The following is a 112225-nucleotide window of genomic DNA, read 5'->3' on the forward strand; positions in this document are numbered from 1 at the left end:
CCGACGCCGAGGCGCGCAAGGAGGCCGAGTCCGTCAAGGAGGCCGCGAAGAAGGAAGTCAAGGAAGCCAAGGACGGCGCGAAGCCCGCTCCGAGCGCCGGCCAGGCGAAGAAGGACGCTCCCGTCGCCCCCGCCGCGGCCCCCGCCCCCGCGCAGAAGGCCCCCGCGCGGCCTGGCGCGTCCGCGGCCCCCACGGCGCCGGCCGCCACCGACGAGCCCACCGCCAAGCTCCCGTCGGCCGAGGGCGAGGCCACCATCAAGATCGAACCGGCGGACGACCAGGAGGAGACCATCCGCCTCAAGCCGGGCGAGACCTCCGCGTCCTCCCCCGCCACCGGGCCGAAGTCCCAGCCGGTCCGCCAGCACCCGCCGAGGCCCCAGGGGTTCCGCTACGCGGGTCCGGCCCCGGACGAGGGGGACAAGCCTCAGGGAGCCGTGGGCGGCGATCCGGGGATGACGGGCATCTACCGGCGGCCGGAGTCCTCTCCGGGCACCTCAGGCACACCCGAGGGTGGTGAAGGGGTCCGCATCATCCGGCCGTGACCCGCCGGCAGCGCCCCCGGCGCCATCGGGGTGCGTTTTCGGCCGGGCCGTCCACGCGACGGGCCCGATCGGGGCGCCGGGGTACGGCGACGTCGACCAGCAGGGCTGCGGGGTGCCGGTCCGGAGATCCACGGAAACTCCGGACCGGCGCCCTTTTGCGCCCTTGATGAGGGCTGACGTCTGTCTTGTGGATCGCTGTCGGCTACGATGCCGAAAGCCATGATTATCCGTGCGGCCATAAGGTCCGACCTAGGGGCGATCCTGCGCCTCCTGCGTGATCTGGGCGACACGATGCCCGCGCAGGGCGGCACCGTCCGCATGTCCTCGGCCGCGGTCCGGTCCTGGACCCGGATCGAGAACGATCCCGACCGTACGATCCTCGTCGCCGAGCGGCGGGGACAGATCATCGGCACGCTCGACCTGATCATGGTCGCCAACCTCACCCACGACGCCCAGCCCTGGGCCATCGTCGACAACGTCGTGGTGGACGGCGCCTGCCGTCGGCGCGGGGTGGGGCGGGCGCTCGTGGAGGACGCGGTCGAACGCTGCGTCGCCGCCGGGTGCTACAAGATCGAGGTGCTGTTCCACGAGAGCCGGCCGGACGCGCACGCCTTCTACCGGTCGATGGGCTTTGAGAACGCCGCCGAGGGGTTTCGCCGCTACCTCTGAGACGACGGCGCCCCGACCGGAACCCCTCCATAAAGGGGCCGGCCGGGGCGTGGGTCGGGATAGGGGGAGGGTCAGCGGGGGCGGGCCGAACGCAGCGGCACGTGCTTGAGGAAGAGCACCACCACGAACGCGAGTATCGCGACGGGGACGCCGACGAGGAACACCTGGTGCATCGCGTCGTTGAACGCGGTGAGGACCAGCTCCCTGAGGGGGTTGGGCAGCGCGTGGATCACCTCGGGCGACCCCGAGGCCGCGCCCTGGAGCGCCTCCGGCGAGACGCCGGACTCCGCCGACGCCGCGGCGACATCGGTCATCTCCGTGGTGAGCGTGTTCGTCATGATCGCCCCGAACGCGGCCACCCCGATCGAACCGCCGAGGTTGCGGAAGAAGGACACCGAGGAGGTCGCCGCCGCCATGTCCGTGCGCGCCAGCGCGTTCTGCGTCGCCAGGATGAGGATCTGCATGGACAGACCGAGCCCCAGCCCGATCAGCCCGACCCCGACGCCGACCAGGACGAGGCTGGAGTGCAGGTCGAGCAGCGTCAGCACACCGAAGCCCGCGGCCACCAGCAGCATGCCGACGATCGGATAGCCCTTCCACCTGCCGCTGCGGCTGACCAGCATGCCGGAGGAGATCGAGGAGGCCAGCATGCCGACGACCATGGGCAGGGTCATCAGCCCCGATTCGGTCGGGGTCATGCCCTTGACAATTTGCAGGTATTGCGGGAAGTAGATCATGACGCCGAACATGGCGATGCCCACCAGCAGGGAGGCCAGGCTGGCCAGGTTGAACGTGCTGTTGCGGAACAGGTGCGGCGGGATGATCGGGTCCTGGGCGCGGCGCTCGGCCACCACGGCCAGCACGGCGAAGACCAGCGTGGCCGCGCCGAGCGCGTAGGTGGGGACGGAGTTCCACTCGAACTCCTTGCCGCCGAGGCTGAGCGCCAGCATGGCGCAGCTCGCGGAGGCGACGATGAAGGTGGCCCCCCACCAGTCGATACGAGTGTCGCCGCGCTCCCGCCGGGGCATCTTCAGCAGCCACTGGATCACGATGAACGCCACGATCGCGACCGGAACGGTGATGAAGAAGCACCAGCGCCAGCCGAGGGGGCTGTCCACGATGAAGCCGCCCAGCAGCGGTCCGGCCACCGTCGACACGCCGAACACCGCGCCGAGGAAGCCGGCGTAGCGCCCGCGTTCGCGGGGCTCCACCACGTCGGCCAGGATGATCTGCGGCAGCGCGGCCAGGCCGCCGGCGCCGATGCCCTGGACGAGGCGGGCCCCGATGAGCCAGCTCATGTCCTGGGAGAAGCCGGCCGCCACCGAGGAGAGGATGAACAGGACGAGCGCGATCTGGAAGAGCAGTTTGCGCCCGTAGATGTCGGAGAGCTTGCCCCACAGGGGGGTCGAGGCGGTCATCGTGAGCAGCGTCGCGCTGGCCACCCACGAAAGCTTGTCCTGGCCGCCCAGCTCGCCGATGATCGTCGGCAGCGCGGTGCCGACGATCGACGTGGTGAGCATCGAGGTCAACATGGCCAGCATGAGACCGATCAGGATCTCGATCACCTGCCGCCGGGAGTAGGCGGGGACGCCCTCCCCCGAGCTCGCCGCGTCTTCGGCTAACGCCTCCTTGCGCACCGTTCGGTCCCCCAACTCTGTCACCGAGCCCCCGTTTCCGCTTTCAGGCATGCCTCTTCCCCGTCGAGAAGGGTGAGGGAAGAGGGGTGTCACATCATGTACCGGTATAAGTAAACAGTGTTGACTTGTCAAATCGGGCGCTATGCTCCCAAGCCCGGATGTCGCAGGATGGTGTCCGGGGAGAGACCGCCGACGATGAGTGAGGGACCGTGACATGAACCGCGCGGAGGCGGCCGAGGCCTGTGCCGACCGGGCTCGGGTGCGCGATCGGGAGGCGACGCGCCAGCGCATTCTCGACAGTGCCCGCGAGCTGTTCACCAGCTCCGGGTACGCCCAGGTCTCATCGCGGATGATCGCCGCCCACGCCGGCGTCAACGTGGCGTTGATCAATCGCTACTTCGGTGCCAAGCGGGGCCTGCTGGCCGAGGTCATCGCCTCGGAGGCGGTGTTCCCCGGCATCTTCGAAGGGGACGTGCAGACGCTTCCGCGCCGGCTGGCCGAGTACATGGTGCGGCGTTTCAACGAGGAGGGCACCCCCCTCCAGCGGGCGCTGGAGCACTCGGGCAGCGATCCCGACCTGCAGACGGTCTACCAGGAGCGGTTGCGAAACGCCATCATCGATCCGCTGGCCGACTACATCGGCGGGCCCGATGCGCGGGTCCGGGCCTCGCTGGTCGCCTCGCTGCTCGTCGGCGTCACGGTCCTGCGTCGGTCCGGCGGGGCGGCGTCGCTGGCCGGCCAGGATCCCACGGCCATGGTCAGGCGCCTGGAGCACTGCATCGCGGCCTGTCTGGACACCGAGGTCGGCTGATCCGCCGGCCGGGCCTGGAGCGCCGGCCGGATCCCGGTGTCGGAAACGCGTCGTGGGGTGGCGACGCGCTCTCTGTGGCGTCGTCCAATAGCGGAATCATCGGATGTCCCGGTACCCGACACGCCGATAACGTCGTGGTAACGGAGAGTTATGGGTGATGTGTGTTCTTCTGAACAACGGTGACTGGCCGTACATATCCTGTGCGGCTCGACAGTCGTTCACGGGGGAATTTACATGTCATTCCGCGTTTCTTCCGAACAATGTCGTGCCCGAATTCGGTCTGTGTCCATAACCAGCCTCGCGCCGACCTTATCGGTCGCGGTGGTGGCCGTTCTCTTCGGACTCCTCCCCGCCGCGCCGGCGCTGGCCGACCGTCACATCGGACCTCCCGTCCACGCCCCTGAGGAAGCTCCCACCGGTGGGACCCCCGTCACCGGTCAGGTCGAGCGGCCCGTGTCCGCGGAGGCGGGAGGACCGGCGCACAGCACGGTCGTCGAGCCGGATGGGGGAGCCCTGAGCCATCCGGGGCAGACGGGGGCCGAACCGCCCGAACGCCCGCTCGGCTTCACCGAATCCACTGAACCGGCACCCGTGGGAGAGGTGGGGGCCGTACCTGCTCCGGACCAGGTCGCCCCGGTCCCGGTGGACCGCCCCGTGGGGACGGTGTTCCCCGATTCCGCCTTCGGCTCGGATCCTTTCCCGCCGCCCGGAGCGGAGCCGGAACCGGAACCCGAGCCGGAACCCGACCTCGGGGCCCAGGCCCTGGAGCACGCGAAGAGCAAGATCGGCACGCCCTACCGTTATGGCGCCACCGGCCCGGACTCCTTCGACTGCTCGGGCCTGGTGCAGTGGGCCTACCAGCAGGTCGGGATCGAGATCGGCCGGACCACCTATGACCAGTACGAAGAGGGGACAGCGGTCTCCCGGACGGATCTCCGTCCGGGAGACCTTGTTTTCTTCTACTCCGGCCCCAGCCACGTCGGAATGTACGCGGGCGACGGGGAAATGATCCACGCTCCGAGTTCCGGAAAGGACGTGCAGATCGTCAGCATGTCCGGGTACTTCGACGACCATTACCAGGGAGCGCGTCGGGTCGTGTGACCCAGGCCGGTGCGAGGGGGCGTCGAATTCGACGCCCCCTGGCCGGAATAGCGTCGAACATCTAACCGAATTCAGCCGAGCTCGCGGGATATCGCGCGCGCGGTGGCGAGAAGGTCGGGAACCAGGTCGACGAGTTCCGTCAAGGGCGCGATGACGCGCAGCGACGTGATGGACAGCGCGGCCACGATGTCACCCGTGCTGTTGCGGACCGGCGCGGCGACGCAGTTGGTGAAGTCCTCGAACTCGCCGTCGTCCACCGCCCAGCCCCGTTCCCGGATGGTCGCCAGTTCGGCGTCCAGCGCCTGGCGGGTGGACAGGGTGTTGGCGGTGTGCGCGGTCAGTTCCACCCCGGAGAGCAGCTCGTCCAGGCGCCCGGCGGGCAGGCAGGACAGGATGGCCTTGCCCACCCCGCTCGCGTGCAGCGAGGCGGGACGGCCGATGCGTGAGTACATGCGCACGCCCTCGGTGCTCTCCAGCTTGTCCACGTAGATGACCTCGTCGCCGATGAGCTGGGCGAGGTGGATGGTGTGTCCGTGGCGGCCGTGGAGCGCGCGCAGGTGGGGGGAGGCCAGGGGGCGCAGGTCGAGCGTCTCCAGGGTCTGCTGGGCGATCGCGATGAGGCGGGTGCCGACGGCGTGCCGGCCGTCTCCCAGGCGCCGGGCGAATCCGCTGGCCTCCAGGGTCTGGAGGAGGCGCAGCGCGGTGGAACGATGCACGCCGAGGATGTCGGCGACCTCGCCGAGGGTGCGGGGGCGCGCCGCCAGGGACTCGATGATCAGGATCGCCCGCTGCACTGTTTGGGACACCTAGACCCCCTCCGTCTCTGTCGCCGAAAGCGCGCAATGCATATAATGCCGCATGTGTTGCGCATATTGCAATGGCATGTGCGCATGATGCGCACCTGAATCCCCGTTCGGGCGAGGGCGGCCGGTGCCCCGCGCCCCGAACCGCGTTCCGCGAACGAGAGGACCCCGCGATGCCCAGCGCAGTTCCCCCGGCCGCGACCTACGACGCGGTCTGCCTCGGCGAGACGATGGCGCTGCTCGCCCCGATCTCCGGAGCGCCCCTCGTCGAACGTCCCGCCCTGGCGATGGAGATCGGCGGGGCCGAATCCAACGTCGCGTGCGGACTGGCCCAGTTCGGCCGGCGGACCGCCTGGCTGAGCCGGGTCGGTGACGACCCGTTCGGACGGATCATCTGCGCCGTGCTCGCCGACCACGGCGTCGACGTCGGAGCGGTCGAGATCGACCCCGACCGTCCCACCGGTCTGTACCTGAAGGACCCCGCGCCCGGCGGCACCCGGGTCCACTACTACCGGCGCGGGTCCGCGGCGTCGGCGATGGGACCGGAACTGGCCGCCTCGCCCCTCCTGCGCGGCGCTCGGCTGGTCCACCTCTCGGGGATCACCCCCGCCCTGTCCAGCGGCTGCGCCGAACTCGTCGAACGCCTCATGGGGGACCGCGACGCCGGCCCCCTTGTGTCGTTCGACGTCAACCACCGTCCGGCGCTGTGGCCGTCGCGCGAGACGGCGGCGTCGGCGCTGCTGGCCCCCGCACGCGCCGCCGACGTCGTCTTCGTCGGCCGGGACGAGGCGCAGCGCCTGTGGGGCACCGCGACGGACGACGACGTGCGCGCGCTGCTGCCGGAGGTGCCCTGCCTCGTCGTCAAGGACGCCGAACACGGCGCCACCTGCTACGTCGGGGACGAGCGCACGTTCGTGCCGGCCCTGAGCGTGGACGTCGTCGAGCCCGTCGGCGCGGGCGACGCCTTTGCCGCGGGGTTCCTGCACGGCCTCCTCGGCGACCTTCCCGTCCGCGACCGGCTGCGGCTCGGGCACATCGCCGCCGCGGTGACGTTGCGCAGCGTCGGCGACGTCGTCACGTTCCCGTCGGCGGAGGTGCGCGCGCGGATGCTCGCCGCGGACGACGGCGAGTGGCCGTACCTGCGGATGCCGGTCCCCCTGGTCTCCGGGGTCGCCGGAACCGACAACGAGTGAGGAAGAGGAAGATGTCGCAGACGTTCGACGAGATCTTCGACGGTCAGCGTGTCATGGCGATCCTGCGGGGGATGCCCCCGCAGGAGACGGTGGAGCTGGCGTCCCGCGCCTGGGACCTCGGCATCGACCTGGTCGAGGTGCCGGTCCAGACGCCCGAGGCGCTGTCGTCGCTGCGGGCGGCCATCGACGCGGGGGCGCAGCGGGGCCGGGCGGTCGGCGCGGGGACGGTGATCACGGTCGAGCAGGTGGCGGCGGTGGCCCAGGCGGGGGCGGCTTTCACCATCGCTCCGGGGTTCGACCCGGCCGTGCTCGCCGCGTCGGCCGCCGCCGGGCTGCCCCACCTGCCGGGAGTCGCCACTCCAAGCGAGATCCAGCAGGCGTTGCGTCATGGGGCGCGCTGGGTGAAGGCGTTCCCGGCGACCGCGTTGGGGACCGCCTGGTTCTCGGCCATGCGGGGACCGTTCCCGCAGGTCCGGTTCGTGGCGACCGGCGGGCTGGACGCCCGTTCGGCCCCGGCCTACCTCGACGCCGGCGCCCGTGTCGCCGCGGTCGGCTCCGCGCTGTCGGATCCGGCCCAGGTGGAGCTTCTCGCGGACCTCGTCGGGTCGCGGGACTAGCCGGGCCGGACGGCGGGGCCCACACCCCCTCGACATGGGCCCCGCCGCTTCCGTGCTCCCGGGGCGCCCGTGGGAGCCGGTCGGGGGCGGGTCAAGACAGGATGATGGAGTTCGCCGGAAGCGGGGCGTCGAAGGTCATGGGAGCGTCGCCTGATGCGAGTTCCCGCTCGCCGGAGGCGAACAGGGAGAAGCGGGTACCGGCTCCGGCGTCCAAGGCCACCACGCCCCCCTGGGTCGGGTCGAGGGGGGTCCGGCCGACCCGTTCCACGACCTGACGGTGGCCCGAAGCGTAGGTGACGGTCACCGGTCCGCGGCCCGCCCGCGGGGGTACGGCCCCGGCGATGGCGGCGGACATCGTGGCGAGGTGGGAGGGACGGATCGGCACCGGCGTGCTCCTCGGGTTCATGACGCTGTCTTTACTCAAGGTTGTTTACCGCTTACCGAGCGTGAAGAGCGTCAGGTGGACACGGTGTGTCGCCGTTTCGCCGCGCTCTCGTGGCCGGACATGGCCGTCGGCCACATCCGGGAATTCCGGCATGGGCGTTCACCTCCCTCGGGTCCTCTTCCCGCGCCTATCGTTGGAAGGTGATCCCCCCGAACGGACTGTTACGCATCGGTACCCGTACCACCCCCGTGGCGCTCGCCCAGGCCCGCCACGTGCAGGATCTCGTCGTCAAGACCGCGCCGGACATCGTCACCCAGATCGTCGGCGTCGACGTCCCGATCGACCGCCGCGACGGCGGCTTCGCCTCCTCGGGCGGCAAGGACGGCTTCCTCCGCGAGATCGACCGTCGCCTGCTGGAGGGAAGGGTGGACATCGCCGTCCACTCCATGAAGGACGTCCCGGGCGACGTCCCCTTACCCGAGGGAACCACCTTCGGCGCCTACCTGCCACGCGAGGACGTGCGCGACGCGGTCGTGTTCCGCTCGGGATCCCCGTGGCGCTCGCTCGCCGACGTCCCGCAGGGCACCACGGTGGGGGCCTCTTCGGTCCGCCGCGCCGCCCAGCTTCTGCGGCTCCGGCCGGACCTGCGGGTGGAACAGATCCAGGGCGATGTCGCCGCCCGCCTCGACCGCCTGGACGAACAGGACCACTACGCCGCGCTCGTCCTCGCCCGCTCCGGTCTCGAACGCCTCGGCGCGGGCGACCGGATCCGCGAGGTCCTGTCCCACGACGTCATGTGCCCGCCGGTGGGAGCGGGCGTGACCGGACTCCAGTGCAGGGTCGACGACACCACGGTCGTCGACCTCCTCTACCAGATCGACGACGCCGTCACCCGCACGCACGTCACCGCCGAACGGATGCTGCTGCACAACCTACGGGGGCATGGCGGCAGTCCCATCGCCGCTCACTGCCATACGACCCCTGACGGGCGTCTCGCGCTGCGCGGCATGGTCTTCACCCGCGACGGCCGCCACGTGGTCGAGGCGAGCGGCCGGGACGACCCCGACCGGCCGGCCCGGCTCGGGACGACCGTCGCCACCGAGCTGCTGCGCAAGGGTGCCCGCGCCCTCATCGACGCGGCCCCACGCCTGGGCGGGCTTCCCCGCCCGTGGCCGGGACCCGCGCGGGACAGGGCGTTGCGGCATCGCGTAGGGTGGCGGTGAACCGAGACGGGAGGAGGCTGGGCGCGATGGCTCACATCTACGCGCTCTTCCAGGCCCTGTTCTTCGGTTCCGGAATCACCGACCCGTTCTTCGACGGCACCCCGGGCATCGGCTCCTTCGCGCTGTTCGCCGTCACCGCGGTGGGCGTGGCGCTGGTCTGGGTCGTCGCCCGGGGGTGCGCCTCCTGGCCGTTCTCCCACCTCGACGTGCAGGTCCAGTCCTGGGCCGCGCGGCTGCGGGCCGGCCGTGCCACGACGATCCCCTCACGCGATCCCGATGCCCCGGGGAAGACCCGGCCACGGGCCCCCGGCGCGGCCCCGGTGGCCGCGTAACCCGGGTTTTCCGCGCCGCGCGGTCACCCCGTCTGCGTCCGATCCGACCAGCCGAGGGGCCTGTTCCGCATGTACTCCATTCCTCCGATCGCGGCCGCGATCGGTTTCGCCGCGATTCTTCTCACCACTCTCACCGGTGTCCTCACCCCCGTCTTCGGGGCGGCTGCGGCCGGTGCCGCCGTCATCTGCCTGACCATCTTCGTCCGCCTTCTCGTCCTTCCCCTGGGCTACCTCCAGGTGCGGGCGGAGAAGACCCGTGAGCGTCTCGCGCCCAAGGTGCGGGCACTTCAGGCGCGCCACGGCAGTGATCCGGAGCGGCTCAGCACCGAGATGATGCGGCTGTACACGGAGGAGAAGACCTCTCCCCTCGCCGGTTGCCTGCCGATGCTGGCCCAGACGCCGGTCTTCATCGTGCTGTACGGCCTGTTCATCGTTCCCGAGGTCGGCGGGAGGCCCAACGAGCTGTTGGCGCGCACCTTCGGAGGCGTGCCGCTCGGCGCGCTTCCGGGCGAGGTCCTCGCCGCGGGTGGGAGCGGGCTGTGGGTGTTCGGGGTGGTGGCCCTGGTGATCGCGGCCGGCGCGTGGGCGTCACGGCAGTGGCTGACCCTGCCGGCGATGCGCCGCGCCGAACAGTCCGGGCAGGAGCAGCTGCCCGGGATGTCCGTCATGACCTACCTGCCGTTTATAACGGTTGTGGTGACCATGTTCGTCCCACTGGCGGCCGGGCTCTACCTCGCGGCCACCACGGTGTGGACCGTTGCCGAGCGGCTGGTGCTGCGCCGGCTCGTGCGCGTGTGAGGCGGCCGCTCCCGGTGTGCGGGAGCGGCCGCCTCGGGGACTCCTACAACGGGACGTTGATGCAGGCGAGGCGGTCGCCGGCCTGGCCGGCGTGGCCGGGTTCGGTGTGGGTGTGCTCGGCGTGGATGACGATCGAGTTGGCCTCGCCCTGGCGGGGCACCCAGTCCACACTGGCCGAAGCGTCGGCGGAGCCGTCGGCGTCGGTGGTGAAGTCGAGCCAGATCTCGTTGTCGGGGTTGGCGTACTTGGGGTCGGTGGAGGGCTGTTGGGGGTCCTCCTCGTTCTGGTAGTGCGGTCCGGAGTCGTCGGGGGCGGCCCCGCAGGGTTTGGTGTGTACGTGGGCGCCGTAGTCGCGGTCGGGCTGTAGCCCGGAGATCCCCATGGTGACGATGGTGGGGGGAGCCCCCTTGGAGGTCACGGAGACGTTCACCGAGGCCCCTTCGGGGACCGCCTCGGGGTCGTAGGTGACGGCGGTCGCGTCCTCGCTGTAGCTCTGGAAGTCCCCGGTGACCGCCCCGGGTTCCGTGGTGCGCCGGTCGGTGGGGGTGGGGTCGGGAGGGGCGCCGGCGTCGCGCGGCGCCTCCTCCATCTGGCATCCGGACAGCAGCAGCGCGGTCAGGGCCGCCAGGCCCAGGGCGGTGGATGTGCTCCGCACGACGGTAACCCCCAGAGGATTCGGATTCGTCGAGACCGGGGACCGCTACCCGGATAATCCGCGCGATCACGTCCGGTTCCCGCAAGGGACGGTGGCGTCCAGAGGGCGCCCAGGGCGCCGGGCGGCCTAGAAGGGGACGTTGACGCAGGCGAGGCGGTCGCCGGCCTGGCCGGCGTGGCCGGGTTCGGTATGGGTGTGCTCGGCGTGGATGACGATCGAGTTGGCCTCGCCCTGGCGGGGCACCCAGTCGACCTCGGTGTCGACCTCGGCGGAGCCGTCGGCGTCGGTGGTGAAGTCGAGCCAGACCTCGTTGTCGGGGTTGGCGTACTTGGGGTCGGTGGAGGGCTGCTGGGGGTCCGCCTCGTTCTGGTAGTGCGGTCCGGAGTCGTCGGGGGCGGCCCCGCAGGGTTTGGTGTGCACGTGGGCGCCGTAGTCGCGGTCGGGCTGCAGCCCGGAGACCCGCAGGGTGAACGCCGTGCCGCCGTCCTCGGCCTCCGTGTTCACCTCCACCCGGGAGCCCGCGGGCACGGCCTCCTCGTCGTAGGTCACGGCCGCGGCCCCGGCGGAGTAGGCCTCGAACGTCTCCGAGATCGACGTGGGCCGCGGGCTCGCCGCGGTGGTCTGCTGTGCCGTGGGCTGTCCCGGGGACTGTCCGGTGGCCTGTGGCGTGTTGGTCGTCTCGCGGGTCGGCTCCTGTTCTCCTCCGCCGCAGCCGGACAGGAGCAGGGAGGACAGGGCCAGGCTGATCACAGCGGGGCTTGTGCGCATGCGAGGACTCCAAGACGGGTCGGGAGCGGACCTACGACCGTTACGCTACCGAAAGTAGTCGCTCGCGCACGCGCAGGCGCGGCGGGTCATGCGCGCGGGGCCGCCGAGGGGGCCGGCATCGGGTCCCGGAAGGAGAACGCGGCGGGGGACGCGCCGCGTTCGCGGAACAGGGCGAGGCGGTCGCGTGCCTCCTCGACGTCGGGAACGTGGCCCGCGGGCACCCACCACAGCACGAGGAAGGCCTCGCGCATGCGGGTGAACCACTCGCGTCGGCGGCGCACCGCCTCCAGGTGGTCGCTGCGGTAGGTGAAGTTCCACAGCGCCTCGTAGGTCTCCCAGACCGACAGGTTGACCAGGATCTCCTCGCCGAAGACGCGTACTCCCGTGGCGTCGTCGGCGCCCTCTCCGCGCAGGCGCCAGACGAAGCCGGGGCTGGTGTCGGCGAGGGCGTTGATCGGATCGAGGAGGGCGACGAAGCCGGCCATGGCGGGGGAGTCGAGAGGGGCGCGGAGCAGTCCGATGTTGAGTTGCGCCAGATGGTGGTCGCTCATGGCTCATGAGCAGACCACAGGGCCGGCTTCTAAGTCAATCTTTATTGTTTTTAGAGATGTGGACACAACACCACCCGGGAGCCGGCCGCATCGACGCCGTGACGTCGTCCGCGCCCGCCCCCGAGAGCAGTCCCCGGAGCAGTTCGAGGTTCATCCCACAGGCCAGGGGAGGGAAGGCCGCGGCGAGGGAGTGGAACGGGCAGTTGCGCAGCCGCAGCCCGGGCCCCTCCATGACCGGCTCGTACCCCTCCTCCTCCAGGCGCGCGCGCAGCTCGCCCAGATCGGGGGAGGCGGGGCCGTGCCCGCGGTCGGCCAGCGCCGCGCCCCTGCGCGCCCCTTCGGCGCGGGCGGCCGCGTACAGGGCCTCCTCGGCCCCGTGCCGCTCCACCGCCTCGGCGAGGAGGTGCGCGGCCGTCTCGTAGTCGCGCGGCGGCAGCCGCACCGCGTGCTCGCGCGCGGACCTGCGGTACAACTTGGCGGGACGGCCCGAACCCGGCCCCTCGCGGCCCGACACCTTGCGCCGCGTCACCTCCAGCAGGCCCACCTCGACGAGCTTGTCCAGGTGGAAGGCGACCAGGTTGCGCTGCGCGCCGGTCGCCTCGGCCGCCTCGGCCCGGCTCACCTCCCCGCCGTGCTCGACCACGTAGCGGTACAACCGGCGGCGCAGCGGCTCGCTCAGCGCGCCGACGGCCTCGATACCCGAATCGGTCATGCCCCCATTGTGGGCCGGATCCCCGGTTCGACGTGGAGGGGCGGGTAACGCCAGAACGGCCGGCGGCGTGGACGGGGGCGGGGAGGCGGTGGGCCGCCACGCGGACCGCGCCCGGGCCCGTGGCGGGGCCGAAAGCCCCATCGAGGCGCCGCGACCACGCTCGCGGTGCGCTCCTCCCGCCGGTACGGACCGAGGGACACCGGGAGGACCGTCCAGGGCCGGGACGCCGTAACGGGTGGACCGTCTCCTCGGAGGGTGTGGGCGGAGGGCGGCGATGACCGGGACACCGGCGCCGGCCTCTGGTCCGGCACCGGCGCCCGGCGGAGCGGGCGAAGCGTCCGGCCCCGTGGCCGACGTCAAGAGCTGGCCGGTGGCACCCGCCGCGATAAAGAGCGGGCACCGCGGCCCCAAGGGGAGGTCCGCTCCCGTCCACGCCCGCGGGGTCCGCCGGTGCGATGGTGTCGGTGTCCGGATCGCAGCGGACAGGGGAGGGGCGTCCCACCGCCGCGCGGTGGGACGCCCCGGGAAGCCGAATCGCCGGGGGAGGTCAGCCGACCTGTTTCTTGGCCTCAAGGGCCTCCATGGCGATGATGGCGGCGGCGACGGTGCGGTGGACCGGAACCTGGCGGTGCAGACCGACGAGCCGGATCACCTTGGTGACGCGCTCGTTCGGCGCGGCAAGTGCCAGACTGCCGTCGCGCTCGTTGACGGCGCGGTAGGCGCTGATGACGGCGTTGAGGCCGCTGGAATCCATGAAGTCCAACGCGGACAGATCAAGGATCAGCCAGGGCCCGTGCGTCTGGATGGCGGACAGGACATGCTCTTGGAGGTCGCCAGCGGTCGCGATGTCGAGTTCGCCCTCGACCCGTACGATCACGCTGTGGTTCTCGACCCGGGTGCTCAGCCCAAGCCTGTGCACGTTCACTCCTCCCGGCCCCACGTCAATCGAGGGGTCCCCTTGATAACCATAAGGCAGTGGTGGAATCCGGCCGGTGCGCCGTCTGGGTGCTCGACCCACCGTCGCACGGGAACCTGAGACCCACCTGGGTGGGGCGGCCACGGCCGTGCGGGTTCCGGATCCACTGGGTCCCGTAAGGCTCTGGGCACACACGGTATTAGGCGAAGGGGGCCTCGGGAATGCAGAAGCGGCAGATATTTTTTCCCACGTGAGGTGATTGCGCCTGATAACCGGATGTGGTCGGTTCCCGACAGGGAAACGAATCGGCCGAATGTGGAGTTTCCGCCTCCGGCGAGCTGTCCCATTGCTCCGGAGGTGGAGGGCTCCATCCCACATGGTGGAGGGAGGCGGTACCCGGCGCGGGGGGTACGTCGGGTCTGGTGTCGGGGGAGCGGGTCGGGAAGTCCAGCTCCGCTGCGTGTCCTGGAAACGGTCATCCTTATTCGAATGATTAGTGCGGCTACAACGGGACCGGCCTCCCGGCCCCACCATGGGGGTTCGTGGCGGGGGATCGCCTAGGCCGCGAGCGCCCCATAGTGGCGCTGCAACAGCCGGGCCATCGTCGCGTCCAGATCGGACAGGCCGGTATAGCCAGGGCGGGCGATCGCGGCGGCCTCGTCGTCCCCCGTGGGGTCGGCCTCGATCAGCCCGGCCACGGTCCGGCGGAGCTCGGCCAGACGCTCGCCGGCGGACACGGGATCGTAGGCGAGCGCTCGCTCGGCCGCGCCCAGCGCGTGGTACAGCGCGTGCAGCTCGGTGCGCGTGGTCTCGTCCGCGGCGGCGTTCCAGATGGCGTCGAGGGTCGTTCGGGTCTTGCGGAATCCCGCGGGAACGGTCCGCCGCGCCTGACGGAACCGGAAGTCCTGGACGCGACGCGCGCGGTCGCGCACGGAGGGCTGGCGAGAGGGGGAGAGAACCTGCTCTTTGCGGGGCATCGTGACTTCCTTCTCGACGTTGCGGTGAAGGGGGGATGATCCCGGCCCGTCACCTCTCGCGGCCGGACGGGGACCGCGAGAGTGTTTCGGGGTCGCGGATGAACCAGCTTCCCGGCCGCGTCGAACTCAAACCGAAAGCCGTCGAGATCTCCGTCAAAACAGGTTCTGACCTGCAAAAACATCGGGTGGTGTCAAGAGTTCGCCCCGGCCCGGTCCTCCCACGCCCTAGGCGGCCGGGCCGTCCGCGCCGAGGACCGCGATCAGCCGCTCGGCCGCCAACGTGGCGGTGAGGTCGCCCGCGCGGACCCCCTCCTCCAGGCGGGGGGCGAGCTCGCGCACCCCCGGATGGCGCAGCAGGCGGTCCATCATCCGGTCGCGGACCTGGGCCCACATCCACTCGACCTGCTGGCGGCTGCGGCGCTCCGCCAGCTCCCCGGTCCCCTCCAGCGCGGCCCGATGGGCCAGGACCGCCTCCCACACCTCGTCCAGACCGTCCCCGGTCAGACCGCTGCACGTCAGGACGCGAGGGGTCCAGGAGGGGCTGACCGGCCGCAGCAGCCGCAACGCCCGCGCCAACTCGCGCGCCGCCTTGCGGGCGTCCGCCGCGTAGGGACCGTCGGCCTTGTTCACCGCGACCACGTCCACCAGCTCCAGCACGCCCTTCTTGATCCCCTGGAGCTGGTCGCCGGTGCGGGCCAACGTGAGGAAGAGGAAGCAGTCGACCATGCCGGCGACCGTGACCTCCGACTGCCCGACCCCCACGGTCTCGACCAGCACCACGTCGAAGCCGGCCGCCTCCATCAGGACCATGGTCTCGCGCGTGGCGCGCGCGACGCCGCCCAGCGTCCCCGACGTGGGGGAGGGGCGGACGAACGCCGCGGGGTCCACCGACAGCCGTTCCATCCGCGTCTTGTCCCCGAGGATGCTGCCGCCGCTGCGTGTGGACGAGGGGTCGACGGCCAGCACCGCCACCCGATGCCCCCGGCCGGTGAGGTGGCTGCCGAGCGCGTCGATGAACGTCGACTTGCCGACACCGGGCACCCCGGTCACCCCGACGCGGTGCGCCCGGCCGCTATGGGGGAGCAACCGGACCAGCATCTGCTGGGCCAGCTCGGCGTGGTCGGGCCGGCGTGATTCGACCAACGTGATCGCGCGGGCCAGGGTCGGTCGGTGACCGGCGAGAACGCCGTCGACGTAGCCGTCGATGTCGATGGTGCGGGGCATCCGGATCCAGGTGTCGAAGGTCGTCAGGAGGCGTGGCCGAGCCGTTCGGCCAGCCGGTCCAGCAGTTCCAGCGCGGACTCGGAGATGACCGTGCCCGGCGGGAAGATCGCCGCCGCCCCCGCCTCGTACAGCGCGGCGAAGTCGGCGGGCGGGATGACCCCGCCGACCACGATCATGATGTCGTCACGGCCCAGGTCGGCCAGTTCCCGGCGCAGCGCCGGAACGAGCGTCAGATGGCCGGCCGCCAGCGACGACACCCCGACCACGTGCACGTCGGCCTCGGCGGCCTGCGCCGCGACCTCGGCCGGGGTCTGGAACAGCGGGCCCACGTCCACGTCGAAGCCGAGGTCGGCGAACGCGGTGGCGATGACCTTCTGTCCACGGTCGTGGCCGTCCTGGCCCATCTTGGCGACGAGGATGCGCGGACGGCGCCCCTCGTCCTCCTCGAACCGGGCCACCCGTTCGATCACGGAGTCCATGGTGGCGGAGTCCGTCCCCGCCTCGTCGCGGTACACCCCTGAGATGGTACGGATCCGGCCCGCGTGGCGCCCGAAGACCTTCTCGATCGCCTCGGAGATCTCTCCGACGGTGGCCTTGGCCCGGGCCGCGTCCACCGCGGCGGCGAGCAGATTGTGCTCCAGGGTCGCGCCGTCGGAGGAGGCCGCCGCGGCCGCGGTCAGGCGCTCCAGCGCGGCGCGCGTCGCCTCGGGGTCGCGTTCGGCGCGCAGCCGGCGCAGCTTCTCCAGCTGTTCCGCGCGCACCCGGGAGTTGTCGACCTTGAGGACCTCGATCTCGTCGGCCTCGGCGGGGCGGTACTTGTTCACGCCGATCACCGGCTGGCGGCCGGAGTCGATGCGGGCCTGGGTGCGCGCCGCGGCCTCCTCGATCCGCATCTTGGGGATGCCGGCGTCGATGGCCCGCGCCATGCCCCCGGCCTCCTCCACCTCGCGGATGTGCGCCCGGGCCCGGGCGACCAGTTCGGCCGTGAGCCGTTCGACGTAGGCGCTGCCGCCCCAGGGGTCGATGACCCGGGTGGTCCCCGACTCCTGTTGGAGGAGCAGCTGGGTGTTGCGCGCGATGCGCGCGGAGAAGTCCGTGGGCAGGGCCAGCGCCTCGTCCAGCGCGTTGGTGTGCAACGACTGGGTGTGGCCCTGGGTCGCGGCCATCGCCTCCACACAGGTGCGCACCACGTTGTTGAACACGTCCTGGGCGGTCAGCGACCAGCCCGAGGTCTGCGAGTGCGTGCGCAGACTCAGCGACTTGGGGTTGTCGGGGCCGAAGTCCGAGACGAGTTCGGCCCACAACAGCCGCGCCGCCCGCAGCTTGGCCACCTCCATGAAGAAGTTCATGCCGATGGCCCAGAAGAAGGAGAGACGCGGCGCGAAGGAGTCGACGGCCAGCCCGGCGTCGATGCCGGCCCGGATGTACTCGATGCCGTCGGCCAGCGTGTAGGCCAGCTCCAGGTCGGCGGTGGCCCCCGCCTCCTGCATGTGGTAGCCGGAGATGGAGATGGAGTTGAACCGCGGCATCCGCCGCGAGGTGTAGGCGAAGATGTCGGAGATGATCCGCATCGACGGCTGCGGCGGATAGATGTAGGTGTTGCGGACCATGAACTCCTTGAGGATGTCGTTCTGGATGGTCCCCGACAGCTTCTCCGGCGCGACCCCCTGCTCCTCCGCGGCCACGATGTACAGCGCCATCACCGGCAGCACCGCGCCGTTCATCGTCATCGACACGCTCATGCGATCCAGCGGGATGCCGTCGAACAGCTGCCGCATGTCCAGGATGGAGTCGATCGCGACGCCGGCCATGCCCACGTCGCCGGTCACCCGCGGATGGTCGGAGTCGTAACCGCGGTGGGTGGCCAGGTCGAAGGCGACGGACAGCCCTTTCTGGCCCGCCGCGAGGTTGCGGCGGTAGAAGGCGTTGGACTCCTCGGCCGTGGAGAACCCGGCGTACTGGCGGATCGTCCAGGGCTGGTTGACGTACATCGTCGGATAGGGACCGCGCAGGAAGGGGGCGATCCCCGGATAGGAGCGGACGAAGTCCAGGTCGGCGCGGTCGTCGGGGACGTAGAGCGGTTTGACACCGATGCCCTCGGGTGTCTCCCACACCAGGGCGTCGGGCCCCTTGCCGGTGGCGGCGAGGAGTTCCGCGCGCCACCGCTCCCCGTCACCGGAGCCGGCCGCGGGCGTGCCCGGGGCGACGGTGCTGAAGTCGGGGATCACCGGACGGGTCATCGTGCCACCCCCAGGTGGTCGCAGAGTTCTTCCAACAGGCCGAGCGCGTCACAGCCGGTGAAGACGTGGCCGTCCACGTCGGCGGTCCCCTCGGGCCGCCCGGCGAGCAGGACCCGGGTGGCCCCCGCCTCCCGTAGCGCCCGGGCCGCCGCCGCGGCCTGCTCGGCGTAGACCGCGTCACTGGAGCACAGGCAGGCCACGGTGGTCCCGCTGTCGCGGAAGCGCGCGGCGAGCTCGTCGGCCCCGTCGACCACGCCGGCCCGGACCGGCTCGATCCCGCCCGCGGCGAACAGGTTCGCGGCGAAACCGGCGCGGGCGGTGTGCGCGGCGAGCGGGCCCAGCGTCGCCAGGAACACCCGGGGACGCTCCCCGGTGCGGGCGAGGTGGGCGTCGGAGCGGGCGCGCAGCGTCTCGTAGTCCTCGGCGTAGCGCCGTTGCGGCAGCGCGCCGGGCCCCGTGGGCCGCGCGGGGGCGGGCCGGCGCTCCAGTACGGGTTCGGCCAGGTCGGGGAACTCGCTGACACCGGTGAGCGGGTCGCGGCGGTGGGCGAGGTTGGCGCGGCGCTGCCGCCACACCTCCTCGATCCGCTCGGCGAGCACGCCGTCCGCGAGCGCGCGGACCATGCCGCCGGCGCCCTCCAGCTCCTGGAAGAAGGCCCACCCCCGCGCGTACAGGTCGGCGGTGAGCCGTTCGACGTAGAACGAGCCGCCCGCGGGGTCGGTGACCCGGGCCAGGTGAGCCTCCTCGACCAGCAGCGACTGGGTGTTACGGGCGATCCGCCGGGCCAGGGGGTCGGGCAGGCCCAGCGCGGAGTCGAAGGGGCGGACCGTGATCGCGTCGGCGCCGGCGACCCCCGCGGAGAAGCAGGCCAGGGTCGTGCGGAGCACGTTGACGTAGGGGTCGCGCCGGGTCATCATCGCGGCCGAGGTGACCACGTGCTGGCGCATCGTCCGTTGGGCCGGGGCCAGGCCGCAGACCTCGGTGACCCGGTTCCACATGGCGCGGGCGGCGCGCAGCTTCGCGATGGTCAGGAACTGGTCGGCGGTGGCGGCGAAGCGGAACTCCAGCCGCGCCGCGGCCTCGGCGAGGTCCATCCCGGCTCCGGTGAGGGCCCGCAGGTAGGCGACTCCGGACGCCATGGCCGCGCCGAGCTCCTGGGCCTCGGAGCCGCCGGCCTCGTGATAGGGGGTGGCGTCGACGGTGACGAGCAGCAGGGAGGGGTGGTCGGCCGCCTTCTCGACCGCGAACCGGGCGGCCGTGTCGAGGTCGGCGGGTTCGCCCGAGCGGGCGGCGACGGTGATGGGGTCGATGCCGAGGTTGCCGGTGACGGCCGTGGCGGGGACGCCGTCGTCGGCGTGCGCGGCCAGGAGGGCGTCGGCGGCGGTGACGTAGTCGGCGCCGGCGTCCAGGGTGACGGGGGCGACGCCGAGCAGGACGTCGGTGAGCACCTCCCCGATGTCGTCGACCGCGACACCCCCTTCGCCGGTGACGAGCCACAGCGAGGACACGCCGTTTTCGAGGTCGGCCAGGATCGCGCGGCGCGTCACCCCGGGATCGGGGTCGGCATGGGCCTGCCGGACGTCCCAGCCGTCGGTGACGGCCCCCTGCGGCCGGCGTCCACGGGTGAAGGGGGCAAGCCCGGGATAGCCGGAGTCGAGCCCGTCCTCCTCGGTGTAGAGCGGGCGGAGGACCACCCCGTCATAGGTGGTGGTGGCCAGCAGGTCCTCGGGTGCGCCGGGGGAGGTGTCGGGGTCGAGCCCGCTACGCCGCAGGACCCCGGCCACGAGCTCACGCCAACGGTCGCGTGTGGCCGGCGGGAACTCCGCGCCGGAGGTGGTTCCGTCCTGCGACGCGTTCGCGTTCTTCTCGGGCACCCTCATGACGGTGATAGTAGAGAACCGGATTCGGTCCGTGCAGCCTCAGGGTATGTGAAGTGTGACCCGTGACGCACCGTGGTGTGTGCGGAGGGAGAGGTTGGCGATGGCCCTCATGGGAAAACGGTGGGTCTAGAAAAGGGGGAAACATCGGCGCAGAAAGGGAATCCTGGTAAAATCCGCCAGGGTCCTCATCCCCTGATCCCGGAGTGGACATCCCCCGGGAACCCTCCCCATCGCGGGTCCCACGCGCATTCATCCTTCCCCGAACTTCTGGAAAGCTGGCAATGCGTATTTCGACCACCCTTCGCGCCCTGGCCGTGGCCGGTCTGGGCTTCGCCGGCCTGACCCTGGCCGCGGTCCCGGCCGCGGCGGCCCCCGCCGAGCCCGAGCCCGCCACCGTCACCTACGACGTCACCAACGCGGCCACCGGCAGCACGATCGCCGGCTCCGCCACCTGGGACGACGCCTCCATGATCCACAAGGGCACCGTCGAGGTGCCCGCCGGCGGCGCCTACGTCGACATCCTCAGGTACAACCACGCCGCCGACAAGAGCGTCATCGACATGGAGCAGGTCTCCGCCGGCGCCGTCAGCGGCACCACCTTCGAATTCGGTCCCCTGGAGTTCGCCAAGCCCACCGGCGAGGGACAGTTCACCACCGCGCGGATCATCGTCTCGGCCGCCGACTACTCCCCGCTCGTCGTCATCGACTGCAACCAGAGCAAGTGCGCCCAGGTGCAGTAGTGGTCCCCGTCCGCGCCGGCCTCCCGGCGCGGACGCCCCTTCGGGAAGGAGCCGCATCGACATGACCGTCTACATCCCGATCGACGACCTCGAAGAACTGAAATCCCACCTCACCCGGATCCACGAGGCGTTCACCGAGGCCGACGACAAGGAGCCCGCCGGGGGGTTCGACAACATCGGGCCCGGCGTCTTCCAGAACGCGGCCGACCACTTCCACTCCGAGTGGGACGACGGACGCTACCAGCTCGCCCGCAACATCAAGGGGGTCAAGGAGGGGATCACCACGATCCTCGACTCCTTCGAACAGCTGGAGGACGACCTGGGCGCCCAGCTGGAGACCGAGGAGAAGTAGCGACCATCCGGGCCCGCGCGCGGGCCGGTGGGGAGGAGAGGACGACGTGTACCGCTTCGAGGAGGAGGACGCGGGCGGCGACAACCCGATCGTGCCGGTCGGGTTCGAACTGCGCGTGCCCGAGGGGTGGACCGAGTTCGACCTCACCGGCGAGACGCTCGCCGAACGCCGCGCCGAGCTGACCCGTCAGCTCGCCGGACGACCCGAGGCGTTGGAAGCGGTCGACGATCTGTTCGCCCAGTTCCGGCAGCTGTCCCGGGCGGCCACCGAGACGGGACTGGTCTTCGCGGCGGGCGCGTTCGAGAAGTACGAGGACGGCCTGTTCATGGCCAACGTCGCCGTGTTCTCCTTCAACCCGCCGCCCGGCGAGGACGTCGACCTGATCCGCATGGTCGAGGAGATCCACCCCGCCGCCGGCCAACGGGCGGAGCACACCTGGTTGAAGACGACGACGGTGCAGATCCCCGGCGCGGGCGTCTGCGGTCGTATCTTCGGCGTCGCCGAGCACGAGATGGTCCCCGGGGTGCCGACCTTCCAGGTCGTCACGCACACGGCGGTCAACGTCCCCGGCATGCGCAAGAAGCTGCTGATCAGCTGCGCCAGCCCCAACATCGACCAGGTCGATCCGCTCCTGGACCTGTTCGACGCGATCACCGGGACCATCGTCTTCTGGGAGGACGTCTGATCCGACGCCCGCCCCGCGCGACGAGGCGGGCGGCGTCCAGGGCCGCCCTCCGGCACCCGCCGGCGGGCGGCCCGAGCCGTCTCTTGGGCCCGGCGCGCCCGTGGCCGTGGCGGAGACGAAGCGGCGGAAACAAAAAGGGGCCGCCCGGGGGCGACCTGTTCGCAGGACACCCCGGGCGGCCCCGGAGCCGGTCGTCCTAGGGGATGGGCACCTTCACCTGGACCAGCTGGCCGTCGGCCAGGTGCAGGTAGGCGGTTCCCAGCGTGATCCGGCTGCTGGCCACCCCCTTCGGCAGGCGCAGTCCCAGGATCTCGCCGTCGGAGGAGGACTGCGGCGACAGCAGCGCGCCCATGCGGTTGCGCTTGAGGTGGACGTGCCAGCCCGAGAAGCCGCCCTGCAACGCCTCCGTCGTGCCCGCCGCGATGACCCCCCAGCCCTCGCCGACCAGCCCTCGCGCGATCCGCGAGAACTCCTTGCCCAGGTCGCTGTTGAGCAGCAGCTCCGCGTCGTCGATCACGATGACGCCGGTGTCGGCCGTCAGCCTGCCGATCGACTCGCGGAAGTCGCTCAACAGCGGGTTGGCGCTGTCCAGGACCGCGGGCACGCCCGGGTGGCCCTTCAGCTCCAACAGCGGGGAGGAACGGGGCGTCACCAGCATCAGCTGGCTGCCGCCCGCGATGAGCGAACGCGCCATGTTCAGCAACAGGCTGGAACGCCCCGACCGGGGCGGCCCGCCGATGAGGAAGGTCGGTGTGCGCGCGAGGTCGGCGCCGTAGGCGGTCAGCTCGTTGCCGCCCACGCCGACCAGGGCCCACAGCGGGCCGCGCGCGTCGCTCCGGTAGGCGTCGGCCTGCTCGTAGGTCAACTGGTCGGGGAGCACGTCCACGCGGAACGGACGCTGCGCGGGGGAGTCGCTGATCCGCCGTTTCACGAACGCCCCGATCCGGCTCAGCTCGGCGGCCTGCGCCGCGCCGGCGGGATCACGGGCCAGCATCGCCAGCTGCACCTCCGCGGCGTCGGAGGAACGGAAGGCGCGGCCGTCGGGGATGTTCTCCGGCAGCTTGCGGGAGGTCAACCCCACCTGGCTGTAGTCGTTGCGGTCGTTGAACCGCAGGATCAGCCGCTCCTCCGTCGTGGTGGCGTAGCGGGTGCGCGCCAGGGTGCGGTCACCGGCCAGGAACAGGTGGACGCCGACGGCGGCGCCGTCCCGCAGCAGCGTCACCAGGTCCTCGATCAGCGCACCGTGGTTGTACTCCTGGAAGACCTGCTCGAACGCCTCCACCCGGTCGAGGAACACCACGATGTGCGCGGGCCGTTCCTGTTCCGGCAGCGTCGCGCGCAGCTCGTTGATGTCGGCACAGCCGTGGGCGGCCAGCAACCGCTGCCGCCTCTCCAGCTCCTGGCCGAGCAGCCCCATCAACCGGATGACCCGGTCCTCCTGCGTCCGCGCCACGACCGCGCCGCAGTGCGGAAGCTCCGTCAACGGCAGCAGCGCGCCGTTGCCGCAGTCGATGCCGTACATGTGGAGGTCGGTCACGTCGTGGCCGAGCGCCAGCGCACCGGCGATCGTGCGCAGCGCCTGCGAGCGGCCGGTGCGGCCCGATCCGATCACGTGCAGGTGACCGGTCGAGGACAGGTCGATGGTGTAGGCCCGCTGGGCCTGGACCTCGGGCTGGTCGATCAGCCCGATCGGGACGGCCTGCACCGCCCCGGGGCGGGGCGCCGAGATGGGGGAGCCGCGCAGCATCTCGCCGAGCGTGAGCGCGGTCGGCAGCGCCGGCAGCCACGGGCTGGGCTGACGCTGCACCTGCACCCGCTCGCCCGCCTCCTGGATCGCCGACACCAGGACCGTCAGGTCGGTGACCTCCACGTCACCGCTCTCCGTGGACTCGGCGCGGCGCCGCATCGGCGCGGGGGCGGCGAAGTCGTTCCAGCGCAGCGGACGGGGCTCGGGCGCGCTGGCCGTCGTCGACATGACGACGCGCCGGCCGCCGACCCGGCCCGACTGGAACGGCAGCAGGGAGGCGTGTCCGAGCCGGGCGTAGGCGCGGCCCGGCGTGTCGATCCCGATCTGCGCAGCCTCCACCGCGTCGATGACGTCGCGGCTCTCGGCAGGGTCGGTCATGCGCAGCGCGATCCGCAGGTTGGTGTTGGCGCGGATGTCGTTGGTGACCACGCCCCCCGGCCGCTGCGTCGCCAGGACCAGGTGAATGCCGAGGGAGCGGCCCCGCTGGGCGATGTTGACCAGACCCTTGATGAAGTCGGGCAGCTCCCGCGCCATCGAGGCGAACTCGTCGATCACCAGCAGCAGCCGGGGCATCGCCGGCAACTGGGGGTCCCGGTCGAGCAGCTCGATGTAGTCCTCGATGTCCTTGGCCCCGGCCTTGGCGAGGATGTGCTCACGCCGCCGCAGCTCCGCGCCCAACGAGGTCAGCGCCCGACCGACCAGGTGGGTGTCGAGGTCGGTGACCATGCCGACGGTGTGCGGGAGTTTCACGCAGTCCTTGAACGCGCTGCCGCCCTTGTAGTCGACCAGCACGAACGACATCGCCTCGGGGCGGTTCACCGCGGCCAGCGACGCCACGAGTGTTTGAAGCAGCTCCGACTTACCCGAACCGGTGGTTCCGGCGATCAGCGCGTGCGGCCCGTCGCGGCGGATGTCGATGGAGAACGGGCCGTCCACCCCCACGCCGAGCGTGGCGACCGTGCTGCGGCCGCCGGCCGCCCAGTGCGCCGCGATGACCTCGGCGTCCGGGGGCTCCAGGCCCATGACGTCGAGCAGCCGGGCGCTGCGCGGCAGGGTGCCGTCCTCCTCGCTCGTCCCACTGTCCCGGATGGGGGCGAGCGCGCGGCCGACCCGTTCGGCCCAGCTCGCGGGGGGCGCGTCGACGCGGACCTGCTCCACGCTGTCGTACTTGGTCCGGCTGAGCCGCAGCCCCTCCGACGACACCGACACGACCGCCTGGCACTCCTCCGGCAGCAGCCGCTCCTCGGTGTCCAGGCACAGCACGTACACGCCCGCGGCCGGCCCCTCGCGCAGCAGCTGCACGACACCGGGCAGCGAGCGCATGCGGCGCGCGCCGTCCAGGACGACCACGATCTCGCTGCCGGGGTCGGCGCCCGCGGCGGCGGGGCCGCTGCGGGCGTCCACGATCGCCAACAGCTCCGCGATGCGCCGGGCGCAGGTCTCGGCGTCGACACCGATCCGGCTCAACGGGCCGCCCGTGGTCCGCCCCCGCAGGTGCGGCAGCCAGCGCGTCCACGCCCACTGGGGCTCGTCGCGTCCCAGGGACAGGATGTACAGCTCCAGTTCGGTGGGGCTGTGCAGTACCGCGAGCTGGCCGACCAGCCACCGGTTCAGCGCGTCCACCCGCTCGCCGCGCCCGGCCACGCCGACCACCCCGTTGTCGCGCAGCGACACGGTGACCGGGACGTCGCGCAGCCGCCAGGTGACCTCCTTGCGGTGGTCGTCCTTGGTCGGGTCGGTCAGGACCACCTTCGACGGGATCTCGCCCGTGCCCACCCGCAGCAGCGTGAAGTCCTCGTCGGTGCGGCGCCGCTCCCACAGCCGGGCCCGCGGTCCGGTCGCCAGGAGCAGGGCCGCCGCGGGGTCGGGGCAGGCGTCGCGACGCGCCCGCTGTTCGGCGTGCAGCGCCTCGGTGGCGTCGGCGGTGATCCGCTCGACCTTCTCCTCGTACTCCTTGACGTCCTTCTCGTAGCGCATCTTGCTGGTCCGGCGTTGCAGCATCTGCATGACGATGACCGACACCGGGGCCAGCAGACCGATGAGCAGGTAGTGCGGGCGCTGGAGGACCAGCGCGCTGCCCACCGCCATGAGGAGCGGCAGCAGGACCATCACCGCGAGCTGGACCAGGGGACGGTCCGGCGGTTCGGGCGGCGTGGGCAGGCGGAAGTTGGTCCGCGTGGGGGCGGGGTGCAGGCGCGGCGGCCGGTTGTAGTCCAGTCCGGTGCCGTCCGAGGAGGCCAGCACCGAGGCGTCGGCGCGCTGGGTCGGGTGCGCCTCCAGCAGGCTGTCGCCCATGACCAGCTGCCGTCCCGGCAGCCACGCCGTCCCGGGCTCGATCGGGTCGGTCTCCAACGTGACGGCGTCGCCGTCCACCGACAGCACGGTCACCGTGCCGTCGGCGTGGACGCGCACGCGCACCGACATCCCGGCGGAGTCCACCGGCACGCGCGCGGCGAGGGCGTCGCCGATCGTGTAGTCGCCCGGGTCGAGCCGGTGCACCAGCCCGCAGGACGGGCCGGAGACGACGCGGACCTCGGCGACGGCCGCCGGCTCCTCCGCGGACGGCCCCGGAAGCCCGACGCTGACGACGGCCCCGTCGTAGAGGCCGGCCTCGGTGAGCGACTTGTGACCGGCGATCTGGCGCTGGCCGACGTAGAGGCGCGGCGCCCAGTTGTCCTGGTGCGGCGGGAGCCCCAGGACGGGCGCGATCGAGCTCGCCAGCTGGTTGACCGAGGAGCTCGCCTCAGCTTCGACGAGGAGATCGACCTGTGGACCGGGCGACGGCGTGCCGCCGCCGGCCGCGCCCACGGGAGCTGTTGCGGTGAGGATGAGACGCACGGCCTGATCTTCTTCCGGTTGGGGAAACGACCCGGACCGCCCCGGTGCTCCGGGACGGCCCGTCAGGTGGGGCGGGTCGGCGTCAGCCGCGCAGGCCCTCGCCCAGCTTGGTGTCGGTCTCGTCGAAGGAGTCGCCGACCTGCTTGACGTACTTGCTGATGCCCTCCAGGCCGTCGTTGACGTCCTTGAATCCCTGGTGGAACTGCTCGAAGAACGGCTTGAAGTCCTTCTCGGCGCCGGGCGTCTTGTAGCCGTCCTCCAGGAGACCGTCGACCTTCGACTTGATCGTCTCCAGCCTCTCCTGGAAGTCGTTGAAGTCGGCGAGCAGGGACGAGGAGGTCTCCGAGGTCTTGTCGGAGTCGACGGAGTAAACCGGCATGTCACACCCTTAGGAGTTCGAGGCCGCCACGGTGGGGCCGTGGCGCACCGACCGCTGGGAACCGGCGCTCCCGGCCGTCCTGACGACGACGCGGATGGAGCGCACACTGGTTAATACGGATGCGGACGCGACGGGGTTCAGACTTTTCCGTTTTGGGGCCCGTGGCGGCGGAAGTCCGGTCCTCGGGCGGTTCGGGGCGGGATCCGCGCGGGAGCGCGAGGAGCGGCGGCCGGAGCCGTGGGGGCGGTCGGATCCGGCGGCGCTCCCCGACGAGGCGGTCGGCGGCCCGGTCCCTCGCCCTCCGGGCCGGGGAGCCGTGTGCTCTGCGCACTCGCTTCGCCTGGCCGGGAGGGGCCGTGACGGTGGCGCCCCCTAGCCATCGGTCCTCGGCGGATCCAGCCGGATCCGCTTCGGGAACCCTAGGGGGCGGGGCGCCGATGCGGCGGCGGGTGGCATGCCCGCGGCGATGAGCGCGGCGATCAGCTCGTCGGCGTGGGAGGTGCGGACGACCAGGTTGCTTCCCAGCCCGGCCGCGATCTCCAGCGCCGGACCGGTGGTGGCGCCGGCGAAGACGCGCCAGCCGCCGAAGGTGGCCTTGGTCCAGTTCAGGTGGCCACGGCCCACGTAGCGGATGGTCGCGACGGGGATCTTCTTCTCCTGGTTTATGCCACCGTGCAGGCGGAGAACCCCCTTCTCGATTGTGATCCCGACGAAGCAGTTGGCGTAGAGGATTCCTCCCAGAACGAGGGGAGGAAGGAGCATGAGGAAGTAGAGGCCGATCGAACCGTCGCCCCAGCGATAGGCGACCCACTGCGATGCCACGATCATCGCGCAGACGGCGATACCGCTCAGGACAAGGCCGATCCGGGCATTCCACTCCTTACGGGAGTACCTGGGAGCGGTGGTGGTCCTGGAAGAACCAGGTGGGGGAGAGGGGGAGGCGGTCACCGGTTCCGGCTGGACCGCGGGAGCGGGGGCAGGACACGGGAGGGGATCGACCGCGCCGAGGAGAGGGTCGGCCTCGGCGCGCAGGGCCGTGATCCGGTCGCGGTGCTCCAGGATGCGGACCCGCAGGCTGAAGGCGAGGTCGGTCGCCGTCCTGTACTCGTACTCCATCGACCACAGGGCGGCCCACAGCTCTTCGGCCTCTTCGAGGGCGGACGCGGTGTCCTCGCGGATCCGTGTCAGCAGGGCGTGCTGTTGCTCGGGAAGTCCGGTGCCGAGCGCGGCGGCCAAGCGGCCGTCCAGCTCCGCTGCCGCCTCCCGCAGCCGTTCGATCTCGCCACGGGTGCGCGCCTGCACCTCGCTGGTGTTGGCGAACTTCTTGCGTTCGCCGCCGCGACCCCGGTAGAGGGAGGATTGCAGGAGGAACAGGACGGCCGACATGAGCCCCACCAGCAGTGCCGCCTGGGCCCAGACGGGGAGGGTATCGAGCAGGTCGTTCATGGCCGCGCTCCGGGTGCTGCGTCACCGCGTCGGATTGGGAAAAGCGTTCTCACCTCTGTGCCGCCTCCTGTTCGAGCTTCTCGGCCTCTTCCTTGGCCTTGTCCTCGGTCTCCTTCGTGGGGCCGCCGAGCCAGTCCTCCCAGTGGCCCACGGTGTTGACCTTGGCGACCTCGGCGACGAACTTCCAGCTGCCGTCCGCCCAGCTGTTCTCGCCCATGCCGGGGGTGTTCATCCAGCGGCCCTGACCGCTGCCCTTGATCAGTGCGTACATCAAGCCGGTGAAGGCCTCAAGGGGGCTCTTGCCGCCGGCGAGGTCGGAGGCCCAGGAGGTGAAGGCGTTGGCGGAGTCGTTCTTCAGCTCGTCCACGGCGGTGGTCCGCATGTCCCGGCGCACCTGCGGGGTCATGGTCCCGTCGGGGCGGAACCGGCCGCCCGACAGGTAGATCTCCCGCAGGTTGCTGTCGGTGTGCAGCATCCCGCTGGGCCGGAGCCGGACGGGTTCGGTGTTGTAGTGCCAGATCCGGGTGTCGGCGCTGGTCACCTGGCCGCGTTGGTCGATGCCCACGGCCCAGCTGTCGACACGGTGCCCGTCCGCGTCCACCGTGCGCACCCGCGACTCGGCCGCGCCGAACCTGCCGATCCGGGTGGTGCTGTGCTGCCCGGCCTCCCCCGCGGGGGGACGGTGGTCCACGGCGACCTGGCCGTTGGTGAACTGGCGGACGGTCGTCGTGGGACGGTCCCCGGAGGGGGTGCTGGTCGTGGTGGCCGTGCCGCTCTCGCTGATCCGCACGGTCTCGTGTGAACCCGCCGTGGTGACCTCGGTCCGGCCGCGGGGGTCGATGGTGACGGTGGCCCGGGGGTCCCCGCCGCCGACCGTGACCGTGCCGTCCTGGGCGTGGGTGATCGCCGGCCCCCCGTCGGCGGGGGTGTGGGTGGCGCCGCGCGGCACCACCTGGCCGTCGGCGGCCGTGACGGTCCCGTCGGGATCGCGGGAGAGCAGGGGGCCACCCGATCCGTCGGTGACCCTGACGGTTCCGTTCTCCCACAGCACGCGCGGTCCGTCGCCCGACGCCGGCGTGACCGTGGTCTGCTGATTGTCGGCCGAGCGGTGCACGGTGACGTCGCGGCCCTCCATCGTGGAGGAGCCGTCGGGGTTGTGGCGCGTGGTGGGGGCGTCCGGCGCGGGGCGGACCTCCACGCCCGGTGTGGAGGTGGGGGAGGCTCCGGAGCCGTCGGAGCCGGTCTGGCGGATCGTGAGGTCGCCGTGGGAGACACCGCTCGTGCCGGTCTCGGGGTTGCGTTCCATGAGCGGTCCCGGGGTGGGGTGCTCGCCGCGGTGCGGCGTCCGCGTCTCCACGGTGTAGGTGCCGTCCGGCTGCCGGGTGAGGCTGGGCGCGGTGGACCCGGAGCCGGCGTCGGGGCCCTGACCGAGCGGGCCGGTGGTGTCGTAGGTGGTCGTCGTCCCGTCGCGGGAGACCGTGACCAGCGGATCGGCGCCACCGGACGTGGTGGGCGCGTGCGTGACGGTCGTCTCGGGCTGGAAGGGACGGTCGGTGCGCACGGAGGTGCCGGTGCCGTCGGCGTGCACGTGGCTGTTGCCGTTGCCGCGCGCGTCGAACCCGTCGGCGCGGGCCTCCACGGTGCCGTTCGGGGTCTCGACGCGCACGCTGCCGTCGGAGGCGATGACGGGCTGGCCGTCGGTGCCCTCGTTGACGTGCACCCGCTGGACGCCGTCGCTCCCGGTCTCGACGTGGTGGGCCTGGCCGTCGGGGGACAGGACGCTGCTCCCGTCCGGCCGCACCTGCACCTGTGGGCGGTCGGGCCCGCCGTCGACGACGGCGCCGTCGCCGGGGCGGCCGGTGACGTTGAGGCCCCGGTCGGAGACGGTGACCTCGCCGTCGGGCGACTGCGTCGCCTGGGTGGTCCCGTTCCGGTCGAACACGACGTCGCCGTCGCGCGGCGCGGTGACGCCCGCGCCGGACCCGGTGGTGGCGCCGACGGTCCCGTCCCGGGTCGCCTCCACCCGCCAGGAGGACCCGGCCGAGGGCGTCCCGTTGCCGACGGCGCCGTCGCCGTCCAGGGCGATCCGGCCGCCGGGGTGGGTGACGGTGACGTCGCCGGAGCCGACGTCGGTGTGCCATGCGCCGGAGGAGATGGTGGTGTCGCCGGCCCCCGAGGAGTGCGCCGTCTGCCCGTCGGGGGTCCGCCCGGTCACGCCGCCCGGCCCGGACTCGGTGGCGTAGCCGCCGCTCTCGGCGCGGACCCCGCCGTCGGCGGTGTGTGTGATCGTGAGCGCGTCGCCGTTGCCGTCCCGCGGGCCGCGTACCTGCACGTCACCGGGGGCGGTACCGCCGCGCGGCACCGTCACCGTCCAGCCGTCCGACGTGGTGACGCCGGTCCCGTCCGGGCCGAGCACGACCCGGGTGCCGTCGGAGGCGGTGTGCATCGGGGCGCCGGTCGCCGGGTCGGGCACCGGCCACGGCGGGGTCGCGTCCGGCGCGACGGACGGGGAGACGGCGACGACCTGCCCGCTGGAGTCGAACGTCCACTCCGTTCCGTCGGTCTCGCGGACGGTGAGCGTGCCGTCGTCGCGGACCGCGAAGCCGGGGTGGGAGACGGTTCCGTCGGGGCGCGCGGTCGTGTCGCCGAACGTGATGTCGCCCGAGGGGGAACGGGAGCCGGAGGAGCCGTAGGTGGCGGAGCCGTCGCCGTTCCAGCTCGCCGAGACCCCTCCCGACGAGGCGTGGCCGGCGCCGTCGCCCGACTGGGTGATCCGGACGGTGTCGGCGCTGTTGCCGACGAGCAGGTCGCCGGACCCGTTGGCGGTGACCACCGAGTCGCCGGAGCGGACGTCGACGGTCCCGTGGACCGGGTCGTGGCTGATCGACTCGGGCCCGCCGGAACCGCCGGGGTGGATCTGTGTGGGGGCGCCGCGGTCGGCCGGGACGTCCACGGTCGTGCCGTCGGGGCCCTCCAACCGGGTGCCGGTCTCGGTCCGGGTCGCGGTCGCCGGACCGGTGTCGGTGGTGACGCTGACCTGCTGCGCGCCGCTGTCGTAGGAGGGGCCGGCCGTGCCGTCGGAGGAGGTGACGGTCGTCGTGTGGCCGCCGTCGGGGGTGGTGGTCATGGTGACGGTGGAGTCGGGGGTGGTCACCGTGAGGGAGTCGGGCGTGGTGCGCACGTCCAGCGGCGGGGTTCCGGTGTCCCCGTCCGGGCGGACCTGGACGGTGCCGTTGCCCGGGAAGTCGACCTGGAGGTTCGTGCCGCCGCCGGAGGCGCCGTGACTGTAGTGGGCGGTCGGCGTCTCGCCGGCGGGGGTGGTGGAGCGGTCGAAGGAGAAGGAGCCGAAGTCGCCGGAGGAGGTGACGCCCCCGTCGATCGCGGTGGTGGTGGCCGTGGGCGGGGTCGTCGTCCCCTGGTCGGGGAGGGTGGTGGTCACCGACGTGGACGGGGCGGCGGAGTCGGGGGAGTGGACGACCGTGGGGCCGTCGTTCCCGATCGTGACCCGCGTGTCCGTCAGGTTCCCGGTGGAGTCGTAGGTGGACACCGTGGACAGGTCGTCGGGGGTGGTGGTGCTCACCTGCGGGCCGCCGGAACCGCCGCTGTCGGGCGTCGTCACCGAGGTCTGCGTGCCGTCACCGGAGGTGATGGTGCCGCTGCCGTTGGCGAACTCGCTGGTGAGGCCGTCGTAGTTGCCCGCGTTGGGCGAGTCGGTGGACATGTGCGGCGACAGGTCGTTGACGCCGAAGGCGGAGGGGATCGTGTCCCCACCGGTCAACGAGAAGCCGCCGGAGAGGGAGAAGTTGACGTGCTCCCGGTACACCGCCGCCCCGGCGCCGGGCGCGGTGGTCAGCAGCGTCTCCAGCGCGAGCTGGCCGAAGTCCTTGTTCTGCCCGGTCAGCGCGTTGACGGCCATGTTGGCGGCCAAGCCGACGCCGAAGTCCTGCGCTCCCTGGATGCCCAGATGCGTCACCGTGCTGGTGAGCGGGCTGCGCCAGGTCCCCGCCCGAACCGAGGAGTACCAGGCGCGCGAGCTGCCCAGCGAGCGGGCGACCGCGGTGCCGCCGGCGGCGGTGCGCACGGAGGCCGCGGCGCTGCGGATGCCCGCCCCGATGGTCCCGCTGCGGGTGAGCGCGGTGCTGGTGACGCTGGTGATCCCGCGCCCGGCCAGGCTCATCCCCCGGGCCAGCGCGAAGCCGGGGACCATCGACAGCAGGCCCAGGCCGAGCGTCAGCACGGTCTCCCAGTTCCAGCCGAACTTGCCGGACTCGATCAGCGAGGTGACGTCGAGCGCGAGCAGGAATCCGCCGAGGGCGACCGCCAGGATCACCCAGGCGCCGGGAAGCAGGATCATCAGCACGCCGGCGGTGATCGCGAGCGCGACCTTCACCCAGGGGTTGTCCTCGAACCAGTCGACGACCTTCTCCCAGGGGTTGCGCTCCTCGATCCCGGCGTCGGCCGCGTCCTCGAGGTTCCCGGCGATCTCCCTGACCGCTTCCTGGAACGTGGAGATCGCGTTCTCGGCGTTGGTCCGGTAGACGTCGAGCTGGGACTTGGCGTCCTCGTCCTCGGGGTCGGCCTTCCAGGCGTCGTAGTGGGGGGCGCCGTTGGTGATCGCCGTCTTGACGGCGTCCTGGACGGTTTCGAGCGCCGTGTAGTAGTCGCCGTAGGCGTCCCGGGCCTGCTCGTAGGAGGTGTAGGTCTTCTCCAGCATGCCCGGCAGCTCGCGCATGAGCTCCTTGAGGGCGTCCATGGCCTCGCCCTTGCCGGACTCCAGGTCGCCCCCGGACTTGCTCAGCTCGTAGGCGTCGTAGGCCGCCTGGTAGAGGCTGTCGTAGTAGTTCTTCAGCGCCGTGACGCGCTCGAGGTCCCACGGTGTGGGGTCGGAGGCCCGATCGATGACTTCCCAGCGAAGATCCCGGCCCAACACGACCCCCGTGACACTCGGACTGACGACACTCCACTTACCAGTACGGTCCTGGAGGGCGTTCGGTTCAGTCGGATATTTCTTTTTCGGTCCGAGAGTGAACCCGGGGAGGTCCGCGTCCGTACTCCCCTGTGTGGGCGGGTGCGCCGGCGATTCCACGACCGCGTGATGAGGCCCCGCCCGGCACGTCCGTCGGACGGGTACCGCCATGGCCAGGAGAGGGGATGCTCGTGTGCGCTGAGCGCCTGCGGAGAGGCGGCGTGCTGCTCGCGCTGGGGGGCGTCGTGGCGCTCGCGACGCCGGGGGCCGCGCTCGCCGCGCCGGTCGACCCGTCCGCCACCTCCTTGGACGCCGCGATCGCGCAGTGCCCGACGGTGAAGTACTACACCGTCCCCGACGGCTCGGTGGGACTGTTCCAGGTCGCCGCCGAGCAGCTGGACGAGTCCCTGCGCGCCCAGGAGATCTACGAGCTCAACGAGGGGCGGCAGCAGCCCGACGGCGGCGCGCTGGGGGCCGAGCGCACCCTCGCGGCGGGCTGGAAGCTGATCCTGCCCGACGACGCCTCGGGGCCCGGTGTCACCGAGGGCACCGATCCGCTGTGCGTCGCCGAGGCCGAACGCGAGGCGGCGGCCGCGGCCGCGGCGGCGGCGCAGTCCCCCTCTCCCTCCCCGTCGGTGTCGCCCTCTCCCAGCGCCTCGCCGAGCGCCCAGCCCTCCCCGTCGGTGTCGGCCTCCCCCGCGGCGGCCCAGGCCGACGACGAGGAGAGCGGGCTGGACCCGAAGCTGCTCGCCGCCGGCGCGGGCGTGCTGGTCCTGCTCACCGTCCTCGCGCTGTGGTGGCGTCCGATCTTCCGCACCCTGTGGTGGCCGTTCAAGAAGCTCGGGTCGCTCAACTGGCCCCGCCCCCGGCTCCCGGAGTTCCTGCGGGTGCGCATCGCCCGCAAGCGCCGGGCCGAGGTCACCGACCTCATGCTCCAGGACAAGGGGGCGCGGGTGCGTGCCGGGACGGCCGTCATCGAGGTGCAGAGCGCGCCGGCCGCGGTCCCGGCGCGCCCCCTCGCCGTGCTGGCCGGACGGGGGGATGACCTGCGGCTCGTCGTCCCCGCCGACTGCACGCCGCCCGCGGGGGCGTGGCGGGCCGGAACGGGCGAGGAGGCGACCCTCTGGCAGCGGGCGGCGGGGCGTTCGTCGTCGGCGGTGTCCTTCGCGACGGCCTCGCAGGTGATCGTCCGCCCCGCCCAGGCGATGCTCGTCGCGCTGGGGATGGAGGAGGACCGGCAGGTCTTCGTGGACTTCTCCCGGGCGAACGGCCCGGTCGCGATCGCCGGGCACCGCGCCACCGCGGCGGAGGCGGTCACCGTGATCGCCCAGGGACTGCGCGGCATCGGATGCACGGTCACCTGGGCCACGCCGGACCGGCCGTTGGACCGTCTGCTGCCCGAGCGACCGGAGGTGTCCGAGGGGGTGCGACGGGTGACCTCGAACGCGATGTGGGGCCCGGACGCGCCGTCGGAACTGCGCGAGGTGATCGCCGTCGCCCGGCCGCTGACGCCGGCCGAGCGTGACGCCCTCGCCGACACGCCGCCGGGGACCCTGGTGGTGGTGACGGGGGAGTCGGTCTACGCGCACTGGCAGTGGCGGGTCGACGAGACCGGCGTGCTCGACACGGGAGCGATCGGTCCGCGTCCCCTGCTGCGGCTCCCCGACCCCCAGTGACCCGGCGTGCTTCTCAGGAGCCGGCGGAGCCGATCCCCAGCGTCCGGCGCAGCATGCGCAGCCCATAGTGCAGGCGCGACTTGACCGTGCCGACCGGGATGCCGAGGATGCGCGCGGTGGTCTCCGTCGCGTAGTCCCTCAGGTAGACGTACTCGATCACGGTGCGGTGCTGCATCGACAGGGTCGCCAGCGCCTGGTGCACCGCCATCGTCTGAACGAGCGACGTCGTGGGGTCCCTGGTCGGGATCTCCTCCAGCGGGGCGTCGGCGACCTCCTGCGGCCGGGCCCGGCGGGAGCGGTCGGCGTCGATGACCAGGCGCCGGGCGACGGTGTAGAGCCAGGGCCTGATCTCCTGGGCGTCGCCGCGCAGGCCGTCCAGGCCGCGCCAGGCCTTGAGCAGGGTCTCTTGGGCGATGTCCTCGGCCGCGTGGCGGTTGCCGCCGTTGACCCGGACGACGAACTTCAGCAGCGCGTCGTAGTGCGCGTCGAACAGCTCTCGGAACCGGAAGTACTCGTCATCGGTGCTCGGGCGGACGTCGACCGCCCGGCGTTCGGCCGAACGGTCGCTGGAATCGGGGCAAGGGCCTTTTTCGGCGTTGTGCATGGGGTCTTCCCGGAGGCGGGCGGAGAGCGGCGCCTGGGCGTGGACAGGGCCGATGGCGCTCGTACCGGTACGAAGTTATCCGGCTACATCGTCCGTTTTATCCGCGCGGCTGTCCTCCGGGGATGAAGTGCCCCGGCTTTTCACCAAGTCGTAATGTCACTTAAAGTGACAAAACAAGGTTGAAGTGGCCTTATGTCGCTTCAGTGCATCCCGGTGCTCTCTCCCCGCCCCGGCGTCGGGCTCGGGCCGGAACCGGCCACGGGAGGGAAGACGAACCGCTGTCCGTCCTGCACCACGAGCGCGTACCCGTCGTCGGTGACGGCCTCCACGTAACCGGTGAGCCCGCCGCCGGAGATCTCCTTGTCCGCCGCGCCCAGGACGACCTGGGAGTCCTCCGCGGCGCCCCGCGCGTCCCCGTAGACGTGCCCGCCCAGCGCGAACGCCGGCGAGATCGACCGCTCGGTCTCGTCGTCGAAGGTCCACCGGATCCTGCCCGAGACCAGGTCCACCGCGATCATCGGCGTCGCCCCGCTGCCCTGGGGCAGCAGGAGCGTGTGCGTCACCGTGTCGTGGACGGTCCCCGGGACGAACGCGGGGCCGAAGTCCCCATCGGCCGGGTTCGCGCCCGGTTCCGTCAGCGACCACACGATCTCGCCGGAGTGCACGTCGTGCAGGGACAGGACCGAGGGATCCTCGTCGCTGCCCCAGCGCACCAGCACGGTCGTGCGCGGGGGCGGCTCCTCGCCCTCGGTGGGCGTCGCCTCCGCCTCGGAGGCGCTGCCGGGCGCAGAGGCGTCCCCCTCGGGGAGGGGGAGGTCGTAGAAGCCGACGAACTCGGGGAGGGGGCGGGGGAAGGCGCTGGCGCCGGCGATCTGCGGGTCGGTTCCCGAGGCCCGCCACAGGAGGGCGCCGCCGTCGTCGAGGTCGCGCGCCTGCACCTGCCCCGTCCCGTCGTCCAGGAACACCACGTTCCCGTGGGCGGCCACCGGGACGCCGGTGTCCTCGGCGTCGGCCTCCTCCGGTTCCTCCTCGGTCGACGAGCCGGGTGTTTCCTCCGGATCCGCCGGCGGCTCGAACACGAACTCCCACACCGTCGACCCGTCCAGGTCGAGGAGCGAGAACCGGCCGTGGGGGTCGTCGCTGCTCCAGCCCTCGGGACGGCGCACCACCCAGCCGTTCAGATAGCTCTCGCGCGGGTCCGATCCGCTCCACACCCGGGCGCCGGAGTCGTCCACCACCCCCGTCACCGTCCGCCCGTCCCGTCGCGCGCTGACCTCGAAGACGTCATCGCCCTCGCGGTCGGTCGTGAAGCGCTCCACGCGCTGCTCGCCCTCCCACAGCGCCGTGCCGTCAAGGGCGTCTTGGAGGACGTGGTGCTCCTCGCTGTTGGAGCTGATCAGGAAGGACCCGCCGACCCCCTGGAAGCGGACCCCCATGGGGTCGTCCAGGATGTCGGGGCCGTCGGAGCCGGGGCCGTGCAGGACGCGGACGGGGCTGGGGCCAAGGCCGGGCGGCGCCGCGCCCGTGTAGCTCGTGGGCACGGCGCTGGGTGAGCCCGCCGGCTCCGGTGGCGGCTCGTCCGTGCAGGCCACCGCGGTGAACAGCAGCACGAGGCCGGTGACCGGCGCCAGGGGGGTCCGCCGCCAAGTGCGCATGGACCGGCTCTCCCTCGGACGACTACGTGTAGGGAGATCCTAAAACGGGTGGCGGCCCGTGAACACGCCTCCTTACCGGATCGTCACCGGACGTGGTGGACGGGGGCGCCGGAACGGGGCGGGTGGGCGGAGAGGAAGTCCTCCAGTTCCCGCCGGTGGGGGGAGGTCGCCGGTCCCCGCCGGGTCACCGCGATCGCGGCGGCGGCGTTGGCCCGCAGCGCCGCCTCCACCGGGGACAGGCCATCGTGCAGGCCGGCCAGGAACACGCCGACGTGGGCGTCCCCCGCGCCGATGGTGTCGACGGCCTCGACCGGGAAGGAGGGCACCCGCACCGGCGGGCCGCCGGCCCGGCCCACCACGCACCCCCGGGCCGCGTCGCGCACCACGACCGTCCCCTCCGCCCGGATCCGCCCGGCCAGCGCCTCGGCCGCGGCCTCAGGGGTCTGCGCCCCGGTCACCTGCCCGGCCTCGCGGGCGTTGAGGCTGAGCACGTCGGTGCGGCGCAGGACACGCTCCAGCAGGTCGGGGGCGATCGACGCCACGACCGGCGCCGGGTCCACGACCAGGCGGACCCCGGGGCCGAGTCCGCCGATCCAGTGGTCCAGCTCGGCCACGTGGGGGCCGGCCATCAGCCCGTAGCCGACCACGTAGACGTGGTCGCCCGGCGCCGGTGAGATCCGGGCCAGCGCCTGGGCGTCGAGCACCATCTCGGCGCCCAGGCGGGTGACGAAGGTCCGTTCGCCCCGCGCGTCCACCAGGGCCACGCACAAACCGGTGTCCTGACCGGGGACCGGGGGGTGCAGGATCCCGATCCCCTCCGCGGCCAGCGCCGCGCGCACCAGGTCGCCGCGGTCCCCGGTCCCGTGGGCGCCGGCGTAGAGCACCGGCATCCCGGCCCGCGCCGCGGCCGACATCACGTTGAACCCGCCGCCCGGCGTCGTCACGGCCGAGGTGGCGAAGGCGTCGCCACCCGGTGGCGGGAGCTCCGGCACCGTCATGACCAGATCGGCGATCACCGCGCCGCAGTGCACGAGTCGTCCCATGTCACCTCCCTGTCCTCCCGATCATCCCGCCTTCGAGGCGCCGCCCGGGACAGGCGGGGGGCGGAGGCTAGGCTCGGGCCATGTCCATCACCGATCTGGAACTGCGCACCCTCGAGGGCGAGCCGACCTCGCTGCCCAGCGGACGGTTGCTGCTGATCGTCAACGTCGCCTCCAAGTGCGGGCTCACCCCGCAGTACGAGGGGCTCGAACGGCTCCACGAACGCTACGCCGACCGGGGCTTCTCCGTGGTGGGGGTCCCCTGCGACCAGTTCATGGGGCAGGAGCCCGGCAGCCCCGAGGAGATCCGGGAGTTCTGCTCGCTCACCTACGGCGTCACCTTCCCGATGCTGGAGAAGAGCGAGGTCAACGGCCCGGGCCGGATCCCCCTGTACGACGTCTTGACCGCGACCCCCGACGCCGAGGGGCAGGCCGGGGACGTACAGTGGAACTTCGAGAAGTTCCTCGTCGCGCCGGACGGGAGGGTGCTCGCCCGGTTCCGGCCGGGAACCGAACCCGAGGATCCGGCCGTCGTCGGCGCGATCGAGGCCAACCTGCCCTCCTGAACGGCGTGCTCCCGCGGGGCCGCTCAGTCCGCGCGGGAGCGGGGTCAGGGCTCGACCTCGACCACGGTCGTGCCCTGCACCTCGCACAGGGCCTCTCCGGCCGACGTCTCCGCCAGCCACGCCTCGAACTCCGCGAGTTCGGTTTCGGGGAGCGCCACGTCGATCTGGACGTCGGTGCCGTAGTGGACGTCGAGCACCGTGTGGCGCGACGCGCGCAGCTCGCTCTCCAGCCGGCCGGCCCGAAGATAGTCGGCGACCACCGCGACGACCAGCAGGGTGCGCCGCTCCAGCACGCCGAGGGCGTCCACCGCGGCGGAGACGGAGTTGCCGTAGGCGCGGATCAGACCGCCGGCGCCCAGTTTGATCCCGCCGAAGTAGCGGGTCACGACGGCGACGGTGTCGGTGAGCTCCCGGTGCCGCAGCACCTCCAGCATCGGCACGCCGGCGGTCCCGGAGGGTTCGCCGTCGTCGCTGGAGCGCTGGATGCGGCCGTCGGGTCCGATCACGTAGGCGGTGCAGTTGTGGTTGGCGTTCCAGTGCAGCTTGCGCCGTTCGGCGATGAACGCCCGCGCCTCGTCCTCGTCGCCCACCCGCGCCAGCGCGCAGATGAAGCGGGACTTGCGGATGTCGAGTTCGTGCTCGCCGCCGCGTCGAATCGTTCTCATGACCGTTTCGATCGTACGCGCCGCTCCACCACGGGCGGCACGGGCGCCCTGGGGCCATCGCGGTCTTCCCCGAGGTGCCAGAGGGCGTCGCCCCTCTCCGTGGCCCCGGTGGTCTCCGCCTGCGTGGCGATCTCGGTAATCGGGCATCCCGAGGCTCCGGGCCGGACCGCGACCGGGACGGGGCCGGTCATGCCCGGACGTCGCGTCGGATGACAACGGAGGAGGAGCCCCACCCGGCCCCACACACCTCCCCTCCGCCGGGCGCCCCGCGGACACTCTCCGACGGTACGGCAGTCCTGCTGCGATGGGACTCTGGGGCGTACAGCATGTTCGGAGAGTGACTGCTCTTTGGGCGTGCTCTATGTCGGTGGCTGTTTCCTTCCATTGCCGAGAACGCACTGTTGCTGCGATTCCGGCCGGTCTCGTGAAGTAGTTTCGAGCCGGCTCCTAACGGCGCACTCGTACTTCGGGACAGTCCGGACAAGTCTCGCTGCGTCTCGGATGCCGGTGCCGCTGTGAATACGTCCCCGAGATCGTTGCGTACGCGGTTGTCGAGCGGTTGAAGTAGTACGGTCGAGCTTCGCGGCCCGGTGGTCTCAATGCTTCTATGGGTGAACGAAGGATGGGCCGTTCTCCTGTCGATCAATTCTGAAAGAGGTGGCGCATTAAGAGTGTCGCGAGAAAGAGCGAGAGGGGCAAGATGAGTGAGAGAAGTCTGATGGTCTTCTTCGAGTGGATCGCTAGTGAGAGTCTGCGGATTCCTTCGAGGGGGAGCCAGAAGATCATCCCATAGAGTAGAGATGCCCAAAATCCGACGTCGGCTGTCAGGAGGTAGGTGAAGAGCGTGCCGTACGCTACTCCGACGAGAAGAGTTGCGACCGGGGGTAGTAGGTCGTTCTCGGTGCCCCTGTGGAGCAGGCCGATCAAGAAGAGAGGTAGAGACAGGGTGGCGTAGCCTGAAAGCAGGGCGATCGAATAATGGAGAACCGTGAGCTTATGGGTGTCGTCAACGCTGTTGAGTAAGGTCAAGGCGATCGTGATCGTCGAGGCGACCCCTCCCGTGGATGTGCACTGTAATGCGAAGAAAAGTGCACCACTCGGTTCTTTTCCGTCTCTCATCTTGACCCTCTTTCGTCCGCCTGGGTTTTTTCGGGATTCCGTTTCCTGTTTGAAAAGGGTGGATCCGACCGAGAAGTCCTTTTGTGTGGAGCTGGAAGGGGGTGGCTGCTTATGGGTTTCCTGACCTCGAATCCTTCAGGCGGGAGTCCCGTTCTTTTCCGAGGAAGGATGGGGGGTCAAGGTTGCGGTTCCGGGGGTCTCTGGCCTTGACTTCGCCGGGGCCTCTCGTGCATGCTCCCACGTATTTGTCTGTTTAGCCCTTGCTGTAGCTGGACCTGTTCCAACCGGGATCTGTTTACTCCTCCTCTAATTCGTCCAAGAGGCTTCACTGTCCGGTCTGGGGACAGGGCGGCAGCCTGCGACTCTCCGAACAGAAGAGTCATCTCCTCTGCTGTGTCCGAGCCGCTGAACAGGTTCCCACTCCCGGCGCCTTCGACATAGACCACATCGGTTTCGTCAATGAAGGAGAGAATCGTGAAAGGCCCAGATGGTCCCGGATGGCGTCTCACGCCGAGGCCGGCAGGCGCTACCTGGAGTTCGACGCGGCCGGAATCCACTGGCTCAAGAAGTTTTCCGACCTGCCCGGACAGGATATCTGGATCATTGGCAAGCCGCCTGATCGCGGCCTCGGGAATGATCGCCCAGATGACGGGGTCTGTGCCTCTTCCAGCTCTTCTTTTCACTGCATGCGGCTCTCTACGAGCCGGGTGACCTTGTCTTCCGAGGCAAGGACGCTGCCGGCACGGAAGGTCGCGCGAGCGTACTCCTCGGTCGGAAGAGGACAGGAATCAGGAGAGGGCGGTAGTCCCGCATGACGGTTGCCAAGGGGACGGCCTGGAAGAAATTGCCCGCATACTCCGGATAACTGGCCCGGCTCGCGCCCTCACACAGGGCCAACATGCGGCCGTTCGCCTCAAGGGCCTCATCCAGCCTGGCCGAGGTGGGTACGCAGAGCTCGTTCATAGGGGCCGATGGATGCGCCTCTCAAGTTCGAGAGCCACCCCTGTGAAAGCTTCCATCACTTCCGGAACGCGCTCGGCGAATGGATGGTGGCGCCTTCTGACACCCCGGAGAAGTGCGCGGATGAGATAGCTCGGCTTTTGGCGACGCCTGTGCTTCGGGCTACGAGGTGGACATGAAAGCCATCTCGGTTCCTGCTTCCCCGGTCCCCATCACCGGAGATGACCCGAGCACGCGGAATGGTGCCAGGAGCCAGCAGGCCCGCTCTGACATCGCACCCGTACTGAGCTTTCCACCGTTACATGAGAACGGTCCCGGCAGGTGCGCCGACACCTGTCACGGGACCTGACCCTCCAACCTGCTGTACCCAGGAAGAAGAGCTGTGCGCGACCTTAGCGCTGCGTGTCCGCGTTCGCGGTCATGCTGCTGGCACTCATATACCCCGATGTCGCTCCCAAGGTCCTCAGACTCCTTTGAAGCGGCGGTGCGTTCGAGGTCCCTGGGGTCTCGGTCCCTCCGCCACCGTCCGAGGGTGTTGTCCGTTCGGAACCGAGGAGGCGCCGGATGCGTCCCTGCTCCCGCTCCGATGCCAGGCCCTACGTCTTCGGTTCTTCCCGATGGTGGGAGGCGCGCGCGGCGCCGGCAAGGGGGCGCCGGTGTCCGTCCTCGACGAACGTCCCTATCGGCGCTACGTCCTGGAGCCTCCGAAGAACACGGGAGACCCCGACAGGTGAGACCGGCGGGATCTTCTCCGGATGGGTGCGGTCACGGGCCGTCCGGTCCGGCGGTCCACGGTGGCGCCCATCTCGGCCGGTGCCACCGAAAGGGGGCCGGAAACGGGACGGGCGCCCGCGCGGAGGGGGTGCGCGGGCGCCCGTGGGGGGAGGTGGCCGATGGCCGGGAGGAGCCGTCAGCCGGAGACGCCGGCCCCGGTACGCCCCTCCTGCGCGGGAGCGGTGTCACCGTCGGCGGCGGTGGACGGGGCGTCCGCCGCGGGCGAGGCCGCCGGGGCGGGTGTGGCGGTGTCCGCCCCGACCGTCGCCTGCTCCGCGAACTCCCTGTCCTCGGCCGCCATCAGGGCGTCGACGTTGACGTCGCGGGGGTTGTCCAGGACGTAGGACAGCCGTTCGCGGTCGAGATCGCCGGTCCAACGGGCGATGACCAGCGAGCCCACGCCGTTGCCGATGAGGTTGGTCAGCGAGCGCGCCTCGGACATGAAGCGGTCGATGCCGACGATGAGCGCGATGCCCGCCAGCGGGATGATGTCGTCGAACGCGGCCAGCGACGCCGCCAGGGTGACCAGGCCCGCGCCGGACACGCCGGCCGCGCCCTTGCTGGACAGCAGCATGAAGGCGAGCAGGCCGAGCTGCTGCCAGACGGAGACGTCCGAACCGGTGGCCTGGGCGATGAAGATCGCGCCCATGGTCAGGTAGATCGCGGTGCCGTCGAGGTTGAAGGAGTAGCCGGTGGGGACGGTCAGGCCGACGACGGACTTCTTCGCCCCCGCGGCCTCCAGCTTCGTCATCAGCCGCGGCAGCACCGACTCGCTGGAGGAGGTTCCCAGCACGATGAGCAGCTCGTCGCGGATGTAGCGCAGGAACTTGAGCAGGCTGAACCCGGCGAGACGGCAGACCGCGCCGAGGATCACGAAGATGAAGAGCAGGCAGGTGACGTAGAAGCTGAGCATGAAGAACGCGAGGTTGCCCAGCACCTCGCCACCGTACTCGCCGATGGTGTAGGCCATGCCGCCGAAGGCGCCGATCGGGGCGGCCCACATCACGATCTTGATGACACCGAACATGATCTTGGCGCAGGTGTCCAGACCGCGGATGGCGCCCTTGCCGCGCTCGCCGATCATCGTCAGCGCGCAGGCCACGAGGATGGCGAGGACGAGCACCTGGATGAGCTGGCCGTCGACGAAGGCGGAGAAGAAGGACTCCGGCACCAGGTGGAGGACGAACCCGGTGAAGCCCTCGGAGCCGGCGTCACCGGCCTTGGCGATGGTCTCGGCGGCGTCGGCCTCGTCGAAGGACAGGTTGAGGCCCACGCCCGGGCGGAACAGGTTGATGGTGATCAGGCCGATGCCCAGCGCCACCACGGTCATGGCGATGAAGTAGGTCAGGGTCCGCAGCGCCAGACCACCCGCCTTGGCGAGGTCGCCCAGGTTGGCGATACCGACGACGACGGTGCAGAAGATCGTCGGCGCGATGACGACCTTGACCAGCTTGACGAACAGATCGGCCAGCCACTTCAGCCCTGCCGCCTGTTCCGGGAAGGCCAGGCCCATCGCGATGCCCAGGGCGATCGCGACCACGACCCAGAAGTAGAGCTGCTGGTACAGGCGCTTGCGGCCGGCCGGCCGCGTGTCCTTGGCGGTGTCCGGAGCGGTCGCGGAACCGCCGTCTCCGGTCGCGGAGGCTCGTCCGAAGGCGGGCACTCTGGTCCTCCTTTGTTACTGCGGGGTTGTGCGGGGCATCACGTGATGCTCTTCACCAAGGCATGAAACGGACAAGCCACACGGGCGAAACTTCAGGTTCATCTGACATTTCGGCACTCTGTGCCACGCCTGGTCACCGAGCGTCCACGCCGCCGGTCTTCCGGGAGGCGACGCCATAGGCTGCGTCCATGGCCCTCCGTCCGTCCGTGTCCCGCCGCACCGTCCTTCTCGGCGGGCTCCTGGCCTTCGCGGGGTGTTCGGGAGAGGAACCGCCCTCCCTGCCCGAGCTCGTCGTGGCGACCGGGCCGCCGGGCGCGGTGTTCCGTGAGATCGGGGCCGCCCTGGCGGGGGTGCTCGCCGACCGCCTGCCGGACACCCGGGTCGAGACGGTCGAGACGGCCGCGTCGGCGGAGAACCTGCGGCTCCTGGCCGAGGGGGCGGTGCACGTGGCCTTCACCAGCCTGGACGCCGCGGTCGGCCACGGCGGGCGGCCCTCGGAGCGGTTGCGCGCCCTGGGCCGCGTCTACGACAGCCACCTGCACCTCGTCGTCCCCGCCGGCTCCGACGTCGAGGAGCTCGCCGACCTCGCCGGGCGCCGGGTCTCCTACGGGGCGCGCGACTCCGGTACGGAGTTCACCGTGGAGCGGCTCGCCGAGTTGACGGGGTTGGACGTCGACGATGTGCGACTGGACCAGGCGTCGTCGGCGCGGGCGTTGACCTCCGGGGAGATCGACGCCCTGTTCTCCCTCACGGGCATCCCCACGCCGGCGGTCTTCGAGCTGGCCTCCCAGGGGGACGTCCGTTTCGTCCCCCTCCGTGAGGAGGCCGACCTCCTCGCCGACGCCTACCCCGGCCCCTACATCCCGGCGACGATCCCGGCCACCATCTATCCCGGCATCCCGGCCTGTGACACGGTGGCGGTCCCCAACCTGCTGGTGGTCGGCGAGGAGCTGTCCGACGAGGTGGCGCGGATCGTCACCGAGACGGTTTTCACCCAGGCCAGGACCATCGCCGCCGACCGTCCCGAGGCCACCCACATCAACGTCCGCACCGGTATCGCCACGGGGCCCGTCCCCCTGCACCCCGGCGCGCGCGCCTGGTTCCGCGAGCAGAAGGCGTGATCCGGCGGCCGTCCCCGGCTGTTTCTGTAGGGTCGGACCATGCCGACACCCGACTTCGTCCTCGCGATGCGTGAGCATGTGGGCCACGCCCTCCTGCCCCTGGTGGGGGTGACGGCGGTGGTCTTCGACGAGCAGCGCCGCCTCCTGCTGCACCGACGCTCCGACGACGGGACGTGGGCGACCCCCGGCGGCATCCTGGAGCCGGGCGAACAGCCGGCGGCGGGGCTGGTGCGCGAGGTGTACGAGGAGACGGGGCTGCGGGTGCTCCCCGAACGGATCGTCAGCGTGGTCACCGAGGAACCGTTCGCCTACCCCAACGGAGACCGGGTGCAGTTCCTCGACATCGCGTTCCGCTGCCGCCCGATCGAGGGCGTCGCCCGGCCGGCCGACGACGAGTCGCTGGAGGTGCGCTGGTTCCCCCTGGACGGGCTGCCGCCCATGGGCGCGGCGATCCTGCGCCGGATCGGCCACGCCGTGCAGGAGGGGGAGGCGTGGTTCGTGCCGCCGCCCCCGTCCGCGGCGTGACCCGGCGGCCGGGGCGCCGGCGCGGCGCCGTCCGGTTCGAGGTCTCCGCAGGTCAGGAGGGTTCGTGCGGCGACTGGGCGGCTGAGGCGTCGGGAAGGCGCAGGACCACCTCCAGGCCGTAACCGTCGCCACGCGGCCGGGGCAGGCCGGGTTCGAGGAGGAGCTCCCCACCGGCTTCCGCGACCAGTTCCGCGCAGATCGCCAGCCCCAGGCCCGTCCCGACGGTGTTCTGGTGTTTGGGCGCGCGCCAGAAGCGCCGGAACGCGCTGTCCCGCTCCTCGGGGGACAGGCCGACGCCGTCATCGCTGATGCGCAGCTCGACCATGTCCCCGGAGCGGGCGCGCAGTACCACCCGGGTCCCACCGGACAGCCGTGTCGCGTTGCTCATCAGTTCGTCCAGCACGCTGCCCAGGCCGCCGGGCGGTTCGAGCAGACGCAACCCGCGTGGGACGTGGGTCTCGATGTCGATGCCGCGCTCGCCGGCCAGCGCCCGCCAGCGTTGCAGGCGCGTGTCCAGCACGTTGTCCAGGTCGATGGGGCGGGCGGTCCCGAAGCTCTCCAACCGGGTCGCCGCGAGCAGGGAGTTGAGCATCCGGTTCATCGCCTTGGCCTCCTCCACCGCGTCCTCGTGGGCCTGTCGGGCCTCGGGGCCGGACAGGTGGGGGGCCAGGTTCTCCACGGCCAGGCGCAGGCTCGCCAGGGGGTTGCGCAGCTGGTGGGAGGCGTCGGAGACGAACGCCCGTTGCCGGTGCAGCGCGCGTTCCACGACGTCGACCATGGCGTTGAAGGAGGCGGCGAGGCGCCGCAGCTCGGGTGGACCGCCCACCTCGTCGGCGCGCACGCTCAGGTCGCCGTCGGCGATCTTGGACGCGGCGGAGTCGAGTTGGCGGACCGGCAACAGGACCCACCGTGACACCGGCCAGGTGATCGCGGCGAGTACCGACAGCGGGATCAGGCACAGCAGCGCGAGCACCCCCCAGTCGGCGAGGACGCGGTCGCGCATCGCGTCGGTCGGGGAGACGAGGAGGAGGACCCCGACCACCTCGCTGTCGCGGCCGACGGGTTCGGCGAGGATGAGAGGGGCGTCGCGCCACGGCCACACCGCGGTCGGGGGTTCGGGGCGGAATCCGGCGATCGCGTCGTCCAGCACCTCCCGTGTCGCGGGGTCGGCGATCGCCTGCGCCGCCTCGTGGCCGGGGCCCGAGGCGATGAGGAGCGAACCCGAGGGGTCCAGCAGCGCCACCGAGATGCCGTACAGCTCCTCATAGCCCTCGAGCTCCGTGCGCAGCGCCTCCGTGCGACCGGTGCGCAGCGCGTTGTCGGCGAGCGAGGCGAACCGCCCGATGTCGTTGAGCCGGTCGACGTAGAGCTCCTGGGTCTCGCGCTGGGCCATGAGGGTGCCCAGCGGGCCCGCGAGGGCGGCGACGAGGACGAAGGACAGGGGAAGCAGGAGCGCGATGAGCCGGCGGAGCACGGGTCAGGCCGGTTCCGTGTCGGGGACCAGCCGGTAGCCGACCCCGCGGGCGGTGCGGATGCGCACCGCGTCGCCGAGTTTTGCGCGCAGCGCCGCGATGTGGGTGTCGAGCGTCCGCGAGGAGGTCTCCCAGGTGGCCCCCCACACCTGGTCGAGGATGACGTCGCGGGAGACGACGGCCGGCGAGCGTGTGACGAGCAGGGCGAGCAGGTCGAACTCCTTGCGGGTGAGGGTGAGCGGCTCACCGGCCAGTTCGGCCTCGCGCGCGCCGACGTCGATCGTCAGCGCCCCGGCGCGCAGCGGTGGGGTGTCGGTGTGGCGGGCCCGGGCCCGCGCGGCGCGGGTGCGGCGCAGCACCGCGTCGATGCGGGCGAGCAGTTCGGCGATGCCGAACGGTTTCACCACGTAGTCGTCGGCGCCGGCGCGCAGCCCGCGGACACGTTCGTGCTCTTCGGCCCGGGCGGTGACCGCGATGATGGCGGTCTCGGGCCTGTCGCGTAACCGGCGCAGGACCTCGAAGCCGTCGGCGTCGGGCAGGCCGAGGTCGAGCAGCACGACGTCCACCGCCGGCGCGTGCAGTGCGGCGGCGGCGGTGGAGACCCGATGAACGTCGTAGGAGGCGTGGCGCAGCGCGGTGACCAGGCCCCGCGCGACGCGGTCGTCGTCCTCGACCACGAGGATGCGCATCATCGGACATGGTAGAACGCCGGGACACCGGGCCGTCCGCGCCGAGGAGGGGGTGGGCGCCCCCGGCCGGCCGCACACGCGCTCATAGTCGGTTGTTCGCTGGAAGACCGGCATCGTGTGCATCGATCTCCGCCGCGGCGGGAACACGCCGCCACGTGCGCGGATACGCCGTCGCGTCGTCCGGACGGCTCGTCCCTCCGGTGTTCCCCGCGTCCCCGACCACCCGCCACGGCCGACGCGGCACCGAGAAGGTGGGGGCGAAAGAGGCGGGGGCGTCTTCGGCGGCGGAGCGGACGCGGGAGGAGATCGGACGTGTCGGCGCGGCCGGCGATGCCCGGGCGGACGCCGGTGCCGTAGGGGAGGGTCTCCAAAGGACGGGCCGATCGAGGTGGACGTCACCGGAGATCGGGGCGGCGGTGCCTCGACCGGCGCGCCGCCGGTCGTGGGGGCCGCGGGAGCGGGTGCGCCGTCGATGACCGCTCCACGCCGCCGGATCGACGGCCCCGGGAAACGTCGTCCTTCGCGCCCCGGTGCCCAGCTCCGTGGCGCTGTCCGGTGGCCGAGAAGGCGATCGGCCGGGCGGCACCGCGTCGGTCACCGGAATTCGCGCCGGGCGGTCTGAAGGGCGGGACCCTCGCCCGAGGATCCCGCCGTCCTACGTGGCGCTGCTCAGCTCCACAGACGTCGCATCGTCCAGTGGTTGGTGGCGACGTCGAGGCTGATGTCGGCGATGTTGGCCTGACCGTGGTCGGATTCGGCCGCGACCCGAACGAGGCGGACATCGGAGCCGGGACGGGCGGTGGGCCCGTTTCCCTGGGAGTCGCCGTTCCAGGTGCCGATGACCCGGCGTACCCGGTACATGTGGCCCCGCCACGCGAAGAGGGCGGGGTGCCCGCCGGTGGTCGATCTGACGTCGATCCGTTCGTTGTAGAGACTCACGCGCGCATCCTATCGAACAAGTGTTCGCCTGAGGGGGGCTCGTGAACTTCGGATCGACCCCTCTCACCCTAGGACCGTCGGGCTCCACTGTGGGTCAGGTGGGCGGTGTCGATTTCGCCCCCGGTCGGCTGACGTGCGGAAACGGCGGAAAATCCATCCCCGGACGCGAGGCCGGGCGTGTCGCGCCGAGCGGGCGGCGCGGCAACCGACCGGGCGGTATGCCAGGTGGACTATCCTGGAGGACGGCGAGGCGGGCCGTTCGGCCCGTCCGGACCGGTCGATCAGCTGGGAGTGGGACATGACGGGGACGGCGGGGCAGGACCGGGCTGAGCGGCGTTCCTCCCTTTCCGTACCCGACCGGCTGCTGTCGGTCGCGACCCGCCTGTTCGCCGAACGCGGGTTCGAGCGCACCTCGGTGCAGGAACTGGTCGACGCCGCGGGCGTCACCAAGGGCGCGATGTACCACTACTTCTCGTCCAAGGACGACCTGCTCTACGCGATCTACCAGCGCGTCCTGGCGATGCAGACGCGCCGGTTGAACGAGTTCGCCCAGGCCGGGGGGCCGGTCGAGGAGAGGCTGCGCGCGGCGGCGGCCGACGTCGTCCACACCACCGTGGACAACCTCGACGACACCGTCATCTTCTTCCGCTCGCTGCACATGCTCTCCCCCGACCGGCAAAGCGCCGTGCGCAAGGAACGCCGCCGCTACCACGAGTGCTTCCGCGCGATGATCGAGGAGGGCGCGCGCGCCGGGGTCTTCCGCTCCGACGTGCCGGCCGACATCGTCGTCACCCAGTACTTCGGCGCCGTCCACCACCTGGGCATGTGGTACCGGCCCGAAGGTCAACTGGGCGGAGCCGAGATCGGCGCCTACTACGCCGATCTGCTCCTGGCCAGCCTGCGCCCGTAGCGGCGGCGGGCGCCCCCGCTCCTAGCGGAACAGGCGCCCGGGACGGGAGCGGTCGCGCACCGCCGCCATGCGGCGGACCAGCGGGGGACGCCGGGACAGCATGTTGTGCAGGAGCGGGAAGACGCCGCGCTCGGTGCGGGCCCGCCCCGCCATCTCCCCCAGGTTCACCATCGGGTACAGGTACTTGCCGCCGGCCAGGATGCGGATGCCGTGGGAGCCTTCGGGGCAGTGCGCGCAGGCGTGGTCGTCGGCGGTGTACTCCATGGCCCGCCACAGGGCCGTGCCGAGGAGGGGGACGGCCAGGGCGCCGGCCGCGGCGGCGCGCCGCCAGGGCGCGGCGTGCCCGGCGGCGAAGTGGCCGAGCTCGTGGGCGAGTAGGAAGCGCAGGGCGTCGGGATCGCGCAGCCGGCCGCCGACCTCGAACAGGTCGCCCGGCACGACCACCCAGCGGCCCCCGCCGGCTCCCCGCGCGCAGGCGCCCGGGGCGGCGCCGGCCACGACGTAGGCGTCGGGAACGCGGTTCAGTCCCATGTCCACGGCCAGCTCGCGGACCATCCGGTGGGCCTTGGGGAACTGCGTGGGGGAGACCTTCACCCCGCGGGCGCGCCTGCCGGCGTCGCGGACGCCGCGCGCGACCCAGCCGGCGAGCAGGAGGGCTGCCGCGCCGAGCGTGACGCGGTGCAGGGCCCCTGACGTCCACAGGCTGTGGACAAGGGGGGTGACGGCGCCGGCCAGGATGGTCAGGCAGGCGACGAGAAGGGGGTTCTCCCACGGGTGGCGTCCGGGGCGTTCCTCGAAGGAGGTCGGCGAGCGCCCGGCCGGGCCCACCGGGAGATGGGGCCGGTACAGCGCTCCCGGGGGACGGCCCTGGGGGAACACGGCGGGCTCGCCCGGCCGGCCATAGGGGAAACGCGCGGAGTCGCCCTCGCCTCCGGCGATTCTCGCGTGGGTCATACGACGCTCCCTCCCGGCCGTCCAGAACAATGGGGTGGACGACGTACGTCAACTACGTCAAGTAATGGAATATTACTTTCCGTGGTAACGGGGGGACCTGAACCATCCGAGCGTGTCTCGCGTCAGGGCCGGCCCGCGGAAAACCCGTTGCGCGCCGGCGCGGATCCGGCTTCACTGGGCAGGACGCGCGCCCGCCCGGGCGCGCCGCCCGAACACGGTGAGAGGTGACTTATGGCCCGGATCGCTGCGAGCCGGCCTTGCGTCCCGCAGGGGCCCGCCCCACGCTGATCCACGGTCCTTCCAGGTCACACGGAGCAGGGCACGGCCCCGTGGGAAGCGCGAGCAGGCTCGACAGCGTCGCGTTCCCACACTTCTCGCCCGGAGCGAAAAACCGTGTCCCGACACCACCACCGCAGCCGTACCCGGCAGCGAGCCGAATCGTTCCGTTGCGCCAACTGCCGCCTCGACGTCCCCATGGACGCGCCCGGCACCGCGCACCGGAACCACTGCCCCAACTGCCTGTGGAGCAGGCATCTCGACGACCGCGTTCCCGGTGATCGCGCGTCGCAGTGCCACGCCCGGATGGAACCCCTCTCCATCGCCGTACGCGGCGACGGCGAATGGGTGATCATCCACCGCTGCACCGGTTGCGACGTGTTGAGCGGCAACCGCGCGGCGGGTGACGACAATCCGTTGTCGCTCATCCGCATCGCGGTGCGTCCGCTGGCGCGTCCGCCGTTCCCGTTGGAGCATCTCGCCGCGCTGTGAGCGCGGCCCGGCCGGGGCGGGTCCGCCCGCCCCGGCCGCTCACCCTCTGCCCCGCCGCTGCAGTTCCGCCGCGATCACGTCGAGGAAGGCGGTCACCTCGTCCGCGTCGTAGCCCGGGCGCATCCGCACCACGCTGAACCGGGCCGCCCGCACCTCCGCGGCCGTGAGCAGGCGGGGGTCCCGGTGCTCTGCCAGCAACGCCTCGAACGTCATCTCGACGCGATCCAGGAAGTCGTCCACTTCCAGCTCGTCGTACCCCGAACGCAGCCAGGTGGTGGTGAAGCGCTTGGCGCGCACGTCCTCGGGGCGCAGCCCGGCCTCCGGTGCCCTCCGGTCGGGACGCCGGAACGCCTCGGGGGCGCGTTCCTCCGCCGAGCGGAGTTCGGCCACAACGGCGTCGAGGAAGCCGTCCACCTCGTGCATGTCGTAACCGGAGGTCAACCGGGTGACGCGGAACAGCCAGCGTTCGACGTCACGGGCGGTCACGGGGTCGGGCGCGGCCGGACCGCCTCGCGCCGCCGCCAACGTGGCCGCGGCCCGCTCCAGCAACGAGCCGACGTCCTCGGGGACGTACCCGGGGCGCAGCCGGGTCCTGGGGAAGCGCCGATCACGGACCTCCTCGGGCGTCAGTGGCATGCTTCACATTCTGCCGAGCCTCGGGATGAGCGGGGAGAGGCGCGCCCAAGCCGCCGGAGGTGGAACGGACCGGGGAGGATCGGGACCGACCTCCCTTCCCTGGAGGCCGGTCGGTGGCCGCGGTGGCGGCGCGTCCCCGGCTTCGGGGCGCGGCCGACCAGGCCCTTTACAGCGGGGCGGCCGTGACCGCGGACGCCCACGTCGGTCAGGGGCCCGTGGTCCTGCCGCGGGGACGCCACGGCCGGACGATCCCCGGCGAGGGCGGCGTAGGCGGTGCGGCGCTCCTCAGGAACCACGGAGGTAGCGCGAGATCCCGGCGGCCACCGCGTCGGCCGCCCGGGCCCGCCACTGGGAGTCCTCGATGTTGCGCGCGTCCGTCGCGTTGCGCATGTTGCCGGCCTCCAGGAACACCTTCGGCACGTCGGACAGGTTCAGGCCGCCCAGGTCGGTGCGCACGTCGATGCCCTCGTCGCCGATGTAGTCGGCGGTGGGGTGGCCGGACAGCTCCAGGAATTCGTCGCGCACGTCCTCCGCGAGTTCCATGGAGGGGGTGGCGATGTCGTCGGTGTAGCCCTCGACCACCCCGGGGGCGATCACGTGGAACCCGCGCACTCCGGCGGGGGCCCCGTCGGCGTGGATGGAGATGGCGGCGTCGGCCCCGGCCTCGTTGCCGATCTCGGCGCGCTCGTTCACGCACGGCCCCACGCCCTCGTCGTCGGCGCGGGTGAGCACGACCCGGGCGCCCTCCTCCTCCAGCCGTTCGCGCAGGCGCAGGGAGAGGTCCCAGGTGAAGCTGTGCTCGGGGTAGCCGCTGTCGGTCTCGGCGCCCACGGTGTCACACGCCTTGGTCCCGGGGCCCGACGGGACCAGGGCGTTGATCTGGTCGGGGGCTTCGGCGTTTCCGCCGTTGTGCCCGGGGTCGATGACGACGGTCGTGCCGGAGAGGGGGAGGTCCGCGGCGGGGGTGGCCTCTCCGGGGGAGGGGGCCGCCGGATCGGGGAGGGGGAGGGTCGCGGTGACCTCGGGGGCGGGGGCGTCCTCGGCGCCGGCTCCGGTGCCGCAGGCGGTCGTGAGCGCGACCGCCATCGCCGCCGCGGCGAGACCGGCGGGCCGGGGGGAGGGAGAGGGGGGAGAAATGTCGCCGCGCATGGTGTGGATGTTGGCTCCCGGGGATCGGGGGTCGGGGACAGCCACAACCTACGCCACCGTCCCCCCGTGGCCGTTTCCCACGTGTATGGCGGGCGGGTCCGAGGGAACAAGAAGAGGAGTAGACGCGTCATATCTTGAGAGTGCCCCCGGCCGATCCTGTCGAGGTGAACAGAATGCGAAAGTCCAACCGTGCCGCCGCCGGCGCCGCGGCCTGGCGGGTCGTGCACGAGGCCGCCCGTCCCGAAGCCCCTTCGGTGTGGGCGCGTATCGGTGCCCTCCCACGTCTGCTCAAGGCCCGACTGAGCGGCCGTTACACGCAGCTCCCGGCCTCGCGGCTGGCGCTGTTCCTGCTGGCCGTCGCCTACATCGCCTCCCCGGTGGACCTCGTCCCCGAGCTGTTCATCCCCTTCCTCGGCGTGGCCGACGACATCGGTGTCGCGGTGTGGCTCGCCGCCGGTCTGCTGGGCGAGACCGAACGCTTCCTGGAGTGGGAGCGGCACGGTCCCCAGTACGTCCAGGGGCACGTCGTGTCCTGATCCCGCCCGTCACTCCACAGGGGTCCGCCGGATTTCGGCGGACCCCTTTCTCTGTTTCGGGGTGGGCGTTTTGTAGCCACCTGCCCGTTAAGACGGATTGTGGCCCTGCTGTCCGTCTCTCCAGGCCATCCGCGTACAGTTCTCTCTTGCAAAGGATTCGCATCTGTGGGGAGAGCATGACGAGGTTCCGAGCACTGATCGCCGTCGGCGTGGCCTTGAGCGCGCTGGCCACCGGATGCGCCGCCGGCGGCTCCGGTCCGGAGGACAACGAGGACACCCTCACCTACGCCCTCGGCGACGAACCCGAGGCGTTCAACCCCGCCCTCGTCGACGAGCACCTGGACCCGGTCACCGAGATGGTGTTCCGCGGGCTCACCGCCCACGACGCCGACAACCGGGTCGTCCCCGCGCTGGCCGAGAGCTGGGAGATCAGCGACGACGAACGGACCTACACCTTCCACCTGCGCGAAGGCGTCACCTGGCACGACGGGGAGCCCTTCACCGCCGACGACGTCGTGTTCACCATCGAGGGCGTGCGCGACGGCGGGTTCGCCACCAGCAACAAGTACGCCAACGTCACGTCGGTGACCGCCGAGGACGACACCACCGTCGTCGTCGAACTGGAACGGCCGACCCCCGCCCTGCTGGACACCCTCTCCAACGGGATCCTCCCCGAGCACCTCCTCGCCGACTCCGGCATCGACGATCCGGCCTTTGGGGAACACCCCATCGGCACCGGACCCTTCCAGCTCGACACCTGGGAGCACGGCTCCTACGCCCGCCTGACCGCCTTCGCCGACTACTACGCGGGGCCGCCCGGCCTGGACGCCGTGACCATCTCCTACGTCCCCGACGCCGCCACCCGGCTCATCCAGCTGAACAACGGCGAGATCGACGCCGCCTACCTGGAACCGCAGCAGGCCGGAGAGGTCGAGGGCAACCCGGACCTCCGGCTGGAGGTCTATCCCACGGCCGACTACCGTGGCGTGCTGTTCAACATGGAGGACGAGCGGTTCGCCGACCCGGCCCTGCGCCAGGCCATGAACTACGCGGTGGACCGCGAGGCGATCGTCGAGAGCGTCCTCTACGGCTACGGAACCCCCGCCGGCGGGCCACTCGACCAGAGCCCCTTCCACGTCGAGGACGCCGTCGACTACTCCTTCGACCCGGGGCGGGTCGAGGAGATCATGACCGAGGCCGGCTACGAACGTAACGGCGAGGACGTGTGGGAGAAGGAGGGCGAACCGGTCTCCTTCGAGCTCACCACGTTCGCCGAGGACGGCGTGCGCTCCGCGATGATCGAGGTGGTGGCCACCCAGCTCCGCGAACAGGGCTTCGACGTGACCGCCGAGCCCCGGCCGCGCGACGCCGTCGACTGGGCCGGGCTGGAATCCTTCCTCATCGGCTGGGGAACCCCCTACGACGCCGACAGCTCGCTGTATGGACCGTTCCACTCCTCCGAGGCGCTGGCCGACGGCGGCTCCAACTACGGCAGCTACGCCAACGACGAGGTGGACGCCGCGTTGGAGGCCGGCCGCGGCACCAACGACGAGGCCGAGCGCGCCGCCGCCTACGCCGACTTCCAGCGGGCCCTGGCGGAGGACCCGCCCTATGTGTGGCTGACCTACCTCGACGCGGTCAACGCCGTTCCGGCGAACCTGACCGGACCTCAGGAGCGGGCCCTCGCCCACCACGGCTACGGCTTCTTCTGGAACGTCGAAGACTGGTCCTACTCGTCCTGACCGTCCGCCGGCGGCCTCACCGGGCCGCCGGCCCTCTTCGGGGAGCCCGCCATCCTCAGGTTCATCGCCGTCCGGGCCGTGACCGCCGCGGCGGTCACCGTCGTGCTGTCGGTCCTGTGCTTCCTGCTCCTGGATCTCGCCCCCGGCGACCCCGCGCGCGCACTCTTGGAGGCCCGCTCCGGTGGCCGGCCGGTTCCGGAGGCGGCGGTCCAGGCGCAACGGGCGGCGATGGGGCTGGACGCGCCGTTGCCGCAGCGCTACGCGGACTGGTTGGGCGGCGTCGTGCGCGGGGACCTCGGCGCCTCCTACCTCAACGGCCGTCCGGTCGCCGACCAGATCGCCGACGCGCTGCCGTGGACCCTGCTGCTCGCCGCCGTGGCGACGCTGTTCAGCCTGGTCGGCGCCGTCGTGGTGGGGCTGGTCGCCGGTCTGTCCCGCAGCGCCACGCTGCGCCGGGCCATCGGATTGGCCATGTTCGTGCTCGGCGGGGTTCCCGGATTCGTCGGCGCGTTGTTGTGCCTGTTCGTGTTCTCGGTGTGGCTGGGCTGGTTCCCCTCGGGAGGGCTCGGACGGCCCGGCGAACCCATGACCCTGGCCACCGTCGCCTCCCACGTGACGCTGCCGGCCCTCGCGTTGGCGTTCGGCCACCACTTCGGGGTGTACGTGCGGTTGGTGGAGTCGGGGGTGCGCCGGGTGCGCGGGTCGGCGCACGTCGCGGCGGCCGAGGTGCGGGGGGTGCCGCCGTGGGCGGTCCACACCCGCCACGTCCTGCGCCCCGGGCTCGTGCCGTTCGCGGCGCGGTTCGGGGTGGGGGTCGCCCAGCTCCTCGCCGGGGCCTACGCCATCGAGCTGATCTTCGCCTGGCCGGGGATGGGCCGTCTCGGCGTGGAGGCGGCGCAGGGCGACGACTACCCGGTGCTGGTCGCGGTCGTCCTGGTCACCGGGCTCGTGGTGATCGCGGCCAACCTCCTCGGCGACCTGGTGACGGCCCGGCTCGACCCGCGGGCGCGGTCGGTGGCGGTGGCCCGTTGACCAAGGGGCGAAGGGCCGCGGAGCGGGCGGCGCCGGCCGCCTCACGCCCTTCGGAAGGACGCCGCGGGCGCCTCGCGTCGCGGACCGGCCGTGGCGGGTACGCCCCGCGATCGCGAACCTCGTGCGACAAGGGCCGCGAGGGCGGCCGACGTGGCCCCGCTCGGCGGGGCGGAAGGGGACAGGACATGGTCACAGGCCCCACCGTGTCGGTGGAGGAGGGGGCGAGTGGACCGGTGCGGCCGCGGGGACTGCTCGCCGCGCGGATCGCGCCGCCCGGGGGCGGGGGACGGGCCGCCCTGTGGACGGCGGTGGGCGTACTGGTCCTCATGGGGGCCGCCGCCCTGTTCGCCCCCTGGCTGACCGATATGGACCCGGCGGCCACCGACACCACGGCGACCTCCCTGCCGCCCGGCACCCCCGGGCATCCGCTCGGCACCGACGCGCTCGGCCGCGACCTGTACACCCGCATGCTCCACGGGGCGCGCTCCTCCCTCCTGGTCGGCCTGGTGGCCGCCGCGATCACCGTCGTGGCCGGAACAGGGCTGGGCGCGCTCGCCGCCACGGGGCCACGGTGGCTGGACACCGCGATCACGCGCACCGCCGACGCGCTGCTGGCCCTGCCGCTCATCGTCGTCGCGCTGGCGCTGGCGGCCGTCGCGGGCTCCTCGCTGTCCACGGTCGTCATCGCGATCGCGGTGACCGCGTGGATGCCGGTGGCTCTGGTCGCCCGGGCCGAGATGCGGGCGTTGCGCGCCCGTCCCTTCGTCCGCGCCGCCTACTCCCTGGGGCTGTCGCGCGGCCAGGTGGTGCGCCGTCACCTCGTGCCCAACGCCCTGCCGCCGATCGCCGCCATCGCCGCCTTCGAGGTGGGGCACGCGATCCTCACCGAGTCCACGTTGAGCTTCCTCGGCCTGGGCCTGCCGCCGAACCAACCGAGCTGGGGCAACCTGCTCACCGACGCGCGTTCCCACCTGCTCACCGGCCAGTGGTACACGGTCGCGATCCCGGCCGCCGCGATCGTCGTCACCATCGTCGCGGTCAACGTCATCGCCACCGGCCTGGACCGCCACGAGGCGACCGAGGGGAGGACCTGGTGACGGCGTCCCTGCTCACCGTCGAGGGGCTGCGGATCGGAATCGCCGGACGCCCGATCATCGACGGCGTCGACCTGCGCCTCGCGGAGGGCGAGGTCACGGCGCTCGTCGGCCGCAGCGGCGGGGGCAAGAGCCTCACCGCCCGCGCCCTCGTCGGCCTGCGTCCCCGCTCCGCCGAGGTCGAGGGGCGGGCGCTCCTACGGGTCGGTGACGGCGTCCAGGAGGACCTGCTCGCCCTGCCGCCCCGTCGCCTGCGGGCCCTGCGCGGGGCGTGGGTCGGCTATGTGTTCCAGGAGGCCCAGGCGGCGCTGAACCCGACCGTGACGGTGGGCCGGCACTTCGCGGAGACACTGCGCGCCCACGGGGTGCCCCGTTCCCTGCGCTACGCCCGTGGACTGGCCGCGTTGCGCGACGCCGGCGTCGAGGAGCCGGAGCGCATGTGGGGCCGCCACCCCTTCGAACTCTCCGGCGGACAGGCTCAGCGCGTCACCATCGCGCTGGCCTGCGCCCCGGAGCCCCGGCTGCTCATCGCCGACGAGGTCACCTCGGCGTTGGACCCGGTCACCCAGGCGGGGGTGCTGGACACGCTGTGCTCGGGGGCCCGCGCGGCCGGGCGGGCTCTGCTGCTCATCACCCACGACCTTGCCGTCGCCGGCCGCTGGGCGGACCATGTCGTGGTGCTGGAGGGGGGACGGGTCGTGGAGTCCGGGCCGGCGCGGGCGGTGCTGGCGGCTCCGGCCCACCCCTTCACCGCCGACCTGGTCCGCGCGAGCGGGGCCGTGGCACGGGCCGGCAGATGAGGAGGGGAACGGTGCGGGACGAGGCGTTGGTCTCCTGTCGCGGGGTGGGGCGGGTCCTCACCGCGGGGCGTCGCCGGATCGAGGCGCTGCGCGGAGTGGATCTGGACGTCGCCGCGGGGGAGTCGGTGGCGGTCGTGGGCCGCAGCGGTTCGGGCAAGTCCACGCTTGTCGGGGTCCTGGCGGCCTTGGACCGGCCGCACACGGGGCGGGTCACCGTGGGGGGCGTGGACGTCTGGGCGGTGTCGGAGCGTGAGCGCCGGGCGGTTCGACGGCGGTTCGGCTGGATTCCGCAGGACGCGCTGAGTTCTTTCGACCCGCGCTACACCGCCGGAGAGGTGGTGGCCGAGGCGGTGGGTGACCGGGGGACCGACGTCTTCGAGCTGTTCGCCCGGGTGGGGCTCGACCCCGGGATGGCGGGGCGGCGGCCGGTGACGCTGTCCGGTGGGGAACGCCAGCGCGTCGCCATCGCCCGGGCCCTGGCGACCGACCCTGACGTGCTGCTCGCCGACGAGCCGACGAGCGGTCTCGACGTCTTGGCCCAGGAGCGGGTTCTCGACGTCCTGGCGGTCGAGCGCGGCCACCGCGCGCTCGTCCTGGTCACCCACGACCTGCGGGTGGCGCTGCGCCTGGCCGACCGGGTCGTCGCGTTGGAGGAGGGGCGCGTGGTCGCCGACGTTCCGGTCGGTGGGCTGGCCGGGGCCGCCCCCGAACTCACCCGGCTGCTGGAGGCGACCCCGGGCCTCGACCACTAGATCCGAAGTCTCCGCCCGGCCGGCTGGGCGTCACGCTCCCCTTTCGGGGGCCTGGTTCCGTCCCGGACCATACCGGCGACCAGGGCCGCGACGAGCGCGAGGGCGAGTCCGACGGCGGTGAGGGGGGTGAACGGTTCGTCGAACATGACGCCTCCCCACACCGAGGTGACCGGTGCGATGAGGAACATCAGGCCGTTGACGGGCGTGACGCCGATGCGCTCGACCAGCAGCCAGTAGAGGCCATAACCGCCGAAGGTGGCGAACACCAGCAGCCAGGCCAGGGCCAGCCAGAACGATCCGGACGCGGGCGGGACCGCGGTTCCGGTGGCGATCGCGAGGCCGGTGAACACCACGGCGGAGGTCGAGCAGTGGATCGCCAGCGCGCGCAGCGGGGGCATCGGCGCGGGGGCCCGGCGTTCGACGATCGTGGAGGCGACGAGGCCGAGCATGCCGAGGAAGGGCACCAGGTAGGCCCACGCCGGCGCCTGTCCCGCTGAGGCGGCGTCGGACCAGATGACGAGCACCACGCCGACGAGCCCGAGCGCCAGCCCCGCCCACTGCCGTCCGGTCACGGCGACACCGAGCAGGGGACCCACGAGCGCGGCCGCGACCAGCGGCTGGACACCGTCGATGAGCGCGGTGGTGCCCGTGCCGACCCCGAGCTCGATGGCCCAGTAGACGGTCAGCAGGTAGACCGATTGGGACAGGATCCCGATGAGGACGTGGCGGCCGAGCCCGGGTATCCGCCGGTGCGCCGCCGACTGCCGCACCTGGGCCAGGAGGAAGGGCAGGAGCGCGAGCGCGAGGGGGACGAAGCGCCACATCAGCACGGTGGTGACCGGGGCGTCCGCGGCTCCGAGCTTGGCGCCGATGAACCCCGACGACCAGCAGAGTACGAACAGTACGGCGAGTGCTCCGGTGACCCACGTCCGGGATCTCGTGACTATACCGATCTGTATACCCATATCCCCGGACTATACAGTTCGGTCTACCTCGGCGGTAATCTCTGGTGTATGGCTGCGGTGATCGAGTGGACCCCGAAGGCGCGCGCCCTCCTTGCGGCCGCCTCGGAACTCTTCTACGAGCGTGGGATCCACGCGGTGGGGGTCGACGCCATCGCCGAACGCGCCGGCGTCACGAAGAAGACGCTCTATGACCGCTTCGGCTCCAAGGAGCGGTTGGTCGTGGAGTACCTCTCCGCCCGGGACGTCCAATGGCGGGAGCTTCTCGACGGCTACCTCCGCGCGGCCGACGGCACACCCGAGGCCCGGCTGGAAGCGGTCTTCGCCGCCGCGGCGGAATGGGCGCGGGTACGGGGGAGCAAGGGGTGCGCCATGATCAACGCGCACGCGGAGATCAGCGACCCCGCGCACCCGGCCTACGCGGTGATCGTCGGGCACAAGCGCTGGATGCTGGCCCTGTTCGCCGAGCTGGTGGACGAGGCCGGGATCGCCGAGCCGCGCCGGGTCGCCGAGCACATGCTGCTGTTGTACGAGGGCGCGCTCGTGACGGCGGGCATGGGGGTCGTCGACGACCCCTTCTCCCGCGCCGCCACCGCGGCGCTGGCGCTGCTCCGGTAGGCCGGGGCGACCGCCACTGGTGCGTAGGGGCGGGCGGACGCGACGAGGGCGGGGCGCTCGTCTCCGGCGCCCCGCCCTCGGTGGTCGGACAGGTTCTCCCCCCGTTCATCCCCCCGGATACGGTGTGGGAGGGGGAGGTTACTCCGCGCGCTGGTTGGGGATCCCGGCCAGCAGCGCACGGACTTCGGTCTCGCGGTAGCGGCGGTGGCCACCCAGGGTCCGAATCGAGGTCAGCTTGCCCGCCTTTGCCCAGCGCGTGACGGTCTTGGGGTCCACGCGGAACATGGTGGCGACCTCGGCAGGGGTCAACAGGGGCTCCGCCTCGGGCGTGCGAGTTGACATGTGTACGGCCTCTCCTCCTGGATCTGTGTGCCGATCCTGAGCCTTATCCTGGCACTTGGCCCGGATGTCCAATATTGCCCTCTAGGTCTATATTGGCATCACCCGAGGTGATTACGCGACCACTTAACGCGACTTTGCTGGATGGGAGATCCAAAGTCACACATGCGGTGCGTCACGCTGAGTGATTCTAGCGACACGTTTAGTGGCATGTGGCGTATTCGGTCAAAACTTCGTTCTCCGGCCCTGTTTTTCTCGATCCGGCGGCCCGAAAGTGCTAGGTCCACTCGGCCTGAAACGGCGTTCACCTGGCTGGGGAATCTTCAATCCGGCTCGTTCACCGGCTCTAACGGGGGGCGTTCGGGACGTCCCCGGGGCGGGGAACGGAGGGTTGGAGACTCCCGGTTACCGTGCCGATCTCTCGGCGTAGTACGGGTTTTCGGTTACTCAGAGTGCTCTCTGTAACGAGTTGGCCACAGTCTACGTCGTCATCTATTGGGTGCTATGCCCAGTTTCAGCAAAGATGGCGTCAAGTGTGGTGACTCATCCGCACTCATCCCACCTCTACCCCTTCGAGATTAAGAATCACGTCAGGAAAAACCTGGTACACCAGGTTCGGGGCGAGGGGGACGAGGGGCGAATGTGATGAGGTTTCGGATCTGAGCGGGTGCCGGAGCAGCCGCAAGCGGGGTCAGTTCGCGCGTTCCAGCGCCTGTACCGCGCGCCAGCGCCGGACGAGACGCCGATGCGCCGCCAACGTCACCGCCTCCTGGCCGGTCTCCAGCCCGGTGAGCGCCGCCTCGACCTCGGCCGCCGAGTGGTCGTCGCGGAGCTCCGCGTCGCCGAGCAGGTGGACCAGGCCGCCGTAGTCCAGCTCCAGCAACGCCCGCGGGTGGGCCACGGCCGTCAGCCAGTCCTCCAGCCGTTCGACCGCGGCGAGCGACCCCTCGCCGTCCGGGACACCGCGCAGCACGCGCACGGCCCTTTCCAACCTGCGCCGCGCCGTGCCCATCTCCGTCACGTACAACAACGCGCGCGTCGCCGCCGACTCGGCGGACCGCGGGGCCGGCTCCTCGACGGGGAGGGCGGAGGACGGCTCCCCCGGGAAGGTCCCCGGTCCCTCCAGCGCCGGATCCCACTCCCGCCGGCCCCCCAGGACGAGACAGCGCTCCTCGGCGCCGAACGGGACGAACCAGGCGGTGGGGACCGTCCACCGGCTCGTCAGGATCTGGGGACGGCTGTCCTCTCCACGGCCGAGGTGCCGTTCGGCGTCGGCCTCGGCGGCCTCGACCACGGCCTCGGGGACGAAGGCCGAGGCGACCCGCGCCGAGGTCGTCGCCCGGAACTCCCGCAACGCCAGCCAGGAACGCAATCTCGTCTGCCACGGACACACGAACAGCTCGCCGCCCGAACGCCGCACGTAGGCGTCACCGCTCTCGCGGGAGGGCGCGACGGTCGGCGGGGAGGTGACCAGTCTGCGCAGTGACTCCTCGTGCTCGGCCGCCACGGCCTCGGCCCTGCGGGGGCGGTGCGGGGACTGGGCGTAGGCCCGCCAGTAGGCGCGCTCACGGCTGGAGTAGGCGATCACGGGCTGGTAGATGCGGAAATAGGCCGTGTAGGGCAGCACGAACGCATCGTGGCACACGCCTCTCCCCGAGGGGTGCCGTTCGGGGATTCCCCACGAGGGCACTTCCGGGCGGAGGGGGTACCCTGGCCCTGACGGCCGCCGGACGGGAAGTCGGCAACCGGGGAGCCGTATGAGCCCGCGAACCGACAACCGGAGGGTGGCGAGCGCGAACATATGCGTGTTTCCGGCTGAGTTCCAGACGCGCCCGAGCGGAGCCACCACAGGCGTGGTGGCGCGCGGCACGAGCGCTTATCCGCGGGCGGCGTAGGCAGGTTGGTTCCAAACCGGGTACGGTTGTATCCGTACGTAAGCTGGCGCCTGTCGTCAGTGCGGTGACGGCCGTCAGCCCGGCATTGCGGTTTTGCTAGTGATCTGGGGTTTGGGAAAACCCAATCGTTGAGGGGGTCGAGCCAATGGGGCGCGGCCGAGCCAAGGCCAAGCAGCAGAAGGTCGCCCGGCGGTTGAAGTACAGCGCCGGCGCCACCGACCTCGACCGGCTGCGGGCAGAGCTGGGTGTCGCTGAGGAAGACGTGTCGTCGTCGAAGCCTTCGGGCTCACCCGGCGACACCTATGAGGACCCTTACGACGACCTGGTCGAACGTTATGCGGACTATGCCGACAAGTATGCGGACGGCGACGACACGGCCGAGGACGGGTCCGAGCGTTCGGACCGCCTTCGCTGAGTCGGCGCGCCGTTCCGTCGACAGTACGCGCATGCCGCGTGACCGGGTCCGCTGATAGCAGGCGGATACAGCCGGTTCGGACCACCTCGGTGGACCGGACCGGCTTGTCTGTGTTTCCGGCCGGACATGCCCGCCCCCGGACCCGCGGTCGCGCGGGCCCGGAGGCGCGGTGTTCAGCGGTGGTCACCGTCGAGCCGTACCCGTCCGGTGCCGGTCGTGACATATCCCATGGACCACGCCTCCACGCCACGGTCGGCGAGCAGCGCGATCGCGCGGTCGGCGTCGTCGGGGGCGATGATCGCGGCCATCCCCACCCCCATGTTGAACGTGGCCTCCATGTCCTCCCGTGACACGCCCCCCTGCTCGGCGATGAACGAGAACACGGGCGCCGGCGTCCAGGTGCCGCGGTCGAGGACCGCGTCCAGCCCCGGCGGCAGCGACCGTTCGAGGTTCGAGGCCAGTCCGCCGCCGGTGATGTGGGCGAAGGCGTGGGCCTCGACCTCGGAGACGAGCGCGAGGCAGTCCTTGGCGTAGATACGGGTCGGCGTGAGCAGGACCTCTCCCAGCTCGCCGCCCAGTTCGGGGACGTGGGAGCGCAGGTCCAGCCCCGCCTGGTCCACGACGTGGCGGATGAGCGAGTAGCCGTTGGAGTGCGGACCCGACGAGGCCAGGGCCACGACCACATCCCCCTCGCGGACCCGGTCGGGGCCCAGGATCGCCCCGGCCTCCACGACACCGGTCCCGGCTCCGGCCAGGTCGTACTCGTCCGGTGCCATGGCCCCGGGGTGCTCCGCCGTCTCTCCGCCGATCAGGGCGCATCCGGCCTGGACGCACCCCTCGGCGATCCCGCCGACGATCTCGGCGATCCGCTCGGGCACGACCTTGCCGCAGGCGATGTAGTCGGTCATGAACAGCGGTTCGGCGCCGCTGACCACCAGGTCGTCGATGACCATGCCGACGAGGTCGATGCCGATCGTGTCGTGCCGGTCCAGCGCCTGGGCGAGCAGGACCTTGGTGCCCACGCCGTCGGTGGACGTGGCCAGGACCGGGGACTCGTAACGTCCCACGTCGAGCCGGAACAGCCCGGCGAACCCGCTGGCGTCGGTGACGAGCTCGGGCCGCGTGGTCCGCGACACGTGCTTCTTCATCAGGTCGACGGCGCGCTCACCCGCGGCGATGTCGACGCCGGCGGCGGCGTACGCCGGAGTGGTGTTGGCACCCTCTGCCACGCGAAACCTCTCAGTCGATCGGCGATCGTCCCACGGGAGCGGCCCACGGGACACGACCCCGGGACGATTCCCGGGGAGGACGGGACTACCGGGAAGCGGGGGAGGGCGCCGCGCTTCCGGGGACGCCGCAGGACTTCTCCAGCAGGTACTTGCCCCGGGAGTCCTCGTCGACCTCGATCGGGTAGACGCCGTCGAAACAGGCGCGGCACAGCCGGTCCTTGGGCACCTCGGTGGCCGCGATGAGCTCGTCCAGGGAGATGTAGCCCAGGGAGTCCGCGTCGATCGAGGTGCGGATCTCCTCGTTGGACAGGTTCCCCGCGATCAGCTCGGCCTTCGTGGCGAAGTCGATGCCGTAGTAGCAGGGCCACATCACCGGCGGGCTGGAGATCCGCACGTGGACCTCCGCGGCGCCGGCCTCGCGCAGCATCCGCACGAGGGCGCGCTGGGTGTTGCCCCGCACGATCGAGTCGTCCACGACGACCAGGCGCTTGCCGGCGATGACGTCGCGCAGCGGGTTGAGCTTCAGCCGGATGCCCAGCTGGCGCAGTGTCTGGCTGGGCTGGATGAAGGTCCGGCCCACGTAGGAGTTCTTGACCAGGCCCTGGGCGAACGGGATGCCGCTTCCCTCGGCGTAGCCGACGGCGGCCGGGGTGCCGGACTCGGGCACCGGGATGACGATGTCGGCCTCGGCCGGGTGCTGGCGGGCGAGACGGCGTCCCACCTCCACGCGGGTGGAGTTGACGTTGCGCCCGGCGATCGTGGTGTCGGGGCGTGCGAGGTAGACGTACTCGAACAGGCAGCCCTTGGGCGCCGCCGGGGCGAAGCGCAGCGAGCGGACCCCGCGGTCGTCCACGGTCAACATCTCACCGGGCTCGACCTCGCGGACCACGGTGGCGCCCACGATGTCGAGGGCGGCGGTCTCGCTGGCCACGACCCAGCCGCCACCCTCGAGCCGTCCCAGGACGAGCGGGCGGATGCCCTGCGGATCGCGGGCCGCGTAGAGGGTGTGCTCGTCCATGAAGACGAGGGAGAACGCCCCCTTGACCCGGGGCAGCAGCTCCAGGGCCGCTTCCTCGGTGGTGCGGTCGGACTGCGCGGCGAGCAGGCTGGTCAGGACCTCGGTGTCGGTCGTCGCGGTGAGCCTGTCGGAGGGCAGCATCGCCGCGAGTTCGGGGGTGTTGATGAGGTTGCCGTTGTGGCCGAGGGCCAGTCCCCCGTCGCGGGCGGTGTAGAAGGTCGGCTGTGCGTTCTCCCACACCGGGGAGCCGGTCGTGGAGTAGCGGCAGTGGCCGATGGCCAGGTAACCCCGCAGCGAGTCGAGCGTCGCTTCGTTGAAGACCTGGGAGACCAGTCCCATGTCCTTGTAGACGACGATGCGCTCGCCATCGCTCAAGGCGATGCCTGCGGACTCCTGTCCGCGGTGCTGCAGGGCGTAAAGACCGAAGTAGGTGAGCTTGCTGACTTCTTCGCCGGGAGCCCAGACCCCGAACACTCCACAGGCGTCCTGCGGTCCGCGTTCGAGTGGATCGATGTCCATGCTGAGCCGGCCGTCGGGATGCGACACGCCTTCAGCTTAGTGGTTGATGGCCCGGGCCGTGTCAAGCGGGTCTCCCGCGGACCCGTGAGGGTCAGCGGGAGGGCGGTCCCCACAGGGGGAGGAGCGGGCCGATGTCGGCGCGGACCCCGCTCGCCGTCACCCGGCCGCCGGCCACGGCCTCCTCCCAGACGAGCGTGCCCGCGGCCAGGGCCAGCCAGGTGAGGGAGTCGGTCTCCACGACGCCGGGCGGCGTCCCCCGGGTGTGCCGGGGTCCTTCGAGGCACTGGACGGCCCCGAACGGGGGGACCCGCACCTCCAGGGCGTGCCCCGGGGCCCGTTCGGCGAGCTCGGCCAACGTGCCCCGCACGGCGGCCCGGACGGCGGCGCGGTCGGGGTCCAGGCCGGCCGCGTGGGCACGCAGTACCGCGCTGGCGCACGCCTCCAGGACGAGGGAGGGGCGGTCGGGGCCGGAGTAGGGAGGTTCGCCGAGGTGGCGGAGCTGGTCGTCGAGTGCCGCGCGCAGTGCCGCGTGCCGGCGCTGGGCGACGGTGGGTCGAGATGGCACGGGAGTGAGCCTAGGCGCTGGCGGGACCTTTGCGTCACGATCTTGAAACGATCGGCGGGGCGCGGCGGAGGGCGGAAGGTCGGTGGACGGCGGTTGCCCCGGACGGCCAAAGCGCTGAAACTGGCATCGAAGGGAACGGTCTGCGGCCCTGGGGTGAACGAGCGGCGTCGCGTCGGTGGACTCGATGCGGAGAGGGCTGGAAACCGTGTGTTCTACTGTGATTTCCGTCCTGTTCGCGCACGTCGCCCGGTGGGTTCGGGCGGAGGGGGAGAGGTTCGCCGACAACCGCGTGACGGAGTGGGGTGGTTAGGATGAATGCTCCACTACGTCGGCTTTTGGAAGGCCGTCGTGCCGCGGCAAACAAGGAGTGACGCGCCGCCGGATTCAGCAGGGGGTGTCATGCGGTCGCAACATGGACATGAAGTGACCCATTTGCCCGATTGGTGCCCATAACATCCTCACGGACGAAAACCGCACTTCGGGAGAGAGATGTGCGTCTGCGCCTGACTCCGCGCGATGACAGCTACTACGAGATGTTCGCGGACTCCGCGAACAACCTGGTCATAGCCGCCCGCCTGCTGGTGGAGCTGATCAGCGACGACGCCGACCGCGACGCCATCACCGAGAAGATGCGCGCCTGCGAGCACGCCGGTGACGAGCGGACCCACGCCATCATGCGGCGGCTCAACGAGAGCTTCGTGACCCCCTTCGACCGCGAGGACATCTACCGCCTCGCCTCCTGCCTGGACGACGTCATGGACTCCATGGAGGCCGCCGTCGACCTGATCGGGCTCTACCAGCTCGACCGCCTGCCCAAGGGCATCATCGACCAGGTCGAGGTCCTGGAGCGCGCGGCCGAGCTCACCTCCGAGGCCATGCCCCGGCTGCGATCCATGAAGGACCTCACCAGCTACTGGATCGAGATCAACCAGCTGGAGAACCAGGCCGACCAGATCTACCGCCGGCTGCTGGCGCACCTGTTCAGCGGCGAGTACGACGCGCTGACCGTGCTCAAGCTCAAGGACGTCATCGAGGAACTGGAGACCGCGGCCGACGCCTTCGAACACGTCGCCAACACCGTCGAGAGCATCGCGGTCAAGGAATCCTGACCGTGCCGAGGCGACACGACCGAGGGGTGCCGAACCCGCCCGCATCGGCCACCCGCCCTGCTCCCCGGCGTCCCTGACCCTCACAGGAATCCGATCCCGTGTCCCCCGAAACAGCCACCCTGGTCGCGGTCGTCGCGGTCGCGCTGGTCTTCGCCTACACCAACGGCTTCCACGACGCGGCCAACTCCATCGCGACCTCGATCTCCACCCGCGCCCTCACCCCTCGTGTCGCGGTCGTCATGGCCGCCGTCATGAACATGGTGGGGGCCTTCCTCGGCGAAGGGGTCGCGCGCACGATCGGCAGCCAGATCATCGCTCCCCCCACGGGAACCCACGGGCTCCTCGTGCTGCTGGCGGCGCTCATCGGCGCGATCGTGTGGAACGTGTTCACCTGGTACCGGGGGATCCCCTCCTCGGCGTCGCACGCCCTCGTCGGGGGCATGATCGGGGCCGGACTCGTCTCGGCGACGACGGTCGACTGGGGCGGGGTCGTGACGAGCTTCGCGCTGCCGATGCTGCTGTCCCCGCTCATCGGCGGGGTCCTCGGCTACCTCGTGATGCTCGCCATCCTGTGGACCTTCCGCGACGCGGCACCCCGCGGGGTGGGACGCAGGTTCAAACTGGCGCAGAGCGTGTCGGCGGCGGCCATGGCGCTGGGCAACGGGCTTCAAGACGCCCAGAAGACGATGGGCGTGGTCGTGCTCGCGCTCGTCACCACCGGCTACCAGAGCGACTACGACGTGCCCACCTGGACCGTCGTCGCCGCCGCGCTGGCGATGTCGCTGGGCACCGCCAGCGGCGGGTGGCGCATCATGCGCACCCTCGGCCACCGGGTCATCCAGCTCGACCCGCCGAAGGGGTTCGCGGCGGAGGCCACGGTCTCGGCCATCACCTACGCCACCTCGTTCGTCTGGCAGGTGCCGATCTCCAGCACCCACACGATCACCTCGGCGATCATCGGGGTGGGGGCCACCCGAAGGCTCTCGGCGGTCCGCTGGGGCGTCGCCGGCGACATCGTCTTGATGTGGCTGCTGACGCTTCCGGGGGCCGCCCTGGTGGCCGTCGCGGCCTATCTCCTCCTCGACCTCGCCCTGCTCTGATCCCGTCCGGGCCGGGGCGCCGTGGCCTCGGCGGGGCCACCGGGGCGCCCGGAAACGACGGCGGCGGACGGCTCGAATGAGCCGCCCGCCGCCGTCGTGCGGAGGGGAGAGGGTTTAGCCGAAGCGACCGGTGATGTAGTTCTCGGTCTCCTTCTTCTCCGGCTTGGTGAAGATCTTGTTGGTCTCGCCCATCTCGATCAGCTTGCCCGGCTTGCCGGTGCCGGCCAGGTTGAAGAAGGCGGTCACGTCACTGACCCGGGCCGCCTGCTGCATGTTGTGGGTGACGATGACGATCGTGTAGCTCTCCTTGAGCTTGGAGATGAGGTCCTCGATCGCCAGCGTGGAGATGGGGTCGAGCGCGGAGCACGGCTCGTCCATGAGCAGCACGGCCGGCTCCACCGCGATGGCGCGGGCGATGCACAGACGCTGCTGCTGACCGCCGGACAGGCCCGCGCCCGGCTTGCCGAGACGGTCCTTGACCTCGTCCCACAGGTTGGCCCCGCGCAGCGAGCGCTCGACCAGATCGTCGGCCTCGGACTTGCTGAGGCGCTTGTTGTTCAGCTTGGCGCCGGCGATCACGTTGTCGTAGATCGACATCGTCGGGAAGGGGTTGGGGCGCTGGAACACCATGCCGATCTCGCGGCGGACGGCCACCGGGTCGACGTCGGGGGCGTAGATGTCCTGGTCGTCCAGCATGACCTTGCCCTGGACGCGGGCGCCGGGGGTCACCTCGTGCATGCGGTTGAGCGTGCGCAGGAAGGTGGACTTGCCACATCCGGAGGAGCCGATGAAGGCGGTCACCGACCGGGGCTCGATGGTCATGGAGACGTCCTCGACGGCGAGGAAGTCGCCGTAGTAGACGTGCAGTCCGGAGACGTCAATGCGCTTGGCCACTGTCTTTTCCTCAGGTTCTCAAAGCTTGTGCGACGGTCCGCGGGTGGTCAGCGCCCGAGCTTGGGGGCGAAGAAGCGCGAGACCAGCCGGGCGACGAAGAACAGCAGCATGACGATGACGATCAGCGTCAGCGCCGCGGCCCAGGCCCGCTCGTAGTTGATCGCGTTCCCCATCCGGACCTGCGAGTAGATGAACACGGGGAGGCTCATCATCTGGCCGTTGAAGAGATTCCAGTTGATCGCCACCGCGGAGGAGCCCGCGGTGAGGATGAGAGGTGCCGTCTCCCCGATAACGCGCGCGAGGGCCAACATGATTCCGGTGGTGATCCCGGCGATCGCGGTCGGCAGCACGACCTTGAGGATCGTCAGCCACTTCGGCACGCCCAGCGCGTAGGAGGCCTCGCGCAGCTCGTTGGGCACCAGCCGCAGCATCTCCTCGCAGGAGCGGACCACAACGGGGATCATCAGCACCGACAGCGCGATCGCGCCGGCGGCGCCGTTGGTCTTGCCCGGACCGAACACCATCATCCACAGCGCGACGACGAAGAGGCCGGCGACGATGGAGGGGATGCCGGTCATGACGTCGACGAAGAAGGTGATGGCCTGCTTGAGCCGGCCACGGCCGTACTCCACCAGGTAGATGGCGGTCATCAGGCCGATCGGGATGGAGATCACCGCGGCGAGGCCGGTGATCATCAGCGTGCCGATGATGGCGTGGTAGACGCCGCCGGCGTCCATGCTCGGGGTGACACCGTTCATGGACACGGTGAGGAAGTAGCCGTCGAGCCGCTGGAGACCGTTGACGATCACCGTCCACAGCAGCGACACCAGCGGCACCATCGCCAGGGCGAAGCAGGCGTAGACGACCGCGGTGACGAGCCGGTCCTTGGCCTTGCGGCCGTTCTCGACGACGGCCGAGGCGATGGTGATGGTCACCATGTAGGCCAGCAGTGTCACCACCGCGAGCAGCGGCACGTTGAACAGACCGGTGAGGAACAGCGCGCCGCCGACCACCGCGGCCAGGACGAGGAGCAGGGCCGGTTCGAAGAACCGGGGCAGGCTCCTGCTGAGCAGCAGGCCGCCGGTAGGGCTGGGGGTGGCTCCGCCGCCAGGAGCGCCGGCGGAGGTCTGACGGGTCGGGGTGGTCATTTAGGAGAACTCCTTGCGGCGCGAGACGACGAAGCGCGCTGCCATGTTGACGACCAGCGTGATCGCGAAGAGCACGAGACCTGCCGCGATGAGGGCCGAGACGCCGTAGCCGGTGGCCTCGGGGTACTGGAGGGCGATGTGCGCGGCGATGGTCTGGTTGCCGCTTTGGAGCAGGAACCAGGAGATGACCAGGGAGGGCGACAGGATCATCGCCACGGCCATCGTCTCGCCGAGCGCGCGGCCCAGACCCAGCATGGCGCCACCGATGATGCCGGGGCGGCCGAACGGGATGACCGCCATGCGGATCATCTCCCAGCGGGTCGCGCCGAGCGCCAGCGCGGCCTCCCGGTGCGCCTGGGGGACCTGCTGGAACACGTCGCGCGACATGGCCGTGATGATCGGCAGGATCATGACGGCCAGCACGATCCCGGCGCTCAGCATGGTGCGCCCGGTCGTGGAGATCGGCCCGGCGAACAGCGGGATGAACCCGAGGTACTCCTCAAGGATCTGGTAGAAGGGGCCGAGCTCGACGACCAGCCAGCCGATGCCCCACAGGCCGTAGACGACGCTGGGGATGGCCGCCAGCAGGTCCACGACGTAGCCCAGGACGGCCGCGACGCGGCGCGGCGCGTAGTAGACGATGAACAGCGCGATGCCGATGGCGACGGGAGTCGCGATCAGCAACGCGATGGCGGCGGCGAGGACGGTGCCGAAGGCCAGCGCCGCGACACCGAAGGCCGGTTCCTCGCGGACGTTGGGGTCCCATTCGCTGGTGGTGAAGAAGTTCGCGGTGTTCGCCATCAGCGAGTCGAACGACTGGATGACGAGGAAGGCCGCGACGCCCGCCAAGATCGCGAGGATCAGGATCCCCGACCCCTGCGCGCCGCCGGCGAAGATGACGTCACCGGCACGACGCTTGCCTTTGGGCACCCGGGCTCCCCCCTCGGGCGCCCGGGTCGTCGTGGGCGAGTCTTCTTTGCTGATCATGTGAGACTCCGGTCGAAATGGTTCAAGGTCCGCCCCCCGGACAGAGCAACTTGTGCGTATCCCTGACAGGCGTTGACGGGGCCTGTTACATTCTGAAGCTTGCCCGGTGGAGCTCTGACCGCACCGGGGTACCGCGGGCGGGATCGGACCGCCTGTCGCCGGCTCGGGGGAGCCGTGTCCCCCGGTGTGGAATCGGGGCTCCGGGGCTGTGTGGCCGTCGGCCGGGGCCTTCGGCGCCCGGTTCCCCGAAACGCCGTGAAGGGCGGGGCTCGCACCGGGCGGTGTGAGCCCCACCCCGGTTCACGGTGTGGGTTGTGGTGATCAGGCTGCTGCCGTGATCTGGTCGAGGGTCCCCTGGATCCGCTCGCGGACCTCGTCGGAGATCGGCGCGGAGCCGGCCTCGTCGGCGGCGGCCTGCTGGCCCTCCTCGCTGATGACGTAGCCGAGGAAGCTCTTCACCAGGTCGGCCTCGGCCTGCTCGGCGTACTCCATGCAGGCGACGTGGTAGCTGACCAGGACGATCGGGTAGACGCTGGTGTCGTCGGTGGTGTAGTCCAGCGCGATGGCGTGGTCGTTGTCGTTGCTCGCGGCGGACTCGGCGGTGTCGACGATCGCGGCGGCGGCCTCGGGGCTGTACTCGACGAACCCGTCGCCCACGCCGACGGCCACGGTGCCGAGCTCACCGGCGTGCGAGGCGTCGACGTAGCCGATGGTGCCCTGGCCGCCCTCGACGGCGGAGACGACACCGGAGGAGCCCTGAGCGGCCTCCTTGGGCTCGACGGGCCAGGTCTTCTCGGGCTCGTGCGGCCAGGCGTCACCCGCGGCGGCGGCGAGGTAGGCGGTGAAGTTCTCGGTGGTGCCGGACTCGTCGGAACGGTTGACCGGCGTGATCTCGGAGTCGGGAAGCTCGACGTCGGGGTTGTCCGCGGCGATCTTCTCGTCGTTCCACTTCGTGATCTCGCCGCTGAAGATCTCGGCGATGACCTCGGGCTTGAGGTTGAGGGAGTCGACGCCTTCGAGGTTGAAGATGACGGCGATCGGGCTGATGTAGGCGGGCAGGTTCACGGCGTCGGAGCCGTTGCAACGCTCGGTCGCCTGCTCCAGCTCCTCGCCCGCGACCGCGGAGTCGGAGCCGGCGAACGCGACGGCGCCGTCGAGGAACTGCGACACGCCCGCGCCGGAGCCGACCGCGTCGTAGTTGACCGTGGTGCCCTCGCAGGTACCGCTGTAGGCGGCGACCCAGGCAGCCATGGCGTTCTCCTGGGAGCTGGCGCCCGCGCCGGCGAGGGTGCCACCGCCCTCGACGCACTCGGCGCTGCCCGCGGCCGTGCTGCCGCCTTCGGAGGGGGCGACCGCCTGGTCACTGCCACAGGCGGTGAGTGCAAGGGCGCCGGCGAGGGCCGCTCCCGCGAACTGGCCAAACCTTGAGAGCTTCACAGCCCCGGTGTCCTTCCTCTGGACTTCGTCATGTTTGGGCGAGACGCCGTACGACCTCGCCAAATGCGAAGGTAGGGAGGAGAGGTGACCAGATGTACCAGGCAGGGTGAACGAAGGGTGAACGGCGGAGCGAAAGTGCTGGAAAAGGGGTTGGATCACAGGTGTATGTCGGATGAACCACGTCCTTTTTGGGGGGTAATGTCCGGTCTTGAACAGGGGTGATGACGGCTTATCCGGTAGTCTGTCACGTTGCGTCATCACCCCTGGAGGGTCAGGCCGACGGTCCCTGCGGTGCCGCATACATCACATCGGCGTCCCACAGGGTGAAGCCCAGCGACTCGTACAGGCGGACCGCGGGCCGGTTCTCCTCGTCCACGTACAGCAGCACCCAGGGCAGACCCCGGTCGCGCAGGTGCCGCAGCCCGGCCAACGTCAGCGCGCGGCCCAGCCCCGTCCCCTGCCAGTCGGGGTCCACGCCCACGACGTAGACCTCGCCCACGGCCTCGCCGTCGGTCAGCCCCGCCCCGTCGGCGTGGACCTTCGTCCAGTGGTACCCCGCGATCCGTCCGCTGGCCCGATCCTCGGCCACGAAGAACCCGCCGGCGTCGAACCACTCCTCGGCCTCGCGCTGGCGCAGGTCCTCCAGGGTCACCGCGCCCTGCTCGGGGTGGTCGGCGAAGGCCCGCGCGTTGGCGTGCAGCCACGCCTCCTCGTCCCGGCCCACCTCGAACGCGCGGATGACGACCCGTTCCCCCAGGCCGCCCGGTAGGTGAGGTTCCGGGAGGTTCGCGACCGCGGAGTCCGACGCGCCCTCTTCGGCGCGCAGCCGAAGGCGCATCTTCCACAGGCCGCGCGCCTGGCGCCAGCCGGCCGAGCGGGCGAGCGCGACGGCTCCGGGAAGCCGGCCGTGCGCCCACACGCGCAGGCCGCGCGGCGAGGCGTCCTCGGCCAGGGAGGTCAGCAGGCGCCGTCCCAACCCGCGCAGCCGGTGGTCGGGGACGATGACGAGCTCGCCGGAGTCGGGCTCCTCCCCCGAACGCTCGACGAAACCGAATCCGACGAGCCGGGACGTGTCCTCACCGTCGTCCGCGTAGAGCAGGTGGAACCGGGCGCCCCCGCCGGGGGCGCCATGGCGTACGCGCAACAGGGTCTGTTCCGACAGGGGGGCGATGCCGTCGTGGGCGCGGGCGGCGGCGGCGAGCTCGCCCACGGCCCGGGCCTGCTCCCCGGTGAGGGCGTCGGTGATGTCGATGTGGCTCATGGTGGCGAGCCTACGGTTCGACCGGGGAGGCGTGCGGCGTGCCGGGCTCAGCCCTTGCGGCGACGTCCCCGGTAGCCGACCGAACCGGTGCGTACCCGGCGGACCGGCGCCAGCGGCGCCGACAGCAGCAACAGCAGCATCAGAAAGAGCAGCAGGACACTCGGCGTGATCCCGCCGCGCACCTGCGCGGCCTCGGTCGCGACGGTGGTGGCCGACTCGTCCTCGCCGGGGGTCACCATCGGCAGTTCCGCGTACTCCTCGCCGATGCCCTCGCCGCCCGAGGAGCCCACCGAGGGAAGCGTGGCCTCGCCCGTCGGCAGGGCGGGACGCAGTGCCCCGTCGTCGGCGCCGCCGCGCGTGGTGGTCGACACGGGACTGTGCGGCGCCGCGCTGCGAGTGGGGCGCGGGGGGCGGTCCTGTCCGCTCGCGCGATCGGGCCGGCGCGTGGGAGAGGCCGAGGAAGTGGGGGTCGAAGAGGGGGCGCCGGTCTGGTCACCGTCCTCCCCGTCATCGTTGTCGGGCGGAGGCGACGAGGGAGGCGGGGAGGAAGGGGGAGGCGTGGTCTCGGGAGGAGGCGTCGGGTCGGGGGTGGGCGAGGGGTCGGGCTTGGAGCGGACGACCTGGGCCGACCCCGTGAAGGAGACCGTGTGCGTGCCGGCCTCGGGGCAGGCGCCCGCCTCGCCGGGCACGGCGTAGTCGAGGGAGCCCGTGGCGGACACCGGTCCGGGGGCGCCGACCGGGCCGGACACCCGGGTCTGGGCGGAGGATCCGGGGGCGAGGAGGGTGGGCGACTCGAACGGGGCGGCGGTGAAGCCGTCCGCGGTGACCGTGGGGCCGTACAGGCACACCCCCGTCTCGGCCCGGGCGACCACCTGGAGCAGGAAGGAGACCTCGACGGTCGCCTCGGCGAGCTCGAACTGCTTGGCGGTCGGCGCGAGGGTGACCAGGGGAGGGGTCGGAGGTGGGGGAGGAGAGGAGGGATCGGGCTGGGCCCAGGCCGAGGACGCCGGTCCGGCCAGCGCGGCACCGACGAACAGCGCCCCCAGGGGCGCCCAGGCGACCATCCGCGTCGATCTGCTGGAAGCGTTTCGGTCCCTGCCGCCGGCCATGGGCCATGACCTCCTCGGTCGCCTTACTCTCCGTTCGCGCCGGTGGACCCCGGTCGCGGAGAACATGACGAACACCGCGACCGGAAGGTTGACGCTGCGCGCTCGTCTCCTGATCGGGGGTGACCGCGAACGTCGACTGTTCCGCATCCTAGGCGCTGGGGTGCCATGATCACGAGACCTGAATCCGAGGATCCACCATTATTTCCGGCGTTTCGTTCATGCCGGGCGCGTGCGGCACCGTCCACGCGCCCGGCGACGGGTCAACCGGTGTGGACCTGGTGGGCGACGGGGTCGGGCTCCCCGACCGGGGCCTTTGCCGAAGTGTCGGGGACGAACCGGTAGCCGACGTTGCGCACGGTGCCGATCAGCGACTCGTGCTCGCTGCCGAGCTTGGCGCGCAGCCGCCGCACGTGGACGTCGATCGTCCGGGTGCCGCCGAAGTAGTCGTAGCCCCACACCTCCTGGAGCAGCTGGGCGCGGGTGAAGACCCGTCCGGGATGCTGGGCCAGGAACTTCAGGAGCTCGAACTCCTTGAAGGTGAGGTCGAGGATGCGTCCGCGCAGCCGCGCGATATAGGTGGCCTCGTCGATGGTGAGGTCGCCACGCCGGATCTCGTCGGGATCGTCGGCGGCGGCCTCGGACTGGCCGATGGCCAGGCGCAGCCGGGCCTCGACCTCGGCGGGGCCCGCGGTGGTCAGGATGAAGTCGTCGACCTGCCAATCGGGCGTGAGCGCGGCGACACCGCCCTCGGTGAGGATCGCGATGAGCGGGCAGTCGAGCCCCGTGGTGTCGAGCAGGCGGCACAGGTTGCGGACGCTGACGAGGTCGGTGCGCGCGTCGACCAGGATGGCGTCGACGGGGGCACCCCCCGTACGGTCGTGTCCCGGGGTGAGAAGGGCGCTCGCCTCGGCCGGGGCCACGCGCACCGAGTGCAGGAGCAGGCCGAGGGCGGGCAGAACGTGGTCGGACGGCTCGTTGGAGTTCGTCAGTAACAGCAGGTGGCTCATGCGTCTCTTCCCGTCACCCCGCATGAAGCGGCTGGTCGAAGGCGCCATTGCCCCCGGTCGGAAATATCTGAATGTTGCCTCCGAGAAATACAAGGATAATCAATCGATGGTGAGCGGAACCATTCGGTACTGGGCCGCGGCGAAAGAAGCCGCGGGCGTGGCGGAGGAGCCTTACGAGGCCGACACGCTGGCCACGGCGTTGGAGGAGGTGCGCCGGCGACACGCCGACCGCCCCCGTTTGATCGAGGTCCTGCGGCGCTGCTCGTTCCTGGTCGACGAGGCGCCCGTGGGGCGGCGGCCCCATGCCGAGGTGCGCCTGAGCGAAGGGGGCGTCATCGAGGTGCTGCCTCCTTTCGCCGGCGGGTGAACGGCCGCGAGAAAGAGATGGGGAGATTGCGGATATGTCACACGAATCACCTCGGGTGATCACCATGCTCGGAAAGCCGGGCTGTCATCTGTGCGACGAGGCGCTGAAGGTCATCGAGACCGTGGCCGCCGACCTGGGCGTCCGCTACGAGGTGCGTGACATCACCCACGCCTCGCAGGAGGAGCGCGACGAGTACTGGGACAAGATCCCCGTCACGTTCGTCGATGGCGTTCAGCACGACTTCTGGAGGGTCAGCGAGAAGCGTCTGCGCGCGGCCCTGTCCTGACGCGAGAGCACCCCGAATAACGGACACGCCGGCGGGTGGCCCTACGGCCACCCCACTTTGTGCATACATTCACAAGGGCGTAATCTGGTGGTCAAATCATCATCCGGCCGGGATCTCGACGGGTCGAACGCGTGCTTATAGGGGAGCATCGAACCCATGTCGGCCCGAACACCATCCGCACCGCCGACAGTTGCCCAGGAGCGCACGCCTGTGACCCGCCGTCCACCACGGCCCCGGGAAAGGGGAATCCCGGAGGCGACCGTCGCGAGGCTCCCGCTGTACCTGAGGGCACTGCAGGCGCTCGACGAACGTGGCACGCCCACGGTCTCGTCCGAGGAGCTGGCCTCCGTCGCGGGGGTGAACTCCGCCAAGCTCCGCAAGGACCTGTCGCACCTCGGCTCCTACGGTACCCGTGGCGTGGGTTACGACGTCGAGTACCTCATCTACCAGATCTCCCGTGAACTTGGTCTCACCCAGGACTGGTCGGTGGCGATCGTCGGCGTCGGCAACCTCGGCCGCGCACTGGCCAACTACGGGGGGTTCGGGACCCGCGGGTTCCGCATCGCGGCCCTCCTCGACGCCGACCCCGCGGTGGTGGGAGACGCCGTCGCGGGCCTGCGCGTAGGGCATATTGACTCGTTGGAGGAGGTCGTGGCGCGTGAGCACGTCTCCATCGGGGTCATCGCCACGCCGGCGGCGGCCGCCCAGGGCGTCTGCGACCGATTCGTCGGCGCGGGAGTGACCAGCGTCCTCAACTTCGCGCCGGTGGTCCTCAATGTGCCGGACGGCGTGGATGTGCGTAAGGTCGATTTGTCGATCGAGCTTCAGATCCTGGCCTTCCACGAGCAACGGAAGGCCGACGGCCGGGGAGGGCCCGAATGGATCGAGGCCCTGGAGGCATGACATGACCGATGGCCGTAGCGTCGCGCGCGCGGGCAACCACGGCCGCGCCGCGCGCAGCGTAGCAGTAGTTCCTGCTTTGGAGTGCAGATGAGTGTCCTCGCCGTTGGGCTGAGCCACCGCAGCTCGCCCGTGGCGCTGTTGGAGCGCGTCGCGTTGAGCGGGGAGTCCCGCCTGAAGGTCATGTCCGAGATGGTGGGCACCTCCGCGGTCAACGAGGTGATGATCGTCGCCACGTGCAACCGCATGGAGGTCTACGCCGACGTCGACAAGTTCCACCCCGGTGTCACCGCGATCTCCGAGCTGCTCTCCTGGCACACCGGCGTGTCCATGAGCGAACTCACCGAGCACCTCTACGTCCACTACGAGGAGCGCGCCGTCCAGCACCTGTTCTCCGTCGCCTGCGGCCTGGACTCCATGGTCGTCGGCGAGGGGCAGATCCTCGGACAGGTCCGCACCGCCCTGAAGGAGGCGCAGCAGGGCGGGACCCTCGGCCGGGTCCTCAACGACCTCGGCCAGCGGGCCCTGCGCGTCGGCAAGCGCGCCCACACCGAGACCCACCTCGACCACGCCGGGGCCGACATGGTCTCCCTCGGCCTGACCGTCGCCATGCGCCACCTTCCGGTCGCGGCCGCCGGCGCCGCCCCGGCCGCGACCGGCGGGCGGTGCCCGGTCCACGCCGCCTCCACCGCCGACGCCGTCGCCGCCGCGCTTCCCCAGCCGCAGGCCCTCACCGGCCGGCGCGTCCTGGTGCTGGGCGCCGGCTCGATGAGCGCGCTGTCGGCCAACACCGTCGCCCGTCAGGGGGCGAGCTCCGTGGTGGTGGCCAACCGCACCTTCGAACGGGCCGCCCGGCTGGCCGAGTGCCTCACCGAGGCCTATGAGCCGATCGCCAGCCGCGCGGTCCCGTTCGAGGACGCCGCGGCCCAGCTCGCCGACGTCGACCTGGTCATCTCCTGCACCGGCGCGCAGGGGCTGGTGCTCACCCGCGACGAGGTCGAGGCCACCCTGGCCGGGCGCGGCGCCCGCCCGCTGGTCTTCCTGGACCTGGCCCTGCCGCGCGACGTCGACGAGGCGGTGCGCGAGCTGCCCGGCGTCGAACTGGTCGACATCGAGGACCTGCGCCGCGCCGCCGCCGAGGGCGCCGACGACACCTCCGGGCGCTCCGACGACCTCTCCCTGGTCCGCGACATCGTCGAGGAGGAGGTCGCCGAGTACCAGTCGGTCCGCCGCGCCGAGCTCGTCGCGCCCACGGTCGTCGCGCTGCGCAGCAAGGCCCGGCTCGTCGTCGACACCGAGCTGGCCCGCCTCCAGGGACGCCTCCCCGACCTCGACGACAAGGCCCGCGGCGAGATCACCCACGCCATGCGCCGCGTCGTCGACAAGCTCCTGCACCAGCCCACCGTCCGGGTCAAGCAGCTCGCGGCCGGCCCCAACGGCGACTCCTATGAGGCGGCGCTGCGCGAACTGTTCGACCTCGACCCCGCAACGCCCGACGCGGTCACCCGGATCGACCCCGCCGTCGGCGAGGAGAAGTGAAGATGACCTCCGCACCGGCCCGGCTCGGCACCCGCCGCAGCACCATGGCCACCACCCAGTCGCAGATGGTCGCCGACACCATCACCGAGCGCACCGGAGTCTCGATCGAGCTCGTGCTCATCACCAGCTTCGGTGACGTCACCAAGGCCCACCTGGCCCAGCTCGGCGGCACCGGGGTGTTCGTCAACGCCCTGCGCGACGAGCTGCTGGCCGGGAACATCGAGTTCGCGGTGCACTCCCTCAAGGACCTGCCCACCGCCCCCGCCGACGGCCTCACCCTCGCGGCCGTCACCGAGCGCGACGACCCCCGCGACGCGCTGTGCGCCCGGGACGGCCTGAAGTTCGCCGACCTGCCCGCCGGAGCGCGGGTGGGCACGGGTTCGCCGCGCCGTGTCGCCCAGCTCGCCGCGCTGCGCCCCGACCTCGACTACGTCCCCATCCGCGGGAACGCCGAGACCCGTCTGGGCAAGGTCGCCTCGGGTGAGCTCGACGCCGTCGTCCTGGCCTACGCGGGCCTGACCCGGGTCGGCCGCCTCGACGACGTCACCGACGTGTTCGACCCCGGACAGGTGCTGCCCGCCCCCGGGCAGGGGGCGCTTGCCGTGGAGTGCCGGGCCGCCGACATCGACGGCGATCTGGCCTACCTCACCGCGGTCGACCACGCCGAGACCCGCGCCGCGGTCCTCGCCGAGCGCACCGTCCTGGCCGAACTGGAGGCCGGCTGCGCCGCCCCCGTGGGGGCCTACGCCCGCTGCGCCGACGGCCAGATCGTCCTGCACGCCGCCGTGGTCGCGGTCGACGGCAGCCAGTCCATCCGCCGCCGGGGACAGGCGAGCCTCGCCGACTTCCCCACCGCCGCGGCCGCGGCCGCCCACCTCGGCCGCTCGCTGGCGGCCGAGATGATCGCGCAGGGAGCCGACCGCATCGTGGCCGACGCCGCGGGGCGCTGACGACTGGCCGCGCAGCCCCACCCGTCAGGTGGGGGAGTCGGTAGGAGGAACAAGGAGCGATGAACCCGCACACCGAGAACCCGGAAGAGACCCCGGGGACGCCCGCCGGGGCCGCCGCCGGGCACGTCGCCCTGGTGGGGGCCGGGCCCGGAGACCCCGAGCTGCTGACGCTGCGCGCCGCCGCGCTGCTCGCGCGGGCCGACGTCGTCTTCACCATCCGTGAGCCGGGCCCCAGGATGGCCGCCTACCGTTCACCGCTGTTGGCGCACTGCCGTCCCGACGTCCAGGTCATCGAGCCGGCCGAGTGCGGGGGCGACGCCAACGCGCTCGCGCTCGCCCACGCCCGCGACGGCCGTCGCGTCGTCCGCCTCTACAGCGGCGATCCGCTGCTGGGCTGCCGTGGCGCCGAGCTCGCCGACGCCTGCCGCGAAGCCGGCGTCGAGTTCGAGATCGCCGCGGGCCTGTCCTCGGTCACCGCCGTCCCCACCTACGCCGGCGTTCCGCTGCTGCCGCGCGGGGTCGGCGAGCTGCGCGTCCTCGACGCCCGGGAGCCCGGCCCCGACTGGGAGAGGGCGGCCGAGGGGGAGGCCACGCTCGTGGTGATGTTCCCCGACGCCCCCGATGACGAGGACCCGCAGGCCACGGGGCCCGGCTTCGACCGCGTGTGCAAGGCGCTCATCGCCGGTGGCCGCCCCGACACCACCCCGGTCGCCGTCACCCGGATGGGGACCACCACGGCGCAGAGCACCGTCGTGTCCACGCTGGCCCGCCTCACCGCCGACCTCAAGGCCGCCGACGCCAAGGGCAACAACATCACCAAGCCGGCGCTGATGGTCGTCGGTGAGGGCGTGCGCGGCCAGGAGCGCATCTCGTGGTTCGAGACCCGCCCCCTGTTCGGATGGCGGGTGCTCGTCCCCCGCACCAAGGAGCAGGCCGCCAGCCTGTCGGAGCAACTGCGCGGCTACGGCGCGGTGCCCGAGGAGGTCCCCACCATCTCCGTGGAGCCGCCGCGCACCCCGCAGCAGATGGAGCGGGCCGTCCGCGGCCTGGTGACCGGCCGTTACCAGTGGGTGGCGTTCACCTCGGTCAACGCGGTCAAGGCGATCCGGGAGCGGTTCGAGGAATACGGTCTGGACGCGCGGGCGTTTGCCGGTGTGAAGGTCGCGGCCGTGGGTGAGCAGACCGCCGCCGCGCTGCGCGCGTTCGGCATCCAGCCCGACCTCATGCCGCCGGAGGACCGTCAGTCCGGCGCCGGACTGGTCGAGGTCTGGCCGCCCTACGACGCCGAGCTCGACCCGATCGAGCGCGTGCTCCTGCCGCGTGCCGACATCGCCACCGAGACCCTCGCCGCCGGCCTGGCCGACCTCGGCTGGGAGGTGGACGACGTCACCGCCTACCGGACGGTGCGCGCGGCGCCGCCGCCCGCGCCGATCCGCGAGGCCATCAAGGGGGGCGGTTTCGACGCGGTGCTGTTCACCTCCTCCTCGACGGTGCGCAACCTCGTCGGCATCGCGGGCAAGCCGCACGCGACCACGGTCATCGCCGTCATCGGCCCCGAGACCGCCAAGACGGCCGAGGAGTACGGGCTGCGTGTCGACGTGGTCGCCCCCAAGACCTCGGTTTCGGCCCTCGCCGCGGCCCTTTCGGAGTACGGTGCGGCTCAGCGCGAAGCCGCGATCCGGGACGGCAAGCCCGTGCTCCGGCCCAGCCAGAAGCGGCGCGGCCGTCGGCGCAAGCTCGCCTGACCCGCCGCACCACCGACCAGCCCACCAGGGAGTCGCCCGACATGACCGCACGCTTCCCCGCGGCCCGGCCCCGCCGGCTGCGCAGCACGCCGGCGCTGCGCAGGCTCGTGGCCGAGACCCGGGTCGCCCCGGCCGACCTGATCCTGCCGATGTTCGTCAAGGAGGGCATCGACACGCCCAACCCGGTGTCGTCGATGCCGGGCGTCGTCCAGCACACGCGCGACAGCCTGCGCAAGGCCGCCCACGAGGCGGCCGAGGCGGGGGTCGGCGGCCTCATGCTGTTCGGTGTCCCCGAGGTGAAGGACGAGCGCGGCTCGGCCGCCGACGACCCCGCGGGCATCGTCCAAAAGGCGCTGCGCGACCTGTCGGCCGACCTCGGCGGTGAGATCGTGATCATGGCCGACCTGTGCCTGGACGAGTACACCTCGCACGGCCATTGCGGCCTGCTCACGCCCTCCGGCGATGTCGACAACGACGCGACGCTGGAGCGTTACGCCTCCATCGCGGTGGCCCAGGCCGCCGCGGGGGTGGACGTCGTCGCGCCCAGCGGCATGATGGACGGCCAGGTCGCCGCCATCCGCACCGCGCTGGACAGGGCCGGCTACACCAACGTCCCGATCCTCGCCTACGCCGCCAAGTACGCCTCGGCCTTCTACGGGCCCTTCCGCGAGGCCGCCGAGGGGGCGCCCCAGTTCGGCGACCGCACCCGTTACCAGCAGGACCCGGCCAACGCCCGCGAGGCGCTGCGCGAGGTCGAGCTGGACATCGCCGAGGGCGCCGACATGGTCATGGTGAAGCCGGGCCTGGCCTATCTCGACATCGTCGCCAAGGTCGCCGAGTCGGTCACCGTGCCCGTTTCGGCCTACCAGGTCAGCGGCGAGTACGCCATGGTCGAGGCCGCCGCGGCCAACGGGTGGCTGGACCGCGAACGGGTCATCTTGGAGACGCTCACCTCCTATCGGAGGGCCGGCGCCCACCAGATCCTCACCTATTGGGCCACCGAGGCCGCGCGCCTTCTGCGCTGATCCGTGACAACGGTGTTCTCCCAATCGGGCCGGGGCCGGGTGCGGGGAGGCAACACCATCGACTCCGCACCGCGAACCGGACCAAGGGGGAAACGTGGTAGACGTGCTCAGCCGGCGCAAACGCCGGAGGCAGACCGCGAGCAGCGGGCTCGGCGCGGCGCTGGAGTACGCCGCGCTGGGGTGGCCGGTGTGCCGTGGGGCGCGGCCGGCGCAGGACAACGGTCGGGCCTGTGCCTGTGACCGGCTGGGCTGCCCCGACCCGGGCGCCCATCCGATGTCGGCGGCCTGGGCCATGGAGGCGACGACCGACCCCGCTCGCATCACCCGCTGGTGGAACGCCACCCCCGACGCCAACATCATCCTGCCCACCGGACGGGTCTTCGACGTCTTCGACGTTCCCGCGGGCGCCGGGATCATGGCGCTGGCCCGGATGGACCGTGCCGGTGTGGCGGCCGGCCCGGTGGCGGCGGTCGAGGCCCGGCGCTATCTCTTCTTCGTGGCCACGCGGTCGCCGGTGGACGAGGACGAGTGGTGGTCCTGTCACCTCGACTGCGTGCCCGAGACCGTCGAGGAGACGCCGGGCCTGCGGTGGCACTGCCGGGACAGCTACGTGCCGGCGCCTCCCTCGCGGCTGCCCTCCGGCGGCCAGGTCGCCTGGATCCGCTCACCGGTCGCCGACGGCGCGGCCATCGCCCTGCCCGACCCGATCCCCGTCCTCGACGTCCTCGCCGACGCCTGCGAGGAGTTCACCGCCTGACCGGGGCGTTCAGGCGCCCGGTTTCTCGGCGGCCACGACGATTCCGTCCTCGTCGCTGCACAGCCAGGCCCCCGGGTCGAACACGACCCCGCCGAACGCCACCGGCACGTCCACCGCTCCGGCGCCGGTCTTGGCCGACTTGCGAGGGTTGCTGCCCAGCGCCTTGATCCCCAGGTCGATGTGGGCCAGTTGAGCGGTGTCCCGCACGGCGCCGTTGATGACCACCCCCGCCCAGCCGTTGCGCGCGGCCGACGCGGCGATGAGGTCTCCCATGAGCGCGCTGCGCAGCGATCCCCCGCCGTCCACCACCAGCACCCGGCCCTGGCCGGGAGTGCCCAGTAGCCGCTTCACCAGCGCGTTGTCCTCGCGGCAGGTGACGGTGACGATCGTGCCCTGGAAGGCGCGGCGCGCGCCGAACTGGCGGAGCTGCGTCTCGCAGCTCGCGAGCAGGTCGCCGTGGGCGTCGATCAGGTCGGCGGTCGCGGGCACCTCGGCCATGGTGGCTCCCTCGTGTCGGGACGACGGGGCCCCAACCTATCCGGGCCCGCGTGACCGGCCGCGGCGACCCCGGCCCCTGGGGACGGGGCGCGCGCTTTCGCAGGTAACTGCCACACTGGAGGGGTGGGTACTCATCAGATTTCAACCGACCTGTTCCAGCGCGCGAGCGCGGTCGTGCCGGGAGGGGTGAACTCCCCGGTCCGGGCCTTCGGCGCGGTGGGCGGGACCCCGCCGTTCATGGCGTCGGGCGAGGGGGCCTACCTCACCGACGTCGACGGCAACCGCTACGTCGACCTCATCTGCTCGTGGGGGCCGCTGATCCTCGGCCACGCGCACCCGGCCGTCGTCGAGGCGCTCGCCACCGCGGCGGCCAAGGGCACCTCCTACGGCGCGCCGACCAAGGGCGAGGTCGAGCTGGCCGAGGAGATCGTCTCCCGCACCCCCGTCGAGAAGGTGCGGCTGGTCAACTCCGGTACCGAGGCCACCATGTCGGCGATCCGGCTGGCCCGCGGCGCGACCGGGCGCAGCAAGGTGGTCAAGTTCGCCGGCAACTACCACGGACACGTGGACGCGCTGCTGGCCGCGGCGGGCTCGGGTGTCGCGACGTTCGCCCTGCCCGACTCGCCGGGTGTCACCGGCGCCAGCGCCGCCGACACGATCGTGCTGCCCTACAACGACATCGAGGCGGTCGAGCGGGCCTTCGCCGAGTCGGGCGAGGAGATCGCCTGTGTCATCGCCGAGGCGTGCCCGGCGAACATGGGCATCGTGCCGCCCAAGGACGGTTTCAACGCCAGGCTCAAGGAGATCACCGCGCGGCACGGCGCGCTCCTCGTCCTCGACGAGGTGCTGACCGGCTTCCGGGTGAGCCCGTCGGGGTGGTACGGCCTTGAGGGGGTCGCCCCCGACCTGATGACCTTCGGCAAGGTGATGGGGGGCGGACTGCCCGCCGCCGCGTTCGGCGGGCGCGCCGACCTGATGGACCAGCTCAGCCCGAGCGGCCCCGTCTACCAGGCGGGCACGCTCTCGGGCAACCCGCTGGCCACCGCGGCCGGCCTGGCGACGCTGCGCAACGCCACCCCCGAGGTCTACGCCCACATCGACCGGGTGGCCGAGCAGGTCTCGGCGGCCGTGGCCGCGGAGCTGAGCGCGGCCGGCGTGCCGCACCGTATCCAGCACGGCGGCAACCTCTTCACCGTGTTCTTCACCGCCGACGAGGTGGTCGACTTCGACGACGCCCGCGCGCAGAACACCCGCCGTTTCGCGGCGTTCTTCACCGCGATGCTGGAGCAGGGCGTCTACCTGCCGCCGGCGGCGTTCGAGGCGTGGTTCTTCTCGGCGGCGCACGACGATGAGGCCATCGATCGGGTCGTCTCGGCCCTGCCCGCGGCGGCCAAGGCCGCCGCCCAGGTGGCTGACTGACGATCCGGTGGGCTCGGGGCGGCGGACCCGTCCGGCCGTCGCCCCGGAAGATCGCGGAGGAACAGAAACGCTACGGATTCCGCTAGATCACCGTTAACGGACTCTTTAGCATTGAGACATGCTTGATCTCGATCGGCTGCGCGCCCTCACCACCATCGCCGAGTACGGCTCGGTGAGCGCGGCGGCCGACGCCCTCGGCATCACCGCCTCCGCGGTCTCACAGCAGATCGCGAAACTGGAGCGCGAGACCTCCTCGTGCCTGCTGGAGCGCAACGGACGCGGCGTGCGGCTCACCGACGCCGCCTGGCTGCTCGTCGGCCACGCCGAACGCATCCTCAGACTGGTCACCGAGGCCGAGGCCGACCTGGAGGCCCAGCGCGGCAGCGTGGTCGGCCAGATCGGGATCGCCGCGCCCGCCACGGTCTCGCGGGGACTGCTCCCGAGGGTGGTGCGCGACCTCGCCACCCATCACCCCCGGCTCACCGTCAGACTCCACGAGACCGTTCCCAAGACGTCGCTGCCCCGGATGCTGCGCGGCGAGTACGACCTCACCATCGTGCACGACTGGCGTAACTCCCCCCTGCCCCTCCCCGAGGGACTGGAGCGCGTCCACCTCCTCGACGATCCCGCCGAGATCGCGCTGCCCGCCTCCCATCCGCTGGCCGGACGCCCGTCGTTGGCCTTCGCCGAGCTCGCCACCGAGAAGTGGATCGCGGCGCCCAGCGGTGACATATGCCACGACTGGCTCGTCGGGATGCTGCGCGAGGCGGGCGTCGAACCCGAGATCGCCCACTACTCGACGGAGTACCCGACCCAGCTCGAACTGGTCGCGGCCGGCCTGGGCGTCGCGGTCCTGCCCCGGCTGGGCCGGGGCCGGCTGCCCGACGGCCTCGTCACCGTCCCGGTGCGGCCCACGTTGGTGCGACGGTTGTACGCGGTATGGCGTTCGGAGGCGGGGCGACGCCCCGCGGTCCAGGCCATGGTTGCCGCACTGCGCGCCGCGGTCGGTACGGTTGAGGGCGCGCGGCCGGTTCCGGCCGGACCGCCGCCACCCCACTCAGAGGGCGTGAAGCACACCGAAAGGGAAACGGTTCCGCACGATGTCCACGACCACCGTCGTCCACCTGCTGCGGCATGGTGAAGTGCACAACCCCGCGGGGGTCCTCTACGGCCGGCTTCCGGACTTCCACCTCAGCGAGCGAGGCCGTCGCATGGCGGAGCTGGCCGCGAAGTGGTTTGCGGGCCGTGACCTGAAGGTGCTCTACTCCTCCCCGCTGGAGCGCGCCCAGGAGACCGCGGAGCCCCTGGCCGACGGGTTCGGATTGCCGATCCAGCTCGACGACCGGCTGATCGAGGCCGGCAACAGCTTCCAGGGCAAACCGTTCACGTCGCGCGCGATGGCGGACCCGCGCACCTGGCGGCGGCTTTACAACCCGTTCCTGCCGTCGTGGGGCGAGTCCTACACGACGATCGTGGCGCGCATGGTCGAGGTCATCAAGCAGGTCCGCCGCGAGGCCTGGGGCGGCGAGGCGGTGTGCGTCAGTCACCAGCTGCCGATCTGGATGGCGCGCCGCGCCTCCGAGGGGCAGCGGCTGTGGCACCGTCCCGACCGCCGGCAGTGCAACCTCGCCAGCGTCACGTCGTTGACCTTCGAGGACTACCGGCTGGTCAGCGTCGGCTACAGCGAGCCGGCCGCCGAGCTCTACACCGGCCGGGCCAGCGTCCCCGGCGCCTAGACCGCCCGGGCGGGTGACGTTTCCCCTACGCGCGTCCGTCCGATTGCCCGAGAGGGTAGGCTAGCTCGTTGGGTGGCGCGTCCCCTCCGGCCGTGTCCGCCCATCTGCCGCGCCATGTCCCCTACGGTGACGTGCCGCCGCAGTCACAGGACGGCTGGACGGGCCTTCCCGCCCGCGCTCCGCCGTCATGTCTCTTTCATCGCGTTCAAGAGGTGATCCCATGGGTTCCGTCATCAAGAAGCGCCGCAAGCGCATGGCGAAGAAGAAGCACCGCAAGCTGCTGAAGAAGACCCGCATCGCGCGTCGCAACAAGAAGTAGGCGCCCCTCTCCGCCGACGTGCCGTGGGCCCGCTCCGCGCCCGCGCGCAGGGGCCCCGTGGCAGCGGGGCGCGCCGGGATCGCGGGCCATGGGGGTGCGGTACGCGCCGCCCGGGTCCGTCCCCGCCGCGCCGGCCCTGTCCGAGACCGAGGCGGAGACACCTACCTCCCCGCAGTGAGAACGCCTAAGGAGGCGAGTCGACATGGCTCGCGTCGTACTCGTTACCGGGGTCTCCCGGTACTTGGGGGCCCGCGTCGCGAACGCCCTCCAGGCCGATCCCGGTGTCGACCGGGTGATCGGTGTGGATTCCGCCCGGCCCCATCCCCTCCTGGGAGGGGCCGAGTTCGTTCGGGCCGATCCGCACGATGGCAGTGTCAACGCGGTGGTGAGCGATTCGGGCGCCGACACGGTCCTGCACCTGGGCCTGGCGACGGCGCCGCGCGACACGGCGGGCCGGCCGTTCCGTGAGAACAACGCCCTCGGTTCCCTCCAGGTGCTCGCCGCCTGCCAACGCTCCGCGAAGGTGGACCGTCTGGTGGTCCGCTCCAGCGCGGCGGTCTACGGCCCCTCCTCGTGCGGCCCCGAGGTGTGCACCGAGGAGGCCGAGGCGCAGCAGGTGCTGCGGCCCGGATACGCCAAGGACGCGGTCGAACTCGAACGGCACGTGCGCGGCCTGGTGCGGCGCCGCCCCGACATCTCCGTCGCGGTGCTGCGGTTCGCCAACCTCATGGGGCCGTCCGTCGAGACCCCCCTCACCCGTTACCTGGGCCTGCGGATCGTTCCCACGCTCCGAGGACACGATCCCCGCATGCAGTTCCTCCACGAGGACGACGGGGTCGAGGCCCTCCGCCGGATGGCGACGAGCGACGGCGAGGGCACCTTCAACGTCGCCGCGCCCGGCGCGATTCCGCTGTCGCAGTGTCTGCGTCGCGCGGGCCGGCCGGAGTTCCCGGTTCCCGCGGGCGGGCTACGGGTGTTCGACAGCCTGGCCCGCCGGGCCCGGCTCGACTACTCCCCCGACCACCTGCGCCTGCTCTGTTCGGGCCGGGTGCTCGATTCGGGCAAGCTGGAACGGGCCCTGGAGTGGTCGCCGAGCTACTCCTCGCAGGAGGCGTTCGACTCCTTCGTGGCCGAACGGGTGCCGTCGGCCCGGACCCCCACCCGCCTCATCGGCCAGATGACCCATCGCGTCCGCGGCGTCGTCGGCCGCTGACCCCGCGGAGACGGGCCGCCCCGCGACCGCGGGGCGGCGCTCAGACGCGGCGGCGGCGGGCCATGCCGACCGCGACCCCGCCGGCCACGGCGCCGGCGAAGGCCGCCGGCACGCCCACCCGCAGGGCCCTGCGGTGCGTGCGGAACTCGTGTACCGGCCAGCCGTTGCGCGCGGCGTGCCCGCGCAGGTCGTCGTCGGGGTTGACGGCGTTGGGGTGGCCCACCAGGGACAGCAGCGGCAGGTCGTTGTAGGAGTCGCTGTAGGCCGTGCACGATTCGAGGTCGAGCTTCTCGTGCTCGGCCAGGGCGCGCACCGCTTCGGCCTTGGCCGGACCGTGCAGGAGGTCGCCGACCAGCCGGCCCGTGTAGACCCCGTCCACCGATTCGGCGACGGTGCCGAGCGCGCCGGTGAGCCCCAGGCGCCGTTTGATGATGTCGGCGAGTTCCACGGGCGTGGCCGTGACCAGCCAGACCCGCCGGCCGGCCCGCAGGTGCCGTTGGACCAGGGCGCGGGCGCCCTCCCAGATCCGGTCGGCCATCGTGTCGTCGTAGATCTCCTCGCACAGCGAGACGAGGTCGTCGACCTTGTGGCCCGCGACGAAGGCCAGCGCGGCCTCGCGCGCGGCGTTGATGTGCCCGGCCCGCTCGTTCCCGCTGACCCGGAACACCATCTGGCCCCAGGCGAAACGCAGCAGGTCGCGTGTTGTGAACAGGTCCCGCGCGGCCAGGCCGCGGGCGAAGTGGTAGATGGACGCACCGCGCATGAGCGTGTTGTCGACGTCGAAGAACGCCGCGGATCCCCCGGCTGCCCGGAGGGGCGGATCGTCCAGCATCGCCTCAGCAGCCGCTGCGGCTGCTCGACCAGCGAGAGTGGCGCGGCCGTTGTCACGGCGTCGGAGATGGCCCCACATGCTCCGAGCCTAAGGCTCCCGTGGGGTGGCGACGGCGTGGTCGCGAAGAGGCGGATCATCTCGTGAGGTAACTCACATCCTCTCCCGGGTAGGGGGCCGTGTGCCAGCGGGATTCGCCCGTTCGGTCAGGCTCGGCTCCCCGTTCGTGCGCATTGTGGCCCGAAAGTGCAGCATCATTAGCGGGATGGTCGAGGTAGGACTAGCTTTCGTCTGCGCCCTGGTGGCCTGGAGCGCCACCGCGGCGCTGGCTGCGCGTTGTCACCGAAACCCGAGCCTGCATGCGTGGGCGTGGACGGGCTCGGCTCTAGCCGTCACGATCGCGTTGAGCGCGGCCTTCCCGGGCGCGCTGCTCGACTTCTCCGAGGTCACCTTCCGCATCTTCCAGATCGGTGTGGGGCTGCTCGGCCCGCTGTTGCTGGGGTGGGGGGCCGTGGAGTACGCGATCGGGTCCGCCCGCGCGAGGTTCGGGGTCCGGCTGGTCGTCACGACGTTGACGATCGTGCCGTTGGTCATCTTGATCCTGGACCGGCTGCGCGGCCGGTACGACAACGGCTATCCCGCGGCGTCGGACCACTACGACGTCATCCCCATGACGGCCCTGGCCCTGGTTCACGGGTTCGCCCTCATCGCGGTTCTCACCTGTGCGATCGTGGTGGCGCGGGACCTGCGCGATCGCCCGCGCGCGGCCCGGCACCGGCTGTCGGTGGTGGGGTTGGCGGGCGCGGCGGTGCTGCTCGAGGTGCTCGTCAGCCGCTTCGGTCTGGACATCCTCGGCCAGCTCCTGCTGGTGGGCGCGGTCGCCTGTGTGTGGGGGACGCTCACCCGGGCGGTCTCCCCGCCGCGCGACCGGAACCACGGCCGCCGCCGGGGGCGTCGTTCCGCGGGGTCCCGCGCCGCGCGCGAGGACGACGGATTCGACGACGAAGAAGACGAACCTTTCGACACCGAGGAGGATGACGTGCGACGCAAACGCCGCGGCGCCGACTACGACGACCCCGAGCCCGCGCCGCCGCCGCGTCCCTCCCGGCTCCGCGGGATCATCACCATCTACACCCTGGCCGAGGGGCATGGTGACGCCTTCGACGACTGCGCGGACGAGGTCGTCGAGGAGGTCGCGCGGCACGAGCCGGACACCCTGCTGTTCGCCTGCCACACGGTGCCCAGCGCGTCGTCACAGCGCATCGTCTACGCGATCTACCGCGATCAGCTCGCCTACGAGGAGCACGAGCAGCAGCCGCACGTCCTGGAGTTCGAGCGCCGGCGGGCCCCCCACGTCGTGGCGACGAACGTGATCGAGCTCGCCCTGTCCGGGGCTTCGGCGGCCGACAACCTGGCGGGCATGCTGATGCCGCGCTGAGTCTCCGTGGCGTTGCGGGGAGTTCGCTCGGAGTTCCCTGGGAAAAGAGACCGGAAAACAGCGAAAGCGGATGTTTGAAGTACGCTTCCTGTTGTTCGACCCGGTCGTCCGTTCTGACGCCGTCCCGGCGGGGCCGCCGGCGCGAGGTCACACACGACCCCGACGGTTCACCGCAATCAACCGGAGTGTGCTGGAAGCCCGATGCGAAAGTTCCTCGTCTTCCTGATCTTTCTGCTGGTCGTCCTGGTGGCCGCTGATCGAGGCCTGCACCACGCCGCGCAGAGCGAGATCGCCAAGCGGGTCAGCCAGCAGTACGAGCTGGCCTCGGAGCCCGAGGTCACCATCGGTGGCTTCCCCTTCCTGACCCAGTTCTTCGGTGGCGAGTACTCCGAGATCAACATCGTCACCGGAGCGATGACCGTCAACGACGTCCAGCTTGAGCGCGTCGACGCGACCTTCACCGGCGTCCAGGCGCCATTGGCCGACCTGCTCTCCACCCCCCAGGTGACCGCGGAACAGGGACAGGCCAAGGTCATGCTCCCCTACAGCGAGCTGCAGAAGCGGTTGCCCGAGGGCATCGTCGTCGAGACCGACAACGGGACCCCCCGCATCACCGGCGACCTCGCCGTCGGAGGGTTCAGCATCCCGATCGAGAGCGACATCGAGATCACCATCGACGGTGACACGCTGACGATGACCCCGACCAACGTCTCCGCCGGCGGCAACCAGATCGACCTCGGTTCCGTCGCCGAGCGGCTCTCGCTGACGGTCGCCGTTCCCCCGTTGCCCTTCGACTTCCAGATCACCGGGGTCGAGGCCCTGCCCAACGGGGTCGAACTGTCCGGCGAGGGCAGCGACATCCCGATCACCGGCGGCGGGGGACAGGGCTGACCCCGGCCCGGTTCGCGGGCCCCGCGGGCCCGCGGGAGCCGTCCCCGCCGTCTGTGCGGGGACGGCGGGCGGACGGCCTGCGTGGACACGATCGGAGGGGACGGCCATGACCGGGGAAGGCCTCCTCGGTGCGGCGGAGCTCGGCGCGCCGCTCGGAGAGCGCGCCACGCTCGTCCAGTTCTCCACCGCCTTCTGCCAGCCCTGCCGGGCGACCCGGCGGATCCTCGCCGATGTCGCTGCCCTCGTCCAGGGGGTGGCCCACGTCGAGATCGACGCCGAGTCCCACCTTGAGCTCGTCCGGCGTCTCGGCGTCGATCGCACCCCCACGGTCCTCGTCCTGGACGCCGGGGGCCGGATCGTCCGCCAGGCGAGCGGTACCCCTCGCAAGGCCGACGTCATCGCCGCGCTCGGTGCCGCGATCCCCTGACCCCGGTCCCGGCCACTGTGAATTAGCGCACCCGTGACATCCCGCGGCCCACGCCGTACGATCGTCACCGTGACCTTCCTGACAGACGCGCTTTTGACGAAGCGACGCGCGGTCGATTTCTGCCGCGTCGCCACCGCGCTCTGTCGCGCTGCCCTGTAGAGCGAGCCCACGGCGCCGTACGCGCCCCACGGAAGCGACCGCACCCCGCAACGGGTGCGCTCCACATCCCTCAGCACCGCTCACGCACCTGGGAACCACGATGAAGGTCGACCCCAGAGGTCAGCGTCCCCCCGCAGCCGTCGTCACCACCCTCCCGGCCACAGCCCTGCCCACCGGCAGGACCGCGCGGCCGGTCGGCGGGAACACGGCCGGGGCGCCGGTCCTCGCCCTCCTTCCCCACGCCAGGCGGGCGCCGTCCGCTGGGGCGGCGTTCCCCGCCCGCGTGCCGTGTCCCCCGTGGGCTGCTTCCGCCGGTCGCCCGGCCGCTCTGCCTCCCGCCTTCGCGACCTCCGGTTCCCGCCGGCGGCGCGAGCCGTCCCCCGCCCCGAGCGCCGTCGCCTCCGCGAGGCACACCGGATGAGGGTGGGCGGACGGCTTCCCCGTGACGTAGCACGACCCGCAAACCAAACAAGGAGGTTCCCATGAGCCGCTCCGACGTCCTGGTCGACGCCGACTGGGTGGAGGCTCACCTGGACGACGCGAACGTCGTCCTCGTCGAGGTGGACGAGGACACGTCGGCCTACGACAAGGGCCACATCCGCAACGCCATCAAGATCGACTGGAAGAAGGACCTCCAGGACCCGGTCCGCCGCGACTTCGTGGACAAGACCGGCTTCGAGAAGCTGCTCTCCGAGCGTGGCATCGCCAACGATCACACCGTGGTGCTCTACGGGGGCAACAACAACTGGTTCGCGGCCTACGCCTACTGGTACTTCAAGCTCTACGGCCACCAGGACGTGAAGCTGCTCGACGGTGGCCGCAAGAAGTGGGAGCTCGACTCCCGCGAGCTGGTCGAGGAGGTCCCCGAGCGGCCGGCCACCCAGTACACCGCCAAGGAGCAGGACACCTCGATCCGGGCCTTCCGCGACGAGGTGGTCGACGCGATCGGCAAGAAGGACCTCGTCGACGTCCGCTCGCCCGACGAGTTCGTCGGCAAGCTGCTGGCGCCGGCGCACCTGCCGCAGGAGACCTCGCAGCGGCCGGGGCACATCCCCACCGCGCGCAACATCCCGTGGGCCAAGACCGCCAACGAGGACGGCACCTTCAAGTCGGAGGAGGAGCTGCGCGCCCTCTACACCGAGGCGGGCGTCGACCTCGACAAGGACATCATCGCCTACTGCCGCATCGGCGAGCGCTCCTCGCACACCTGGTTCGCCCTGCACGAGCTGCTGGGCCTGTCCAACGTCAAGAACTACGACGGTTCCTGGACCGAGTACGGGTCGCTGGTGGGCGTCCCGGTCGAGTTGGGGGAGGCCAAGTGAGCGACAACGGCTGCGGCGCTCCCGTCGGAGGGGTCGCCCTCGCCGACGTGAACGCCGGTGACCAGGCGGTCATCCAGGGGGTGGTCACCCGTGACGGGCGTCCGCTCAGCGGCGCCTACGCGCGGCTGCTCAACGCCTCGGGCGACTTCGTCGGCGAGGTCGCCACCGGCGAGGAGGGCACGTTCCGCTTCTTCGCCGCCGACGGCGACTGGACGGTGCGCGTCCTGGCCTCCCAGGGGTTCACCGCCCAGTACGAGGTGAAGGCCGAGACCGGCAGGATCGTCGACCTGGCCGTTCAGGCGTAGACGGCCCATCGGACGCCGGCGGCACCGGGAGCGGGTCCCGGTGCCGCCGGCGTCCGGTGTCTGCGGGCGGCCGCGGCGCCGTCCCGGGGAATCTGCGGGAGCCGGTGACAAGAGGGCTACGGCCTGACACCATGCCGACGTACCAACGGAGAGCCGCCGGGGCCACACCCGCGGCCGGGCGGGAGGTGCGACGCGGTGGCGAGCACGCGAGAAGGGGACCGGAGGCGGCCGGGATCGGTCTACCTCGGCTGGCGTTATGAGGTCGTCGTCGCCGACCCCGGTCCGGCCCCGCGGCGGCCGAGCCCCTCGGAACGCGAGACGCTCGACGAGGAGTGGGCCGCCGCCCGACGCCGCGCCGAGGCCCAGAGCGACCGGCCGCTCTCCTTCGCCCTGGCCGCGCTGGCGGGTATCGCCCTGCTCGCCGTCGCGCTGTGGCCGCTCGGCGTCCTTCCGGGGCTGTTCGCGGTCTCGGCGTCCCTGGCCTGCCTGATCGTCGCCGCCCCGATCGCCCTCGCGGTACTCCAGGGCCGTCAGGCGGTCCGGCGGCGGCTCGTCGAGGAACGGCGCCGTGTCGAGGAACTGGACCAGGAGCGCGAACGGTTGCTGCGCGAGCGCCAGGAGGAGCACGCCCGCGAGTACGCCGAATGGGAGACCCGCCGTCGCGCTTACGAGGCCCAGCCCCGTTGGTACGGGGTCGCCGTCCCGGAGTGGGCCCGCCTGGCCACGGTCGCCGGGGGGACGCCGGCCGGCTGGTCGGCGCTGCTGGCCAACCTCGGCGCCTCCCTGCTGCGCGACGGGGGAGACCTCACGGTCGTGGACCTGTCCGGCCGGGCGGTGGCCGGCGACCTCGCCTCGCTCGCCCGAAGGTGCGCCGTCCTCCCCCGGATCTGGGTGCTGCCCGCCGACCTGCCGCACATGACCCTCGGCGCGAACCTCGACGCGGCCGGCCGGGCCGGCCTGCTCGCCGTCACCGCCCGCGCCTCGGAGCCCGCGGCCGACGTGGCGGCCGACAGGGAGTTCCTGACGACGCTGCTGGGGATCCTGGGCGCCGACGCGCCCCTCACCCATCTCACGGCGGCCCTGCGCGCGCTCGCGCTGCCGGACGGCTCCGGCGCGGACGACGACCCCGCGTTGTCGCCGCTCACCGCGGAACAACGCCGGCGGCTGCGCGACCTGCCCCACCCCGATCGGGCGGACCGGTTACGCGCGGCCGAGCTGGAGCGCCGCCTCGTGGCCTTCGAAGGGCTCGGCGCCCAAGCCGTCGAGGAGCCCTACGCCCAGATCAAGATCATCGCCACGGACCGCTCCTCAGGGGAGCGGGCCGGACGCTCCTACGGCACCTACGCCCTCGCGGCGCTGAGCGAGCTGCTGCGGATGCGCGCCCGCCGCGGCAACGCCCCCCGCCCCTGGGCGCACACCATCGTGGTCTGCGGCGCCGACGCGCTGCCGGACGCGCGGGTCCGGGACCTGCTGCGCGCGGCCGGGGCGGTGGGGGCCGGGGTCGTCCTTTTGTACCGAAGGGCCAGTCGCGACGCCCTGGCGATGCTCGGCGAGGACGGGTGCCTGCCGGTCCTCATGCGCCAGCCGGACGCGCGGGCCGCGTCCGAGGCGGCCGCGCGCGTGGGGGAGGGGCACCGGCTCCCCCTGCACCCGCTCACCGAGGTCGTCGGCGAGGCGCTGGGCGACTCCATCGCCGACGGCTACGTCACCGACCCGGCCGAGAGCGTCACCACCGGTATCCCCGTCCGGCACGCGGGCCGGACGATCCCTCCCCTCGACCTCGTCCGCCACGTCCGCTCCGCCACCGCCTGGGGGCGTGTCACCGCCCAGGCCGCCGACGTCAGCGGTTCCGCCACCCCGGGGGAGACGCTGCGCTGCGACGCCACCGGGATGCGCGCGCTGCCGCCCACCGCGATGCTGGTCCTCGACGGCGGCACCCCGGTGCTCGCCGACGCCAACCCCGGCATTCTCACGCTGCCCGATGCGACGCTCGCCACCGCGGCCGGACCGGGCGGCGTCCCCGCCCCGGCCCCCGCGGCCGAGGAGGACGAGGCCCCACGCCCCAACCTCGGGCCGCCTCCCGAGCGCCCCGACTGGCGTAACGAGGGGGGAATGCGCGAAGCCGGCTAGTCGTTGGCCGGGGTGACGGTGGAGAAGGCGACGTCACCACCGCGCCCCGGCGGGGCCGGGCCTCCCGCGCAGGTGTCACCCGTGCCCGCCCTTTGCGGTTGGCAATAGGCTGGGTTCGATCGCCTATCACTCAGGCGTCTCGTCATTCCAGTGAATTGTGGAGATCATGAGCGAACTTCCCCTGCGTGCCCAGTTGGCCGCCGCACTGGGTAAGGGCGCGGCGACGTTGTCCCGAGCCACCGGGCGCGGCGACGGCTCGGTCATCGGAGGCCGCGTCGCGCTCAAGGTCGAACCGGACCTGCTCGCCAAGCTGGCCCGCGGCCGGCGGTTGTCGCTGGTCAGCGCCACCAACGGCAAGACCACCACGACCCGGCTGATCGCCTCCGCGCTGCGCGAGCTCGGCGACATCGCGACGAACGAGCACGGCGCGAACATGCCCACCGGGCACATCACCGCGCTCGCCGACAGCCCCGACGCGCGCAACGGTGTCTTGGAGGTCGACGAGAAGTACCTTCCCCAGGTGCTCCGCGAGACCAACGCCGCCGTGGTCGTGCTGATGAACCTCAGCCGCGACCAGATGGACCGCGCCTCCGAGATCAACCTGCTCGCCAAGAAGTGGCGCGAGGCGCTGGCCAAGAGCGAGACCCACGTCATCGCCAACGCCGACGACCCGCTCGTGGCCTGGGCCGGCCTCGGCGCGCGCTACGCCACCTGGGTCTCGGCGGGACAGCGTTGGAAGGAGGACTCCTGGTGCTGCCCCGAGTGCGGCGGTCACCTCAAGCGCGACCCCGACCCGCACTGGGAGTGCCCCGAGTGCGGCCTGCGCAGGCCCGACACCAGCTGGGCGGTGGACAACCAGACCGACAGCGTCATCGACCCCAACGGCCAGCGGCTCCCGTTGCAGCTCAACCTGCCGGGTGACGCCAACCGCGCCAACGCCGTCATCGCGCTGGCCACCGCCGCGGCCTACGGCATCCACCCCAAGCAGGCGCTGCCCCGGTTGCGCGAGATCCGCTCCGTCGCGGGCCGCTACACCTCGGTCGTCACCAACGGCGTCGAGGTGCGGCTGCTGCTCGCCAAGAACCCCGCGGGCTGGCTGGAGTCGTTCGCGGTGCTCAGCCCGCCGCACGTCCCGGTGATCCTGTCCATCAACGCCCAGGTCCCCGACGGCAAGGACACCTCCTGGCTGTGGGACGTCGACTACACCGTGCTGCGCGGGCGCCGCGTGTTCTGCATGGGGGAGCGGCGCACCGACCTCGCGTTGCGTCTGGAGACCGACGAGGTTCCGTTCGAGATCGCCGACCGCGTGGACGAGGTCGTCGCCAAGCTGAAGGCCGAACAGCCCGACATCACCAAGGTCGACGTCATCGCCAACTACACGGCCTTCCAGCAGATCCGCACGGCCTACGGCCGCGTCCAGTAGGAAAGACCAACATGAGCGACACCAGCAGCAGGCTGCGGATCGTGTGGATCTACCCCGATCTGCTCAGCACCTACGGGGACCGGGGCAATGTCCTCATCCTGCGCCGCCGCGCCGAACTGCGCGGAATCCCCACGGAGACGATCCACGTCCACTCCAGCGACCGGGTCCCGGTCGAGGGCGACATCTACCTGATCGGCGGGGGCGAGGACCGGCCGCAGATCCTCGCGGCGGAGCGACTGCGCGCCGACGGCGGCCTGAAGCGGGCGGCCGAGCGGGGGGCCGCGATCCTGGCCATCTGCGCCGGCTACCAGATCATCGGCGAGTCCTACGGTGACGACGCCGACAACCCCCTGCCGGGCCTGGGCATCCTCGACATCCGCAGCGGCCGGGGCACGTCCCGCGCGGTGGGCGAGATCGTCGCCGACGTCGATCCCGCGCTGGGGGTCGGTCGCATCACCGGGTTCGAGAACCACCAGGGGCGCACGGCGCTGGGTCCCTCGGCCCGTCCCTTCTCCACCACGGTGCGCGGTGTCGGCAACGACGGCGCCACGGAGGGGGCCTACCAGGGGCAGGTCATCGGTACCTACCTGCACGGCCCGGCGCTGCCGCGCAACCCCGCGCTGGCCGACCTCCTGCTGCGCATGCGCGTGGGCGACATCCCCCCGCTCCAGCGGTCCTGGGGCGATGCCCTGCACGAGGAGCGGCTGGCCGCGGTGCTGTGAGCCGTCCCGTCCCGCGTTCCGGGGGCGGCGGCCTGGACCGGGCCGCCGCCCCTTCCGCGGGTCAGTTGGGCCGGCGGCGCAGCTCGATCTTGGCGTTGGCCCCGGTGTCGGGGCTGACGATGACCTCCTGGGCGGCGGCGATGCCGTCCACGGTGAGGTCCGCGTCCACCGGGACGGTCCGCTTCACCAGGCCCAGGGCGATGGGGCCGAGTTCGTGGTGGCGGGCGGAGGAGCCCACCACGCCGACGGCGCGGCCGTCGAGCTCCAGGGCCGCGCCACGCTCGGGCAGGCGCTCGGCGGTGCCGTCCAGGTGCAACATGACCAGGCGGCGGGGCGGCCGTCCCAGGTTGTGGACGCGCGCCACCGTCTCCTGGCCCGGGTAGCACCCCTTTTCCAGGTGGACGGCCGAACCGACCCAACCCATCTCGTGCGGGATCGCGCGGTGGTCGCTGTCGAAGCCGAGCCGGGGGCGGTGCGCGGCGATGCGACGCGCCTCGTAGGCCCACAGGCCCGCCGGCCGGGCGCCGGCCTCGGTGAGGGCGTCGGTCACCTCGACGAGCCTCTCGACGGGAACGAACAGGTCGATCTCGTCGGTGGCGCGCCGGACCGGAACGTCCTCCACAAGTCCGGCCACGTCGGCCAGCCGGGCTTCGCGGTCGGGCCCGGCGAGCGTGACGACGCCGCGGGTGGAGCCGAGGTCCTCGACCTCCACGCGCAGCATGAAGCGCATGGAGTCGAGGAACCGGGCCAGCTCCTCGGCGGTTCCCGGCTCGACGTGCGCCCAGACCGCGGTGCCGTCGTCCACCAGCGACAGATGGTGCTTGATGTGTCCCTTGCTGTCCATGACCAGGGCCTCGGTCGCGGTGCCCGGCGCGATCCCGTCGAGGAACTGGCTGGTGAGGCTGTGCAGCCAGCCCAACCGGTCGGGACCGGAGACGCGGACGACGCCTCGGTTGCTCCGGTCCACCCAGCCGCAGGAACGGTCCAGCGCGCGCTGTTCCTGGGCGGGCTCACCATAGTGGGCGGCGATGTCGGCGTCCGGCGGCTCGGCGGCGACGGCGCCAGGACGCTTCAGCAGCGGCGAAGTCATACCCCCGAGCCTATGTCCCCGCCGCCGGGACGAAGGCCGCCCGACGTCGCTTTCAGGCCGGCGCGCGGCAGTGTGCGCAGCGGCCGAACACGGTGAGGTGGTGGGGGTCGGCCTCGAAGCCGAGCTCGCGGTCGAGCGCTTCGACCAGGCCCGCCGCCGCGTCCAGGGAGATGTCGGAGACCTCGCCGCACCCGCGGCACACCACGTGCAGGTGGTCGGCCTCCTCCGCGGGGTGGTAGGCCGTCGAGCCCTGGCCGAGGTGGGTGTGGGTGATCAGGCCGACCTTCTCCAAGACGTCGAGTGTCCGGTAGACGGTCGACAGGTTCACGCCCGAGGCGGTCTGCTGGACGCGGGCGCAGATCGCGTCGGGAGTGGCGTGCTCAAGTTCGCGGACGGCTTCGAGGACGAGCTGTCGCTGCGGCGTCACGCGGTAGCCGCGAGAGCGCAGCTCTTCACGCCAGGTGTGCGACATGAACCGAGTCTACGGTCCCCGGTGGAGGTCTGGACGCCGCGGTGGCAACGGCCGTCCCCACGCCGCGCGGACGGTGGTGGCGGAGCTCACCCGGGTGGGCCGAGGGCGGGGCCGGAAAAACATTTGCCCCACCCGCGCCAGGGGACGTAGCGTCATAAGCACGCAAGAAGGGAGGTGGTCCGAAAGTGCATTCTTTTAGGACTCGCGAGGTGTTCGTCCGCTAGGGCGACCCGTATACGGGATCGCTCCGGCGAATCCCTGATGGACACCCAGACCTCCGGGTGGCCGGCCTTGTCCACCGGCCACGGAGCGCCTCGGCGCTCCGAGCCCGGGGGTCCGTCCATGTCCGGGCGCGGCCCTCCGCCGCGCCCCTGGAGCGTTCCGCCCCCATGGCCGGGCGCGCATCGCGCTTGGCGCGCGGGCCTTAGGCCGCGCGCTTGAGCTGGGCGGACATGTAGGACTGGAGTTCGTGGCCGTCGGCCGCGAGGTCCCAGGCGTACCCCAGGATCTCGCGATTCTCCCCGAACAGGCCGTACAGGCGGTGGCCGGCGGTCACACCCTTGCCGGTCTCGGTGCGCAGCACCACGTCGGTGGACACCTCCACGCGGTTGGCGAAGATCGTGCCGACGTAGACCTCGGTGAAGCCCTCGGGGTGAGAGAGCAGCACCTCGACGTGGACGCTGGGAGCGTCTGACTCCCCGCCCTCCGACGTCTGCGGGCGCACCCGCCAGTAGCCGGATTCCGAGGTCACGAAATCACCGAGGGAGCCGTCCTCGAGCACCCGCCAGACGCGGCTACGGTAGTTCAGATACGGACCTCCGTCGTGCGTGAACTCGACCTGCTGGCCGAATTGGAACTCCTCCATGTCCGGATAACCGGCGACGCCGACCCCCTCCCAACGGCCGAGCAGGAACGACAGTCTCTCCAGATCGGGGTGCACCTCAGGCTGCTGCATAGTGATCGAGATTAGCGGCGCGGGCGCACCGGACCGTACCGGTGGCCGTCCAGATCGCGGTGTGGTTCGTCCCCGGTTCAACGACTGTCGGAAACCTCCGATTCGCGCGGCGTCCGCCCACGCCGGGTAGGTGCCGGGTGTGAAGCCGCAACGCCCGGGGGTGATCATGACGATCGCGACCATGATCGATATCACCGCGGAAACTGGTAAAGAGGATTCAAACGTCGCGGCGAGGCACGATCATGGTTAGCCGACGACCACCGACCAACGAGAACGAGAAGAAGAGGCGGCCCACATGCTGGTGATCGGGACAGCCCTCCTCATCGGCGCGGCGATCCTGGCACCTCCGGCCTTTCTCGCCCTGCGTCGTTGGCTCGGACAGCGCGCCCTCGCCGAGGTGCGACCGCGGGCGTTGGCCGCGCGCGCGGGCAGGGACGTGGCCATACCGGGGCGTGCGGTGCCGGGACCGGACGGTCTCGTGGAGTCCCGCCTCGCCCGGGTCGACTGCGTGTGGCACGGCCACGAGGTGCTCCGCCACTACTGGACGTGGCGCTCTCCCGAGCGGGGTGAGGGCGAGCGCGAGCGCGTGCGCGGCTGCGACCCCATCGCCGAGTACGGGTCGCCGGAGCTGTTCGGCCTGGCCGCGCCCAACGGCGACGGGCCGCCGAGGGCCGGCGTCCTCGTCGACCCCGGGGACGCCGAGGTCGTGGGCGTGGACATGTGCCTGCAACGGCTGGTCGGGCGCCCGCAGCGCGGGGTGCCGGCCCCCGCCGACGACCTCCTCGGCCGTATCAAGGGGCGTGTCTCCGGGATCTTCCGCGGTGAGACGATCGAGTTCGAGTACCGCGAGTGGGTCATCCGCCCCGGCGACCCCGTCGTCGTGCGCGGCCGGGTCGTGCTGCGCGACGGCCGACCGGTCATCGTGGCGCCTCCGGACGGCCGGCTGCGCATCGAGTGGGGGGCGGCCGAAGAGGCGGGACCGCAGGCCCGCGGCGCCGGCGCGCTGCTGCTCGGCGGCGGCACGGTCGCCTCGGCGTTCGTGGGGCTGGCGTTGGTCCTCGCCGGGGTGTGAGCCCCCACGGGCACCCGAGGGGGGCGGGCACTACCCTGGTCGGCATGAGTCGCGCTCTGGTGATCAAGGCCACCTCCGGCGAGGACGCCCCGGAACGCTGCAACCAGGCGTTCACCGTCGCCGCCGCGGCGGCGGCGAGCGGTGTCGAGATCTCCCTGTGGTTGACCGGAGAGGCGAGCTGGTTGGCGGTCCCTGGCCGGGCCGCGGAGTTCTCGCTCCCCCACGCCGCCCCGTTGAACGACCTCCTCGACGCCGTCCTGGCGGCCGGGCGGGTCACGGTCTGCACCCAGTGCGCGGCCCGGCGCGGCCTCACCGAGGCCGACCTGGTGGAAGGGGTGCGCATCTCGGGAGCGGCGACGTTCGTCGCCGAGGTCACCGCCGAGGGGGTCCAGGCGCTCGTCTACTGAGGCCGGCCGTCGGCCACGGTCGGCTCCGGATCCGCCGCCTCGACCACCTGGAGCCCGGGGTGCACCGACGGCGGGTCCACGACCAGCTCCTGCCGCTCGCCACGCAGGTGGTGGGTGAAGTACGCGGTGGCGTAGTCCCGCAGGACGCCCAGACCCTGGTCGGTGGGCAGGGAGCCGAACTGCCGCGCCATCGTCTCGGCCGGTAGCCGGTCGCGCAGACCGAGCCGGTCGATCAGGTAGCCCTGGTCGGTGACGGACGAGTGCCCCGAGTCCGTCAGCCGCAGCCACTGGCGCCAGCCGCCGAGGCGGGGCCACAGCTGTTCCTGGGAGTCGTGGAACAACGGGGGAGACAGGTCGCTGGTCACCATCGCCAGTGGACGATCGGTCCCCTCGTCCAGGGCCGGTGGGAAGACGGGGGCGTCAAAGCCGATCCCGGCGTCCACCCGGGGATCCGAACGGAGCACCTCGGCCACGGCCGACCCGCCGGCCGAGTGCCCGGCCACGCCGATCCTGCGAGGGTCGATCACATAGGAACCCGACCACGGCGCCCCTCGGCCGGTCAGCGAGTCCAGGACGTGCCCGATGTCGGCGGCCCGGTTGAGGGAGGCCTCGGCCCAGCGGTCCTGTCCGCAGGCCAGGCAGTCCAGGAGACGTCCACCGGGGAAGGCGACGCCGGTGGCCTCGTGGGCGTGGTCGACGCCCGCGACGACGAAGCCGTTACCGGCCAGCCCCTCGGCGAGGACCGTCAGCCAGGCCCGCCCGAACCCCGCGCCCGGGGAGAGGACGACCAGGGGCGCGCTGCGGGGCGCGCCGGCGACGGGAGCGTCCACGAACGCGTTGGTGCCGATGGAGGAGAGGGCGTCGAGGGGGATGTCGAGCCCCTGCGCGCCGATCGCCGCGGCGGACTCCTCCGGGGACATGTAGGGCGCCCTGCGGCCGGTCTCGGCCCGCGCGGGGTACCACAGGGTCACCATCATCTCCCGCACCCCGGCGTCCGGATCCCACAGGTCGGTCCGGTCCCCGTCCACCAGGTGCAGGGTCGTGGTGCCGATGGGATGCGGCCCGGTGGCGGGCGGCAGCGCCACGGTGGGATGCCCCCCGTGGGGGGAGGCGGTGGCCGCGCCGGTCCCCGCCGACAGCGACAACGCCATGACACCGCCGGCCAGGAGGAGACGCAGCACCCTGTGCCGTGAACCGCGCCGTCCCGATGATCCGCCCATTCCACTCCCTCGCGATGTCGTCCGTCGTGGTGCGGCCGAGCCTAGGGAGGCGGAGGCCGCCGCCACCACGGGCGAAAGGGGGGATCCGGGGTTGACGGACGAGGGATCGGCGCTGATGGGCCTGTCAGACGTCCACGATGACGGTGAACGGCCCCTCGTTGGTCAGCGAGACCGACATGTCGGCGCCGAAGACACCGGTCTCGACGTGCGCGCCCAGGGCGCGCAGCTCCTTGACGACCGCCTCCACCAACGGCTCCGCGACCGGACCGGGAGCCGCGTCCTGCCAGGTGGGGCGGCGCCCTTTGCGCGCGTTGCCGTAGAGGGTGAACTGGCTGACGACGAGGAGCGGTCCGCCGATGTCGGAACACGACTTCTCCTCCGGCAGGATCCGCAGCGTCCACAGCTTGGCCGCCAGTTTGGCCGCCTGGGCCGGGGTGTCGTCGTGGGTCACCCCGACCAACGCCAGCAGGCCGGGCCCGGTGATGGAACCGACCACCTCACCGCCGACCGTGACCGAGGCGTGGCTCACCCGTTGTGCGACCGCTCGCATCCTCTGTTCCCCGTCTAACTCAGAGTCCGGAACTGCCGGGTGTTGGAGATGACCCCCGACAGCGTCAGTGTGAAGGTCTTGATGGAGTCGGCGAAGTCGTCGAGCTGCCACTCCGCGGGACCGTGGTACCAGGGCAGCCGGTCGCCGTCCAGTTCGGCCGAGCCCGCGGTCGCCAGGATCTGCGCCCAGCGTTCGACGTTGTCGAAGATGATCGCGTAGGGCAGGTAACGCGAGAACAACGGGACCCGCCGGCTGGGCGGGACGTCGTCGGCGTCGGCCCGGTGCAGGTAGGCGCGGAAACCGAGGGTGTGCGCGAACACCGCGCTGCCCAGCTTCGTCTTCGCCGGCATGTACTGCGCTCCCACCGTCACGGCCGCGCCCGCGATGACCACGGCCAGCCCGGTGAACGCGGCATGGGTGTAAACCGCCAGCAGCACCGTCAGGATCACACCGAACGCCGTCAGCGCGATGCCGGTGGTGGTCCAGCGGTTGCGCTCCAGGTTGGGACGCCGGGCGAACCACTTCAACCGGACCATGTCGCGGTACAGCTCCTCGCGCACACCGGCCAGCCGGGTCGCGAAGCTGTCCCCCAGCTCCGACAGGCGTACCGCGTCGCGGTTGTGGAACAGCGCGTCCAGCAGCAGCCGCTCGTAGCGCAGCAGCTCCTCGTCGTCCTCCGGCTCCGGGGCGCGCACCAGCCGCCAGTCGACCGAGGTGAAGTGCTCGTGCGGCAGCTCCTCGATGACGAGGTGGCCGCGTACCGCCAGGTCCACGACGGTCGCGGTGATGTCGACGACGTCGGCCTGCTCGTCGATGAGCGTCCCGATCTGACCGGGGTGGACCCCGTCGGGCGGCCGGAAGCCGATCGGCCCCTCGTCGCCGCTCAGCAGGGGGGCGTTGTCACCAGCGGCGGCCTCGGTGCGCAGGGCCCGTTCGTCGCGCCCGCGGGTCCGGATGAGCACGATCAGCCCGCCCACCAGCACGAGCAGCACCACGCCGAACACCGCCGAGGTCACCGGCGTGATCGAGAACGCGGAGGTGAGCGACCAGGTCCGGTCCAGGATCGGTTCGCCGGGGGCCACGCCGGACGGGTAGCCCACCACGATGCTCAACGTCTGACCGACGTCGAGGTCGGCCTGGACGAACCGGGCGATCAGCGCCTGGTGCCCGCCCATGTCGGAGGAGGTGCAGTAGATCGAACTACGCGGTTCGCCGGCGGCGCACGACAGCGCGAGCGGGGGGAGACCGGCGTCCACGGTCACCGTGGTCTCCTCCACCGGGAGGCTGTAACCGCCGACCGCCGCCCACTCCATCTCGACCCGCTCGCCGATCTCACTGGTCGTACCGCGGACCTGGTAGGAGAGGATGATCTCATCGGCGCCGGAGGGCTCGACGGTGGCTTCCAGCGTCGTCTCCCCGTGGGCCAGCGTCACCTCGGTGGCGCGGCCGTCGGCGCTGGTCGCGGTGAGGCCGGTGACCTCGTAGATCCGGTCGTGGTCGGTGTCGTAGGGTTCCCGGGTCACGAAAGTCCGGGTGAACCGCTCGGGCGCGGCGCCCCCGAAGGAGATGCGCTCCTCGGCGTGGAGCACCCCCTCGGCGTCGAGGAGGAGGTCGATCTCGTTGGTGGTCCTGCTACTTCCCGTGGCGGAGCCGGGGACGCCCGCGTGCGTCTGCGGCGCGGTGTCGCCGCTCTGCGCCCATGCCCCGGTGGGAGCCAACCCCAACAGCGCGAGGCCGGCCACCGTGGCGGCGGCCGGGCGCGCGAATCGATCCCACCACATGGCGAGAGAGCTTAGCCGTTGCCGGAGCGGGGCCGGTGACGACGGGGAACGGCGACGTGGTGGACCTGGCATAGCCGTCATAATCGAAAGGTCGGCCCTGAAACGATTGCCCCGATGTGGGGGAGAGGCAACCAGGAGGTGGGACGGAGACCATGGCGCGATGGCGTAGCCGCGTTTCCGGTACGGCCGACGACGACACCGGCGCCGGGTACGGGCCGCCGTCCTATGCGCGACGGCCGCGACGCCGGCTGGACATCGGAGTGACGGGGGTCCTCCTGACCGGGTTCGCCGCGGTGGGGCTGGCCGGATTCGTCACCGTCGCGGGGCTCTTCGACGAGGACGGGACCGAGCAGGGGGCCGCGGGTCTGCCGGGGACCAGCGCGGACCTCGGCCGGGAGGAGGACGGTGTCAGGCGTGTGGGCCGAAACGCCCTCACCGACAACCGTCTCTACGAGGGGGGTGAGCTGGTCGAGGTGGAGTGCCCGGCACCCGAGCTCGACCCCGACGACGCCGCGTCCATGGAGACGTTCCTGCACACCGTGACCGACTGCCTCGACGAGGCCTGGACGGCGCAGTTCGGTGATTCGAGGATGCCCTTCGAACCGCCCAACCGGATCTACTGGTACACCTCCGGCCAGAGTCCGTGCGGCACCTACCCGGTGGAGGGCGCCGCGGCGTTCTACTGCCAGGCCAACAAGGGCCTCTACCTGGGGGTCGAGGACATCGTGGACAACTCGGCCGACAGCAGGCGTCCCGCGGCCTACACCTTCCTGCTCAGCCACGAGTACGCCCACCACGTCCAGGGCGAGGCCGGGATCCTCGACCACTTCCACGCCGTGCGCGGCGCCGCGGACACCGAGGCCGAACGCGACGCCTGGACCCGGCGCAGCGAGTTGCAGGCCAACTGCCTGGGCGGCGTCTTCCTCGGCACGGTCGACGACAGCTTCCCCCTGGGAGCACGGGAACAGGCGCATATCCTCGAAGACGCCGAACTCCGGGGCGATTACGGAGCAGCCGGGCGCACCCACGGTTCCCCCGACAACGGCCGGATGTGGACGGCTCATGGGATGGACCGCAGGGATCCGGCAGCCTGTAACACCTGGGAGGCCGGAGAGGAGCTGGTCCAGTGAGCGGATCGGCGCCGAAGTAGCCGACGAGGGGCGGGCACAGGGGCGTGGAACCGGATCTGCGGGATGACGGGGGACGACGGTCACCCCCTTCCGCGCGCCCGCGTGTCGGCGGTCCGGGCATGTGGTCGGCGGTCGCGGCGGCCATGGCCGCCCTGGTCGTGCTCGTGTGGAGCACGGCCACCGGTGAGCCTCCCCGGCACGAGGCCGCGGGGGTCGCCGCGGCCTCGCCGGCTCCCGGCGAACCCGAGCCGCGGACGGCCGCGTCGGGAGAGGGACGCCTCTCCCCCTCGGGGGGCCTGACCGCCGTCCAGCGCCCTTCTGGCAAGGCCGCGCTCGTCGACAACCCGCTGTACGCGACCGGCCGGCTCGCCCCCCTGCCCTGCCCCGTCCCGGTCCCCGACGTGGACGACCCCGAATCGATGGAGGGGTTCTTGAACGTCGTCGCCGACTGCCTGGACAAGACGTGGCAGACCCAGTTCGCCAAGGCGGGGATCTCCTTCGAACCGCCCTCACGCGTGTTCTGGGAGACGCCGGGCACCAGCCCCTGCCGTGACTACCCCTCCACGGCCGGCGCCTTCTACTGCCGGGCCAGCAAGGGCATCTACATCGGCACCTCCGACGTCGTCGCCAAGTGGAACGGAGCCGACGACAGCGTCGTCTACGCCTCCCTGCTGGCGCACGAGTACGCCCACCACGTCCAGGGCGAGTCCGGACTGCTGGAGTACTACCACGAGCAGCGCAGGCTGGAGCCGGACCGGGCCCGGCAGAACGCCTGGACCCGGCGCAGTGAGTTGCAGGCCAACTGTCTGGCCGGAGCCTTCCTCGGCGCCGTCAGCGTCACCTACCCCATCTCCGCGGCCGACCGCGAGGTCATCCTCGCCGACGCGGCGGCCACCGCCGATCGCGAGGGCAGCTCAGCCGAAGAGCGCACCCACGGTTCCGCCGACAACAGCGTGCTGTGGATGGAGCACGGTCTGGAGGAGCAGGACCCCGGCGCGTGCAACACCTGGGAGGCCGCCGAGGAGACCGTGCAGTAGCGCCCGGAGGGAGGAAGGTCCCCGGCCGCTGTGCGCGGGGGTGACTCCCGGGAACCGGGTCACTCCCCATTGTGCCCGCGTCGCCGGTCCTGGGAGGATCCGGCCATGCCCGACGAAAGCACGGTGGAACTGAGGATCCACGGAGTCAGCGGGGCCTCCGCCGAGGAGCTGCTGGAGGTCCAGCCGGCGGGCCCGGTATCGGGAGACGACCTCGCCGGCTTCTACCGCCGACGTAGCGCGGCCGACGCCGAGACCGTCCCGGGGGTGACCCGCGAGGCGTTCGCGTGGGGCAACCTGACCTCGGGCCGCTCCTCCCGCGCGCTGTGGCTGCTGCTCCTGCCGTTCATGCTCGTCAACGTCGCCTACTGGATGGGACCGCGCGGCACGGGGGACGACCGCGCCCTGACGCATCGGGCCGTGGAACACGGTTACGACGTGCTCGTGCGGCTGCTCGCGTTGAGCCTGACCGTCCTGCTCACCCTCGCCGCCGCCGGCGTCGGCATGGATCTGGTCGGCTGGCAGTGCGCCGGGCACGGCAGCGCGTGCGCCCGACTACGTCCCTGGCTGGGCTTTCTGTCCGAGCCGGGCGCGCCGTTGGCGACCCCGGGCCGTTCGCTGACGGTGGGCGCGCTTCTTCCCCTGCTGGTCGTCGCGGTGCTGTGGAGGCTGTCGCGGCGCACCGGCGTCGAATACGAGGTGGTCTCGGCGACGATGCGCACGTCCCGGGACGCGGACGCCCCCCTCAGCGACCCGAGGTTCTGGCACAACGGCGCCGCCGTGGGGCGGCTGCGGTCGGCGCACATCGCGGTCGCCCTCGCCACGATCGCGCTGTCGCTGGCCGTTCCGCCGTTGACCCATGACCGCGCGTCCGGGGCGGCGCCGGCCGGAACCGTCCTGGTCGGCCTGATCGCCGCGACCGCGGCGGTCTCCACGGTGAGCCTGTTCGTCCCCACCACCGCCCGCACGGTCAACCACGTGACCGCCCGCCTCTGCCGCGCGTTGCGCAACGTCTCGACCCTGCTGCTCGCGCTCGCCGTGGGATACGCGCTGTGGCCCCGCCCCGGGTGGACGGCGACGGGGACGCTGCCCGGGCACACGGTCCTGCTCGATCTCCTGCTCGCGGCGCAATGCCTGGTGGGCGCGCTGCTCGCGGTGACCGCCGTCATCCAGTACCGGCGTGGGCGCGCCCACGCCGAGACCGCGATGGGGGGCCTGGCCGGCCCTTCGGTCGCGGCCACGGGGGTCGTCCTCGGCGGGGTGTTCTCCGCCGCGCTGGTCCACCAGTCGGCCGGGTGGCTGGGGGGCTGCCACTACCAGGGGGCCGAGAGGGCCGGTTGCATGGCGTTGCGCCCGCCGGACGTCTACGCCTGGTTGCAGATGGCGTTCACCCTGGAGGCGGTCATCGCGCTGGGAACGGCGGGCGTCGTGTGGCTGCTGTTGCGCGGGCGCGCGCGGGCCGAGCGGGAGGCCGTCGCCGGACGCTACCAGCGCTCCACCACGGCGGCGCGGACCCGCGACATCGCGCGGGCCCGTGCCCTCGGTTCGCTCACCGAGGTGCTGCCGGCCTGTCTGGGGGCGCTCCTGCTGCCGGTCGTGGCGTTGGCCGCCCTGGCGCTGTACGCGGCCCTGACCGGACGGCTCACCGGTGACGGGGCCGGCGGGGGGTGGGGCGGGTTCGTCTCACCGGTGGCGGTGGTCGACGCGCCCGGATGGGCCAACGCCACCGTCGCGGCGATGGTCGGGATCGGGGCGTGGCTGGGCGGCGCCTTCCTTCTCGCGTTGATGTGGCTGGGGCGCAGCGCCTACCGGGACCGGCCCACCCGGCAGGCGGTCGGCGTGCTGTGGGACATCGGGACCTTCTGGCCCAGGGCCGCGCACCCGCTCGCCCCGCCCTCCTACGCCGAACGCGCGGTGCCCCAGCTCGCGACCCGGATCGCCGGCCTGACGGCCGACGGCACGGGGGTGGTGGTCTCGGGACACTCGCAGGGGTCGGTGCTCGCCGCGGCGGCCGTCTGGCAGCTTCCCGGCCGGTGCAGGGACCGGGTGGTGCTGATCACCCACGGCTCCCCGTTGTACCGCCTGTACGGACGGTACTTCCCGGCCTACTTCGGTCCGGAGGCGCTGGGAGAGCTGCGCGGGAGGGTGGCGGGCTGGCGCAACCTGTGGCGGGCCACCGACGCGGTGGGCGGGCCGATCCCGACCGACCGGGGCGACGTGGGGTTCGCCGAGCCGCTGCCCGACCCGCGGCACTACGAGCGGCGCGGCGGCGAGGCGCTGTACCCGAGGGTCCTCGGACACTCCGACTACACCGGCGACCCCGCCTACCGGGACGCGGTCGCCGCCGCGGCGCGCCGGCTGGCCGGGACGCGGCCGGGATCCGACGCGTCCGAGCGGGCGGGAGAGGAAAGGGACGTGGGCGAGGAGGACGCCACGACGGGGGAGGAGACGCTGGAGCCCTACCAGGGACCGTAGGGGCCGTCGCCCGGACGGCCGATGCTCTTCACCGCCGGACGCACGTCCAGCAGGTAGATCAGCGAGACGATCAACGAGAGGATGGTCAGGAAGGCGCCGTAACCGAGCACCGCGCTCAGCGACAGCAGCGTTCCCGCGCCGAGCAGACCCACCCACAGCCCCTTGGTCTGCTTGTCCATGGCGGGGAAGGCCTGAGCGGGGGTCCGGACGGCCTCGACCAGGGCGTACAGGGTGGTCACGAAGATCGCCAGGTAGATGACCTTCCACAGCAGCGAGAAGAACGACAGGGCGACCACAGCGAGCACCGAACCTTTGCGTGTACGTGGACGGGTGGGTGTTCTCCACAGTAAACGCCCGAGGGGCACAGAACGTGCCCGGATGAGCGGGGTGTCACATCGGCAGGTGCCACAGCCCCACGGTCGTGGTCATCAGGGTGACGGCCGAGGCGAGCACCGCCACGGTGGCCCCCCGCGAGAGCTGGGCGACCGGGTTGAGCAGCCGCGACACGCGGGTGACGACCTCGGGCTGGTCGGTGTGGGCCGCCGCCGCGGCCAACGCGCCGGCGGGAACCGGCGCGGTGCCGGCGGTCCCGAACCGCAGCAGCGCCATCGCGAGCTCCTTGGGGGAGTGCTCGCGCCGGGCCTCGTCGTCGGCGCACATCTCGATGAGCAGGGCGACGGCGTTGTAGTAGCCGACCATGAGGCCGACCCGGGGGAAGGCGCGCTTCAGCGACGAGAACGGCAGCAGCACCAGATCGTGCCGCTGGCGCAGGTGGGCGTGCTCGTGGGCGAGGACGGCGGCGAGCTCGCTGCGGTCCAGGACAGCGAGCGCCCCCGCGCTGATGACGATCTGGGAGTTGAGCACGCCGGGCAGGCAGTAGGCCGCGGCCGCGGGGTGGTCCAGGATGCGGGCGCCCGGAACGTCCGGGTCGTCGCGCGCGACCAGGCTGAGCAGGTCGCGGTGGCGCCTGCGGGTGCGCAGCACGTGCAGGAAGGAGGT

Annotated in this window: 107 protein-coding genes (2 of these 107 cut by a window edge); 55 read left to right on the top strand and 52 right to left on the bottom strand. The window is 71.7% G+C overall.

Annotated features, from left to right (window positions below):
* Both ACYVHU_RS04910 and ACYVHU_RS04915 read left to right on the top strand, forming a co-directional pair.
* Positions 1-542, top strand: partial view of a coiled-coil domain-containing protein gene (locus tag ACYVHU_RS04910; RefSeq protein ID WP_200813545.1) — the 3' end only. Its footprint begins 667 nt before the window's first position; 542 of the gene's 1209 nt are visible here — the last part of the coding sequence; its start codon lies beyond the left edge, outside the window; the stop codon is at positions 540-542.
* A 219-nt stretch (positions 543-761) separates the two neighbouring features.
* On the top strand, positions 762-1211 hold the full coding sequence (locus ACYVHU_RS04915; RefSeq protein ID WP_078760715.1) for a GNAT family N-acetyltransferase: 450 nt from the start codon (positions 762-764) through the stop codon (positions 1209-1211).
* A gap of 71 nt (positions 1212-1282) precedes the next feature.
* On the opposite strand, the gene ACYVHU_RS04920 is transcribed toward ACYVHU_RS04915, so the two are convergent.
* Positions 1283-2899: an MDR family MFS transporter gene (locus ACYVHU_RS04920; RefSeq protein WP_078760714.1), complete on the bottom strand. Its 1617-nt coding sequence runs from the start codon at positions 2897-2899 to the stop codon at positions 1283-1285.
* Positions 2900-3062: 163 nt separating this feature from the next.
* Here ACYVHU_RS04920 and ACYVHU_RS04925 point away from each other — a divergent pair, with 163 nt between their 5' ends.
* Positions 3063-3659 carry a TetR/AcrR family transcriptional regulator gene (locus ACYVHU_RS04925; protein ID WP_078760713.1) on the top strand — a complete coding sequence of 199 codons (597 nt, stop codon included), beginning with the start codon at positions 3063-3065 and terminating at the stop codon, positions 3657-3659.
* 282 nt (positions 3660-3941) lie between these two features.
* Positions 3942-4760 (top strand): C40 family peptidase, encoded by an 819-nt coding sequence (locus ACYVHU_RS04930; RefSeq protein ID WP_432938071.1) that lies wholly within the window; start codon positions 3942-3944, stop codon positions 4758-4760.
* 71 nt (positions 4761-4831) lie between these two features.
* Here the strand turns inward: ACYVHU_RS04930 and ACYVHU_RS04935 are convergent, their stop codons facing one another.
* The gene (locus tag ACYVHU_RS04935; RefSeq protein WP_078760712.1) at positions 4832-5566 is read right to left on the bottom strand and encodes an IclR family transcriptional regulator; all 735 of its coding nucleotides are present in this window, start codon (positions 5564-5566) and stop codon (positions 4832-4834) included.
* A gap of 170 nt (positions 5567-5736) precedes the next feature.
* Here ACYVHU_RS04935 and ACYVHU_RS04940 point away from each other — a divergent pair, with 170 nt between their 5' ends.
* Both ACYVHU_RS04940 and ACYVHU_RS04945 read left to right on the top strand, forming a co-directional pair.
* Positions 5737-6756 carry a sugar kinase gene (locus tag ACYVHU_RS04940; protein WP_078760711.1) on the top strand — a complete coding sequence of 340 codons (1020 nt, stop codon included), beginning with the start codon at positions 5737-5739 and terminating at the stop codon, positions 6754-6756.
* A gap of 11 nt (positions 6757-6767) precedes the next feature.
* Positions 6768-7373, top strand: coding sequence for a bifunctional 4-hydroxy-2-oxoglutarate aldolase/2-dehydro-3-deoxy-phosphogluconate aldolase (locus tag ACYVHU_RS04945; RefSeq protein WP_498947643.1), 606 nt, complete (start codon positions 6768-6770; stop codon positions 7371-7373).
* A 91-nt stretch (positions 7374-7464) separates the two neighbouring features.
* On the opposite strand, the gene ACYVHU_RS04950 is transcribed toward ACYVHU_RS04945, so the two are convergent.
* The gene (locus ACYVHU_RS04950) at positions 7465-7758 is read right to left on the bottom strand and encodes a hypothetical protein (protein WP_078760709.1); all 294 of its coding nucleotides are present in this window, start codon (positions 7756-7758) and stop codon (positions 7465-7467) included.
* Between the two features lie 200 nt (positions 7759-7958).
* Here ACYVHU_RS04950 and hemC (ACYVHU_RS04955) point away from each other — a divergent pair, with 200 nt between their 5' ends.
* From hemC (ACYVHU_RS04955) to ACYVHU_RS04965, 3 genes are all read left to right on the top strand, one after another.
* Positions 7959-8981, top strand: a complete 1023-nt coding sequence (gene hemC, locus ACYVHU_RS04955; RefSeq protein ID WP_078760708.1) for a hydroxymethylbilane synthase — start codon at positions 7959-7961, stop codon at positions 8979-8981.
* A gap of 26 nt (positions 8982-9007) precedes the next feature.
* Positions 9008-9313, top strand: a complete 306-nt coding sequence (locus ACYVHU_RS04960) for a DUF6412 domain-containing protein (RefSeq protein WP_078760707.1) — start codon at positions 9008-9010, stop codon at positions 9311-9313.
* A 69-nt stretch (positions 9314-9382) separates the two neighbouring features.
* Complete coding sequence (locus ACYVHU_RS04965) at positions 9383-10111, top strand: YidC/Oxa1 family membrane protein insertase (protein ID WP_498947646.1); 729 nt, start codon at positions 9383-9385, stop codon at positions 10109-10111.
* Between the two features lie 43 nt (positions 10112-10154).
* On the opposite strand, the gene ACYVHU_RS04970 is transcribed toward ACYVHU_RS04965, so the two are convergent.
* From ACYVHU_RS04970 to ACYVHU_RS05010, 9 genes are all read right to left on the bottom strand, one after another.
* A complete protein-coding gene (locus tag ACYVHU_RS04970) occupies positions 10155-10766 on the bottom strand; it encodes a superoxide dismutase family protein (protein ID WP_078760705.1) in 612 nt (203 codons plus the stop codon).
* Between the two features lie 126 nt (positions 10767-10892).
* Positions 10893-11534: a superoxide dismutase family protein gene (locus tag ACYVHU_RS04975; protein WP_432938083.1), complete on the bottom strand. Its 642-nt coding sequence runs from the start codon at positions 11532-11534 to the stop codon at positions 10893-10895.
* Positions 11535-11620: 86 nt separating this feature from the next.
* Positions 11621-12085, bottom strand: a complete 465-nt coding sequence (locus ACYVHU_RS04980) for a DUF3291 domain-containing protein (protein WP_432938086.1) — start codon at positions 12083-12085, stop codon at positions 11621-11623.
* A gap of 34 nt (positions 12086-12119) precedes the next feature.
* Positions 12120-12797: a helix-turn-helix transcriptional regulator gene (locus ACYVHU_RS04985; protein WP_078760702.1), complete on the bottom strand. Its 678-nt coding sequence runs from the start codon at positions 12795-12797 to the stop codon at positions 12120-12122.
* 547 nt (positions 12798-13344) lie between these two features.
* Positions 13345-13716, bottom strand: coding sequence for an STAS domain-containing protein (locus ACYVHU_RS04990; RefSeq protein ID WP_078760701.1), 372 nt, complete (start codon positions 13714-13716; stop codon positions 13345-13347).
* Between the two features lie 554 nt (positions 13717-14270).
* Positions 14271-14690 carry a hypothetical protein gene (locus ACYVHU_RS04995; RefSeq protein WP_078760700.1) on the bottom strand — a complete coding sequence of 140 codons (420 nt, stop codon included), beginning with the start codon at positions 14688-14690 and terminating at the stop codon, positions 14271-14273.
* 225 nt (positions 14691-14915) lie between these two features.
* Positions 14916-15914 (bottom strand): methylmalonyl Co-A mutase-associated GTPase MeaB, encoded by a 999-nt coding sequence (meaB, locus tag ACYVHU_RS05000; RefSeq protein ID WP_078760699.1) that lies wholly within the window; start codon positions 15912-15914, stop codon positions 14916-14918.
* A gap of 23 nt (positions 15915-15937) precedes the next feature.
* Positions 15938-18142 carry a methylmalonyl-CoA mutase gene (scpA, locus tag ACYVHU_RS05005; RefSeq protein WP_078760950.1) on the bottom strand — a complete coding sequence of 735 codons (2205 nt, stop codon included), beginning with the start codon at positions 18140-18142 and terminating at the stop codon, positions 15938-15940.
* Between the two features lie 8 nt (positions 18143-18150).
* On the bottom strand, positions 18151-20034 hold the full coding sequence (locus ACYVHU_RS05010) for a methylmalonyl-CoA mutase family protein (RefSeq protein WP_432938091.1): 1884 nt from the start codon (positions 20032-20034) through the stop codon (positions 18151-18153).
* Positions 20035-20315: 281 nt separating this feature from the next.
* On the opposite strand from ACYVHU_RS05010, the gene ACYVHU_RS05015 reads away from it, so the two are divergent.
* The 3 genes from ACYVHU_RS05015 to ACYVHU_RS05025 all read left to right on the top strand — a co-directional run bounded on the left by ACYVHU_RS05015 (position 20316) and on the right by ACYVHU_RS05025 (position 21811).
* Positions 20316-20774 carry a hypothetical protein gene (locus tag ACYVHU_RS05015; RefSeq protein ID WP_078760697.1) on the top strand — a complete coding sequence of 153 codons (459 nt, stop codon included), beginning with the start codon at positions 20316-20318 and terminating at the stop codon, positions 20772-20774.
* Positions 20775-20835: 61 nt separating this feature from the next.
* Positions 20836-21126, top strand: coding sequence for a hypothetical protein (locus ACYVHU_RS05020; protein ID WP_078760696.1), 291 nt, complete (start codon positions 20836-20838; stop codon positions 21124-21126).
* A 46-nt stretch (positions 21127-21172) separates the two neighbouring features.
* Positions 21173-21811, top strand: coding sequence for a hypothetical protein (locus ACYVHU_RS05025; RefSeq protein ID WP_078760695.1), 639 nt, complete (start codon positions 21173-21175; stop codon positions 21809-21811).
* 196 nt (positions 21812-22007) lie between these two features.
* Here the strand turns inward: ACYVHU_RS05025 and ACYVHU_RS05030 are convergent, their stop codons facing one another.
* From ACYVHU_RS05030 to ACYVHU_RS05045, 4 genes are all read right to left on the bottom strand, one after another.
* The gene (locus tag ACYVHU_RS05030) at positions 22008-26396 is read right to left on the bottom strand and encodes an FtsK/SpoIIIE domain-containing protein (protein ID WP_432938096.1); all 4389 of its coding nucleotides are present in this window, start codon (positions 26394-26396) and stop codon (positions 22008-22010) included.
* Between the two features lie 82 nt (positions 26397-26478).
* Positions 26479-26775, bottom strand: a complete 297-nt coding sequence (locus ACYVHU_RS05035; RefSeq protein WP_078760693.1) for a WXG100 family type VII secretion target — start codon at positions 26773-26775, stop codon at positions 26479-26481.
* A gap of 372 nt (positions 26776-27147) precedes the next feature.
* On the bottom strand, positions 27148-28221 hold the full coding sequence (locus ACYVHU_RS05040) for a hypothetical protein (protein WP_498947653.1): 1074 nt from the start codon (positions 28219-28221) through the stop codon (positions 27148-27150).
* A 49-nt stretch (positions 28222-28270) separates the two neighbouring features.
* Positions 28271-33148: a beta strand repeat-containing protein gene (locus tag ACYVHU_RS05045; RefSeq protein ID WP_498947654.1), complete on the bottom strand. Its 4878-nt coding sequence runs from the start codon at positions 33146-33148 to the stop codon at positions 28271-28273.
* Between the two features lie 224 nt (positions 33149-33372).
* On the opposite strand from ACYVHU_RS05045, the gene ACYVHU_RS05050 reads away from it, so the two are divergent.
* Positions 33373-34863 (top strand): hypothetical protein, encoded by a 1491-nt coding sequence (locus ACYVHU_RS05050; RefSeq protein ID WP_498947656.1) that lies wholly within the window; start codon positions 33373-33375, stop codon positions 34861-34863.
* Between the two features lie 13 nt (positions 34864-34876).
* Here ACYVHU_RS05050 and ACYVHU_RS05055 read toward each other — a convergent pair whose 3' ends face one another.
* From ACYVHU_RS05055 to ACYVHU_RS05065, 3 genes are all read right to left on the bottom strand, one after another.
* A complete protein-coding gene (locus ACYVHU_RS05055; protein WP_078760689.1) occupies positions 34877-35467 on the bottom strand; it encodes a sigma-70 family RNA polymerase sigma factor in 591 nt (196 codons plus the stop codon).
* Positions 35468-35667: 200 nt separating this feature from the next.
* The gene (locus tag ACYVHU_RS05060) at positions 35668-37122 is read right to left on the bottom strand and encodes a hypothetical protein (RefSeq protein WP_144389993.1); all 1455 of its coding nucleotides are present in this window, start codon (positions 37120-37122) and stop codon (positions 35668-35670) included.
* 83 nt (positions 37123-37205) lie between these two features.
* Positions 37206-38165 carry a carbohydrate kinase family protein gene (locus tag ACYVHU_RS05065; protein WP_498947658.1) on the bottom strand — a complete coding sequence of 320 codons (960 nt, stop codon included), beginning with the start codon at positions 38163-38165 and terminating at the stop codon, positions 37206-37208.
* Positions 38166-38245: 80 nt separating this feature from the next.
* Here ACYVHU_RS05065 and ACYVHU_RS05070 point away from each other — a divergent pair, with 80 nt between their 5' ends.
* Positions 38246-38728: a glutathione peroxidase gene (locus ACYVHU_RS05070; protein ID WP_078760685.1), complete on the top strand. Its 483-nt coding sequence runs from the start codon at positions 38246-38248 to the stop codon at positions 38726-38728.
* A 44-nt stretch (positions 38729-38772) separates the two neighbouring features.
* On the opposite strand, the gene ACYVHU_RS05075 is transcribed toward ACYVHU_RS05070, so the two are convergent.
* The 4 genes from ACYVHU_RS05075 to dctA form a co-directional block, all read right to left on the bottom strand.
* The gene (locus ACYVHU_RS05075; protein WP_078760684.1) at positions 38773-39393 is read right to left on the bottom strand and encodes a YigZ family protein; all 621 of its coding nucleotides are present in this window, start codon (positions 39391-39393) and stop codon (positions 38773-38775) included.
* Between the two features lie 642 nt (positions 39394-40035).
* Positions 40036-40512: a hypothetical protein gene (locus ACYVHU_RS05080; protein ID WP_498947660.1), complete on the bottom strand. Its 477-nt coding sequence runs from the start codon at positions 40510-40512 to the stop codon at positions 40036-40038.
* Positions 40513-40688: 176 nt separating this feature from the next.
* Entirely contained in the window at positions 40689-41195 is a 507-nt protein-coding gene (locus tag ACYVHU_RS05085) for a DUF5753 domain-containing protein (protein ID WP_498947662.1), read from the bottom strand.
* Positions 41196-42382: 1187 nt separating this feature from the next.
* Complete coding sequence (gene dctA, locus ACYVHU_RS05090; protein WP_078760682.1) at positions 42383-43909, bottom strand: C4-dicarboxylate transporter DctA; 1527 nt, start codon at positions 43907-43909, stop codon at positions 42383-42385.
* Between the two features lie 188 nt (positions 43910-44097).
* On the opposite strand from dctA, the gene ACYVHU_RS05095 reads away from it, so the two are divergent.
* Entirely contained in the window at positions 44098-45030 is a 933-nt protein-coding gene (locus tag ACYVHU_RS05095) for a TAXI family TRAP transporter solute-binding subunit (protein WP_078760681.1), read from the top strand.
* 39 nt (positions 45031-45069) lie between these two features.
* Positions 45070-45555 carry an NUDIX hydrolase gene (locus ACYVHU_RS05100; RefSeq protein ID WP_078760680.1) on the top strand — a complete coding sequence of 162 codons (486 nt, stop codon included), beginning with the start codon at positions 45070-45072 and terminating at the stop codon, positions 45553-45555.
* Between the two features lie 52 nt (positions 45556-45607).
* On the opposite strand, the gene ACYVHU_RS05105 is transcribed toward ACYVHU_RS05100, so the two are convergent.
* The 3 genes from ACYVHU_RS05105 to ACYVHU_RS05115 form a co-directional block, all read right to left on the bottom strand.
* The gene (locus tag ACYVHU_RS05105; protein WP_078760679.1) at positions 45608-47029 is read right to left on the bottom strand and encodes a sensor histidine kinase; all 1422 of its coding nucleotides are present in this window, start codon (positions 47027-47029) and stop codon (positions 45608-45610) included.
* A gap of 3 nt (positions 47030-47032) precedes the next feature.
* On the bottom strand, positions 47033-47716 hold the full coding sequence (locus ACYVHU_RS05110; protein ID WP_078760949.1) for a response regulator transcription factor: 684 nt from the start codon (positions 47714-47716) through the stop codon (positions 47033-47035).
* A 669-nt stretch (positions 47717-48385) separates the two neighbouring features.
* Positions 48386-48655 (bottom strand): DUF6504 family protein, encoded by a 270-nt coding sequence (locus tag ACYVHU_RS05115; RefSeq protein WP_078760678.1) that lies wholly within the window; start codon positions 48653-48655, stop codon positions 48386-48388.
* A gap of 298 nt (positions 48656-48953) precedes the next feature.
* Here ACYVHU_RS05115 and ACYVHU_RS05120 point away from each other — a divergent pair, with 298 nt between their 5' ends.
* Positions 48954-49565, top strand: coding sequence for a TetR/AcrR family transcriptional regulator (locus ACYVHU_RS05120; RefSeq protein WP_078760677.1), 612 nt, complete (start codon positions 48954-48956; stop codon positions 49563-49565).
* A 21-nt stretch (positions 49566-49586) separates the two neighbouring features.
* Here ACYVHU_RS05120 and ACYVHU_RS05125 read toward each other — a convergent pair whose 3' ends face one another.
* Complete coding sequence (locus tag ACYVHU_RS05125) at positions 49587-50519, bottom strand: M48 family metallopeptidase (protein ID WP_498947665.1); 933 nt, start codon at positions 50517-50519, stop codon at positions 49587-49589.
* Between the two features lie 393 nt (positions 50520-50912).
* On the opposite strand from ACYVHU_RS05125, the gene ACYVHU_RS05130 reads away from it, so the two are divergent.
* Positions 50913-51287, top strand: coding sequence for an RNHCP domain-containing protein (locus tag ACYVHU_RS05130; protein WP_078760675.1), 375 nt, complete (start codon positions 50913-50915; stop codon positions 51285-51287).
* Between the two features lie 39 nt (positions 51288-51326).
* Here ACYVHU_RS05130 and ACYVHU_RS05135 read toward each other — a convergent pair whose 3' ends face one another.
* Together ACYVHU_RS05135 and ACYVHU_RS05140 are read right to left on the bottom strand one after the other, a co-directional pair.
* On the bottom strand, positions 51327-51923 hold the full coding sequence (locus tag ACYVHU_RS05135; RefSeq protein WP_078760674.1) for a DivIVA domain-containing protein: 597 nt from the start codon (positions 51921-51923) through the stop codon (positions 51327-51329).
* A 285-nt stretch (positions 51924-52208) separates the two neighbouring features.
* Positions 52209-53072 (bottom strand): N-acetylmuramoyl-L-alanine amidase, encoded by an 864-nt coding sequence (locus ACYVHU_RS05140; RefSeq protein ID WP_078760673.1) that lies wholly within the window; start codon positions 53070-53072, stop codon positions 52209-52211.
* A gap of 173 nt (positions 53073-53245) precedes the next feature.
* Here ACYVHU_RS05140 and ACYVHU_RS05145 point away from each other — a divergent pair, with 173 nt between their 5' ends.
* The 6 genes from ACYVHU_RS05145 to ACYVHU_RS05170 all read left to right on the top strand — a co-directional run bounded on the left by ACYVHU_RS05145 (position 53246) and on the right by ACYVHU_RS05170 (position 59028).
* Positions 53246-53608: a YkvA family protein gene (locus ACYVHU_RS05145; RefSeq protein ID WP_078760672.1), complete on the top strand. Its 363-nt coding sequence runs from the start codon at positions 53246-53248 to the stop codon at positions 53606-53608.
* Positions 53609-53784: 176 nt separating this feature from the next.
* Positions 53785-55350, top strand: a complete 1566-nt coding sequence (locus ACYVHU_RS05150; RefSeq protein WP_078760671.1) for an ABC transporter substrate-binding protein — start codon at positions 53785-53787, stop codon at positions 55348-55350.
* 63 nt (positions 55351-55413) lie between these two features.
* The gene (locus ACYVHU_RS05155; protein ID WP_144389991.1) at positions 55414-56382 is read left to right on the top strand and encodes an ABC transporter permease; all 969 of its coding nucleotides are present in this window, start codon (positions 55414-55416) and stop codon (positions 56380-56382) included.
* Positions 56383-56567: 185 nt separating this feature from the next.
* Positions 56568-57479, top strand: coding sequence for an ABC transporter permease (locus tag ACYVHU_RS05160; RefSeq protein ID WP_078760670.1), 912 nt, complete (start codon positions 56568-56570; stop codon positions 57477-57479).
* Positions 57476-58276 (top strand): ATP-binding cassette domain-containing protein, encoded by an 801-nt coding sequence (locus ACYVHU_RS05165; protein WP_078760669.1) that lies wholly within the window; start codon positions 57476-57478, stop codon positions 58274-58276. Before ACYVHU_RS05160 ends, ACYVHU_RS05165 begins: the two co-directional genes overlap by 4 nt.
* Before the next feature lie 11 nt (positions 58277-58287).
* On the top strand, positions 58288-59028 hold the full coding sequence (locus ACYVHU_RS05170; protein WP_235000803.1) for an ABC transporter ATP-binding protein: 741 nt from the start codon (positions 58288-58290) through the stop codon (positions 59026-59028).
* Here the strand turns inward: ACYVHU_RS05170 and ACYVHU_RS05175 are convergent.
* Positions 59025-59993, bottom strand: coding sequence for a DMT family transporter (locus tag ACYVHU_RS05175; RefSeq protein WP_078760667.1), 969 nt, complete (start codon positions 59991-59993; stop codon positions 59025-59027). The two genes, ACYVHU_RS05170 and ACYVHU_RS05175, sit on opposite strands and share 4 nt — an antisense overlap.
* Positions 59994-60041: 48 nt before the next feature.
* On the opposite strand from ACYVHU_RS05175, the gene ACYVHU_RS05180 reads away from it, so the two are divergent.
* A complete protein-coding gene (locus tag ACYVHU_RS05180) occupies positions 60042-60608 on the top strand; it encodes a TetR/AcrR family transcriptional regulator (RefSeq protein ID WP_078760666.1) in 567 nt (188 codons plus the stop codon).
* 138 nt (positions 60609-60746) lie between these two features.
* On the opposite strand, the gene bldC is transcribed toward ACYVHU_RS05180, so the two are convergent.
* Entirely contained in the window at positions 60747-60950 is a 204-nt protein-coding gene (gene bldC, locus ACYVHU_RS05185) for a developmental transcriptional regulator BldC (RefSeq protein ID WP_067965399.1), read from the bottom strand.
* 688 nt (positions 60951-61638) lie between these two features.
* Positions 61639-62592, bottom strand: coding sequence for a DUF8083 family protein (locus tag ACYVHU_RS05190; protein ID WP_498947670.1), 954 nt, complete (start codon positions 62590-62592; stop codon positions 61639-61641).
* A gap of 395 nt (positions 62593-62987) precedes the next feature.
* On the opposite strand from ACYVHU_RS05190, the gene ACYVHU_RS05195 reads away from it, so the two are divergent.
* On the top strand, positions 62988-63257 hold the full coding sequence (locus ACYVHU_RS05195; protein ID WP_078760665.1) for a DUF3073 domain-containing protein: 270 nt from the start codon (positions 62988-62990) through the stop codon (positions 63255-63257).
* Positions 63258-63430: 173 nt separating this feature from the next.
* On the opposite strand, the gene purM is transcribed toward ACYVHU_RS05195, so the two are convergent.
* The 3 genes from purM to ACYVHU_RS05210 form a co-directional block, all read right to left on the bottom strand.
* A complete protein-coding gene (gene purM, locus ACYVHU_RS05200; RefSeq protein WP_078760664.1) occupies positions 63431-64486 on the bottom strand; it encodes a phosphoribosylformylglycinamidine cyclo-ligase in 1056 nt (351 codons plus the stop codon).
* 85 nt (positions 64487-64571) lie between these two features.
* A complete protein-coding gene (gene purF / locus ACYVHU_RS05205) occupies positions 64572-66023 on the bottom strand; it encodes an amidophosphoribosyltransferase (RefSeq protein ID WP_235000842.1) in 1452 nt (483 codons plus the stop codon).
* A gap of 91 nt (positions 66024-66114) precedes the next feature.
* Positions 66115-66588: a sterol carrier family protein gene (locus ACYVHU_RS05210; RefSeq protein WP_078760662.1), complete on the bottom strand. Its 474-nt coding sequence runs from the start codon at positions 66586-66588 to the stop codon at positions 66115-66117.
* A gap of 491 nt (positions 66589-67079) precedes the next feature.
* Here ACYVHU_RS05210 and ACYVHU_RS05215 point away from each other — a divergent pair, with 491 nt between their 5' ends.
* Together ACYVHU_RS05215 and ACYVHU_RS05220 are read left to right on the top strand one after the other, a co-directional pair.
* On the top strand, positions 67080-67697 hold the full coding sequence (locus ACYVHU_RS05215) for a DUF47 domain-containing protein (RefSeq protein ID WP_078760661.1): 618 nt from the start codon (positions 67080-67082) through the stop codon (positions 67695-67697).
* A gap of 98 nt (positions 67698-67795) precedes the next feature.
* Positions 67796-68797 carry an inorganic phosphate transporter gene (locus tag ACYVHU_RS05220; RefSeq protein ID WP_078760660.1) on the top strand — a complete coding sequence of 334 codons (1002 nt, stop codon included), beginning with the start codon at positions 67796-67798 and terminating at the stop codon, positions 68795-68797.
* 114 nt (positions 68798-68911) lie between these two features.
* Here the strand turns inward: ACYVHU_RS05220 and pstB are convergent, their stop codons facing one another.
* From pstB to ACYVHU_RS05255, 7 genes are all read right to left on the bottom strand, one after another.
* The gene (gene pstB / locus ACYVHU_RS05225; RefSeq protein ID WP_078760659.1) at positions 68912-69691 is read right to left on the bottom strand and encodes a phosphate ABC transporter ATP-binding protein PstB; all 780 of its coding nucleotides are present in this window, start codon (positions 69689-69691) and stop codon (positions 68912-68914) included.
* Positions 69692-69738: 47 nt separating this feature from the next.
* Positions 69739-70839: a phosphate ABC transporter permease PstA gene (gene pstA, locus ACYVHU_RS05230; protein ID WP_078760658.1), complete on the bottom strand. Its 1101-nt coding sequence runs from the start codon at positions 70837-70839 to the stop codon at positions 69739-69741.
* Positions 70840-71826, bottom strand: a complete 987-nt coding sequence (gene pstC / locus ACYVHU_RS05235; RefSeq protein ID WP_078760657.1) for a phosphate ABC transporter permease subunit PstC — start codon at positions 71824-71826, stop codon at positions 70840-70842.
* Between the two features lie 321 nt (positions 71827-72147).
* The gene (pstS, locus tag ACYVHU_RS05240; protein ID WP_144389990.1) at positions 72148-73263 is read right to left on the bottom strand and encodes a phosphate ABC transporter substrate-binding protein PstS; all 1116 of its coding nucleotides are present in this window, start codon (positions 73261-73263) and stop codon (positions 72148-72150) included.
* A gap of 271 nt (positions 73264-73534) precedes the next feature.
* Positions 73535-74524 carry a mycothiol synthase gene (mshD, locus tag ACYVHU_RS05245; protein ID WP_078760655.1) on the bottom strand — a complete coding sequence of 330 codons (990 nt, stop codon included), beginning with the start codon at positions 74522-74524 and terminating at the stop codon, positions 73535-73537.
* Between the two features lie 47 nt (positions 74525-74571).
* Positions 74572-75633, bottom strand: coding sequence for a hypothetical protein (locus ACYVHU_RS05250; protein ID WP_144389989.1), 1062 nt, complete (start codon positions 75631-75633; stop codon positions 74572-74574).
* 260 nt (positions 75634-75893) lie between these two features.
* The gene (locus tag ACYVHU_RS05255; protein ID WP_078760653.1) at positions 75894-76640 is read right to left on the bottom strand and encodes a winged helix-turn-helix transcriptional regulator; all 747 of its coding nucleotides are present in this window, start codon (positions 76638-76640) and stop codon (positions 75894-75896) included.
* A gap of 106 nt (positions 76641-76746) precedes the next feature.
* Between ACYVHU_RS05255 and ACYVHU_RS05260 the strand changes: the two genes are divergently transcribed.
* The 8 genes from ACYVHU_RS05260 to ACYVHU_RS05295 all read left to right on the top strand — a co-directional run bounded on the left by ACYVHU_RS05260 (position 76747) and on the right by ACYVHU_RS05295 (position 84209).
* A complete protein-coding gene (locus tag ACYVHU_RS05260) occupies positions 76747-77007 on the top strand; it encodes a MoaD/ThiS family protein (RefSeq protein WP_078760652.1) in 261 nt (86 codons plus the stop codon).
* A gap of 34 nt (positions 77008-77041) precedes the next feature.
* The gene (locus ACYVHU_RS05265) at positions 77042-77293 is read left to right on the top strand and encodes a glutaredoxin family protein (RefSeq protein WP_078760651.1); all 252 of its coding nucleotides are present in this window, start codon (positions 77042-77044) and stop codon (positions 77291-77293) included.
* Between the two features lie 210 nt (positions 77294-77503).
* Complete coding sequence (locus ACYVHU_RS05270) at positions 77504-78196, top strand: redox-sensing transcriptional repressor Rex (protein ID WP_144389988.1); 693 nt, start codon at positions 77504-77506, stop codon at positions 78194-78196.
* Positions 78197-78283: 87 nt separating this feature from the next.
* Complete coding sequence (locus ACYVHU_RS05275) at positions 78284-79732, top strand: glutamyl-tRNA reductase (protein ID WP_498947675.1); 1449 nt, start codon at positions 78284-78286, stop codon at positions 79730-79732.
* A gap of 2 nt (positions 79733-79734) precedes the next feature.
* Positions 79735-80682, top strand: coding sequence for a hydroxymethylbilane synthase (gene hemC, locus ACYVHU_RS05280; protein ID WP_078760648.1), 948 nt, complete (start codon positions 79735-79737; stop codon positions 80680-80682).
* A 59-nt stretch (positions 80683-80741) separates the two neighbouring features.
* On the top strand, positions 80742-82427 hold the full coding sequence (locus tag ACYVHU_RS05285) for a bifunctional uroporphyrinogen-III C-methyltransferase/uroporphyrinogen-III synthase (RefSeq protein WP_078760647.1): 1686 nt from the start codon (positions 80742-80744) through the stop codon (positions 82425-82427).
* Positions 82428-82468: 41 nt separating this feature from the next.
* Positions 82469-83452: a porphobilinogen synthase gene (gene hemB / locus ACYVHU_RS05290; RefSeq protein WP_078760646.1), complete on the top strand. Its 984-nt coding sequence runs from the start codon at positions 82469-82471 to the stop codon at positions 83450-83452.
* 94 nt (positions 83453-83546) lie between these two features.
* A complete protein-coding gene (locus ACYVHU_RS05295) occupies positions 83547-84209 on the top strand; it encodes a bifunctional DNA primase/polymerase (RefSeq protein ID WP_078760645.1) in 663 nt (220 codons plus the stop codon).
* A gap of 9 nt (positions 84210-84218) precedes the next feature.
* Here ACYVHU_RS05295 and rraA read toward each other — a convergent pair whose 3' ends face one another.
* Entirely contained in the window at positions 84219-84707 is a 489-nt protein-coding gene (gene rraA, locus ACYVHU_RS05300) for a ribonuclease E activity regulator RraA (RefSeq protein WP_078760644.1), read from the bottom strand.
* Positions 84708-84830: 123 nt separating this feature from the next.
* On the opposite strand from rraA, the gene hemL reads away from it, so the two are divergent.
* From hemL to ACYVHU_RS05325, 5 genes are all read left to right on the top strand, one after another.
* Positions 84831-86126 (top strand): glutamate-1-semialdehyde 2,1-aminomutase, encoded by a 1296-nt coding sequence (gene hemL, locus ACYVHU_RS05305; RefSeq protein WP_078760643.1) that lies wholly within the window; start codon positions 84831-84833, stop codon positions 86124-86126.
* A gap of 118 nt (positions 86127-86244) precedes the next feature.
* Complete coding sequence (locus ACYVHU_RS05310; protein ID WP_498947679.1) at positions 86245-87267, top strand: LysR family transcriptional regulator; 1023 nt, start codon at positions 86245-86247, stop codon at positions 87265-87267.
* Complete coding sequence (locus ACYVHU_RS05315) at positions 87227-87862, top strand: histidine phosphatase family protein (RefSeq protein ID WP_078760641.1); 636 nt, start codon at positions 87227-87229, stop codon at positions 87860-87862. The genes ACYVHU_RS05310 and ACYVHU_RS05315 overlap by 41 nt, the downstream gene beginning before the upstream one ends.
* Before the next feature lie 220 nt (positions 87863-88082).
* Positions 88083-88181 (top strand): 30S ribosomal protein bS22, encoded by a 99-nt coding sequence (locus ACYVHU_RS05320; RefSeq protein ID WP_078760640.1) that lies wholly within the window; start codon positions 88083-88085, stop codon positions 88179-88181.
* Positions 88182-88383: 202 nt separating this feature from the next.
* Positions 88384-89394 carry an NAD-dependent epimerase/dehydratase family protein gene (locus tag ACYVHU_RS05325; protein WP_078760639.1) on the top strand — a complete coding sequence of 337 codons (1011 nt, stop codon included), beginning with the start codon at positions 88384-88386 and terminating at the stop codon, positions 89392-89394.
* Between the two features lie 40 nt (positions 89395-89434).
* Here ACYVHU_RS05325 and ACYVHU_RS05330 read toward each other — a convergent pair whose 3' ends face one another.
* Positions 89435-90226, bottom strand: a complete 792-nt coding sequence (locus tag ACYVHU_RS05330) for an HAD family hydrolase (RefSeq protein WP_078760638.1) — start codon at positions 90224-90226, stop codon at positions 89435-89437.
* A gap of 262 nt (positions 90227-90488) precedes the next feature.
* Here ACYVHU_RS05330 and ACYVHU_RS05335 point away from each other — a divergent pair, with 262 nt between their 5' ends.
* The 9 genes from ACYVHU_RS05335 (at position 90489) to ACYVHU_RS05375 (ending at position 99040) form a co-directional block, all read left to right on the top strand.
* Positions 90489-91661 carry a putative quinol monooxygenase gene (locus tag ACYVHU_RS05335; RefSeq protein WP_432938149.1) on the top strand — a complete coding sequence of 391 codons (1173 nt, stop codon included), beginning with the start codon at positions 90489-90491 and terminating at the stop codon, positions 91659-91661.
* 201 nt (positions 91662-91862) lie between these two features.
* Positions 91863-92552 (top strand): LmeA family phospholipid-binding protein, encoded by a 690-nt coding sequence (locus ACYVHU_RS05340; protein ID WP_078760636.1) that lies wholly within the window; start codon positions 91863-91865, stop codon positions 92550-92552.
* A 106-nt stretch (positions 92553-92658) separates the two neighbouring features.
* On the top strand, positions 92659-92979 hold the full coding sequence (locus ACYVHU_RS05345) for a thioredoxin family protein (protein ID WP_078760635.1): 321 nt from the start codon (positions 92659-92661) through the stop codon (positions 92977-92979).
* A 69-nt stretch (positions 92980-93048) separates the two neighbouring features.
* Positions 93049-93138, top strand: coding sequence for a putative leader peptide (locus tag ACYVHU_RS05350; RefSeq protein WP_432938153.1), 90 nt, complete (start codon positions 93049-93051; stop codon positions 93136-93138).
* Between the two features lie 482 nt (positions 93139-93620).
* Entirely contained in the window at positions 93621-94460 is an 840-nt protein-coding gene (locus ACYVHU_RS05355; RefSeq protein ID WP_078760634.1) for a sulfurtransferase, read from the top strand.
* Positions 94457-94765 (top strand): DUF1416 domain-containing protein, encoded by a 309-nt coding sequence (locus tag ACYVHU_RS05360; protein WP_078760633.1) that lies wholly within the window; start codon positions 94457-94459, stop codon positions 94763-94765. Before ACYVHU_RS05355 ends, ACYVHU_RS05360 begins: the two co-directional genes overlap by 4 nt.
* A gap of 195 nt (positions 94766-94960) precedes the next feature.
* Positions 94961-96895: a coiled-coil domain-containing protein gene (locus ACYVHU_RS05365; protein WP_498947684.1), complete on the top strand. Its 1935-nt coding sequence runs from the start codon at positions 94961-94963 to the stop codon at positions 96893-96895.
* Between the two features lie 166 nt (positions 96896-97061).
* Positions 97062-98318: a MurT ligase domain-containing protein gene (locus ACYVHU_RS05370; RefSeq protein ID WP_078760946.1), complete on the top strand. Its 1257-nt coding sequence runs from the start codon at positions 97062-97064 to the stop codon at positions 98316-98318.
* Between the two features lie 11 nt (positions 98319-98329).
* Complete coding sequence (locus tag ACYVHU_RS05375; protein ID WP_498947686.1) at positions 98330-99040, top strand: type 1 glutamine amidotransferase; 711 nt, start codon at positions 98330-98332, stop codon at positions 99038-99040.
* A gap of 61 nt (positions 99041-99101) precedes the next feature.
* Here the strand turns inward: ACYVHU_RS05375 and ygfZ are convergent, their stop codons facing one another.
* The 3 genes from ygfZ to ACYVHU_RS05390 all read right to left on the bottom strand — a co-directional run bounded on the left by ygfZ (position 99102) and on the right by ACYVHU_RS05390 (position 101557).
* Complete coding sequence (ygfZ, locus tag ACYVHU_RS05380; RefSeq protein ID WP_432938157.1) at positions 99102-100130, bottom strand: CAF17-like 4Fe-4S cluster assembly/insertion protein YgfZ; 1029 nt, start codon at positions 100128-100130, stop codon at positions 99102-99104.
* A gap of 52 nt (positions 100131-100182) precedes the next feature.
* Positions 100183-100602 (bottom strand): Fur family transcriptional regulator, encoded by a 420-nt coding sequence (locus tag ACYVHU_RS05385; protein WP_078760629.1) that lies wholly within the window; start codon positions 100600-100602, stop codon positions 100183-100185.
* 424 nt (positions 100603-101026) lie between these two features.
* Positions 101027-101557 (bottom strand): nitrobindin family protein, encoded by a 531-nt coding sequence (locus ACYVHU_RS05390; protein WP_078760628.1) that lies wholly within the window; start codon positions 101555-101557, stop codon positions 101027-101029.
* Between the two features lie 295 nt (positions 101558-101852).
* Between ACYVHU_RS05390 and ACYVHU_RS05395 the strand changes: the two genes are divergently transcribed.
* Positions 101853-102629 (top strand): GIDE domain-containing protein, encoded by a 777-nt coding sequence (locus ACYVHU_RS05395; protein WP_078760627.1) that lies wholly within the window; start codon positions 101853-101855, stop codon positions 102627-102629.
* A gap of 44 nt (positions 102630-102673) precedes the next feature.
* The gene (locus ACYVHU_RS05400) at positions 102674-103036 is read left to right on the top strand and encodes a DsrE family protein (RefSeq protein WP_078760626.1); all 363 of its coding nucleotides are present in this window, start codon (positions 102674-102676) and stop codon (positions 103034-103036) included.
* Here the strand turns inward: ACYVHU_RS05400 and ACYVHU_RS05405 are convergent.
* The 3 genes from ACYVHU_RS05405 to ACYVHU_RS05415 all read right to left on the bottom strand — a co-directional run bounded on the left by ACYVHU_RS05405 (position 103030) and on the right by ACYVHU_RS05415 (position 106587).
* The gene (locus tag ACYVHU_RS05405; RefSeq protein WP_498947689.1) at positions 103030-104256 is read right to left on the bottom strand and encodes an alpha/beta hydrolase family protein; all 1227 of its coding nucleotides are present in this window, start codon (positions 104254-104256) and stop codon (positions 103030-103032) included. The genes ACYVHU_RS05400 and ACYVHU_RS05405 overlap by 7 nt on opposite strands.
* 124 nt (positions 104257-104380) lie before the next feature.
* Positions 104381-104806, bottom strand: a complete 426-nt coding sequence (gene dtd / locus ACYVHU_RS05410; protein WP_078760624.1) for a D-aminoacyl-tRNA deacylase — start codon at positions 104804-104806, stop codon at positions 104381-104383.
* 14 nt (positions 104807-104820) lie between these two features.
* A complete protein-coding gene (locus ACYVHU_RS05415; protein ID WP_078760623.1) occupies positions 104821-106587 on the bottom strand; it encodes a DUF2207 domain-containing protein in 1767 nt (588 codons plus the stop codon).
* Between the two features lie 152 nt (positions 106588-106739).
* Here ACYVHU_RS05415 and ACYVHU_RS05420 point away from each other — a divergent pair, with 152 nt between their 5' ends.
* The 3 genes from ACYVHU_RS05420 to ACYVHU_RS05430 all read left to right on the top strand — a co-directional run bounded on the left by ACYVHU_RS05420 (position 106740) and on the right by ACYVHU_RS05430 (position 111226).
* Entirely contained in the window at positions 106740-107717 is a 978-nt protein-coding gene (locus tag ACYVHU_RS05420) for a neutral zinc metallopeptidase (RefSeq protein WP_078760622.1), read from the top strand.
* Positions 107718-107836: 119 nt separating this feature from the next.
* On the top strand, positions 107837-108754 hold the full coding sequence (locus ACYVHU_RS05425; protein WP_078760621.1) for a neutral zinc metallopeptidase: 918 nt from the start codon (positions 107837-107839) through the stop codon (positions 108752-108754).
* 105 nt (positions 108755-108859) lie between these two features.
* The gene (locus tag ACYVHU_RS05430) at positions 108860-111226 is read left to right on the top strand and encodes a hypothetical protein (protein ID WP_498947693.1); all 2367 of its coding nucleotides are present in this window, start codon (positions 108860-108862) and stop codon (positions 111224-111226) included.
* On the opposite strand, the gene ACYVHU_RS05435 is transcribed toward ACYVHU_RS05430, so the two are convergent.
* Both ACYVHU_RS05435 and ACYVHU_RS05440 read right to left on the bottom strand, forming a co-directional pair.
* Positions 111211-111522, bottom strand: coding sequence for a DUF2516 family protein (locus ACYVHU_RS05435; protein WP_078760619.1), 312 nt, complete (start codon positions 111520-111522; stop codon positions 111211-111213). The two genes, ACYVHU_RS05430 and ACYVHU_RS05435, sit on opposite strands and share 16 nt — an antisense overlap.
* 94 nt (positions 111523-111616) lie before the next feature.
* Positions 111617-112225, bottom strand: the 3' portion of a protein-coding gene (locus ACYVHU_RS05440; RefSeq protein ID WP_078760618.1) for a M56 family metallopeptidase. 342 nt of this gene lie beyond the right edge of the window; the window shows 609 of its 951 coding nt (coding positions 343-951); its start codon lies beyond the right edge, outside the window; the stop codon is at positions 111617-111619.

Source organism: Marinactinospora endophytica, from assembly GCF_054780875.1.

Bases quoted from the DNA above. Each gene is read 5' to 3' on its own strand.
- ACYVHU_RS05120 (WP_078760677.1), top strand. From the start codon at position 48,954: ATGACGGGGACGGCGGGGCAGGACCGGGCTGAGCGGCGTTCCTCCCTT.
- ACYVHU_RS05195 (WP_078760665.1), top strand. From the start codon at position 62,988: ATGGGGCGCGGCCGAGCCAAGGCCAAGCAGCAGAAGGTCGCCCGGCGG.
- ACYVHU_RS05420 (WP_078760622.1), top strand. From the start codon at position 106,740: ATGGCGCGATGGCGTAGCCGCGTTTCCGGTACGGCCGACGACGACACC.
- ACYVHU_RS04995 (WP_078760700.1), bottom strand. From the start codon at position 14,690: ATGCCCCGCAAAGAGCAGGTTCTCTCCCCCTCTCGCCAGCCCTCCGTG.
- ACYVHU_RS05260 (WP_078760652.1), top strand. From the start codon at position 76,747: ATGGTGAGCGGAACCATTCGGTACTGGGCCGCGGCGAAAGAAGCCGCG.
- ACYVHU_RS05390 (WP_078760628.1), bottom strand. From the start codon at position 101,557: ATGCAGCAGCCTGAGGTGCACCCCGATCTGGAGAGACTGTCGTTCCTG.
- ACYVHU_RS05050 (WP_498947656.1), top strand. From the start codon at position 33,373: ATGCTCGTGTGCGCTGAGCGCCTGCGGAGAGGCGGCGTGCTGCTCGCG.
- ACYVHU_RS05135 (WP_078760674.1), bottom strand. From the start codon at position 51,923: ATGCCACTGACGCCCGAGGAGGTCCGTGATCGGCGCTTCCCCAGGACC.
- ACYVHU_RS05275 (WP_498947675.1), top strand. From the start codon at position 78,284: ATGAGTGTCCTCGCCGTTGGGCTGAGCCACCGCAGCTCGCCCGTGGCG.
- ACYVHU_RS05370 (WP_078760946.1), top strand. From the start codon at position 97,062: ATGAGCGAACTTCCCCTGCGTGCCCAGTTGGCCGCCGCACTGGGTAAG.
- mshD (WP_078760655.1), bottom strand. From the start codon at position 74,524: ATGAGCCACATCGACATCACCGACGCCCTCACCGGGGAGCAGGCCCGG.
- ACYVHU_RS05145 (WP_078760672.1), top strand. From the start codon at position 53,246: ATGCGAAAGTCCAACCGTGCCGCCGCCGGCGCCGCGGCCTGGCGGGTC.
- ACYVHU_RS05345 (WP_078760635.1), top strand. From the start codon at position 92,659: ATGACCGGGGAAGGCCTCCTCGGTGCGGCGGAGCTCGGCGCGCCGCTC.
- ACYVHU_RS05310 (WP_498947679.1), top strand. From the start codon at position 86,245: ATGCTTGATCTCGATCGGCTGCGCGCCCTCACCACCATCGCCGAGTAC.
- ACYVHU_RS05060 (WP_144389993.1), bottom strand. From the start codon at position 37,122: ATGCGCACTTGGCGGCGGACCCCCCTGGCGCCGGTCACCGGCCTCGTG.
- dtd (WP_078760624.1), bottom strand. From the start codon at position 104,806: ATGCGAGCGGTCGCACAACGGGTGAGCCACGCCTCGGTCACGGTCGGC.
- ACYVHU_RS05315 (WP_078760641.1), top strand. From the start codon at position 87,227: ATGTCCACGACCACCGTCGTCCACCTGCTGCGGCATGGTGAAGTGCAC.
- ACYVHU_RS05160 (WP_078760670.1), top strand. From the start codon at position 56,568: ATGGTCACAGGCCCCACCGTGTCGGTGGAGGAGGGGGCGAGTGGACCG.
- ACYVHU_RS05020 (WP_078760696.1), top strand. From the start codon at position 20,836: ATGACCGTCTACATCCCGATCGACGACCTCGAAGAACTGAAATCCCAC.
- ACYVHU_RS05065 (WP_498947658.1), bottom strand. From the start codon at position 38,165: ATGGGACGACTCGTGCACTGCGGCGCGGTGATCGCCGATCTGGTCATG.
- ACYVHU_RS05325 (WP_078760639.1), top strand. From the start codon at position 88,384: ATGGCTCGCGTCGTACTCGTTACCGGGGTCTCCCGGTACTTGGGGGCC.
- ACYVHU_RS05395 (WP_078760627.1), top strand. From the start codon at position 101,853: ATGCTGGTGATCGGGACAGCCCTCCTCATCGGCGCGGCGATCCTGGCA.
- ACYVHU_RS04975 (WP_432938083.1), bottom strand. From the start codon at position 11,534: ATGCGCACAAGCCCCGCTGTGATCAGCCTGGCCCTGTCCTCCCTGCTC.
- ACYVHU_RS05010 (WP_432938091.1), bottom strand. From the start codon at position 20,034: ATGAGGGTGCCCGAGAAGAACGCGAACGCGTCGCAGGACGGAACCACC.
- ACYVHU_RS05095 (WP_078760681.1), top strand. From the start codon at position 44,098: ATGGCCCTCCGTCCGTCCGTGTCCCGCCGCACCGTCCTTCTCGGCGGG.
- ACYVHU_RS05040 (WP_498947653.1), bottom strand. From the start codon at position 28,221: ATGAACGACCTGCTCGATACCCTCCCCGTCTGGGCCCAGGCGGCACTG.
- ACYVHU_RS05355 (WP_078760634.1), top strand. From the start codon at position 93,621: ATGAGCCGCTCCGACGTCCTGGTCGACGCCGACTGGGTGGAGGCTCAC.
- ACYVHU_RS05320 (WP_078760640.1), top strand. From the start codon at position 88,083: ATGGGTTCCGTCATCAAGAAGCGCCGCAAGCGCATGGCGAAGAAGAAG.
- ACYVHU_RS05265 (WP_078760651.1), top strand. From the start codon at position 77,042: ATGTCACACGAATCACCTCGGGTGATCACCATGCTCGGAAAGCCGGGC.
- ACYVHU_RS05375 (WP_498947686.1), top strand. From the start codon at position 98,330: ATGAGCGACACCAGCAGCAGGCTGCGGATCGTGTGGATCTACCCCGAT.
- ACYVHU_RS05400 (WP_078760626.1), top strand. From the start codon at position 102,674: ATGAGTCGCGCTCTGGTGATCAAGGCCACCTCCGGCGAGGACGCCCCG.
- ACYVHU_RS04985 (WP_078760702.1), bottom strand. From the start codon at position 12,797: ATGACCGATTCGGGTATCGAGGCCGTCGGCGCGCTGAGCGAGCCGCTG.
- ACYVHU_RS05330 (WP_078760638.1), bottom strand. From the start codon at position 90,226: ATGCTGGACGATCCGCCCCTCCGGGCAGCCGGGGGATCCGCGGCGTTC.
- ACYVHU_RS05080 (WP_498947660.1), bottom strand. From the start codon at position 40,512: ATGAGAGACGGAAAAGAACCGAGTGGTGCACTTTTCTTCGCATTACAG.
- pstA (WP_078760658.1), bottom strand. From the start codon at position 70,839: ATGACCACCCCGACCCGTCAGACCTCCGCCGGCGCTCCTGGCGGCGGA.
- ACYVHU_RS04960 (WP_078760707.1), top strand. From the start codon at position 9,008: ATGGCTCACATCTACGCGCTCTTCCAGGCCCTGTTCTTCGGTTCCGGA.
- ACYVHU_RS05110 (WP_078760949.1), bottom strand. From the start codon at position 47,716: ATGCGCATCCTCGTGGTCGAGGACGACGACCGCGTCGCGCGGGGCCTG.
- ACYVHU_RS05255 (WP_078760653.1), bottom strand. From the start codon at position 76,640: ATGAGCCACCTGCTGTTACTGACGAACTCCAACGAGCCGTCCGACCAC.
- ACYVHU_RS04965 (WP_498947646.1), top strand. From the start codon at position 9,383: ATGTACTCCATTCCTCCGATCGCGGCCGCGATCGGTTTCGCCGCGATT.
- ACYVHU_RS05385 (WP_078760629.1), bottom strand. From the start codon at position 100,602: ATGTCGCACACCTGGCGTGAAGAGCTGCGCTCTCGCGGCTACCGCGTG.
- ACYVHU_RS05075 (WP_078760684.1), bottom strand. From the start codon at position 39,393: ATGAGAACGATTCGACGCGGCGGCGAGCACGAACTCGACATCCGCAAG.
- ygfZ (WP_432938157.1), bottom strand. From the start codon at position 100,130: ATGACTTCGCCGCTGCTGAAGCGTCCTGGCGCCGTCGCCGCCGAGCCG.
- ACYVHU_RS04980 (WP_432938086.1), bottom strand. From the start codon at position 12,085: ATGAGCGACCACCATCTGGCGCAACTCAACATCGGACTGCTCCGCGCC.
- ACYVHU_RS05425 (WP_078760621.1), top strand. From the start codon at position 107,837: ATGTGGTCGGCGGTCGCGGCGGCCATGGCCGCCCTGGTCGTGCTCGTG.
- ACYVHU_RS04920 (WP_078760714.1), bottom strand. From the start codon at position 2,899: ATGCCTGAAAGCGGAAACGGGGGCTCGGTGACAGAGTTGGGGGACCGA.
- ACYVHU_RS05405 (WP_498947689.1), bottom strand. From the start codon at position 104,256: ATGGGCGGATCATCGGGACGGCGCGGTTCACGGCACAGGGTGCTGCGT.
- ACYVHU_RS04915 (WP_078760715.1), top strand. From the start codon at position 762: ATGATTATCCGTGCGGCCATAAGGTCCGACCTAGGGGCGATCCTGCGC.
- ACYVHU_RS05035 (WP_078760693.1), bottom strand. From the start codon at position 26,775: ATGCCGGTTTACTCCGTCGACTCCGACAAGACCTCGGAGACCTCCTCG.
- ACYVHU_RS04925 (WP_078760713.1), top strand. From the start codon at position 3,063: ATGAACCGCGCGGAGGCGGCCGAGGCCTGTGCCGACCGGGCTCGGGTG.
- pstC (WP_078760657.1), bottom strand. From the start codon at position 71,826: ATGATCAGCAAAGAAGACTCGCCCACGACGACCCGGGCGCCCGAGGGG.
- ACYVHU_RS05070 (WP_078760685.1), top strand. From the start codon at position 38,246: ATGTCCATCACCGATCTGGAACTGCGCACCCTCGAGGGCGAGCCGACC.
- ACYVHU_RS05430 (WP_498947693.1), top strand. From the start codon at position 108,860: ATGCCCGACGAAAGCACGGTGGAACTGAGGATCCACGGAGTCAGCGGG.
- ACYVHU_RS04945 (WP_498947643.1), top strand. From the start codon at position 6,768: ATGTCGCAGACGTTCGACGAGATCTTCGACGGTCAGCGTGTCATGGCG.
- ACYVHU_RS04940 (WP_078760711.1), top strand. From the start codon at position 5,737: ATGCCCAGCGCAGTTCCCCCGGCCGCGACCTACGACGCGGTCTGCCTC.
- ACYVHU_RS05055 (WP_078760689.1), bottom strand. From the start codon at position 35,467: ATGCACAACGCCGAAAAAGGCCCTTGCCCCGATTCCAGCGACCGTTCG.
- ACYVHU_RS05150 (WP_078760671.1), top strand. From the start codon at position 53,785: ATGACGAGGTTCCGAGCACTGATCGCCGTCGGCGTGGCCTTGAGCGCG.
- ACYVHU_RS05415 (WP_078760623.1), bottom strand. From the start codon at position 106,587: ATGTGGTGGGATCGATTCGCGCGCCCGGCCGCCGCCACGGTGGCCGGC.
- ACYVHU_RS05250 (WP_144389989.1), bottom strand. From the start codon at position 75,633: ATGGCCGGCGGCAGGGACCGAAACGCTTCCAGCAGATCGACGCGGATG.
- purF (WP_235000842.1), bottom strand. From the start codon at position 66,023: ATGGACATCGATCCACTCGAACGCGGACCGCAGGACGCCTGTGGAGTG.
- ACYVHU_RS05335 (WP_432938149.1), top strand. From the start codon at position 90,489: ATGGTCGAGGTAGGACTAGCTTTCGTCTGCGCCCTGGTGGCCTGGAGC.
- meaB (WP_078760699.1), bottom strand. From the start codon at position 15,914: ATGCCCCGCACCATCGACATCGACGGCTACGTCGACGGCGTTCTCGCC.
- ACYVHU_RS05340 (WP_078760636.1), top strand. From the start codon at position 91,863: ATGCGAAAGTTCCTCGTCTTCCTGATCTTTCTGCTGGTCGTCCTGGTG.
- ACYVHU_RS05125 (WP_498947665.1), bottom strand. From the start codon at position 50,519: ATGACCCACGCGAGAATCGCCGGAGGCGAGGGCGACTCCGCGCGTTTC.
- ACYVHU_RS05175 (WP_078760667.1), bottom strand. From the start codon at position 59,993: ATGGGTATACAGATCGGTATAGTCACGAGATCCCGGACGTGGGTCACC.
- ACYVHU_RS05285 (WP_078760647.1), top strand. From the start codon at position 80,742: ATGAACCCGCACACCGAGAACCCGGAAGAGACCCCGGGGACGCCCGCC.
- ACYVHU_RS05015 (WP_078760697.1), top strand. From the start codon at position 20,316: ATGCGTATTTCGACCACCCTTCGCGCCCTGGCCGTGGCCGGTCTGGGC.
- hemC (WP_078760648.1), top strand. From the start codon at position 79,735: ATGACCTCCGCACCGGCCCGGCTCGGCACCCGCCGCAGCACCATGGCC.
- hemB (WP_078760646.1), top strand. From the start codon at position 82,469: ATGACCGCACGCTTCCCCGCGGCCCGGCCCCGCCGGCTGCGCAGCACG.
- ACYVHU_RS05180 (WP_078760666.1), top strand. From the start codon at position 60,042: ATGGCTGCGGTGATCGAGTGGACCCCGAAGGCGCGCGCCCTCCTTGCG.
- ACYVHU_RS05100 (WP_078760680.1), top strand. From the start codon at position 45,070: ATGCCGACACCCGACTTCGTCCTCGCGATGCGTGAGCATGTGGGCCAC.
- bldC (WP_067965399.1), bottom strand. From the start codon at position 60,950: ATGTCAACTCGCACGCCCGAGGCGGAGCCCCTGTTGACCCCTGCCGAG.
- rraA (WP_078760644.1), bottom strand. From the start codon at position 84,707: ATGGCCGAGGTGCCCGCGACCGCCGACCTGATCGACGCCCACGGCGAC.
- ACYVHU_RS05140 (WP_078760673.1), bottom strand. From the start codon at position 53,072: ATGCGCGGCGACATTTCTCCCCCCTCTCCCTCCCCCCGGCCCGCCGGT.